The organism is Parabacteroides sp. AF48-14, from assembly GCF_003477465.1.
GTDB classification, from domain to species: domain Bacteria; phylum Bacteroidota; class Bacteroidia; order Bacteroidales; family Tannerellaceae; genus Parabacteroides; species Parabacteroides acidifaciens.
Genome location: NZ_QUDI01000008.1, coordinates 1 through 115343, shown reverse-complemented (window position 1 = coordinate 115343; position 115343 = coordinate 1). Strand labels below are relative to the sequence as shown.

Annotated in this window: 94 protein-coding genes and 13 pseudogenes (1 of these 107 running past the window's edge); 40 read left to right on the top strand and 67 right to left on the bottom strand. The window is 47.8% G+C overall.

What is annotated here, in order from left to right; translation table 11 throughout:
• A protein-coding gene (locus tag DW083_RS05735; RefSeq protein WP_122331725.1) for an efflux RND transporter permease subunit crosses the window boundary here: on the top strand, positions 1-1436 show its end. 1681 nt of this gene lie to the left of the window's left edge; only the last 1436 of its 3117 coding nucleotides appear in the window; its start codon lies off the left edge, out of view; the stop codon is at positions 1434-1436.
• A gap of 77 nt (positions 1437-1513) precedes the next feature.
• Here the strand turns inward: DW083_RS05735 and DW083_RS05730 are convergent, their stop codons facing one another.
• On the bottom strand, positions 1514-2542 hold the full coding sequence (locus DW083_RS05730) for a virulence RhuM family protein (protein ID WP_122331741.1): 1029 nt from the start codon (positions 2540-2542) through the stop codon (positions 1514-1516).
• 267 nt (positions 2543-2809) lie between these two features.
• Here DW083_RS05730 and DW083_RS05725 point away from each other — a divergent pair.
• A pseudogene (locus DW083_RS05725) lies at positions 2810-4275 on the top strand (catalase).
• A gap of 59 nt (positions 4276-4334) precedes the next feature.
• Here DW083_RS05725 and fmt read toward each other — a convergent pair.
• The 4 genes from fmt to DW083_RS05705 are packed head-to-tail and all read right to left on the bottom strand — an operon-like array spanning position 4335 to position 9066.
• Entirely contained in the window at positions 4335-5312 is a 978-nt protein-coding gene (fmt, locus tag DW083_RS05720; RefSeq protein ID WP_122331724.1) for a methionyl-tRNA formyltransferase, read from the bottom strand.
• Between the two features lie 4 nt (positions 5313-5316).
• Positions 5317-7101 carry a chloride channel protein gene (locus DW083_RS05715; RefSeq protein ID WP_115498793.1) on the bottom strand — a complete coding sequence of 595 codons (1785 nt, stop codon included), beginning with the start codon at positions 7099-7101 and terminating at the stop codon, positions 5317-5319.
• Between the two features lies 1 nt (position 7102).
• Positions 7103-8503, bottom strand: coding sequence for a sugar transferase (locus tag DW083_RS05710; RefSeq protein ID WP_122331723.1), 1401 nt, complete (start codon positions 8501-8503; stop codon positions 7103-7105).
• Positions 8504-8505: 2 nt separating this feature from the next.
• Positions 8506-9066 carry an L-threonylcarbamoyladenylate synthase gene (locus DW083_RS05705; RefSeq protein WP_122331722.1) on the bottom strand — a complete coding sequence of 187 codons (561 nt, stop codon included), beginning with the start codon at positions 9064-9066 and terminating at the stop codon, positions 8506-8508.
• 214 nt (positions 9067-9280) lie between these two features.
• On the opposite strand from DW083_RS05705, the gene recJ reads away from it, so the two are divergent.
• From recJ to DW083_RS05690, 3 genes are read left to right on the top strand one after another with little or no spacing between them, the layout of a single operon-like run.
• Positions 9281-11005: a single-stranded-DNA-specific exonuclease RecJ gene (recJ, locus tag DW083_RS05700; protein WP_115498796.1), complete on the top strand. Its 1725-nt coding sequence runs from the start codon at positions 9281-9283 to the stop codon at positions 11003-11005.
• 9 nt (positions 11006-11014) lie between these two features.
• The gene (locus DW083_RS05695; RefSeq protein ID WP_122331721.1) at positions 11015-12679 is read left to right on the top strand and encodes an ATP-dependent DNA helicase RecQ; all 1665 of its coding nucleotides are present in this window, start codon (positions 11015-11017) and stop codon (positions 12677-12679) included.
• 13 nt (positions 12680-12692) lie between these two features.
• Positions 12693-13391, top strand: coding sequence for a precorrin-2 C(20)-methyltransferase (locus DW083_RS05690; protein WP_122331720.1), 699 nt, complete (start codon positions 12693-12695; stop codon positions 13389-13391).
• A 22-nt stretch (positions 13392-13413) separates the two neighbouring features.
• Here the strand turns inward: DW083_RS05690 and DW083_RS05685 are convergent, their stop codons facing one another.
• The gene (locus DW083_RS05685; protein ID WP_115498799.1) at positions 13414-13860 is read right to left on the bottom strand and encodes a hypothetical protein; all 447 of its coding nucleotides are present in this window, start codon (positions 13858-13860) and stop codon (positions 13414-13416) included.
• Between the two features lie 395 nt (positions 13861-14255).
• Here DW083_RS05685 and DW083_RS05680 point away from each other — a divergent pair, with 395 nt between their 5' ends.
• On the top strand, positions 14256-15923 hold the full coding sequence (locus tag DW083_RS05680) for a formate--tetrahydrofolate ligase (protein WP_122331719.1): 1668 nt from the start codon (positions 14256-14258) through the stop codon (positions 15921-15923).
• A gap of 133 nt (positions 15924-16056) precedes the next feature.
• Here DW083_RS05680 and DW083_RS05675 read toward each other — a convergent pair whose 3' ends face one another.
• The 50 genes and pseudogenes from DW083_RS05675 to DW083_RS23325 form a co-directional block, all read right to left on the bottom strand.
• Positions 16057-16863: an alpha/beta hydrolase family protein gene (locus DW083_RS05675; protein WP_122331718.1), complete on the bottom strand. Its 807-nt coding sequence runs from the start codon at positions 16861-16863 to the stop codon at positions 16057-16059.
• 31 nt (positions 16864-16894) lie between these two features.
• Positions 16895-17995 carry a cytochrome-c peroxidase gene (locus tag DW083_RS05670; RefSeq protein WP_122331717.1) on the bottom strand — a complete coding sequence of 367 codons (1101 nt, stop codon included), beginning with the start codon at positions 17993-17995 and terminating at the stop codon, positions 16895-16897.
• Positions 17995-18171, bottom strand: coding sequence for a DUF4250 domain-containing protein (locus DW083_RS05665; RefSeq protein ID WP_115498803.1), 177 nt, complete (start codon positions 18169-18171; stop codon positions 17995-17997). Before DW083_RS05665 ends, DW083_RS05670 begins: the two co-directional genes overlap by 1 nt.
• Positions 18172-18174: 3 nt before the next feature.
• On the bottom strand, positions 18175-19068 hold the full coding sequence (dapA, locus tag DW083_RS05660) for a 4-hydroxy-tetrahydrodipicolinate synthase (protein WP_115498804.1): 894 nt from the start codon (positions 19066-19068) through the stop codon (positions 18175-18177).
• 93 nt (positions 19069-19161) lie between these two features.
• A complete protein-coding gene (locus DW083_RS05655) occupies positions 19162-19683 on the bottom strand; it encodes a hypothetical protein (RefSeq protein ID WP_122331716.1) in 522 nt (173 codons plus the stop codon).
• Positions 19680-21683: an NAD-dependent DNA ligase LigA gene (gene ligA / locus DW083_RS05650; protein ID WP_122331715.1), complete on the bottom strand. Its 2004-nt coding sequence runs from the start codon at positions 21681-21683 to the stop codon at positions 19680-19682. Before ligA ends, DW083_RS05655 begins: the two co-directional genes overlap by 4 nt.
• Before the next feature lie 88 nt (positions 21684-21771).
• Entirely contained in the window at positions 21772-22743 is a 972-nt protein-coding gene (locus tag DW083_RS05645; protein WP_122331740.1) for a PCMD domain-containing protein, read from the bottom strand.
• A 60-nt stretch (positions 22744-22803) separates the two neighbouring features.
• The gene (locus DW083_RS05640; RefSeq protein ID WP_115498808.1) at positions 22804-23904 is read right to left on the bottom strand and encodes a sulfotransferase; all 1101 of its coding nucleotides are present in this window, start codon (positions 23902-23904) and stop codon (positions 22804-22806) included.
• Between the two features lie 3 nt (positions 23905-23907).
• The gene (gene cysN / locus DW083_RS05635) at positions 23908-25371 is read right to left on the bottom strand and encodes a sulfate adenylyltransferase subunit CysN (protein WP_122331714.1); all 1464 of its coding nucleotides are present in this window, start codon (positions 25369-25371) and stop codon (positions 23908-23910) included.
• 1 nt (position 25372) lies between these two features.
• Positions 25373-26284, bottom strand: a complete 912-nt coding sequence (gene cysD, locus DW083_RS05630; protein WP_199659147.1) for a sulfate adenylyltransferase subunit CysD — start codon at positions 26282-26284, stop codon at positions 25373-25375.
• A 27-nt stretch (positions 26285-26311) separates the two neighbouring features.
• Positions 26312-26929 (bottom strand): adenylyl-sulfate kinase, encoded by a 618-nt coding sequence (gene cysC / locus DW083_RS05625; protein WP_115498811.1) that lies wholly within the window; start codon positions 26927-26929, stop codon positions 26312-26314.
• Between the two features lie 10 nt (positions 26930-26939).
• Positions 26940-28493 carry an SLC13 family permease gene (locus DW083_RS05620; RefSeq protein ID WP_122331712.1) on the bottom strand — a complete coding sequence of 518 codons (1554 nt, stop codon included), beginning with the start codon at positions 28491-28493 and terminating at the stop codon, positions 26940-26942.
• A 141-nt stretch (positions 28494-28634) separates the two neighbouring features.
• Positions 28635-29449: pseudogene (gene cysQ, locus DW083_RS05615) on the bottom strand (3'(2'),5'-bisphosphate nucleotidase CysQ).
• A gap of 654 nt (positions 29450-30103) precedes the next feature.
• Positions 30104-30933 (bottom strand): annotated as a pseudogene (locus tag DW083_RS05610) (patatin family protein).
• A gap of 93 nt (positions 30934-31026) precedes the next feature.
• On the bottom strand, positions 31027-32025 hold the full coding sequence (locus DW083_RS05605; RefSeq protein WP_115498815.1) for a 2-hydroxyacid dehydrogenase: 999 nt from the start codon (positions 32023-32025) through the stop codon (positions 31027-31029).
• Between the two features lie 126 nt (positions 32026-32151).
• Positions 32152-32283, bottom strand: a complete 132-nt coding sequence (locus tag DW083_RS23330) for a hypothetical protein (protein WP_255419785.1) — start codon at positions 32281-32283, stop codon at positions 32152-32154.
• Positions 32280-32480, bottom strand: a complete 201-nt coding sequence (locus DW083_RS05600; protein ID WP_122331711.1) for a DUF6722 family protein — start codon at positions 32478-32480, stop codon at positions 32280-32282. The genes DW083_RS23330 and DW083_RS05600 overlap by 4 nt, the downstream gene beginning before the upstream one ends.
• Positions 32481-32555: 75 nt before the next feature.
• Complete coding sequence (locus DW083_RS05595; RefSeq protein WP_122331710.1) at positions 32556-33734, bottom strand: HAMP domain-containing sensor histidine kinase; 1179 nt, start codon at positions 33732-33734, stop codon at positions 32556-32558.
• Entirely contained in the window at positions 33731-34408 is a 678-nt protein-coding gene (locus DW083_RS05590; RefSeq protein ID WP_122331709.1) for a response regulator transcription factor, read from the bottom strand. The genes DW083_RS05595 and DW083_RS05590 overlap by 4 nt, the downstream gene beginning before the upstream one ends.
• A gap of 53 nt (positions 34409-34461) precedes the next feature.
• Positions 34462-37586, bottom strand: a pseudogene (locus DW083_RS05585) (efflux RND transporter permease subunit).
• 24 nt (positions 37587-37610) lie between these two features.
• A complete protein-coding gene (locus tag DW083_RS05580) occupies positions 37611-38699 on the bottom strand; it encodes an efflux RND transporter periplasmic adaptor subunit (protein ID WP_122331708.1) in 1089 nt (362 codons plus the stop codon).
• Between the two features lie 30 nt (positions 38700-38729).
• Complete coding sequence (locus DW083_RS05575; RefSeq protein WP_122331707.1) at positions 38730-39977, bottom strand: TolC family protein; 1248 nt, start codon at positions 39975-39977, stop codon at positions 38730-38732.
• Positions 39978-40075: 98 nt separating this feature from the next.
• Positions 40076-40537 carry a septal ring lytic transglycosylase RlpA family protein gene (locus DW083_RS05570; RefSeq protein ID WP_115498822.1) on the bottom strand — a complete coding sequence of 154 codons (462 nt, stop codon included), beginning with the start codon at positions 40535-40537 and terminating at the stop codon, positions 40076-40078.
• A 47-nt stretch (positions 40538-40584) separates the two neighbouring features.
• Positions 40585-41964: a cytochrome c peroxidase gene (locus DW083_RS05565; protein WP_115498823.1), complete on the bottom strand. Its 1380-nt coding sequence runs from the start codon at positions 41962-41964 to the stop codon at positions 40585-40587.
• A 189-nt stretch (positions 41965-42153) separates the two neighbouring features.
• Entirely contained in the window at positions 42154-43041 is an 888-nt protein-coding gene (locus tag DW083_RS05560) for a hypothetical protein (protein ID WP_115498824.1), read from the bottom strand.
• Positions 43042-43047: 6 nt separating this feature from the next.
• Positions 43048-43920: a 3-hydroxy-5-phosphonooxypentane-2,4-dione thiolase gene (gene lsrF, locus DW083_RS05555; protein WP_115498825.1), complete on the bottom strand. Its 873-nt coding sequence runs from the start codon at positions 43918-43920 to the stop codon at positions 43048-43050.
• A gap of 83 nt (positions 43921-44003) precedes the next feature.
• Positions 44004-44618: a DAK2 domain-containing protein gene (locus DW083_RS05550; RefSeq protein WP_122331706.1), complete on the bottom strand. Its 615-nt coding sequence runs from the start codon at positions 44616-44618 to the stop codon at positions 44004-44006.
• A 7-nt stretch (positions 44619-44625) separates the two neighbouring features.
• Positions 44626-45642 carry a dihydroxyacetone kinase subunit DhaK gene (locus DW083_RS05545; protein WP_115498827.1) on the bottom strand — a complete coding sequence of 339 codons (1017 nt, stop codon included), beginning with the start codon at positions 45640-45642 and terminating at the stop codon, positions 44626-44628.
• 33 nt (positions 45643-45675) lie between these two features.
• The gene (locus DW083_RS05540; RefSeq protein WP_122331705.1) at positions 45676-45990 is read right to left on the bottom strand and encodes a hypothetical protein; all 315 of its coding nucleotides are present in this window, start codon (positions 45988-45990) and stop codon (positions 45676-45678) included.
• A 69-nt stretch (positions 45991-46059) separates the two neighbouring features.
• Positions 46060-48495, bottom strand: a complete 2436-nt coding sequence (gene ccsA / locus DW083_RS05535; RefSeq protein WP_122331704.1) for a cytochrome c biogenesis protein CcsA — start codon at positions 48493-48495, stop codon at positions 46060-46062.
• A gap of 130 nt (positions 48496-48625) precedes the next feature.
• Positions 48626-52620, bottom strand: a pseudogene (locus DW083_RS05530) (SUMF1/EgtB/PvdO family nonheme iron enzyme).
• Positions 52621-52650: 30 nt separating this feature from the next.
• Positions 52651-53412: a hypothetical protein gene (locus DW083_RS05525; RefSeq protein ID WP_115498831.1), complete on the bottom strand. Its 762-nt coding sequence runs from the start codon at positions 53410-53412 to the stop codon at positions 52651-52653.
• Positions 53413-53534: 122 nt separating this feature from the next.
• Positions 53535-54629: an endoribonuclease L-PSP gene (locus tag DW083_RS05520; protein ID WP_122331703.1), complete on the bottom strand. Its 1095-nt coding sequence runs from the start codon at positions 54627-54629 to the stop codon at positions 53535-53537.
• Entirely contained in the window at positions 54626-56401 is a 1776-nt protein-coding gene (locus DW083_RS05515) for a YncE family protein (protein ID WP_122331702.1), read from the bottom strand. The genes DW083_RS05520 and DW083_RS05515 overlap by 4 nt, the downstream gene beginning before the upstream one ends.
• A 17-nt stretch (positions 56402-56418) precedes the next feature.
• Positions 56419-57228 (bottom strand): IclR family transcriptional regulator, encoded by an 810-nt coding sequence (locus tag DW083_RS05510; RefSeq protein ID WP_115498834.1) that lies wholly within the window; start codon positions 57226-57228, stop codon positions 56419-56421.
• 242 nt (positions 57229-57470) lie between these two features.
• A complete protein-coding gene (locus DW083_RS05505) occupies positions 57471-58565 on the bottom strand; it encodes an ABC transporter permease (RefSeq protein ID WP_122331701.1) in 1095 nt (364 codons plus the stop codon).
• A 1-nt stretch (position 58566) separates the two neighbouring features.
• Positions 58567-59655 (bottom strand): ABC transporter permease, encoded by a 1089-nt coding sequence (locus DW083_RS05500; protein ID WP_122331739.1) that lies wholly within the window; start codon positions 59653-59655, stop codon positions 58567-58569.
• A 4-nt stretch (positions 59656-59659) separates the two neighbouring features.
• Positions 59660-60390 (bottom strand): annotated as a pseudogene (locus DW083_RS05495) (ABC transporter ATP-binding protein); the annotation flags it as partial.
• A gap of 260 nt (positions 60391-60650) precedes the next feature.
• Entirely contained in the window at positions 60651-61577 is a 927-nt protein-coding gene (locus DW083_RS05490) for an ABC transporter ATP-binding protein (RefSeq protein ID WP_122331700.1), read from the bottom strand.
• Positions 61578-61603: 26 nt separating this feature from the next.
• On the bottom strand, positions 61604-62494 hold the full coding sequence (locus DW083_RS05485; RefSeq protein ID WP_122331699.1) for an HlyD family secretion protein: 891 nt from the start codon (positions 62492-62494) through the stop codon (positions 61604-61606).
• An 11-nt stretch (positions 62495-62505) separates the two neighbouring features.
• Positions 62506-63756, bottom strand: coding sequence for a TolC family protein (locus tag DW083_RS05480; RefSeq protein ID WP_233551785.1), 1251 nt, complete (start codon positions 63754-63756; stop codon positions 62506-62508).
• Between the two features lie 77 nt (positions 63757-63833).
• Entirely contained in the window at positions 63834-64478 is a 645-nt protein-coding gene (locus tag DW083_RS05475; RefSeq protein WP_122331698.1) for a TetR/AcrR family transcriptional regulator, read from the bottom strand.
• 123 nt (positions 64479-64601) lie between these two features.
• Positions 64602-65603 (bottom strand): glycoside hydrolase family 43 protein, encoded by a 1002-nt coding sequence (locus tag DW083_RS05470; protein ID WP_122331697.1) that lies wholly within the window; start codon positions 65601-65603, stop codon positions 64602-64604.
• Between the two features lie 10 nt (positions 65604-65613).
• Positions 65614-66758 (bottom strand): annotated as a pseudogene (locus DW083_RS05465) (L-serine ammonia-lyase).
• A gap of 95 nt (positions 66759-66853) precedes the next feature.
• The gene (locus DW083_RS05460; RefSeq protein ID WP_122331696.1) at positions 66854-67984 is read right to left on the bottom strand and encodes an acyltransferase family protein; all 1131 of its coding nucleotides are present in this window, start codon (positions 67982-67984) and stop codon (positions 66854-66856) included.
• A 19-nt stretch (positions 67985-68003) separates the two neighbouring features.
• A pseudogene (locus DW083_RS05455) lies at positions 68004-69118 on the bottom strand (acyltransferase family protein).
• An 860-nt stretch (positions 69119-69978) separates the two neighbouring features.
• A complete protein-coding gene (locus DW083_RS05450) occupies positions 69979-71055 on the bottom strand; it encodes a hypothetical protein (protein WP_122331695.1) in 1077 nt (358 codons plus the stop codon).
• 21 nt (positions 71056-71076) lie between these two features.
• On the bottom strand, positions 71077-71454 hold the full coding sequence (locus DW083_RS05445) for a hypothetical protein (RefSeq protein WP_122331694.1): 378 nt from the start codon (positions 71452-71454) through the stop codon (positions 71077-71079).
• Between the two features lie 138 nt (positions 71455-71592).
• Positions 71593-73836 (bottom strand): C10 family peptidase, encoded by a 2244-nt coding sequence (locus DW083_RS05440; RefSeq protein ID WP_122331693.1) that lies wholly within the window; start codon positions 73834-73836, stop codon positions 71593-71595.
• Complete coding sequence (locus DW083_RS23325; RefSeq protein WP_158582091.1) at positions 73760-74611, bottom strand: Spi family protease inhibitor; 852 nt, start codon at positions 74609-74611, stop codon at positions 73760-73762. Before DW083_RS23325 ends, DW083_RS05440 begins: the two co-directional genes overlap by 77 nt.
• Positions 74612-74847: 236 nt before the next feature.
• Between DW083_RS23325 and DW083_RS05430 the strand changes: the two genes are divergently transcribed.
• From DW083_RS05430 to DW083_RS05415, 4 genes are all read left to right on the top strand, one after another.
• Positions 74848-75405, top strand: a complete 558-nt coding sequence (locus DW083_RS05430; RefSeq protein ID WP_115498669.1) for a LemA family protein — start codon at positions 74848-74850, stop codon at positions 75403-75405.
• 2 nt (positions 75406-75407) lie between these two features.
• Positions 75408-76373, top strand: a complete 966-nt coding sequence (locus DW083_RS05425) for a M48 family metallopeptidase (protein ID WP_122331691.1) — start codon at positions 75408-75410, stop codon at positions 76371-76373.
• A gap of 87 nt (positions 76374-76460) precedes the next feature.
• On the top strand, positions 76461-77633 hold the full coding sequence (locus DW083_RS05420; RefSeq protein WP_122331690.1) for a Xaa-Pro peptidase family protein: 1173 nt from the start codon (positions 76461-76463) through the stop codon (positions 77631-77633).
• A gap of 12 nt (positions 77634-77645) precedes the next feature.
• Positions 77646-79340, top strand: a complete 1695-nt coding sequence (locus DW083_RS05415; protein WP_122331689.1) for an alkaline phosphatase — start codon at positions 77646-77648, stop codon at positions 79338-79340.
• Positions 79341-79537: 197 nt separating this feature from the next.
• On the opposite strand, the gene DW083_RS22595 is transcribed toward DW083_RS05415, so the two are convergent.
• Together DW083_RS22595 and DW083_RS05410 are read right to left on the bottom strand one after the other, a co-directional pair.
• Positions 79538-79870 (bottom strand): helix-turn-helix domain-containing protein, encoded by a 333-nt coding sequence (locus DW083_RS22595; protein WP_233551783.1) that lies wholly within the window; start codon positions 79868-79870, stop codon positions 79538-79540.
• A complete protein-coding gene (locus tag DW083_RS05410) occupies positions 79845-80450 on the bottom strand; it encodes a hypothetical protein (protein WP_233551776.1) in 606 nt (201 codons plus the stop codon). The genes DW083_RS22595 and DW083_RS05410 overlap by 26 nt, the downstream gene beginning before the upstream one ends.
• A 213-nt stretch (positions 80451-80663) precedes the next feature.
• Here DW083_RS05410 and DW083_RS05405 point away from each other — a divergent pair, with 213 nt between their 5' ends.
• The 3 genes and pseudogenes from DW083_RS05405 (at position 80664) to DW083_RS05395 (ending at position 86338) form a co-directional block, all read left to right on the top strand.
• Positions 80664-81767: an efflux RND transporter periplasmic adaptor subunit gene (locus DW083_RS05405; protein ID WP_122331688.1), complete on the top strand. Its 1104-nt coding sequence runs from the start codon at positions 80664-80666 to the stop codon at positions 81765-81767.
• Positions 81768-81777: 10 nt separating this feature from the next.
• Positions 81778-84981 carry an efflux RND transporter permease subunit gene (locus DW083_RS05400; RefSeq protein WP_122331687.1) on the top strand — a complete coding sequence of 1068 codons (3204 nt, stop codon included), beginning with the start codon at positions 81778-81780 and terminating at the stop codon, positions 84979-84981.
• Positions 84978-86338: pseudogene (locus tag DW083_RS05395) on the top strand (TolC family protein). The gene DW083_RS05400 and the pseudogene DW083_RS05395 overlap by 4 nt, the downstream one beginning before the upstream one ends.
• Before the next feature lie 329 nt (positions 86339-86667).
• Here DW083_RS05395 and DW083_RS05390 read toward each other — a convergent pair.
• From DW083_RS05390 to DW083_RS05375, 3 genes are all read right to left on the bottom strand, one after another.
• Positions 86668-87336 (bottom strand): DUF6261 family protein, encoded by a 669-nt coding sequence (locus tag DW083_RS05390; RefSeq protein ID WP_147382090.1) that lies wholly within the window; start codon positions 87334-87336, stop codon positions 86668-86670.
• A gap of 811 nt (positions 87337-88147) precedes the next feature.
• Positions 88148-89818 (bottom strand): sodium:alanine symporter family protein, encoded by a 1671-nt coding sequence (locus DW083_RS05380; protein WP_122331684.1) that lies wholly within the window; start codon positions 89816-89818, stop codon positions 88148-88150.
• A gap of 109 nt (positions 89819-89927) precedes the next feature.
• The gene (locus DW083_RS05375; protein WP_122331683.1) at positions 89928-90278 is read right to left on the bottom strand and encodes a hypothetical protein; all 351 of its coding nucleotides are present in this window, start codon (positions 90276-90278) and stop codon (positions 89928-89930) included.
• 150 nt (positions 90279-90428) lie between these two features.
• On the opposite strand from DW083_RS05375, the gene DW083_RS05370 reads away from it, so the two are divergent.
• Together DW083_RS05370 and trxA are read left to right on the top strand one after the other, a co-directional pair.
• Positions 90429-91085, top strand: coding sequence for a superoxide dismutase (locus DW083_RS05370; RefSeq protein WP_115498692.1), 657 nt, complete (start codon positions 90429-90431; stop codon positions 91083-91085).
• A 17-nt stretch (positions 91086-91102) separates the two neighbouring features.
• Positions 91103-91461 (top strand): annotated as a pseudogene (gene trxA, locus DW083_RS05365) (thioredoxin); the annotation flags it as partial.
• A gap of 618 nt (positions 91462-92079) precedes the next feature.
• Here the strand turns inward: trxA and DW083_RS05355 are convergent.
• Positions 92080-92835, bottom strand: a complete 756-nt coding sequence (locus DW083_RS05355; protein ID WP_008627608.1) for a WG repeat-containing protein — start codon at positions 92833-92835, stop codon at positions 92080-92082.
• Positions 92836-92965: 130 nt separating this feature from the next.
• Between DW083_RS05355 and DW083_RS05350 the strand changes: the two genes are divergently transcribed.
• The 8 genes and pseudogenes from DW083_RS05350 to DW083_RS05315 all read left to right on the top strand — a co-directional run bounded on the left by DW083_RS05350 (position 92966) and on the right by DW083_RS05315 (position 99834).
• Positions 92966-93268 (top strand): immunity 17 family protein, encoded by a 303-nt coding sequence (locus tag DW083_RS05350; RefSeq protein ID WP_008627610.1) that lies wholly within the window; start codon positions 92966-92968, stop codon positions 93266-93268.
• Positions 93269-93298: 30 nt separating this feature from the next.
• Positions 93299-93817 carry a hypothetical protein gene (locus tag DW083_RS05345; protein WP_008627612.1) on the top strand — a complete coding sequence of 173 codons (519 nt, stop codon included), beginning with the start codon at positions 93299-93301 and terminating at the stop codon, positions 93815-93817.
• A gap of 223 nt (positions 93818-94040) precedes the next feature.
• Positions 94041-94886, top strand: coding sequence for an AraC family transcriptional regulator (locus tag DW083_RS05340; RefSeq protein ID WP_009040051.1), 846 nt, complete (start codon positions 94041-94043; stop codon positions 94884-94886).
• Positions 94887-95033: 147 nt separating this feature from the next.
• Positions 95034-95870, top strand: coding sequence for an RteC domain-containing protein (locus DW083_RS05335; protein WP_004327325.1), 837 nt, complete (start codon positions 95034-95036; stop codon positions 95868-95870).
• Positions 95871-96108: 238 nt separating this feature from the next.
• Positions 96109-96537, top strand: coding sequence for a helix-turn-helix domain-containing protein (locus tag DW083_RS05330; protein ID WP_032581435.1), 429 nt, complete (start codon positions 96109-96111; stop codon positions 96535-96537).
• Positions 96500-98598: pseudogene (locus tag DW083_RS05325) on the top strand (AAA family ATPase). Before DW083_RS05330 ends, DW083_RS05325 begins: the two are co-directional and overlap by 38 nt.
• Entirely contained in the window at positions 98573-98932 is a 360-nt protein-coding gene (locus tag DW083_RS05320) for a helix-turn-helix domain-containing protein (protein ID WP_004327328.1), read from the top strand. Before DW083_RS05325 ends, DW083_RS05320 begins: the two are co-directional and overlap by 26 nt.
• A 410-nt stretch (positions 98933-99342) precedes the next feature.
• Positions 99343-99834, top strand: a complete 492-nt coding sequence (locus tag DW083_RS05315) for a dihydrofolate reductase family protein (RefSeq protein WP_029427375.1) — start codon at positions 99343-99345, stop codon at positions 99832-99834.
• Positions 99835-100082: 248 nt separating this feature from the next.
• Here DW083_RS05315 and DW083_RS05310 read toward each other — a convergent pair whose 3' ends face one another.
• The 5 genes and pseudogenes from DW083_RS05310 to DW083_RS05290 all read right to left on the bottom strand — a co-directional run bounded on the left by DW083_RS05310 (position 100083) and on the right by DW083_RS05290 (position 105939).
• Complete coding sequence (locus tag DW083_RS05310; RefSeq protein ID WP_004327330.1) at positions 100083-100469, bottom strand: type II toxin-antitoxin system RnlB family antitoxin; 387 nt, start codon at positions 100467-100469, stop codon at positions 100083-100085.
• A gap of 4 nt (positions 100470-100473) precedes the next feature.
• Positions 100474-101523 (bottom strand): type II toxin-antitoxin system RnlA family toxin, encoded by a 1050-nt coding sequence (locus tag DW083_RS05305; RefSeq protein WP_004327332.1) that lies wholly within the window; start codon positions 101521-101523, stop codon positions 100474-100476.
• A 232-nt stretch (positions 101524-101755) separates the two neighbouring features.
• Positions 101756-102231, bottom strand: a pseudogene (locus DW083_RS05300) (DNA-binding protein).
• Positions 102228-104329, bottom strand: a pseudogene (topB, locus tag DW083_RS05295) (DNA topoisomerase III). The pseudogenes DW083_RS05300 and topB overlap by 4 nt, the downstream one beginning before the upstream one ends.
• Positions 104330-104418: 89 nt before the next feature.
• Positions 104419-105939 (bottom strand): DUF4099 domain-containing protein, encoded by a 1521-nt coding sequence (locus DW083_RS05290; protein WP_008627643.1) that lies wholly within the window; start codon positions 105937-105939, stop codon positions 104419-104421.
• A gap of 277 nt (positions 105940-106216) precedes the next feature.
• Between DW083_RS05290 and DW083_RS05285 the strand changes: the two genes are divergently transcribed.
• The 17 genes from DW083_RS05285 to DW083_RS05205 all read left to right on the top strand — a co-directional run bounded on the left by DW083_RS05285 (position 106217) and on the right by DW083_RS05205 (position 115289).
• Positions 106217-107347, top strand: a complete 1131-nt coding sequence (locus tag DW083_RS05285) for a tyrosine-type recombinase/integrase (protein ID WP_172884490.1) — start codon at positions 106217-106219, stop codon at positions 107345-107347.
• A gap of 54 nt (positions 107348-107401) precedes the next feature.
• Positions 107402-107881, top strand: a complete 480-nt coding sequence (locus tag DW083_RS05280; RefSeq protein ID WP_122331681.1) for a hypothetical protein — start codon at positions 107402-107404, stop codon at positions 107879-107881.
• 50 nt (positions 107882-107931) lie between these two features.
• Positions 107932-108408 carry a DUF6678 family protein gene (locus tag DW083_RS05275; RefSeq protein WP_122331680.1) on the top strand — a complete coding sequence of 159 codons (477 nt, stop codon included), beginning with the start codon at positions 107932-107934 and terminating at the stop codon, positions 108406-108408.
• A gap of 79 nt (positions 108409-108487) precedes the next feature.
• On the top strand, positions 108488-109009 hold the full coding sequence (locus DW083_RS05270) for a hypothetical protein (RefSeq protein ID WP_117685424.1): 522 nt from the start codon (positions 108488-108490) through the stop codon (positions 109007-109009).
• An 89-nt stretch (positions 109010-109098) separates the two neighbouring features.
• Complete coding sequence (locus DW083_RS05265) at positions 109099-109392, top strand: hypothetical protein (protein ID WP_008620111.1); 294 nt, start codon at positions 109099-109101, stop codon at positions 109390-109392.
• Between the two features lie 44 nt (positions 109393-109436).
• A complete protein-coding gene (locus tag DW083_RS05260; protein WP_199487941.1) occupies positions 109437-110075 on the top strand; it encodes a pentapeptide repeat-containing protein in 639 nt (212 codons plus the stop codon).
• A 70-nt stretch (positions 110076-110145) separates the two neighbouring features.
• A complete protein-coding gene (locus DW083_RS05255) occupies positions 110146-110547 on the top strand; it encodes a hypothetical protein (protein WP_009126119.1) in 402 nt (133 codons plus the stop codon).
• A 53-nt stretch (positions 110548-110600) separates the two neighbouring features.
• Entirely contained in the window at positions 110601-111215 is a 615-nt protein-coding gene (locus DW083_RS05250) for a hypothetical protein (RefSeq protein WP_118033024.1), read from the top strand.
• An 80-nt stretch (positions 111216-111295) separates the two neighbouring features.
• Complete coding sequence (locus DW083_RS05245; protein WP_029427323.1) at positions 111296-111751, top strand: macro domain-containing protein; 456 nt, start codon at positions 111296-111298, stop codon at positions 111749-111751.
• Positions 111752-111834: 83 nt separating this feature from the next.
• Positions 111835-112347 (top strand): ankyrin repeat domain-containing protein, encoded by a 513-nt coding sequence (locus tag DW083_RS05240; RefSeq protein WP_007558978.1) that lies wholly within the window; start codon positions 111835-111837, stop codon positions 112345-112347.
• A 42-nt stretch (positions 112348-112389) separates the two neighbouring features.
• A complete protein-coding gene (locus DW083_RS05235; RefSeq protein ID WP_118032938.1) occupies positions 112390-112755 on the top strand; it encodes a hypothetical protein in 366 nt (121 codons plus the stop codon).
• 78 nt (positions 112756-112833) lie between these two features.
• Positions 112834-113184: a hypothetical protein gene (locus DW083_RS05230; protein WP_048317449.1), complete on the top strand. Its 351-nt coding sequence runs from the start codon at positions 112834-112836 to the stop codon at positions 113182-113184.
• 39 nt (positions 113185-113223) lie between these two features.
• The gene (locus tag DW083_RS05225) at positions 113224-113748 is read left to right on the top strand and encodes a hypothetical protein (protein WP_118032937.1); all 525 of its coding nucleotides are present in this window, start codon (positions 113224-113226) and stop codon (positions 113746-113748) included.
• 56 nt (positions 113749-113804) lie between these two features.
• A complete protein-coding gene (locus DW083_RS05220; protein ID WP_233527273.1) occupies positions 113805-114092 on the top strand; it encodes a hypothetical protein in 288 nt (95 codons plus the stop codon).
• A gap of 76 nt (positions 114093-114168) precedes the next feature.
• On the top strand, positions 114169-114471 hold the full coding sequence (locus DW083_RS05215; protein ID WP_118032936.1) for a hypothetical protein: 303 nt from the start codon (positions 114169-114171) through the stop codon (positions 114469-114471).
• Between the two features lie 57 nt (positions 114472-114528).
• Positions 114529-114753, top strand: a complete 225-nt coding sequence (locus tag DW083_RS05210; RefSeq protein ID WP_029427360.1) for a hypothetical protein — start codon at positions 114529-114531, stop codon at positions 114751-114753.
• Positions 114754-114836: 83 nt separating this feature from the next.
• Positions 114837-115289, top strand: coding sequence for a hypothetical protein (locus tag DW083_RS05205; protein WP_147382089.1), 453 nt, complete (start codon positions 114837-114839; stop codon positions 115287-115289).
• Positions 115290-115343: the final 54 nt, after the last annotated feature.

Here is a 115343-nt window from a genome sequence, read left to right as displayed (position 1 = left end):
CTGAAGAGGACGACGGCTACTTCCTTGTATCCGCTCAGCTCCCTCCGGCTGCCAGCCTGAACCGTACGGAAGCGGTCGGGAAAAAGATAGACAAAATACTCGACAGCTACCCGGAGGTCAAGACCTATATCGGGGTAAACGGTTTCTCCATCATGGGCGGCGGCGAACTCTCCAATGCCGGTACCTATTTTGTAATCCTGAAGAACTGGGACGAGCGGAAAGGCAAGGCACATACAGCCTCGGCCGTCGTCAACCGCTTCAACCGCGAAGCCTATGGCATCGAGGAAGCCCAGATATTCGCAATGGTTCCCCCTGCTATCCCCGGATTAGGTGCTTCGGGCGGTTTGCAGCTGCAATTGGAAGACCGTAAGAACCTCGGTCCGACAGAGATGCAACGCGCCATCGAAACCCTTCAGCAGACCTACCGCAGCAAGCCGCAGTTGCTCAGCCTCTCGAGCATGTACCAGGCGAACGTCCCCCAATACAAACTGGAGATCGACCGCGACAAAGTGCAGCTGTCAGGACTCCAGCTCAACCAGGTATTCTCCACGCTGAGTTACTACATGGGAGCCGCCTACGTCAACGACTTCGTCGAGTTCGGACGCATCTACCAGGTCAAGATCGAAGCTAACGGAGAGGCACAGAAGGTCATAGACGATGTCATGCACCTGAGCCTCGAGAACAATGCGGGAAAAATGGTTCCCTTCTCTGCTTTCACCGAAGTGAAAGACCAGTTGGGGCTGGACCAGATCAACCTCTATAATATGTATAAGTCCGCCTCCATCACCTGCATCGCCAACCCGGAATACAGCTCCGGTGAAGCGATACAGGCCATGGAAGAGCTGGTACAGGAACAGTTGGGTGATAATTTCGGATACGAATGGACCTCCGTCGCCTACCAGGAGACGAAAGCCGGTTCTACGACAATGCTCGTCTTTGCCATGGCGCTGTTGGTCGCCTTCCTGGTCCTTTCCGCCCAGTATGAAAGCTGGACAAGCCCGATTGCCGCCATTTTAGGATTGCCGATAGCCCTGTTGGGTGCGATCCTGGGCTGTTTCGTCATGGGTGTCCCGGTCAGTATCTATACGCAAATCGGTATCATCCTCCTGATCGCCCTCTCGGCCAAGAACGGCATCCTGATCGTCGAGTTCGCCCGCGACTACCACAAAGCCGGCAATCCGATACGCGAATCGGCCCTCGAAGCCGGGCACGTCCGCTTGCGCCCGATCTTGATGACCTCGTTCGCCTTCGTGCTGGGTGTCATGCCTCTGCTGTTCGCTACGGGAGCCGGGGCGGGAAGCCGCCTGTCATTAGGTGCAGCCGTCGTATTCGGTATGGCGGTCAACACCATTTTTGCAACGATGTTCATCCCGAGCTTCTATGAGCTGATGCAAGATTTCCAGGAAAAGGTGCTGGACAGGTTCAGCCGGAAATAAAAGTGAAATTAACAAAGGTGTCTGACAAGAGTTCGTGCTCTTGTCAGACACCTTTGTTATATTTTCAACAGTTTGACTTATTTTTCTGTATTATCAAAATCAAGTAGATTACCCGTATTATATCTGTCAAAATCAGACTGAAACAATCGGTCTTGAATGATACGATATTTCTCAAATTCACTTTCAGCGAATGCTTTGGCAACTTGTGCGGAGACTGTGCCTATATTGTTAAGTAGGTCATACTCATTAAACTGTAAAAAGGCGTCTAACTTCTTTGCCCAATCTTCCATTGACATAGGGATATGTCGCTCAGCTTGTTCTTCCGCATAATCCAAATACATTGAAACGATTCTGTCCAAACGAAGAAGTTCTCGTTCTGTAAGATAGTTCTTAGCGATAGAAACATCACTTTTGATAATCTTCCCGTTTGGAGCATTCTTCCATGTTGTAAGCCCCATATGCTCTTTATCGCTATCAGCTCTGTTCATTATCAACTCTGCAGCCGTATGACGATGAATTGCAAAATGAAGTTTATTCTGAACGTGTGCAAAGAGATCGAGCGTTGTTTGTGATTTTGCGTCATAATCAAATGCAGTAGCATATATATCAGTTATTTTTTGATAGAATAGACGCTCACTGGCTCGTATTTCTCTAACCTCTTCAAGCAGGCTATTGAAATAGTTCTCGTTGAAGAACGTTCCATTCTTCATTCGCTCCTTGTCTATCACATATCCCCTTATCGCATAGTCCCGGAGGATATTGGTCGCCCAACGTCGAAATGCTGTAGCTCGTTTGCTGTTTATACGATAACCTACGGCAATAATAGCATCAAGGTTATAATGCTTGGTATTATAGTTTTTCCCATCGGAAGCAGTTACCGAGAAAGACTCGGTAACTGAAATTTCATCTAACTCACCTTCTTTAAAAATGTTTTTCAAATGCAGCCCTATATTGTCTGTAGAACAATCAAAGAGTGTGGCCATCAGTTTTTGACTCAACCAAATCGTATCTCCTTGTAACCGCACCTCAATGCCATCTTCTTTCGCTTGATTTGTAAAAATCAAGAACTCAGCCGTACTATTGCGTATTTGAATTTTCCTATTCATTTTATATCCTCTTCCATATTCTACATATTGAATCAAACACAAAAATATTGCTTTTATTCGGTTTATGGGCATTTGCAGCTACCTTTTTGCGTCAATTCCTTTCCCAATATAAAACAAGTCTATCCAGGTATTGAAATTACCTATTTGACAAGTGTTTAATAACATCTTACTTTTACACCACAGTCAAAAACAATATCTGTAGACAGGCAGTTTTATTTTAAAGGATAAAGTGAAGCTGAAAGAATACGGACTAATAAAAAAATCAGTATGAATGACAAGAAACTAACTGCTGCCAACGGGCGTCCCGTGGCAGACAATCAGAACACGCAGACAGTAGGTCCGCGCGGCCAGGTCTTATTGCAAGATCCCTGGCTGATCGAAAAACTCGCACACTTCGACCGGGAAGTAATCCCCGAACGCCGTATGCATGCCAAAGGTTCGGGTGCGTACGGCACTTTTACCGTCACACACGATATCACCCGCTACACGAAAGCCGCCATCTTCAGCGAAGTAGGCAAAAAGACAGACTGCTTTGTCCGCTTCTCGACCGTAGCCGGAGAACGTGGGGCTGCCGACGCCGAGCGTGACATACGCGGCTTCGCCATGAAGTTCTATACGGAAGAGGGCAATTGGGACCTAGTGGGCAACAACACGCCGGTATTCTTCCTGCGCGATCCGTTGAAGTTCCCCGATCTTAACCACGCCATCAAACGTGATCCGAAGACGAACATGCGCAGTGCCAACAACAACTGGGACTTCTGGACACTGCTTCCCGAAGCGTTGCACCAGATTACCATCACCATGAGCCCGCGCGGCATCCCTTATTCCTACCGCCACATGCATGGATTCGGGAGCCATACGTACAGCTTCATCAATGCCGACAACAAACGTATCTGGGTGAAGTTCCACCTAAAAACCATGCAGGGCATCAAGAACCTGACCGACCAGGAAGCGGAGGCGATCATTGCCAAAGACCGCGAGTCTCACCAGCGCGACCTGTTCGAAAGCATCGAGAAAGGTGACTTCCCGAAATGGAAATTCCAAATCCAGCTGATGACGACCGAGCAGGCAGACAACTACCGTATCAACCCCTTCGACCTGACAAAGGTCTGGCCGCACGGAGACTTCCCGCTGCAGGATGTAGGTATCCTCGAGTTGAACCGTAACCCGGAAAACTACTTCGCCGAAGTGGAACAAGCCGCTTTCAACCCGATCAATATTGTCGACGGCATCGGCTTCTCGCCCGACAAGATGCTCCAGGGACGCCTTTTCTCCTACGGTGACGCACAACGTTACCGCTTGGGCGTAAACTCCGAACAGATCCCGGTAAACAAGCCGCGCTGCCCGTTCCACGCCTATCACCGCGACGGAGCCATGCGTGTAGACGGCAACTACGGTGCGACCAAAGGATACGAACCCAACAGCTACGGCGAATGGAAGGACTCTCCCGAGAACAAGGAACCGCCCTACCCCGCCAACGGCGCCATCTACAACTACAACGAACGTGAATACGATGACGACTACTACAGCCAGCCCGGCGACCTGTTCCGCCTGATGCCTGCCGACGAACAACAGCTGTTGTTCGAAAACACGGCCCGCCAGATAGGAGGAGCCGAACTGTTCATCCAACAACGTCACGTCCGTAACTGCTACAAAGCCGACCCCGCCTACGGCAAAGGCGTTGCCGACGCTTAGGGATCAGCTTGGAAGACGCGTTGAAAGAAACCAAATAAGCAGGATATTACTGACTAATAAAAAGGAGCTCCTTTATGAAAGCAGCTCCTTTTTTCTATTAATCGACTTTATATTCCCCGATCTGCTTAAAGCCGTTTAGGAAATCAGCGGCCGGCAAGCGCTTCTTTCCGGCAAGCTGCACGGAGAGCAGACGAAGATAACCGCCTTCTACGGCGATATCTATATGGCTATTTTTTTTATCCGTACAAAGAGTTCCGATGGGCAAGTTATGGTCTGACGGATGCTTCTCCGTCTGGTAGATCTTCAGTACGGTGTGCACACCTTCTGGTGATACAATCTCCGTCCAGGCAGCGGGATAAGGTGACAAGCCACGGATGAAATCGTATATCTTTTTCAGAGGCAGATGCCAATCGATACGACAGGTTTCTTTGAATATCTTCGGGGCGGGACGGAGTTCGGCTGAGTCTTGATAGAACTCTTCCTGGGGTATGGCGTCAGTCTTGCCTTCCAACAGTAGGTCGACAGTCTCCAACACCAGGCCGGCACCCATCGTCATCAGAGAGTCGTGCACAGTGCCGACATCGTCCGTATCGGCTATAGGGAGGTGTTTCTGGCGGATGATCTTGCCGGTGTCGATCTCGTGTGTCAGGAAGAAGGTCGTCACGCCGGTTTCCGTATCTCCGTTGATGACCGCCCAGTTGATCGGGGCTGCTCCCCGGTACTGAGGCAAGAGAGAGGCATGGAGGTTAAACGTCCCCAGACGCGGCATATTCCAGACCACCTCCGGCAGCATACGGAAGGCCACGACAATCTGCAAGTCTGCCTCCAACGCACGGAGTTCGGCGAGGAAAGCTTCGTCTTTGAGCTTTACCGGCTGGAGCACAGGCAGCCCTTTCGAGATAGCATATTGCTTGACGGGGCTTGCCTGCAAGACACTGCCATGACGGCCTACGGGTTTGTCCGGCATCGTGATCACGCCTACTACATTATATCCGCCTTCAACCAAGGCACGCAGGCTCTCCACGGCAAAGTCGGGAGTGCCCATATATACGATTCGCAAATCTTCTTTTTTCATCTTCTTAATCTCCTGAAAAGTTTTCTACCAGCACTTCGCGGTATGAGTTAAATATTTTTGACTTGGACATAAAGCCTATGTATCGTCCTTCCTCGTCCACTACTGGAAGGTTCCAGGCTTTCGTATCGTCAAAGATACGCATAATCTGCTCCATTGGTGTCCCAACCTGTATCTTGGCGGGAGCCGACACCATGAACTTGGAGACATGGAACCGGTTATATAACTCCGGACGGAACATAATATTCCGGATATTGTCCAGCAGGACGAGCCCTAACAGGATTCCCCGCTCGTCAATGACCGGGAAGGTGTTTCGTCCGCTCTTGGCGATCACCTTCACCATATCGCCTAACGACATTTCGGGAGAGACGGTGAGGAAATCGCGTTCGATCACACTGTCTGTATTGAGGAGCGTCAGGACGGCACGGTCCTTATGGTGGGTCAGCAACTCGCCTTTCTGGGCCAGACGCATCGAGTAGATACTGTGGGGCAGGAACATCTTGATCGTGATATAGGAGCTGACCGAGACGATCATCAGCGGGAGGAAAAGCTCGTAGCCACCTGTCAGCTCGGCAATAAGGAAGACACCCGTCAGCGGTGCATGCATGACACCGGACATGATGCCTGCCATCCCCAAAAGGGCGAAATTCTTCTCCGAGAGGTACATCGTAAAGGGGAAAAAATTAGACGCATGGGCAAACACGAAACCGGCAATACAACCCAAATACAAGCTGGGAGCAAAAATACCACCGCATCCGCCTCCGGCGTTCGTCGCACTCGAAGCAAAGACTTTGAAGAGCAGGATCAGCGTCAGGAAGAGTTGCAAGCCCCAGTAAGTATCGTTCAGACCGTAGAACATACTCTTGTCCATGATATGGGAGAACTGGCCGTTGAGCAGGGACGAGATCGTGTCGTAACCTTCACCGTAAAGCGGGGGGAATACAAAAATCAATACGCTCAGCATGATGCCTCCGACAAGAAATTTCTTCCAGTACTTACCGAGTTTCCGGTACATTCCCTCCACCCTGTTCATCACCTTCGTAAAATAGAGGGATACCAGGCCACAGAACACGCCGAGCAGAAGGACGTAGGGTATGCGTTCGATCACAAACACTTCGGTCTGTGAAAAGGGGAACATCGCTTCCGTCCCTGTAAAGATATAGGAGACAGTCGCAGCTGTCACTGAAGTGATAAGCAGAGGCAATACCGACGTCATCGTCAGGTCGAGCAACAGCACTTCCACCACGAAGACCACTCCGGTTATCGGAGCCTTAAAGATACCGGAAATGGCGCCTGCCGCCCCACAGCCGACAAGCAGCATCAACGTCTTTTGCTCCATCCTGAACAGGCGTCCCAGATTGGAACCGATCGCCGCTCCCGTCAGCACGATAGGCGCTTCCGCCCCGACCGATCCACCAAAACCGATGGTGACGGAACTGGCCACAATGGAGGTCCAGGTGTTATGGGGTTTGATACGGCTCTTACGCTGGGAAATGGCATACAGGATTTTCGTCACCCCGTGGCTGATGTCGTCCCGCACGATATACTTGACGAACAAACCGGCAAGCAGGATACCAATCACCGGATAGAGCAGGTAGAGGTAGTTAGCACCGTCCTGGTTAAAGTTTCCGGTCAACATATGTTGGATATGATGAATAATCCATTTCAGGATAATAGCGGCGGCAGCCGTGCAAATCCCGACCAAAAGACTGACGATCAAGATAAAATTTTTCTCTTTTATATGCTTGTCCCGCCATAGCAGGAACCGATAGAATAATCCTTCGTTTACCATCTTAAATACCTTTACCTGTAATTACTGTTTTAACTGTATAGATCAGAATTGTCAGATCCAGTGTCAGTGACATGTTTTCGTAATATAATATATCGTATTCCATACGCTCTATCATTTTATCCACATTCTCGGCATAGCCATACTTCACCATCCCTAACGAGGTAATACCCGGACGGACGTTGTGCAGCAGGTAATAATAGGGAGCCTTCTTCACAATCTCGTCAATAAAATATTTTCGTTCGGGACGGGGCCCGACGAGCGACATATCCCCTTTCAACACATTCCAGAACTGGGGCAGCTCATCCAACCGATACTTCCGCATGATCCGCCCGAACGGCGTAATGCGGCAATCGTCCTCCGAGGCAAGCAACGGTCCGTTTTCCTCTGCATTTACATACATGGTCCGGAACTTATACATCATAAACGGCTCGCCGAGATAGCCGATCCGTTCCTGACGGAAGAAGATGGGACCCGGAGAGTCTTTCTTCACCCGCCAAGCGATATAGGCGAACAACGGGGAAAGGAGTACCAATGCGGCAACAGAACAAACTTTATCCAGAAAAAGCTTAATATTCTGTGCGGCAGGCGAGAAATTGTTATCCGTCACGTCGACCAGGGGAATTCCCCGAATGGTCCGGATCTGGATCTTGGACAACATATTGAAGCGGTCTGCCAACACCTTTATCGGACGTTTATAACGGTAGAGCGAATAAAGGATGCCCAACAGCTCCTTGTTGCTTTTCGACTCGACAGCCAGGACGAACTCGTCGACATTCCCTGTATCCATCAAGGCCGGGATATCCTCCACCGTCCCTAAGACATGGGCACGGTCTGCCTTGGCGGGGATATTCCCGTTCTCCGATACGAAACCGTAAATATTATATCCCAGGCGGTACAGGTCGCGGGCGATACGGACAGCCTTACCTCCGGCGCCGACCACAAGTACGTTCATCGCCCATTTCCGGCTCTTGATCTTACGGACACCGTCCTGCGTGATCAGCAGGCGCGGGATATAGGTCACGATAAACTGTAAGCCGAACAGGCCGAAAAACAGCTTGTAATATATCTTGAACGAATGGGGAATATCGTCGAGCATCAAGGCAAAGAATACGACAAGCGTACCGATCAGCACCGTGATAAACGTCGAAAACAATTCGGTCAGACGGGATTTTCCAAACGGTTTATTATAATACCCGGAGAAATAATAAAGAACCAGCCAGAAAAAAGGGATGATTGCCTGGCCGGTAAGCACACCCGGATATTGCAGATAGTCGAGCAGACTGCTTGCCCCTTCGTCGATGGCAAACACCTCGTAACGAAGGATATTGAACAACAACCATGCAACGGAAGCCGATAGATAATCCGATAATATGTATTTCCCTGCCTGCTTGCTCTTCTTCATTTTTATCTGATTACCTGAATAACGCCACCATCTCCTAATTTAATGATATTGGAAGGTTTTGCCTTACTCATATCATCCTGGCGATACTTCACTATATAATCGACACCGTTCTTAATCACATCCGACACTTCACTGAAATTAGCCGGAGAAGGTTCTCCGCTTACATTTGCAGATGTGGAAACCAACGGCCTCCGGAAACGTTCGCACAGCTTACGTGAGAACTCTTCGTTTGTGATCCGGATTCCGACGCTGCCGTCTTCGCCCAACAGGTTACCGGCAATATTCTTCGCATGCGGATAAATAACCGTCAACGGTTTGTCGGCTACCTCGATCAAGTCCCAGGCTATATCGGGAATTTCCGACACGTACATACTCAGTTTCGCCGTACTGTCAGTCAGGACCAACATAGCCTTATTGTCAATTCTTCTCTTCAGCTCGTACACTCTTTGCACGGCTTTCTCGTTGGTTGCATCACAACCAATCCCCCAAATAGTATCTGTGGGATAGAGTATTATCCCTCCTGCCTGCATGATTTCACAGGCTTTTTGAATATCGTCTGTCATTGTTTTTTAAATAATGTCACAAATGTACAAATCATTCGCGGACTTTATTATAAAAAGTAGAGAAAATGTATTTTAATAAAAATGTATGCGCCTGAACAGAAATATCCATTTATATTGTCTAACTTTACGGATTGAAATATATTGGAGATTTTGTTGCTATCAGCTTCTATATCCAATATATCTGGGACGATAAAAAAGAAAAAAACAATATATAATGATTACAAAATGGAACTTTCAAACCCCAACAGAAGAAGAGTTACATAAAAGAGACAAGCTGGCAACCGAACTGGGCCTCAGTCCGGTCGTATGTCTTTTGCTCGTTCAACGAGGACTGACCACTGTTGAAGAGGTGAAGAAATTCTTTAAACCCAGCTTGAGCGACCTGCACGATCCATTCCTTATGCCGGATATGGAAAAGGCTGTCAAGCGTCTGAACAAGGCTCTGGGCAATAAAGAAAAGATTTTGGTTTACGGTGACTATGATGTAGACGGCACGACCGCTGTTTCTCTGGTCTACAAGTTTTTACGCCCCTATTCGTCATCATTGGATTACTATATCCCGGATCGGTATGACGAAGGGTACGGGATCTCATACAAGGGGATCAATTATGCCAAGGAAAACGGGATTACGCTTATCATCTCGCTTGACTGCGGCATCAAAGCGATTGAGAAGATCGAGTATGCCAAGGAATTGGGTATCGACTTTATTATCTGTGACCACCATATGCCGGACGACACATTGCCGGATGCTGTGGCGGTGTTGGATGCCAAGCGGGTGGATTCGATCTACCCGTATGAACATCTGTCGGGATGCGGAGTCGGTTTCAAGTTCATGCAGGCGTTTGCCAAGAGCAATAACTTCCCGTTTGCCGACCTGGAGAAACTGTTGGAACTGACGGCAGTCAGCATTGCATCGGACATCGTTCCCATCACAGGGGAGAACCGCATACTGGCCTATTACGGTCTAAAGCAACTCAACAGTAACCCGAGCCTCGGACTGAAGGGAATCATCGACATCTGCGGTCTGTCCGGAAAAGAGATCACCATCAGCGACATCGTTTTCAAGATCGGACCACGTATCAATGCCTCCGGACGTATGATGAACGGAAAGGAAGCTGTCGAACTCTTACTGGCGAAAGATGTGGACAGCGCAAGGGAGAAAAGTGAAAGCATCAACCAGTACAACGAAGAACGACGCGAACTGGACAAAAAAATCACGGACGAAGCGAATGCCATCATCGACGAGTTTCAGAACATGGAAGACCGGAAGGCGATCATTGTCTATAACCCAGGCTGGCACAAGGGTGTGATCGGTATCGTTGCATCCCGCCTGACGGAAAAGTATTACCGTCCGGCTGTCGTACTGACCAAATCTTCCGAACTGATCACGGGCTCCGCACGCTCGGTTACAGGATTCGATATCTATAAGGCAATCGAGAACTGCCGTGACTTGTTGGAAAACTTCGGCGGACATACTTATGCAGCCGGGCTCTCCCTTAGAGAAGAGAATCTGGAAGCTTTCACCGAACGGTTCCTCAAGCTGGCTGCCGACGAGATTATCCCCGAACAGATGATACCCCAACTCGACGTCGACGCCGTATTGGACTTGCAGGATATCAATCCCAAATTCATGAGCGAGCTGAAGAAAATGAACCCCTTCGGCCCGGACAACCAGAAGCCGGTGTTCTGTTCTTTCGGCGTAAAGGATTACGGAACCAGCAAGTTGGTGGGTAAAGAGCTGGAGCATATCAAACTGGAATTGATCGACGACAAATCGAATACGCCGATACATGGCATTGCCTTCGGCATGCACCAGCACAATACCCATATCAAAAACATGAAGCCTTTCAATATCTGTTACACCATCGAAGAGAACACCTATAACGGCAACACCTCTCTACAACTTATGGTGAAGGATATCAAGGAGAACGATATGTGAAGGGATGCGGTGGACGTCTACCATAAGATATTAGGGAAGTACTGGGGATACCCTGCTTTCCGTCCTTTGCAGGAAGAAATCATTCATGCTGTCTGCGAAGGAAAAGATACGCTCGGACTGATGCCTACGGGAGGTGGTAAATCCATCACCTTCCAGGTTCCGGCACTGATAATGGAGGGGATATGCATCGTCGTCACCCCATTGATAGCGTTGATGCGCGACCAGGTAGACAATCTACGCCGGGTAGGAATCAACGCTACGGCTGTCTACTCAGGCATGAGCCGACAGGAGATTGCCACAGAACTGGAAAGGTGCATTTCCGGAAACTGCAAATTTCTGTACATCTCGCCCGAACGTCTCGCCATGGAACAATTCCGGGAGAAGCTGCAAGCCATGAACGTCTGCCTGCTGGTTGTAGACGAGAGCCATTGTATCTCGCAATGGGGTTATGATTTCCGTCCCTCCTACCTTCATATTGCCGATGTCCGCAAACAGTTGCCCGGTGTACCGGTATTAGCGCTTACAGCAACGGCTACTCCGGAAGTGGTGGACGACATACAGGAACGGTTGCTTTTCAAAGAGAAAAATGTTTTCAGGAAAAGCTTTGTCCGTCCGAACCTGGCGTATATTGTACGCCGCACGGAAGACAAACCGGGTACACTTGTCTATATACTCAGCAAAGTCCCAGGTACGGCCATCGTCTATGTACGAAACCGGAAGCAGACAAAAGAGGTTGCCATCCTCCTGCAACAAGCCAGCATATCCGCCGACTACTTCCATGCCGGACTGAGCCGAGAAGAGAAGGAGATACGGCAAAACCGCTGGAAGAACAACGAATGCAGGGTAATGGTTGCCACCAATGCTTTCGGCATGGGGATCGATAAACCGGATGTACGTCTGGTCGTACATCTGGATATGCCCGGTTCGTTGGAAGAATACTACCAGGAAGCAGGACGTGCCGGACGTGATAACAAGAAAGCCTATGCCGTAGCCCTCTGTTCTGAGACAGACAGCCTCATACTGAAAAAGCGGATAGAAGATGAATTTCCAGATAAGAAACTCATCAAACAGATATATGAAGCCTTGGACAGCTACAACCTGGCGCATGACTTCTCGTTAGCGGATTTCTGTTCAACCTATCAACTTCCCCCGTTGCAGGTCCATCATGCTCTGAAGCTATTGGAGCTGTCCGGATATATCGAATACATTGAACAGCAGGATGAAGCCTTTAATAAGGTAGCTCCACAAGTCACTCGCACCCATCCAGGGATAAAGGGAAACTCCCTTATCATTCCTCCCTCCGTCTATGAGAAGCGACGTGAAAGAGCTGGGAAACGCATCACCAAAGTCGTAGAGTACCTCGAAACAGAACGCATCTGCCGCAGTCACCTGCTAATCTCTTACTTTGGAGAGAAGGACACGGAAGACTGCGGATGCTGTGATGTCTGCCTCTCCAAGAACAGTTCAGGATTAAGCAACAGGGACTTCAACATGATACGCGACAAGCTCCTGAAACGCTTATCCGGAGAACAGCCGCTCCCGGTCAATGCCATAACGGAATCCCTGCCTTTCCCGGCAGAGAAAAGCATAACCGTCATCCGTTTCCTGGTGGAACACGACAGCCGCTTTCACATGAAAGACGGAGAAATCTGTATGAAACAAAATAATCATTAAACAACAAGAGTATATGCCATATCCCATTTGCTTCGTATCACTCGGTCCGGGAGAGCCGGAACTGATTACCCTGAAAGGTTTGAAAAAGCTCCAACAGGCCGATATCATCTATTGCCCTGCAACCTTAAACAAGAACGGCCAATCCCTCTCACGCGCAGCCAATATCGTAAAGGAACTCAATATTGAAGATTCGACAATCCAGCTATTCACACTCCCGATGAGCAAGGACCGTACCGAGGCCTGGAAAGCCTACGACAGACTATACGAAAAGGCTGTATCCGCCCGGCTGGAAGGGAAAAAGATTGTCATTGTAGCTGAAGGGGATGCAGGCTTCTACTCTTCCATCCAATATATATACGATAAATTCAAGGCTAATGACATCGAGGTGGAGCGTACCGCCGGAATCCCGGCCTTTATCGCAGCCGGAGCCCTTGCCGGCTTGCATATCGTCAAACAAGAAGAACAGATCATCGTCATTCCCGGAATACTGACAGCGGAAGAACTGTCGGAAAAGATCAAAGCCGGCTACGTAATCGTCATTATGAAACTGTCCCAATGCGTGGATGCCGTCCATGAATGCATCTGCAAGCACCCGCAAGCCCGGTTTCACTACTTCGAGAACGTCGGGACGGATAAAGAGTATTATACATCCGATAAAAAAATCATCAGTGAAAAACCGTTTCCTTATTTCTCACTGATGATCATACAGTAGTTTATCATATAAATAGTAGAATCTATTCGGATTCCAAAAGATTGCTCAATTGGATGATGTGATAGCGAAGGGATTGAACGGATTCCCAGTTCTGATGGCCGGACTTGCAGAGTTCACGTGCACTCACCAGCACTCCCGAAATATGGCTGCCGATCTTTTCAATCCTTTTATTCGTGTCACTGTAAAGAGACTCCAAATCTTCCGGAGAATAGATGGAAGCCGATTGGGCCAATGATTCAAGCAACTTCATTTGATAGACACCAGCCTTTGGGATCAAGTCGCGGACTGCATAATGATGGAGATCCTGGATTTCTTTCTGTTTAGTCACATCCCAACCTACATTATTCATACCACCGGAAGGATTCATCTTAGAAAATGCCTGAAAACCAAGACTATCCGCGATAGTCTTTATCCATGAACTTGTTTCCCTTAACGCTACTTCCATCAAACTTAATCTCATTGTTGCCATAATCAAATCTCCTTAAATTACATAAACCGTAGTTTTCTTATTTGTTATACTATTTACTTTTTATCACATTTAATCCTATGTTTCTTTCATTTTATCATCGTGACATTGCAAATGTAATCAAATTATCACATACAACATGAGCCTTTCCAGATTTTATAATTCTTTAAGACAAAAGATAACCAAAAGCCCATATTCTGCCAACTCAAGTTTACAAAATAACAATAAAACAATATATACACATTACATAATGCCAATCTATCCCCACTTTTATTATCAATTATCAAACTGACATCTATTTTACGGAAGACTTGGCTTTCAACAACTATCCTCCCTTTCATTTTGTTATTATATAAAAATATAATTACATTTGTTTCTCACTTAAACTTACATCAAGCATGAAATCGGACATAGAAATTGCAAGAGAGGTTTCCCTACATAAAATAAAGGAAGTCGCAAGCGGGCTGGGTATCCCACGTGAAGAAGTTCAAAATTACGGCAGGTATATAGCCAAAATACCCCTTCACCTGATCGACAATAAGAAAATCAAGGAGCATAACCTGATCCTGGTCACAGCCATCACCCCGACCAAGGCCGGTATCGGTAAGACTACCGTCTCGATCGGTCTGACATTGGGACTGAACAAGATCGGAAAAAAAGCGGTTGTCGCCCTTCGTGAGCCTTCACTGGGGCCGTGCTTCGGTATGAAAGGCGGGGCTGCCGGAGGCGGTTACTCGCAAGTGCTGCCGATGGAAAACATCAACCTCCACTTCACAGGAGACTTTCATGCGGTTACCTCCGCGCACAATATGATCACGGCTTTGCTCGATAACTACATCTACCAGACCCGCAACACCTGCGAGGGCCTGAAAGAGATCAAATGGAAGCGCGTACTGGACGTAAACGACCGCAGCCTGCGCAATATCGTTTCCGGTCTGGGAGGCTCCGCCAACGGCGTCCCGACAGAGACAGGTTTCGACATCACCCCCGCTTCGGAAATCATGGCGATCCTTTGTCTGGCAACGGACATCGAAGACCTGAAACGCCGTGTCGGCAATATCCTGTTGGGATATACATACGACGGAAACCCGTTTACCGTAAACGACCTGGGAGTAGCAGGCGCCATCACTGTTTTACTGAAAGACGCCCTCCTGCCCAACCTGGTGCAGACGACCGAGAATACTGCAGCATTTGTACACGGAGGCCCGTTCGCTAACATTGCACACGGTTGCAACTCGATCCTGGCTACAAAAATGGCACTCACATATGGTGACTATGTCGTGACAGAGGCCGGCTTCGGTGCAGACCTGGGAGCAGAAAAGTTTTTCGATATCAAATGCAGAAAAGCAGGACTGGCCCCGAAACTGACCGTTATCGTCGCAACGGCACAAAGCCTGAAACTGCATGGCGGCGTACCGGAAGACAAGATCAAAGAACCGAACGTCGAAGGACTGAAGAACGGTTTTGAAAACCTGGACAAGCATGTTGAGAACATGAAGCGTTTCGGGCAGGAAGTAATCGTCACCTTCAACAAATATGCATCCGACACAGACGAGGAAATCAATCTGGTGGCCGAACACTGCCGCGAGATAGGCGTAGGCTTCTGCATGAATAACGTATTTGCAGCAGGTGGCGAAGGAGGTGCCGAACTGGCCAGACTGGTTGTCGATACCATTGAGAAGAAACCATCCGCCCCGCTTCAATATATATATGAAGACAATGATCCGGTCCGCACTAAGATCAAAAAGGTATCCGAACATATCTACGGGGCTGCATCCGTCGTTTACACCACATTGGCTGACAAGAAAATCAAACAGATCGAAAGCCTGGGAATCTCGCACTATCCGATTTGTATTGCAAAAACGCAGTATTCATTCTCATCCGATCCGAAAGCCTACGGCGTTGCTAAAAACTTCGAGATGAAAGTACGCGATATCATCATCAACAACGGTGCTGAAATGATCGTCGTGATTATGGGCGAGATCATGCGTATGCCGGGACTTCCCAAAGACCCGCAGGCAAAACGCATCGACATCGTGGACGGTGTGATCGAAGGATTGAGCTGACCAAAAGAAAAGCGTTACATCCTATAAAACCAAACACTTATGTTGCGATTCAAAAACATAAGTGTTTGGTTTCAAAACATAAGTATTTGTCGGTGAAAACATAAGTATTTCGACTTCAAGACATAAGTATTTCTTATTTCCGGTCGAAAAATTTCTTGAAGAACATGATCTGATAATCGATTGAGTTTTTCCAATACTCACCGTTATGGGCACCGGGACGGACCAGGAAATCATGGTCGATCTTATACTTCAGGAGTTTCTTGTGAAAATCATTATTCACTTCAAAGAAGAAATCGCTGTAACCGCAATCAAAGATAATTGCCAATTCGCCATTCTTGATACGGTCAATCTGGTTGATTGCCGTATGGCTGTTCCAGACATCCTGGTTGTCGCTCTCATTCCCCAGCTGCTTGCTCATCTCCCAGTTGTTCGGAAACGGACGGATGTCGACACCTCCACTGGTACTGCCTACAGCCCCGAACACATCTTTATGGCGAAAAGCCAGCCACATGGCTCCATGTCCGCCCATGCTCAAACCGGTGATGGCACGGCCGCTACGGTCCTTGACTGTCTGATATTTGGAATCGATATATTTGACCAGTTCCCCGGAAACGAATGTTTCATAACGATACGAAGGATCTTTCGGGCTATCCCAATACCAACTGTTTTTACCGTCGGGGCAGACAAAGATCAGTCCGTCCTGGTCAGCAATATCTTTCAACTCCGGTTTCATGGAGATCCAAGTCTTCGCATTCCCGCCATATCCGTGCAACAGGTAGACCACAGGCTTAGGCGACCGGCTATTATCCGGAGAGACGACAACTACCTGGACATTCTTTTTCATTACATCGCTGTAAACAGCCAACGTATCGACAACAGCACCTTTTACTGAAAAAACAACCAGTATAAAAACAGCCAGAAAAGAGAATTTAAGTTTCATGGTTTCAATCTATTAAGTTATTTATTAAGTCCTAACGATAGCCATCGGTCAGCGCCTGCATGAAAGCAACGATGGCAGCCTCTTCCTCCGGGCTAAGCCCCAGATTGCCCAATTCCTCCCGGTTAACCGTCGCAGCATATTCGGGCGCCGGATAGTCCTCCACATCACGTACGTTATAAAAATGGACAATCTCTTCGAGCGTCTTAAAATAGCCGTTATGCCCATAAGGAGCGGTTAAAGCGATATTACGCAAAGTGGGTACACGAAACTTGCCAAATTCCGCACTGTCACCGAGAAAAGCGCCCAACCCCAGATCCATCGTATCCCGCCCTACTGTGTTATAAGGAGGCGAAACATGAAAGAACGGGTTGTCCGGATTGGAAGGGATCCCTAAGTTATCATACGTATGGTCGGTAAACAAAACACGTCCGGCACGTTCGTCTTTCTCCAGTACATGGCATTCGGCACACATCCCTTTTTCCTTAAACAAAGCCAAACCTTTCTTCTCCTGTTTGGTAAGTTTGCATTTACCCTCCAGATAGGCATCATATTTCGAAGTGTAGGGATTGACTTCCACCGAACGCTCGTAGGCAGCCAACGCATCCAATATTTTCGAAAAGAGAGAATCATCAGACGCTATCTCGCCATAAAGGCGGACAAAATCAGGATAGTAGGCTGTACGGCGAAACTTCCCGACAACCATCCGGCTGTCCTTGTTACCCATCTCCAACGGATTGATAAAAGGTTGGCCGGCCTGTTCTTCCAAAGAGTTCACACGTCCGTCCCAGAACAAACCGCCGACGTATGTTTCATCCTCGTCATCGTAATGCAAGGCGGGGACATACGCCACATATGAACAGGTCATGGCATTCCGGTTGCTGAACAAACCTTGCACGGCCCCCTCCGAAGTGATCCGCCCATATTTATCGGCAAAGCCTTTGGACGGTTCATGGCAGGTTCCACAAGATTGTCCCGCCGGTTCCGAAAGCGATTCGTCGAAAAAGATTTGTTTTCCCAAGCGTTCTTTTTCACTTAACGCCGTACAAACTCCGGTAGTACACGAAGAAAGCAACACGGCGATCCCAACCGACCATGCAGCCATCGTTTTTCCATATACTACACAACTATTCATTACCAGAACTTATTATTCTCCCGGCTATATTCGAATCCAACGTTTTTCAATTTCTGAACAAGTGTTTCTTTCTTGATATGCATATCGTCGCACAATTCATCAAGAGAAGAATAATCATCACGCAGTTTCATATTGATGACGCTAAACAGCATCATCGGATCTTCCGGCAATGTCATCTTTTAGCACTTTATACTAAGTTGGTTCAATACGTCACGGATCTTTTCAAATGTCGTAATACGGGTCGGAACCAATGGCAAACGCAACTTGTTTTCGATAAAGCCCATTGCATTCAGCATACTCTTCGCCCCTGCCGGATTACCGTCTACAAACAAAAGGTTGAACAACTCCGTAAAACTATGGTGAATCGTACGGGCACTGTTGTAGTCACCTGCCAATGCCAAGCGTACCATACGGCTAAATTCACGCGGGAAAGCATTCCCGATTACAGAGATCACACCGACAGCACCCAATGTGATAAGCGGGAACGTGATACCGTCGTCACCGGAAATCACGCTGAAGTTAGCCGGCTTGTTCTTGATGATATCGTCCATCTGAGTAATATTGCCGGAGGCTTCCTTGACTGCAATCACATTCTTAAATTCACGGGCAATGCGGAGAGTCGTTTCAGCCGTCATGTTCACACCCGTACGTCCGGGGACGTTATACAACACGATCGGCAGCGTAGTCGCTTCGGCAATCGCTTTATAGTGCTGGTAGATTCCTTCCTGGGAGGGTTTATTATAATAAGGTACGACAGACAGGATCGCGTCTATACCGTCGAAATTGTCGTTCTTCAGTTTTTCGACAATCGACCTCGTACAGTTTCCGCCCAATCCCAACACAATGGGGATGCGACCGCTAACCTTCGTTACTACTAAATCAACTATATTCTTCTTTTCTTCTTCTGTAAGTGTAGGGGTTTCCGCAGTGGTACCAAGCACAACCAGATAATCGGTTCCATTCTGCAACTGATAGTCTACAAGCCTTCCTAACGCTTCGTAGTCAACACTTTCATCTTCTTTAAAGGGAGTGATCAACGCCACACCCATTCCTTTTAAGTTTATGTCTGCCATGATTATTAATTGACAATTGATAATTGACAATTGATAATTGAAAGAAAAATAGCAACAATTATCAATCAGCCTTGCAAAAATAAGGAATTTATATCATTTTGAGCGTATCGCCTGCAAATAAAATAATATATGGTCGAACAAATGCTTGATATCTTCACGCTCTGTCAAGGATATAGACAGGTCGTACAAATCGATATCGGCACGCTTCACTCCCACCTTAAACCGGCAAGGATGCTGTAACATAATATATTGCATCGGATAACAATCAGAACGTGTAAGGTCGATCAGAATATCCGCCCTGACCGTCTTCAATTGTTCGACAATGGCATCCGAAGGGGTCTGCCAGGTATCCAGATCCTTCTTGGCATGGACTGCCGTGTATGACGCTTTCATCTCCGGAAGCGTACTGCCGGACACATAGACACAGGCCTCTACCTTTTTACGCATCTTACGCAACTTTTCGAGACAAGGCTCCACAAACTCATGGTCGTCCGCCTGGTACAAGACCAGGACGTGGCCGGCATCTTCCAATGTGCAAAACTCATGTTTGCGGTTTGCAGCTCCGGAAGCTAAAGACTGCACTTTCTTCTTAATAAAATAATTCGTCAGTCTCATTCCGCTATCATGTTTAGAAATTCGTCTTCGTTTATAATCTTCACGCCCAATTTGGCGGCCTTTTCAAGTTTAGCCGGTCCCATATTCTCGCCTGCCAGGATATAATCGGTCTTACCGGATACGGAACCGCTGTTCTTACCGCCATGTTGCTCGATCATCGCCTTGTATTCGTCACGCGAATGCTTCGAGAACGTCCCGCTGATCACGATGACCAACCCTTTCAGCTTCTCGGAACGGTTCGCCAAAACCTCTTCGGCAACGGACATCTGAAGACCATACTCTTTCAAACGGTTCACCAACGCCCGGTTACGTTCGTCGGCAAAATAATCGATTACGCTCTGCGCGATACGATCCCCGATTTCATCCACTGCCGTCAACTCTTCCAAAGAAGCTTGCTCCAGCTGTTCCATCGAATGGAAAGCGGAAACCAAACGTTTTGCAACTGTTTCCCCCACATAGCGAATCCCCAATCCATACAGGACACGTTCGAAAGACACCTGCTTGGACTCTTCAAGGCTGGCGATCAAGTTGCTCGCGCTCTTCTCCGCCCAGCGTTCCAGACGAAGCAAATCGGCTATTTCCAGCGTATAGAGATCAGCTGCGTTCTTAACATAACCGGCCTCGTACAAATCTTCGACTGTTTCCGGCCCCATATTGATATTCATTGCCCTTCGGGTAACGAAATGCTCGATCCTTCCTTTAATCTGGGGAGGGCAACCGGATTCGTTCGGACAATAATGCCCGGCTTCTCCTTCCGGACGTACCAACGGCGTTCCGCATTCAGGGCAGGAACGGATAAAACGCACCTTATCGCCTATCAGTAAAGAACGGGCTTCGACGTCCACCCCTACGATCTTAGGGATAATCTCTCCGCCTTTCTCCACATAGACCATGTCTCCCAAATGCAGGTCGAGGCCTTCGATAATATCCGCATTATGCAAGGATGCACGCTTAACAGTCGTACCTGCCAGCAAAACCGGTTCCAGATTGGCCACCGGGGTGACAGCTCCCGTACGCCCCACCTGGAAAGAGACAGAGTTCAGACGGGTCACGGCACGTTCTGCCTGGAACTTATAGGCAATCGCCCAGCGCGGGCTTTTAGCTGTAAAGCCTAAATTCTTTTGTTGCCGCAGGGAATTTACTTTCAGGACGATCCCGTCGGTTGCCACCGGCAAGTTCTTACGTTCGGTATCCCAATAGGCGATATAATCGTAAATATCCTGCAGGCTGTTACATTTACGGATCACATTCGGTATTTTAAAGCCCCATGAACGGGCAGCCTCCAGATTGTCATAATGCGTCTCAGCCGGTAACTCTTCCCCTAACAGGTAATAAAAATAGGCATCCAGCTTACGTGACGCCACGACAGTAGGATTCTGCTGTTTCAAAGTGCCGGAAGCCGCATTACGGGGATTCGCAAACAGCGGTTCTTCCTGCTCCTCGCGTTCCTTGTTCAAACGATCGAACTCAGCCCAGGGAAGCAAGATCTCCCCGCGTATTTCAAACACCGACGGATATCCGTCTCCCATCAGCTTCAAGGGTATGGAACGGATTGTTTTCACATTCGCCGTTACATCGTCGCCACGGGTACCGTCACCACGGGTTACAGCGCGAAGCAGGCGTCCGTTCTCATAAATCAGCGAGATGGAAGTTCCGTCATATTTCAGTTCGGCAACAATCTCAAAAGGCTCGTTCAGGTCACGGGCTATGCGCTCGTAGAAGTCCTTTACTTCCTCTTCCGAATAAGTGTTGCCCAAAGAAAGCATCGGATATTTATGCACTACCTGTTCAAACTCCTTGGAAAGGTCGCTTCCCACCCGCTGTGTCGGCGAATGGGGATCGGCATATTCGGGATGCGCCTCTTCAAGGGTTTGCAACTCCTTCATCATCTCATCAAACTCGCGGTCTGATATCGTCGGCGCCGAAAGCACATAATAATTATAATTATGCTGCTCCAAAGCCTCACGAAGTGCTTTTATTTTATCTTTTGCTTCCACCATTTTTCAATTGACAATTGATAATTGACAATTGACAATTAAAGACATCGACAAACAAATTGTCAATTGTCCATTGTCAATTATCAATTTATTAATATATAAGTTCTACGTTATCAATCCACATCGTATTACCCGGCGAACCGATATAAGCACCGCCATGGCTGGAAGTAAACTGCAGGATCAGATGAGTCGGCATTTCGTCTTCCTCCGCCCAGCCTATTTCCTGAATCGGGACGCTTTCTCCCCGGCTGTTCAGGGCATACCGTTCTTCCACCTGAATCCGCATATAGGGTTTATATTCCGGATGATGGGATATATCTCCATAAAGAATCGGATAAGTAGCATCGTTCGTCCAGCCGTCTGTGGACTCCGTATAACGCTGCACCATTGTCCCGACACGCTTGGCATATATGTTCCCATCCTTATCTTCCCATCGTTTCTGCAAGAAAAGGATGGCGGCGATCGAATCCTGCCCAGCCACTGTCGACTTACGACTGAAACCGGTACTGCGAATACGGTCCTTTTCCGGAGCTAACTTCACCTTATAGTCAAAACGCAGGGCTTTCGGCTTCTTGCTAAACGCAACTCCGCTGTTCAGCATCGCCTGCGGGTTCTTGGTCCCTTTGATCGGTTCGTGCACTGATCCTAAGAAAAGAGAACCGGCAGCCACGACTTCGATGTCAACCAAACCGAATACTTTTACGCTCTCCATCCGTGTTTCCAGGCGTGCGCACCATCCGTCACCCCGTTCCTCCGGGAAAACGGAAGTATTGGTCTTAACCACGCCCGCTACTTTAGCCATCACGTTGGAGTTTGCCCAAGGAGAACCGCCCCGGTTCTTATACGCCGTATTGCCGACGATCGTATCTGTCGGCCCCAGCTCATAAAGGTGCTTCGTGTTTCCTCCGATAATACCGGATTCATGTATTTCACGAACCACCCACTGGTCCATATCGCCGTAAGTAAACGGGACGACATGCTCTTGGGAATTGACAATTGAAAATTGACAATTGACAATTATCAAGAGCAGAAGAATGCGTTGTATTTTTTTCCTTAACTTCATTTTCATCTTATCTTTTCTTGCGACCCAACGACGGGCCGGCGGCGGCAATATCCGTCTCGTCTATAAAGAATACCCCCATTCCTTGAGAGCCATACCCCAGTTTTCCTCTACAAGCTGTACCGTACGGTCGTCATACTTGTATTGGTTCTTTTTATAGCCTTTCTTCTTACCGAGATATTTCTCGATATCAGCTTTAGACTCTTCAAATCCGGGGAGGTTTAATTTCTTGTAAATATCCTCCGTCATGGCAAAGGCGTCCTGCTCGAAATCCTCGAACTTCACCTCTACCAGGTTTCCTTCAGGTATCAGGTGCTTTTCTTCTTCATATTTATAGAACAAACGGCGATACACTTCGATCAGGTTGCTTTCGATCTGTTCGTTGGAAATATCCTGCAAGCGAAGCGGCTGTATCGTATTAGTGAAGAAGCTGCGTGTACTTTCGAATACGGTGTACGGATTCCGTTTCAGGTAAATAAATTTGGCATTGGGGAACATCTCGACCAATGTCTTTACACGTCCCGTATGAGGTGGGTTCTTGCTCAGGAACTGGGTTCCGTGCGTATTCCAGAGTGAAATCTTGATCAGTTTGAGGAAGGTCTGCTTAAATATTTCACGCTCATGTTCGCTGATATTATTGAACAGCAGGTAGCGATCACAATATTCTAACATGTGTTTCGGGAAAAACCAGAAGTTATAATACGAATAAGGCATCATGTTGGCCAAAGCAAACTCCTCTTCCTGGGGAAGATCCACCTTCAACTCCATATTATCGGTCGGACGCTTATCCGGCATCATGAATGACATATTCTTCTTAAAGAAAGGCTGTCCCCAAAGCATCAGGTTCGGGAATACGGTCTGATACGTCGTGTTATAACCGAAATGCTTATCGCATGAAAAGACATTGTGCATGAATGTCGTCCCGCTACGCCAATGCCCGAGGATAAATACCGGGTCCATTTCCAGCGGCTTGTCGGCAATCTTACGATAGCGTGCATTTTCAAACGGTTGCAACGGACTAAGCAGGCGGCAAACGGATTTAGTCAGAAAATACTTCTTACGAAATCCTTTGTCGATGGTTCTATTGGCTGTCACAGCCTTAAACGTTTTCCAGTCAGCCCCTACCAATGTATTGATCGGTAGCTTGTCAAATTCCAATCCCATAATTTATTTATTTTCTGTTATGTATTTCACAGGAACACCTTGCCGTTCGAGTTCCTGGCAAACAGTACGGATAGCCTCGTAGTGCTCGGCTCCGATACCCAATTCCGGCAGGTTCAGTACGGCCAGTGCATCCTCCGTCACCATATCCCGTGCATCTATGCGGCCGATAATCATACCGACAGCCGATGTGTTGTTCGTGATCGGGTCGATCAGGATGAAGGCACCAGTCTGTTTATTCTTCTGATACGGATCAAAGAACAGTTCTTTACCGGTCGTAAAGACTACACGTCCGATCTCATTCAGTTTCATTGGCAAATTCTCCACTGTCAATTGTCCATTGTCAATAGACAGCTGTTCCATCGTATTGACATTCACTTTATAGCGGATGCTGTCCACACGGGCACGTGTCAGGTTGGTCGTATGTTTGATATAGAACTGTTTGTTGACATCCATCGGTTCCTCGTCCATCCATACCAGCATCGCTTCGAAGTTACGGTCTGCAATCGGCTGATTATCCGGATGAACCAGCATTTCCCCGCGTGATACGTCGATCTCGTCTTCCAGTGTAATCGTTATGCATTGGGGCGGGAAAGCATATTCCAATTCACCGTCATACGTGACGATACTTTTTACTTTGGAAGTCTTACCCGAAGGTAAAGCCATCACCGTATCGCCCTTGCACACGATGCCGCTGGACACTTTTCCGCAGAAACCGCGGAAATCCAGATTCGGACGCAAGACATATTGCACCGGATAGCGGAAGTCTTCGAAGTTACGGTCCTGGTCGATAGGAACCGTCTCCAGAAAGTCGAGCAACGACGGACCTTCATACCAGGGCGTGCGATCGCTCCTGTCCACCACATTATCGCCATCCAGGGCGGAAAGCGGAATATAGGTGATATCCGGGATATTCAGGGAAGAGACAAACTCTTTATAGTCGGAAACGATCTTATCGAAAATCTGTTTGTCGAAATCAACCAGGTCCATCTTGTTCACCGCCAACACCACATGTTTGATGCCTAACAGGGAAACTAAATAGGTATGGCGGCGTGTCTGCGTGATCACTCCCGTACGGGCGTCCACCAGGATAATGGCAAGGTTGGCAGTCGAACCACCGGTAATCATGTTACGGGTATATTGTTCATGTCCCGGGGTGTCGGCAATAATAAACTTACGGTTGTTCGTACTGAAATAGCGGTATGCCACGTCAATGGTGATTCCCTGCTCGCGTTCGGCTTTCAGTCCGTCCAGCAACAGGGCATAATCGATATGATCGCCTGCATTGCCCATACGCTTGCTATCGCGTTCGAGGGCATCCAGCTGGTCTTCGTAAATCTTTTTACTGTCAAACAGCAAACGGCCGATCAGCGTCGATTTCCCATCATCCACCGAGCCGGCAGTCAGAAAGCGGAGTAAGTCTTTCTGTTCATCCTTATCCAAAAACTCCTTTATATTTAATGTTGCCATATTAAAAATATCCTTCACGTTTCTTTTGTTCCATACTTGCATCCTGGTCGAAGTCGATCACACGGGTCGTGCGTTCACTCTTCGTGGTGGTCATCATTTCTTCGACAATCTTTTCGATCGTGTCGGCATTGCTTTCCACAGCACCGGTCAGCGGCCAGCAACCCAATGTACGGAAACGTACCATCCGCATCCTGATCTGATCGCGATATTGTTCCGGCAAGCGGTCGTCGTCTGCCATGATCAGGTTGCCGTCGATCTCTACGCAGGGGCGTTCCTTGGCGAAATACAACGGAACGATCGGTATGTTTTCCAGACGGATATACTGCCAGATGTCCAGTTCCGTCCAGTTCGACAACGGAAACACACGGATACTCTCACCTTTATGCACACGTGCATTATAGATATCCCACAACTCCGGACGCTGGTTCTTCGGGTCCCACTGGTGGAACTTGTCGCGGAACGAATAGATACGTTCTTTCGCACGGCTCTTTTCTTCATCACGACGGGCACCGCCGAAAGCGGCATCAAACTTGTATTTATCAAGAGCATGCAACAAAGCCTGCGTCTTCATCAGGTCCGTATGGACCTTGCTGCCATGCGTGAAAGGCCCTACACCTGCATGGAAGGCCTCCATATTGGATTCGACGATCAGGTTCCATCCGAACTTCTTTGCATAGTCGTCACGGAACTGGATCATCTCCTTGAATTTCCATTTGGAATCGATGTGCATCAATGGGAAAGGAACCTTTCCCGGATAAAAAGCCTTTTCAGCCAGGCGAACCATGACGGAAGAGTCTTTGCCGATAGAATAAAGCATAACAGGATTCTCAAACTCGGCAGCAACCTCCCGGATGATGTGGATGGACTCTGCCTCCAACTCCTGTAAATGGCTTAACTTATAATCTGACATAATTATAGGATTGTTTTGTTTATTTCTTATTTATGATTGTCTTGCGACTGTTACTTTCGGAATGACCAGTTCCATCAGCTTACGGACAGAGTCCTGCAAACTCAATACGGACGTATCTAACGTCAGGTCGGGATGCCCGGGAGCCTCGAACGGCGCGGAAACACCTGTAAAGTCTTTGATCTCACCCCGGCGTGCCTTTGCATACAGGCCTTTGACATCGCGCCGTTCGCATTCTTCGATCGGCGTGCTGATATAAACCTCCAGGAAATTCTCTTTCCCGATGATGGATGCCGCCATTTCCCTTAAATCGTTGTTCGGGCTGATAAAAGCCGCTATGGTTATAATACCCGTATCGATAAAAAGTTTGCTTACTTCGGCTATCCGGCGGATATTCTCCACCCGGTCTTCCGCGGAGAAGCCCAGGTTGTTATTGATTCCGCTACGGATATTATCTCCATCCAGAATGCGGCACAACAGACCGCATTTATGCAACTCACGTTCAAGCGCAATAGCAACCGTACTCTTACCGGAACCGCTCAGCCCGGTAAACCAGACCATCACACTGCGCTGCTTTAACAAGCGCTCCTTATCCTCCCTCGTCATCATCTTATCGAAGATAGGATAGATATTATTTTGTTTTTCTTCCATTTTCAACTGTTTAGAATTTCCAGATCAACGGGATCATGAATACCGAGATCAAAAAAGTGATCAGATTCAACGGCAAGCCGATTTTCACAAAGTCCGTGAACTTGTAACTGCCGATACCTTGTACGATCAGGTTCGTCTGGTAGCCGATCGGCGTACTGAAGCTGGCGGATGCCGCCATACAGATCACGACAAAGAAAGGCGTCGGGTCCACACCCAACTGTGTAGCCACCGACAATGCGATCGGGAAGCTAAGCGCCGCAGCCGCATTATTGGTAATCAACTCCGTAAAAATATTCGTAATGATAAAAAGAATGGCCAGCAAAGCATACGGGCCTATATTGTGAGCCATATCGATAATATGGCGGGCAATCAAAGCGGCAAAGCCTGAATTTTCCATCGCCTTACTGATCGCAAAAGCGCAGGCAATCGTGATCAGGATATCCCAGGAGATATATTTCGTGTACTTCTTCGGAGGAAATATCTTTGTCCAAGCCATGATTATCGTTGTGATACAAACGAAGAAAAACATATCCAGACGGATTTCCGGAAAAGCTTTTCTCACAACAGGCAACTCCCCGACTGTCGCACCGACAATCATAAAGATAAGCAGCCCCAGCGCCAACCAGCGTTTCTTACGGGAAACTGGTTCCGTCCCCTCGCTTCCGTTGGCAAGCAGAAGGAAGACGCTCGATTCGCCCCATGTCGGCACGAACGTTTCATCCGCCCAAAGCACCAGGGTGTCGCCTTCATGCAAGACTACTTTATCCAGATCCCGCGTGAACCGTTGTCCCCCGCTCTTGACCTCTTTTACGATCGCCCCATAGTGGCGGGTAAAGTTAAACTCGCCCAATGTCTTATTGATACCGGGAAAACGCGAACCCAACACAGCCTCCACACGGTGCAGATTGCCGGGGTTTCCCTCCTCCTCCTCTTCCTCGTAAGTGTCCGTCCGTGAATCGGGCAACAGTTTATTGGAGAATATAAACAGATAGATAATACCGGCCAAAGCGATAAAGATGCCGACCTTACCAAGTTCGAACATCGTAAACCCTTCGTAGCCTGCCTCCAGGATCATCCCGTGCACAACCAGGTTGGTCGACGTCCCGATCAGGGTACAAATACCGCCTAAGATCGTCACATAAGAAAGAGGTATCAGGAATTTCGTTGCCGGCAGCTTGACCGACTCCGCCCACCGTTTGATGATCGGAGCAAAGATAACGACAACAGGAGTATTATTCAGAAAAGCGGAGATAAAAGCGATAGGCGGCAACATACGGAACTGCGCCTTGAAAACAGTCGTTTTCCCTTCCGGCAACAGTTTCTTTATAAGCTGTCCCAATGCACCGCTCTGCCGGATACCCTCGCTTACCAGAAAAAGCATCCCTACGGTAATCATTCCTTTATTGCTAAAACCTTCCAGCATTTCCTTCGGCGTCAATATACCGGCACACAGGAACAGCACTACAACCGTGAGTAACACCATCCCGGGTCTCAACTTATCCCAGATCAACGCCACTATCATGCCGACCAAAGCCAGCAATACAAATATTATTTCAAAGTTCATGCCTACCCAATCTGTAAGTATAAGTTTTTAGATAAGGTGCAAATGTAATAAGAATATTAAAGCCAATCTCATTACAATAACCTATTTTTAGGGATTTCTTACTTACAGACCAAAAGTTTCAGCAAACGGAACAAACGTTCGTCAGAGGGGTTTGACTATGAACCAAGGATTGTGAAGGTCTTCCTTATTATACTTTAAAGGTGTCTTTCCGTCTATATGGAAAACCTCACATCCGGCTGCCCGTGCAATTGCATGTCCGGCTGCCGTATCCCACTCCATTGTCGGGGCAAAACGAGGATATACATCGGCCGATCCGTCTGCTACCAAACAGATTTTCAGACTGCTGCCGCTGCTTATCAGCGTAACCGGCTGCCCCTGTTTACGCAGGTTTTCTATAAAAGCGGTCGTATCTTCCGTCTGGTGCGAACGGGAAGCCACGACAACAACTCCCTGATGCCCCATCGACAAAGGCAGACGCACGGCATTCGCCAGCATCTCATCCATTGACGGCTGGTTACTGCTATCCACTCCGGTAAGCTTAAAAGCCCCCTGCGAATCGACGGCAAAATACAATTCCTTCCGTACCGGGACATAGATAACGCCCAACACTGGCACTCCTTCTTTCACGAGCGCGATATTCACTGTAAATTCACCATTCTTCTTGATAAACTCTTTCGTTCCATCCAGCGGGTCCACAATCCAAAGTTCATCCCACGCCGAACGTTCGCAAAAGGAATCTCCTTTCCTTCTTCGCTCAATACGGGAAACGGGGTTACGGACAATGCCATCGATATAATCTTATGTGCTTTCTTGTCCGCCTTTGTCAAGGGGGAGTTATCGGCTTTTCGCTCGATACCGAAATCAGACTCAGGATCGGTATAAATATCCATGATAGCTTTGCCAGCATCGAGGGCGGCACGCACTGCTATATAAAGGTAGTTTGCATAGTTGTTCATCATCACTTGTCTCTTTTTTAGATTGTCAATATACAAATATAAGTATTTTCCTTGAATAACCGGAATTATAAGGACTTCTTTTTACACTTCGGGAAGATTGGCGGACCATAGGTATAGTTTACCGGAGGGGGGCTTATTGTATAAAACGCATTTTTCAGCCTCGGAAGAAGTCCGAGACACAATAAATATCAATCCGATTTTCAGCCGTCAAAAAAGGGCTTTTTCCCCTTTCCCGGGAGTCTATTGCCGGGAAGTCAACCTTTATTTCATTTATCCGGAACTTTATCGCCCTGAAGACGGTCGTCATACCCTATGAAGACGGTCGCCATTCAAATGAAGACGGTCGCGACGGCGATGAAGACGGTCGTCATGGCGACAAGGCCCCGGAATTTCCTTTGAATATTTGGGACACCGCCCATCTTCGTTTTGCTACAGGCGATTCTCCGGGAGTTAAGGTTTATCACATTGGCGGTGTTTCCTCCTTCCGGCAATCAAATTGCACGCTTTCCAGAACGAGCTGCGCACCTCATCTCCTCTGTTGTCAGCCAAACAGATTAAAACCGTGAAAAAAGTCAATCCAAAATCGATCAACTTTTCGGACGAAATAGAAAAACACCCCGGAAAGGGGGTTATTGTCAGTTTTAACATATTTAACTACACGATCGACCGCCCAATCTCATATCCTTCTTCATAAAGGGCGGTCAGCTTCTTCCGGTCGCTGGTCGTGCGTCCCACTTCTATTTTCTTTTCAGGACGGATAACGATTGCGTCTCCTTTGGCTTCCAGCTCGTCGATATAGTCCAGCACTTCGTTATAACGACGGTAGCGCAGTTTCAACTGTTCGCGGATAGCCGGATATTGGCGGTAGATAAATCCCGGCAACCAGAAATCCTTTTCTTTTTTCCGGTAGCCTTTATTGCGTGTCAGGATAATCACATTCTTGCGGAAGCCGTCGTCGATGGCACGCTGGATGGGGATTGCATCGCAAACGCCTCCATCTACCATCGGTACGCCGTCTACATACGCCACCGGACAAAGCACCGGGAGCGTACATGAAGCGCAGCAGATATCGACAAGGCGCTTCGCGTCATGTTTTTCCTCGAAATATTCGGCTTTACCGGTGAGGCAATTGCTGGTGACCATCACGAAACGGTCCGGCGATTTGAAATAAGTATCAAAATCGAGCGGGTAATATTTCTCCGGATAGATATAAAACAGATATTTCATATCGATATATCCCCGCCCACGCAGGAAATGCCGCAGACCTATGTAGTTATACTTTTCCAGCAGGTCGATATTACTGAAACGGGAACGCCCGGCTGCCGGGAAGCATAAGAGATGCCATTGCTTGCACCAGCGGAAACACCTATTGTATAAGGAAACCAAAGGTTATGCTCCATAAAGCAATCCAGCACGCCGACGGTAAAAACGGCACGCATTCCCCCGCCCTCCAGCACCAAACCTGTATGACTGTCTATTTCCATATCTGTTTTATTATAAAATAAAAGCCATTGCCTGGCTCACACCGGACAATGGCCCCAAAAATATAATAAATCAGCGATATAAACATAGTCTTTTTACAGAATAACTTCGTTTACTAACGGACGGTGATGACGGAAATCATCGATGTTTTGAAGGGTAGTTTCTGCTATATTATGCAGCGCTTCCCTTGTAAAAAAAGCCTGGTGCGAAGTTACTATTACATTGTTAAAAGAGAGCAGACGGGCCAGTACATCATCGTCGATAATCTTATCGGACTTGTCTTCATAGAAATACTCACCTTCCTCCTCGTACACATCCAAACCGGCGGCTGCAATCTTCTTTTCCTTCAAGCCTTCGATCAGGTCGTTGGTGTTGATCAGCTGTCCGCGACCGGTGTTGATAATCATCACGCCGTCCTTCATCTTTGAGATGGAGTCTTTGTTGATCATATATTTCGTCTGGTCGGTCAGCGGACAATGCAAAGAGATAATGTCCGACTCACGATACAGCTCGTCCAGCGATACATAAGAGAAGCCTTCTTCTTCGGCAAACTTCAGGTCCGGATAAAGGTCATAAGCCAGAATACGCATGCCGAAGCCTTTCAGCATCCGGATCAGAATTTTGGCTATCTTTCCGGTGCCGATAATACCGATTGTCTTGCCGTGCATATCGAATCCCATCAAGCCGTTCAATGAGAAATTGCCGTCACGCGTACGCCAGTAGGCACGGTGAATCTTACGGTTGAGCGACAACATAAGGGCAAGCGAATATTCAGCTACAGCATAGGGCGAATAGGCCGGAACGCGCACGACCGGCAGTTTGCCTTTAGCTGCTTTCAAATCCACATTATTAAAACCGGCGCAGCGAAGGGCCAGCAGTTTGACGCCGTTGTCCACCATCGCGTCGATCACGGTAGCGTCGGCGGTGTCGTTTACGAAGATGCAGACAGCGTCCACACCTTGTGTCAGTACTACGTTATTCGGGTTCAGATGTCCTTTGTAGTAACGGATGTCGTAATTGTACTTTTCATTAACTTTGTCAAATGAAGCTATATCGTACGGTTTAGCTCCAAAGAATGCAATCTTATATGCCATATTATTTGTTTTTATATCTAACAATCAAAGAAGGCTAATTGTTGCTACAGCCAAACCGTCATAAAAACGAGGTCCGGCTAAGAAGTACTTAACCGGACCCAGTCTATAATTGATAAATAATATTTCTTATTCAGCTTCTTTTGAAGATTGCTCTTTCTTTTCTGCGGCAGCTTTACGCTTATTATCCAAATGAATAAAATAACCGCCAATGATAGCCGTCGAAAACACACACATTCCAATAAATATCATCATATTCATATACTACCTCCTTTCTTTTCTTCATTAAGAATTAAAACGAATCCTAACGCAATTGTAAATATAAAGAAAAAGAAACCCAAACCATATACAACAGCCGGATTAATATTTTCCGATACAATACTACTAAGGATTACTCCTCCGAAAATCAACTTTGAAATGTCTAATACAAAGACTCCAACTCTTTCTTTTATTTCCATAGCTAATACATTTAGTTAAACAATATCGCAAAGATAATCAATCTTTATTACCAAGCAAGCATTACTGCCTGAATCTTACGGAAATTCAATCGCCACCGTTGTCCCCTTGCCGACTTCCGAGAGAATATTCACCTCCGCCCCGTAGGTCCGCAGGATACGCATGGAAAGACTGAGGCCGATGCCGTGTCCGGCAAATTCCCGTGTATTGGAGGCACGGTAGAAAGGTTGGTACACACGGGTGATTTCCTCTTCCGGTATGCCGATGCCCGTATCGGTAATAGTTAAGGTAGCGCCTTTCAAACGCATTTCGACAGGCGCTTCCCCGGAATACTTACAGGCGTTATTCAGGATATTATTGATTGCTATCTTCAGCAGATACGGATTTGCCTGAATGACAAAAGCAAAGTTATCGGTTGTAAAGCGGATCCGATTGCCGACGAACTGCATCAGGAAATCGGCCAACAGGACTGTCTCGCGCTCATTCTTCAGTATTTCCTTATCCCCATGAGAGAGGAAGAGCAGATTTTTCATCAACTGGATAATCCGCTTTGTCTCCGACGCGATACGCCCCAAAGCGGCCTGATATTCGGCAGGCGTACGCTCTTTCAGCAGGCTGATTTCACATTCTCCCTGAATGGCCGTAAGCGGATTGTTCAGCTCATGAGAGGCATTACTGATAAAAGACTTCTCGCTCTGGTAAGCCGCATCTATACGGTCCACCATACGGGTTGCATACAGACGTCCTACAAAATAGACCAAGACTGCACTGACCACCAACATAGCCAGCAGCAGCCACCCGATCCGTTGCTGTATATCACCGCCATACTGGTTACTCGAAATCACCACAACAATAAAATTGCCCTCATTATCGGGATAATAGACTGCCGCCCCTAATTCCTTGTCTTTATGGAACCGGACAACATTGCCTTTATAAAGATCACTTATCTTATCGTCCGTCAGATAACGGGATAAAACAGTTCGTGTTTCGGCAAGACTGTCCGCATTCAGCAATATTTCCGAAGCGACCGGCAACGTCTCCTCATAGTGTTTCTGGATACGGGCATAGTCTTCCTCGTCGACCTCGTCTTTCTCCCAATGTTTCTCGGCAATAGCATATGCCTTTTCGGTCAGATAGGAATAATAAAGACGGCTGATGTAGTTAGTTGCCACAAAATAAAAAACAACTGTCACCATTGCAATAATGCCGATGGTGATAGTCGTATAAAAAAGAGCGATCTTATTTCCTGTTTTCATGCTTCCAACATATAGCCCACTCCCACCACGGTGCGGATCATTTTGTGGTCAAAATCCTTATCGATCTTACTGCGGAGATAGTTGACATAGACGTCCACCACATTCGTATTCGTATCGAAATTCTTATCCCATACGTTCTTCAGGAGCGTCAGGCGACTCTGTGCCATTCCCTGGTTCTGGATCAGATACTCAAGCAAGCGATATTCCTTAACGGTAAGATCGATCACAACCTTGCCGCGCGTAGCCCGGTGGCTGGACGGATCGAGTGTCAGTTCGCCACAGGTTAGAAGCGGAACGGCCGGCTCCGCTCCCGTACGCCGCAGGAGAGCTTTGATGCGCGCCTCCAGTTCCTGGAAACTGAAAGGTTTCACCAGATAATCATCGGCACCGGCATCCAGACCACTGACGATATCTTCCGTCGTTCCCAAAGCGGTCAGCATAATGACCGGCGACTGATAGCCATACGTCTGGCGGTATTGCTTACAGAGTTGCAGACCGTTCATCTTCGGCATGATAATATCGAGGATCAACAATTCGAAATCTTCCTGCTGAACCAACACCCAACCGGCCTGGCCATCATAGGCTACACGAACCTCGTGCCCGAACTCCAGCAACCCCCGTTCGATGAACGAGGCGATGTTTACTTCATCTTCTACTAATAATATCTTTGCCATTGTTTATATCGTGTATCAGACTACAAATATATTAAATTATTCCTGACACCCCGTTACAACCTGCGTTGTAACAATTTCCCTTCCTTATCGTAAAGCATCCGGCGATAGAAAGCCTCCACCATCAACGGAAAGACGAAAAGAGTGAAGAATGTCGCACCGATCAGACCGCCGATAATAACGATTGCCAACGGACGCTGGCTTTCCGAACCGATACCATGACTCAAGGCTGCCGGCATCAAACCTATTGCGGCCATCGACGCAGTCATCAGGACGGAACGCACACGCGAACGGACACTTTGTTTCACCGCCACATCCAACGGGCTACGGGCTTTCAGGTTACTCTTGATATCCGAAATCATAATCACCCCGTTCTGTATACAGATACCGAAAAGGGCGATAAACCCGATACCGGCCGAGATAGAAAAATTAAACCGCGTTATCAACAAAGCGAGGATGCCTCCAACAGCAGCATAGGGCACATTCAGCAAAACCAATCCTGCATCGCGGGCATTTCCGAAGAGAACGAAAAGGATGATAAAGATAATCGCAATACTGACGGGTACGACTTGTGCCAACCGCTTTGTCGCACGCTGCTGGTTCTCAAAATCACCGGTCCATTTCAGGGTATATCCTTCGGGAAGATTCACCTGTTTTTGTACTTTCTGCTGCGCCTCGGCAACAGCCGTTCCCATATCACGTCCGCGGACAGAGAACTTAACGGCACAGAAACGGGCATGATTGTCACGATAGATAATCAGCGGTCCGGTAATCGTCCGGATATCAGCCAGTTCTTTAATCGGAATCATAGCCCCGTCACGCGCCGGAACCAATATCTTCCCGATCTCTTCTTCGCCACGGCGGAACGTGGAGTCGTAACGCACCATGATATTGAACTTCCGCTCATCCTCATAAAGCAATGAAGCACTTTTGCCACCTATCGCCATCTCGATGATCGACTGTACATCCTCTTTAGCAACGCCATAGCGTGCCAGACGGGATTCATTCAGTTCGATCCGGAGTTCCGGCTGCCCGATATTGCGGATGACGCCCAAGTCTTCTATGCCGTCTACGGTCTGTAATACCTTATAGACTTCGACCGCTTTTTTCTCCGATTCATATAAATCTTTACCGAAGACCTTCACCGCAATAGAGCCTTTCACACCGCTGGCAGCCTCTTCCACATTATCACTGATCGGTTGCGAGAAGTTGAAATCCACACCCGGATAAACATCCAGCCTGTCCTGCATTTTATCTATCAGTTCCGCCTTTGTCAACTTGCTTTTCCATTCTTTCTCGGGATAGATGTCCACATGGAACTCGATATTGTAGAAACCCGTCGCATCCGTCCCGTCATTCGGGCGTCCCGTCTGCGAAAGTACTTGCCGGACCTCCGGATAGGAAGCTAACGTACGCCTCATCTGGTTTGCCAGTTTCACAGACTCATCCAACGAGATACTCTGCGGAAGCGTCGCACGGATATAGATAGAACCTTCGTTCAACTGCGGCAAGAATTCCGTCCCCAAAAGTGTGAAACACCACAACCCTACGGCTGCAACTAAAGTCGTAACGGTTATCGTCATCCGTTTATGGGCATGGCAGCGGTCGAACAACCCTGTTGCAGCCCGGTTCACCCAAGCAAGAAACGGGTTATGTTTCTCGCGCACATTCTTTTTCAACAGCATCGACGAAAGAACCGGTACAAGCGTCAATGTAAAGATCAACGCTCCTAACAAGGCAAACCCGAGCGTGTAAGCAAGCGGACTGAACATCTTCCCTTCCACTTTCTGGAAAGAGAAGATCGGAACCAAAGCCGTAATAATAATCAGTTTGGAGAAGAACACGGCTTTCGCCTGGTCTTTCGCCGTATGCCGGATAATACCCATCTTACTCATCACGTTGAAGGCCGGCATCCCGACCTCGCGCGCTTTCTTGTCGAGCGCGACAAACAGCCCCTCCACCATCACGACAGCCCCGTCGATGATGATACCGAAGTCGATCGCCCCCATAGACAGCAGGTTAGCACTCATTCCCATCACCCGAGGCAGATGAAGGCAAAGAGCAGCGCCAACGGTATGATGATGGACACCACTACCGTTGTACGCCAGTCCGCCATAAAAATCAACACAATGAAAGTTACCAGTAAAATACCTTCTATCAAGTTATGCGTAACCGTACGCACAGCGAGATTCACCAAATCCTCCCGGTCGTAGAACGGTACGATCTGCACATCTTCCGGCAACGCATTTTGCTGGATATCGGCAATCTTATCCTTCAGCGCGGCAATCACTTCGCCGGGATTCTCCCCTTTCCGCATCACGATGATTCCTTGCACGACGTCGTCCTCTTCCATCCGGCCTACCTGTCCGAGACGCGGCAGGCATGACTCATGCACATCCGCCAGGTTTTTAACCAAAATAGGCGTTCCGTTGATGTTCTTGACAACGATGTTCTCGATCTCCTTCACATCATTGATCAGACCGATACCACGGACGACATACGCCTGCGAACTGCGTGTAATCACATCACCGCCCACATTGATATTACTCTTGGCAATGGCATCATACAGTTCGAGCGTCGTCACTCCATAGTTAATCAACTGGTTCGGATTCACGCTCACTTCAAACGTCTTGACTTCACCGCCAAAGCTGACGATGTCCGCCACTCCGGGCACCGCACGCAGCTTCCGCTCGATCACCCAGTCCTGGAACGTCTTCAACTCGCGCACCGTCCGTTTGTCACTGCGCAGCGTATAGCGGAAAATCTCCCCTGTCGGTCCGTACAAAGGTTGTACCTCGGGTGTCACGCCTTCCGGCAGGTCGGCATCGTTCAGCAGGTTATAGACTTGTTGGCGGGCATAGAAATCGTCTACATCATCGTCAAACATCACATTGATCACCGACAACCCGAACAAGGTCGTACTCCGGATATCCGTCTTCTTCTGTACCGGATTCATGGCTATCTCGATCGGGATCGTGATAAACTTCTCGATCTCTTCTGCACTTCGTCCCGGCCACTGGGTGATGATGGTCACCTTCGTATTCGTCACATCAGGAAAGGCATCGACGGGCGTATGCAGGAAACTGACAGCTCCGGCAATAATGGCTATCATGGTCAGGAAAAAGATAAAGAACTTGTTCCTGAGGGAAAAGGTGATAATCTTATCTATGAATGTATGCATCTTGTCTTCTCTTCTAAAGGATCATTATTTCAGCGCATTGTAAACTAACAACGCATTCTTGTTCACTACCCGATCGCCCTCTTTCAAACCGGTATTCAGGTAGCAATACTTGTCAGTCTGTTTATAGACATCGACCTCCTGCATGCGGAGGTATCCATCCGCGCCGACACATACGACATACTGTTTGCCCCCTTCAAATATCAGGGCATGGGCCGGAATACGGGGCATAAGTTCCCCTTCCACCCGGCATTGCACATACACATTCGTAAACATTCCCGGTTTAAGCATATAATCCTTATTATTCAATTTGATACGTACTTTCATTGTTTTGCTCTCATCATCCAATATGTTATAAACCTTATCGATCGTCCCGGTGAACTCCTTATCCTTCCCATAAGCAAGTGTCGTAATACGGACATCCGCACCTTCGTTTACCTTCCGGATATCGCCTTCATACACATCAGCCATCACCCAAACGTTGTCAAGACCGGAAACGGTAAATAACTCTTCTCCCTGATCGGAACGGATCAACATATTCTTGCTGATATTCTTTTCCACCACAAAACCGGAAACGGGAGATACAATATTATAAGTCGAGTTCGCATTGATTTGATAGATATCATAAACTTCCCGAAGCCTTTTCACCTCTGCCTTTGCATTAGCTGCCTCCTGTTCGGCTTGCAGAAGATCGCGTTCGGAAGCGGTTCCGCTATCAAGCATATCGCGCGTCGCCTCGAGGTTGCGGTTTGCCAATGCGAGCTGGTGCTCGGCATCTTTCTGTTGCTTTTCGAAATCAGCCACTTCACTGCTTCGGATAACAGCAAGGACATCGCCTTTGCGGATATAATCGCCAATCTCCACGTTTACCTGTGCAATGGTTCCGCCGAAGATGGGATAGACATGGGCAACCTGCCCGGCATCGAAAGTCACACGTCCGTTCAATAGCAGTTCGTTATTTAATGCGGTTTCTCGGACGGTGTCAATAGAGATGACCTGTTGAAGGCTATCCGTCAACATCAGACCGTCAGCCGCTTTTTCCTGTACTGCCACCTGTTTACCACAAGAGGCGAACAAGGGAAGCAAAAGAATTATTAATAAATTATTCTTATTCATATGTTTTTGAGTTTATTTTATTTATCCGTATTAATCTCCTACAACCGTATTCAAGTCTTCCACAGCTTGCAACACATTCTTCTTTATGTTATACAACTGCAGACAGGTTTCCTTATAAGCCTGATAGTAGTCGATAAATTCCAACAGGCTGATATTACGCTTCTGGAAACCCGTATTCACCCCTTCAATGATACGATTGAAATCCCGTTCCAGCTCATAGTCGGACGAACGGTATAACTGTAAAGCCTTTTCCAGTTTGGCATAGCAGGCAAACAGTTCGTTATCCACTTGCCGGCGGACTAACTCCGCCCAGCTATTGTTCTGCAATACCGAGAGGCGCGCCGATTTAATATTCCCCTGATTGCGATTGAAAATCGGGACCGATACGCTTAGCCCGATTGCGAAATAATTATTACAGAAGTTTCCTGCCCTGTCATACGCACCTTTCAGGCTCACTTCCGGGAATGCAAGTGATTTTTGCAGCCGCACGTCCGCTTCCGACGCCCGTATGCCCGCCTCAGCTAACTTCTGGTCCGGACGGATGGAAAGGCGGGCGCTCAACTCGGCAAACGGGAGCTTATCCAGGTCAATACGTTCCAATACCGATTCATCGAAAAGCGGTTCCAGAAGCTCACTGCTTTTCAATCCTAACAGTAGCCGGAGATCGCCTTGCAAAGTGACCAATTCGTTGGAAAGATCATTCCTCTCCTGCTGCAGCGAAAGCAAAAGAGCCTGTACACGAGACTTCTCCAGCAGGGAGACATTCCCCTTTGCACTCTGCTCCTTATAGACATTGAGCAATGTCGACAGATAACCAATCTCACGGTCGTAGACCGATACAGACTTTTGCGTATAATAAAGATCGATAAACTTAGATTTCAGCTCTCCCCGCAGTGTACGGAGAACTTCCTCAAACTGGTAGACAGCCATTTCCTTATTGATCTTTTCCAGACGGACACGCTTGTTACGCTGACCGGCAATGTAGATCAGCTGCTCGATCTCCACAACGGCTTCCCCTTCACGCCCTACGTCAAAATATTTGCCGTTATTACGGTTATAGATATTCTGTTCGAGTGAGATTACGGGGTTATCGAACAGTTTCGCCTGAATGATTTCGGCTTCGGCCATGTCAATGTTGTAGCGCTCGGCTATCAACGAAAGATTACACGTGGTAAAACGCCCGACCGCATCTTCCAAAGACAGTTTAACGGTATTATCCTGCGCCGTAACCGTCCATATACGGAAAAATAATAACACAAATAAAACAGGTTTATACATTTGCTTTTTCTTTTTTGGGCAAATGTACGGACCTGCGATTTTACCAGTCTGTATATCTGATTAGAAAACTCTTAGGTGAGATTAGAAAATCATTAGATTTATTTATTAATCTCCATCCTGTAAGGAGGCTTCGGACGAAGATGATCAACCTTTAAGAAAGGTATTTCAGGATAAAGGAAGTCGAGGAAACTAAGATCGATCTTTCCGGGAACGACTTCGATACGGACACGGGCAAGTCCTTTTTTCTTAAATCCTAACAGTTCGGCGGCACCGTCGGAAACATCGATAATACGTCCTTTGCGGAAGGGACCGCGATCAGTGACACAGACAATCACCCGCTTCATATTGGAAAGGTTCGTGACACGGAGGTAAGTACCGAAAGGATAGGTCCGGTGGGCAGCCACCAGCTCGTCGTTATCATGGATACTCCCATCGGCCGCCTTACGTCCATGAAAACGCTTGTGGTAATAAGAAGCAAGCCCTTCCTCCTGGCCCCACGCTTCACCGACACTCGTGAGAGCGACCAGCAGAAGAATGATATGTACCAGACGGAAGGGCATGCACGTTATTGTTTGTATTACTTAGCAATAACGCAAAAAACCGGATTTTATTGTAACAGCTCGCCGTTATACTCTCCGGTTAGCGTATTCAGGAATGCCACAATACTCTTGGTATCGTCAGAAGAAATATTCTTACCGATCTGGAACTGGTGCATGATGCGGATAGCGTCTTCCACTGTGGCAATCGAACCGTCGTGCATATACGGAGGCGTAAGCATCACGTTACGCAATGTCGGTGTCTTGAAACGGTGGCGATCCTGTTCATTCTTGGTAACGGCATAGCGTCCGTTGTCTCCATCGGTCAGCCCCGTACCGCGATAATCGAAGTAGTTGTCCTTGATACCCATGTATTCAAACGACTGTCCGCCAAGGTTCGCACCGGTATGGCAAGTTGCACATTTGTTTTCCTTGAACAATTCGTAACCGGCAATTTCTTCGGCAGTCAAAGCTGTTTTATCGCCCATCAGATACTTGTCGAAACGGCTCGGAGTGAGCAGTGTCTTTTCAAATTCGGCAATTGCATCGGTTATAGTCGACTGGTTGAAACCTTCCGGATAGACTTCCAGAAAACGTTTGCTCAACTCTTTATCTTCAGCCAGCTTAGCCGAGATATCGTCGAACGAAAGGCTACCCATTTCCACCGGATTCAGAGGAGGACCGGCAGCCTGTTCTTTCAGGTCGGCAGCACGTCCGTCCCAGAACTGGAGGATATTCAGAGCTGAGTTATAGACCGTCGGAGCATTCACGCCACCAAACTGCCCGTCAATACCTTCGGAATATTGTTTACGGTCCACACCTGCGGTAGCCAATCCGTGACAAGTTGCACAGGAAATCGTATTATCACCCGAAAGGCGTGTGTCGTGATAGAGATCGAAGCCCAATGCCACCTTTGCCGGATCGGTCGGAATCGATACAGGCAGTGGCTGTACTGGTTCGTTGGCAAATTCTTCAGCGACAGTCGGTGTCGAGTAATTCTTTTTGCGTACGTCTTTAGCCCATGAGAGCAGTACAGCCTTTTCACTGCTGTCAAGCGTGGTACCCCAATGCATCGGCATATGGGAATACTTGGCGGGAGGCATGGAGCCGGAAAGAGCGGCATCCTCCACCTTTGCCAGGTCGGATTCGGAAACGAGTTTGCCATTGTCGAGCGCATCCAGCATAGCCGTCAGATCCAGATAGCGTGTACCCTCCCGCATATCAGCCTTTACCGTCGGGCCGATCAGGGGAAGTTTGCCATAGAAAGGAAGCGGTGCCGTAGCCGAGTGACATTCCATGCATCCGTTCTCCCGAAGAATGGAAGCAACCTGTTTTGCCTGGTTATCCGCATACTTCTTGTATTCGGAAGAACCACACGAAGGCAATACCAGAGCCAGTGCAAGCAGCCCTACAGGTAATGCCGTCCTCTTACTAAGAATAGTGTTAAGCATAAATATTGGTTTATTTAGATTTGTTAAGTACAAAGGTAACATAGAAAAATCAAGCGCTACGCAGAACAGGGATAAGTTTTATCTATGGGCCGATAAATAAAACCTATATACAACCTTTTGGCTAAAAAAAATACCCTATAACCTGTCTCGCAAAAGGCTATAGGGTAGAAAGATAAAACAGTATCGCGATTATTCGATCGCACTGATTGTAGAAATCATACCGAACTTTTCATTGTCATTCAAGCTCCAAAGTATTTCGCCTTTCTCGTTGATCTCAAATACCTGCGGGCTGTTGGCCTCTACGGCATTCTTGTCGTGGCCCTGCCAGTTGCAGACATACAGACCGCCATCCTTTGCGGGAAGCAGACCGGCAACAAAGAAGAGACGGGCGCCTTTGATATCATTCTCGCCGAAACGACGAGCTACCTGGCCGTTATCGAGATTCACTTCCATCAGGGAATGACCATCGCCACAGGCAACCCAATAGTTACCGTTAGCCAAAGCTAACGTAGTAAAAGGAGTACCTTCAAGCGTTGTAATCTTCACCACTTCACCAGCCGGAGATATCTCGCGAACCTGTGAAGTAGCGAAGAGAGGCATCAGGTAGTTACCACGTTCGTTCTTGTTTAGCTGACGGAACTGGGCGTGCGGATGTTCGATACCTGTTTCGTACTCGGTACGCGACAGGATATCACCTTTCGGGCTTACTTCCATGATTACAGCCGGATGGCCTACCCAACCTAACAAATAGTTGCCGTCGGACAATACGCGGGCAGTCTGCATCTCGCAAGTATCCGGAGCTGCAATATTCCAGATTTCCTGGTGATTGCGGTCGATTAGCTTCGCTCCTCTGGCATAAGCAAAGAGGATGTTACCATCCGGAGTGGCAACAGCGGAATTACATTCCCATCCTTTTTCAAGAGGATGCTCCCATTCCACCTGCTTGGTGTTCTTATCGATGATCACGATCTTGTTCCAGCCGGAGCCGCCTAACAGTAATTTCTCTGTTTTCTTCTCGCAGGAAGTGGCAGTCACCAGCAACAATGCAGAACAGAGATATGTAAATAATCTACGCATGGCTTATTATTTTGACAAATCCTTGAACATTTCAAAGCCTTGTTCCGGCGTCAGACCTTCGTGTACAACTGCATGTACAGCCTGGATCATGGCAGCAGGGCTTTCGCTCTGGAAGACATTACGTCCCATATCGACACCAGCAGCACCATCGTTAACGGCGTTATAGCAGAGTTCGAGCGCTTCTTTCTCAGGGAGTTTCTTACCGCCGGCAATCACTACGGGAACCGGACAGGAAGCAGCAACCTTTTCAAAACCGTCGCAATAGTAAGTCTTCACGATAGAAGCTCCGTTTTCAGCACATACGCGGGAAGCCAGTGCGAAATAACGGGAGTCGCGTGCCATTTGTTTGCCGACAGCCGTAACGCCCATCACAGGAATACCGTAGCGGTTACCCATGTCCACGGCTTCAACCAGATTGGCAGCCGTTATCGCTTCCTGGTCGCCGTCACCGGCAGAGAACATGACTGCCAATGCGGATGCATTGCAGCGGATTGCATCTTCGATGTCGATCAGAACGTTACGGTTCAGTTCCGTAAGAATTGTCGAGCCGGCATCCGAGCGCAAGCAGACAGGTTTATTGATATTAGCAGGGATCGAAGTTTGCAGGATACCGCGTGTACACATGATACAATCGGCATACTGTACGAGAGGAACGATGTTCAGGTCGATACGTTCCAAACCGGAAGTCGGTCCCATAATAAATCCATGGTCGAATGCCAACATAACGGCACGACCTGTTTTCGGGTTGAAGATACGGGAAAGACGGTCTTTCATCCCCCAGGGTAAGTTAGACGCACCTTTTACATGAAAATTATCAAATTGAGAAGTCTGTCCGAAACCATAGTTGTTTGCTTCTCTGAAACCATCCATATCTGGCATAGTGTTATTCCTTTCTTTATTTGTTATACAGTTAATTAAATCAGACGAAGGGCGGTTCACGAACCGTCCCTACGAGGAGTGTGTTATAATGCCTGGGCGAATGAAGCAAACATACAGCTCCAGGAAGTAGCGCCACTGTCGGCATAACCGATGGAACGCTCACCGTAGTTACGGGCACGACCGAAGTTAGCTTTCATATCGACAGTCGAAGCAGCACCGGCAAGAGCGGCTTTTGCACCGGCTTCCAGTATTTCTTTGATGTCGTCGGAAGAGCATGCCTGAATAGCATCCACAGCAGGGATCAGTGCGTCCATCATGGTCTTGTCGCCTTTCTGGGCTTTTGTCTGTTTCTGCACGTTGGCAAGGCCGCCGGCAAACATCGCTTTCACTCCGGCTGCATCCAGCTCCGTTCCAGCAGCATGGTCACTCATACCTAAGAAAAAGGCACCCAGCAGGGTGCTGGTAGAACCGCTCACCTGCAGCATGACATCGAAACCCATATCGTTCAGCATGGATTTAAACTCTGTTCCTTTCTGAGCCGTAGCAACGATGGCGGACATAGCCGTTACAATCGCCTGTCCGTGGTCGCCATCACCGATAACGGCGTCCAGTTTAGAGAATTCGTCTTCGCGTTCTTTGATGTTCTTCAAGGCGGTGTCCAGCATCGCCTTGAAGTTCTCGATAGTCAATTGTTTCATATCTCGTTTATTTACCGATTGTTGTCCAGTAAGGTGCATCAGCACGTTTATTCTTCAGATAGTCGATATGGTCTTCGTCAAGGATAGCCATGATCATCTGGAAACCGGCCTGTTCCTGTACGGTCAGGATTTCCTGGATGCGGCTCACGACAACCTGCAAACCACGGGCTTCCAATTCCTTGTAGGCTTTACGGAAGATAATGTTCAGTTCCATGTGTGTAGTAGCTCCTACACCGTTGATGATAAGCATCATCTTATCGCCGGCCTTCGGCTGAAGCTGCTGGCAGAGCAGGTCCACCATTTCAGCAGCCGTATCGTCAGCTGATACCAACGGCTTCTGTCCGCCGCCGCCTTCACCATGCTGCCCCATACCGATCTCCATGATACCGGCAGGCAGGTCAGTGATCGTACCACCATTCTGCGGATGTGTACAAGAGCGCATAGCGACAGCCAGAGTTGCTACATTTTTATTATAACGTTCTGCTATTTCAGCCAGCTCATCCAGTGATTTGCCTTCTTCGGCGGCAGCACCCAGTATCTTGTACAATGGCACACATCCGGCCAGACCGCGGCGGTCGTCTATGTTAGCACCGATACCGGCACTGATATCATCATGAGTCAGCACTTGCTTCACCTTGATGCCTACACGTTCTGCCAACTGGCAAGCCATGTTTGCACTCATCACGTCACCCGAATGGTTTAGGACAACTAACAGGATGCCGGCTTCGCGCTTCATCAGTTGCAAAGCCTGGAAAAGACGTTGTGCACCGGGAGCAGCAAACACATCTCCGACTACGGAGCAGTCCAGCATACCTTCGCCAACGAATCCGCTCAATGCAGGTTCATGGCCGGAACCGCCCAAGGTAACGATAGCGACCTTGTCTTCGCTCTTCGGATTCGCGCGTACTACGATGTTTTCACCTCCCAATTTAACCTGGTCGGGATATGCCAATACATAACCTTCCAACAATTCGGGTGTTATCTGTTCAGGATCATTTATGAATTTTGTCTTAATGTCTGACATGGTATTTTCCTCCTATTTAAGTTATTTATATTATTATTTAATCTCCATGATTTCAATGGCAATGCCTTCTTCTTCGATGAAAGCGATCGTAAGATGTTCGTCACACACAGCCGGACCAAAAATAACCTTTTTACCTTTCAGCTCTTCTTCCAAGGAAGGAACGGTGTAAGCGATATGTCCCTGTTTCTGCACCAGCTCGGGCAGACAGCTTCCTGCTTCAAATTTCAGGAACTCAATACGGTTCGGGCTCTTGCTGTAATCCGTCAACCATACACTCAGGCCTTCATTATACATAGCCCCTTCTACTTTTTCTGTCGTTACGATACCGACGTGATTAAATGTTCTCATGACTAATTAATTTTAAGTGTTCGTAATATTATTCGTTGTTAATTCTATCTACTTCAAAGCATAAAAACTTTATACTCCCCTCTTCCATCCTCTATGTGACAGGAAAGCCAGAACGACGACGACTCCCAATGCCATATATAGATAGGCGAATATTCCATTCACATTATCATTCTGCCCGTATGAATGCATCCCGCTCAGGAAATAATTGACACCGAAGAAAGTCATCAGTACAGAGGCAAACGCAACGACGGACGTTAAGTTGAACAACCAGGGGTTATTCCAACGTTTTACCAAGTGAAGATGGGCAACCACGGCATAAACAACCATCGTAATCAGCGCCCAAGTCTCCTTCGGATCCCATCCCCAGTAACGGCCCCATGATTCGTTAGCCCAGACAGCTCCGAGGAACGTCCCGACGGTCATCAGGGCAAGTCCTACCCAAAGCGCCATTTCGTTCACGATACTCAGCTCCATGATACGTACCTTCAACATTTCCGCATTCTTCTTTCCCATAATGGACATCATCACCATATTGGTCAACCCAATCAGACAACTGATACCGAAGAAACCGTAGGCAGCCACGATAACCGCAACATGGAACATCAGCCAGGGAGATTTCAGAACAGGTACAAGCGGATTGATCTCCGGATCCATCCAGTTCAGGCTGGACACAAAAAGAATGATACCACCGAACAGGGTAGCCAACGCAAAGGTGATCGTACTGCGGCGTACGAACAACAGACCGGCCAGGACAGTCGCCCATCCGACATAGACCATCGTCTCGTATGAATTGCTCCAGGGAGCATAGCCTCCGATATACCAACGCATACCCATACCAAACATATGGTAATGGAATACAACCAACACACCGATACCCAGTAGCCAGGCAGTCATCTTCATCCAGCGGCTCTGACGGAACAGCATACCAAAAGAGAGGACCAGCAACAGCCCGCCCAGGATCAGATAGCCGATCTTGCAATAGCGGAAGACATCCATCTTGTTGTATTTCAACTCTGCCTCCATCCGTTTGGGACTGATATCGAGTGTTTTGTTCTTTGCCTGCTGATACGTGCCGATCATCCCTACCACTTCGTCGGCTTTTGCCCAGTCGCCGCTCTTTAACGCCTCCTGCACTTCGCCTAAATACCATTCGAGGATGCGGGATACAAACATGGAGTCCTTACCGGCAAAAACCGAAAGGTCATCCCCCGGCGCATACCATTTATGATTCGGATCGTTCTCCTTCGGGAAGAGGTTCAACATCTGGTGGTTCATCAACTGATGGACGATGTTCATCTGTTCGTCCAGTTTCATCAAATCCTTATCGAAACGGGTACGCTGGGCAGGCATTTTATTATAAGCCTCTTCCAGCTTATCCTGTAACTTATAATTACCGTTACTGTCGAAAACCTGGATATAAGCACATTCGCCGTCCGTCAGATCATAGTAGTTTGCTAATTCGGGGTTAGACAAAGCGATAAAAGGAACCCGCATCCACATATCCGGCATAGCCAGAAGGCTCAACAGGAACTGGTCGGAATTCAGTTTGCCGATCTTATCCGATTTATGGAGTTTACGAAGCACTTCGGAAGAGAACGTATTGACCGGCATCATACGCCCGTTAGCCGACTGGATCGGCAGCGCGCCGAACAGCTCGGCATGGGCAGGGCTCACCTGGTATTTCTGTACGGCATCCAGCATGGGAGAAGCATCACCTTTTGCTTCCGCCTGCATGGAGAAAGCCAGTAAGGCAAGCAACACAACCGCTACATCCATCGCCCGGCGCAGTTCTTTCAACCGGCGGCTCTGACGCATAAAACGGGAATCTTTACCGACCAGGCTGAGAATCAAACCAACCAGCAATATCAAGTAACCGGTATAAGTTATATTCCGTCCGGCCACATCACGGTTGACGGAAAGGATGGTTCCGTGTTCGTCCTGGTCATAGGAAGCCTGGAAGAAGCGGTAACCTTTTACATCCAAAATATTATTCATATAAATCCGTTCTTCACGATCCTGTCCGTCCACATGGACAATTACTTCGCTCTCGTACGACGAAGGACTGGCGGAACCGGGATAACGGGTTAAGGTGAATTTCTTCAGTTCAACGGAAAAAGGCAGGGTATGATAGGTTGTGTTATCGGAAGTACGGACAGCAATCCGGTTGCTTGTCTCTCCTTCACGCAAATGCAGGATGCCTTCCTCACCGAAAAGGAAAGAGGTGAGAGCTCCTAATAGGATGATGATAAAAGCAAAATGAGTCAGTATCAGTCCCCATTTGCCACGTTTCAGGTATTGGTGTTTGACGACTGCCGCCAGGAAATTGACAACTAAAAGGAATTGAAGAAGGAAAAATAGAGGGGAATAATAAACCATTGCTTTGGCTGCAGCTGTACCGTGATACTTTTCAATGAAAGTGGCAACAGCCAGACCAAAGGCATAAATCAGTAACAGGACAATCGTCGTTACAAAAGAGGAGAAAAATCTTTCGAGACTTGTTTTCATTTACATTATAATTAGAGTTCACAGATGCGGCAAATGTACGCAGATTAATCGTGCAATGAAATAATCCGTGGCAATCCGCCACATCTGTGTGCTCTATTAGTTGATAGATGTCATTTATACATCTTAATTATCAATCTTCAATGATCATACGGAAGCCGACATTAAACACACGCTGATACGGGTAATAAGCCTTACGGGTATAAGCTGCGGCATATTTCGGACGGTCGATATAGGAACGCCGCGTGCCACCTTGTATTCGGATGTCTCTTTCGTCTTTTCATTATACGGATACGATACATAATCCGAACGGGTCCATTCGGCTACGTTTCCATGCATACTGTACAGACCGAACGGGTTGGCTTCGTATGCCTTACCGCCTACCTGGACAAGATTACCGTCGTCTACACTTTCTTCTTTCGGGAGGAAGGTGTAGTATTTGTACCACGGATTGGTCTTTGACATCGGCTGCGGGTCAATGCCGGAAACGGCAAGCAACAGCGTTGTCTTGTCGGCCAGGTTGTCTTTCTTGCCGAAGTCGGTGTGCATATCGCCATACCAGAAGTCCTGGTCGCTACCGGCGCGGCAAGCCCACTCCCACTGCGCTTCTGTCGGAAGCGTAATGTTGAGACCGGTCTTTTCGCTCAGTTTCTTGCAATACTCCATGGCATCGTTGTAGCTGACACGGATAACAGGCTGTTCCGGTTTGTTGGCAGGATAACCCTGGTTCACATGGTCCTTCCACTGCTGGTCTACGAAACGGCTGTCGTGATCCGGGAAGACTACGTTGAACTGTTCGTTGGTTGTTTCCAATTCCGCCATCCAGAAACCTTTATCTATCTTCACCTTAGCTGTCGGATAAGTATCCGGTTCACCACGATAGCTACCCATTACAAATTCACCGGCAGGAACACGTACGAAGTTAATCTTAACACCCGGAGCGATTTCCACCGTTTTACGGGTTTCTGTTTCCTTCGCCAGCATTTCCTTGATACGGTCTGCACCGAAAGGCCAGCCTTTCACCTTCACCTGCTTTTCCTTGACAGGAGCAGCTTTTTCCGGCATTTCCGGAGTGATCGGGCCTTGCTTCTTCAGATAGTCGGCATAGTCGGCGATCTCTTTCTTCCAGTCCACACCGGCACCATTTGCATACTTGTCGGTCAAATCCTTACGGCGTTTGATCTGGTCGAATCCCTTGTAAGGAAGCATATCCAGGACGTTTGCATTGAAATAACCCTTGTCCGGAGCATTATAGTCAATCCAGTTATAAAGTGTCTTCCATTCCTTATCCGTCAGTTTCACGTTGTGATGACCTTTCTTCAACAGGCGGACCAGTTCACTGGTGTTCGGATGATATTCGTACGGCTGCAAGACAACCATATCACCTTCACCACCTTGGCGGTGCACATAAGGATGCAGGTTCAGATAAGACGTACCGTAACCCAACTCGTCTTTCACGCCGCCACGCAGATCGAATGCTTTGCCATTGCCATTGTGACAAGCGATACATGCACGGTCAAGGATCGGCTGAACTTCCAGGTCGAACGTAAAGGAACGCGTACCGCCTTCCGGCAAAGTCAATGCCGACGGAGCCTTCTGCGATGCGATCACACGCTTCGGAATAGGAATCTGATTCTGGTCTTCGTGGCAACCGATACAGGAAACCACTTCACCCGGCTGGCCTGTCACCCAGCTACGCATCCACTGGATAGCAACGCCATCCTTATCCAACGGCTGGATAGAAATAGGAGTATTGGCCGGAGCTTTGAAGATCACGGAACCGTCTTCTTCGACAGGAACCGTACCTAACATACGCTTAATATCCCAACCGGACTGAATACCATGCCAGTTATGATCGGAGCGAGTTTTCACATACGCATATTCGTAAGCATGCAGACGGAGAGATTTAACCGTACCGCGAGGAATGCCTCTCAAGCCTTCGCCTTCGTAGATATCCTGGATAAAGAAGGTTGCTTCCTTTTCATTCAGCTTCACACGGTCAGGAATAGACGGAGGAGTCTTGGTGTTGCGCACCAGGATCGGGCTGATATATCCTTCACCTTCGGCCTGCATCAAGCAAGTCACGTTGTCGTAAACGTCCACCAGATAAAGTCCCCACAGTGCATGCGGGTCCAACTTGGCTGCAACTAAGAAATATTTGTCGTTCAGCGGAGTCGGTTTGATGAACTGCGGCCATACGCCATTAACCAGCTGGTCTTTGATTTCTTCTTTGACCGGACGGTTACGGTGAGGAATTTCCTGTACCATACCGAGTGTGCTCTTACGCCCTTTTGTCGGATCGAAGATAATCATACGGCCTGAACGGGCTACACCGTGGTGGCCGGAGATGATGCCGACAAAGGCAGAACCATGACCGGGCAAAGGCTGCACGTCGAACGTACTGTTCGGGAACATCGCGCCGCTACCATAGAGAGCCTTGTTCTCCGTTCCGTCCGGGTTCATGTGCATGACGATACGGGAATAATAGTGAGTCAGATCGGTATATTCCCAACGGGTGTACATCACACGTCCGTTATTCATGATAACCGGATTCCAGTTGGCATCCTGGTCGAACGTCAGACGGCGCATGCTCTTATCCTTCGGATTATACAGCACCATATTACCTACTGCATCAGAACCGTTCACACAAGGAACACCTTGGTAACCAATATTGGAGATAGCAATCACACGGCCGTCGGGCAGGTAAGTTCCATCATAGAACTCCAAGTCCGGTTCGTCGTTTTCCACCAACGGCTTGAAGCCGGTTCCATCTAACTTCACTTCGTAGATGTTCCAACGCTTGTCGTCCTGTGTCTGTGTGAACATCACACGGTCACCGTCCCAGTGCAACTTCAGGTCAGCAATGGAAGAACCGTTCGTCGGCTTGTAAACCTGACGCATCTGTACGTCGCCACGCAGATTGGAGAGTTCGACAATTTCAGCATCGAAGCCTTCACGACCGGCCGATTCCTGGTTACTCCAGTTGTTAGCCTGCGTTCCTAATGAAGGAGTCATGATCTGATGCGCCTTGGCCCCTACTTTAAAGCGGGCGGCCACAATCTTATCGGCATCCAGCAACGGGTTGGCCAGCAAGATGGCACGTTTGCATTCCAATGCTTTTTTGGCATCGGCTATCACCTGCGCGTCATCGTTGTAAATACCTTTGAAGCCTTTCTTTTCGAGCTGTATCAATTCGTTCAGCATCGGTTCGTATTTGGCAGCGTCATAACCCTTTTGCTTTTTCATATCAGCAAAGGCCAGCTTGACAGCTTCCACATTCAACCATTCCAGGTCGTTCTGCAAGTTATAGACTTCCTGTACTTTTTCGACCAATGCAAGATACTGGTGTATCTGTGTATAGAGATCTTTCTCACCGGCAATCTGCTTCGCTACATTGGTGAAATAAGCACCGTCTTTCAACCGGGCGATTGCATTCTCCGCAGCCTGTTTCTCGACAGAAGCATCCGGAGTAATCAGCCAGGTATCCAAGCCGTCCAATACAGCGCCTAACATACCGATTTCCTTCGGATATTTGGCATTCAACTCTTCTGCCACGAAAGCCGGAACAGTGTTCAACGCCTGGAAAAAGACGCTTCCGCCGCTCGATGTATCATCGATACCGACTTCAGCTTCAAAACGGACATATTCACCATTGATCGGATAGACCAATGTGCCGTTTGCATGACAGAAGACACCGTGTTTGTATTCTTTTCCGGCAATGAAAATCTCATGATCGTAAGCATTTGTGTTCATCTTAGGCGCCGCCCAACCGGCAACACCATATTCATAAGGAACCTCGTCCAACCATACGGCTGTACCATCGGCTTTTATCAGACGGGCGTTTGCCCATACAGCCTGGTCGTAATCCGTACCGTCGGGACCTCCGGCAGTCACAAGCACCAGCTTATCCAGTCCTTTCAAGTCTACCACGAAAGGTTCGGCTTTCGCCTTATGTTTCATCCAGGTAGAGATGATCGGCATTCCGGATTTCTTCAGCTTTGCCTGCAATTCCGTCTTAGCTTTGACTGAAGCATCAATCCACGTTTCCGCCTTCTTCTGCTTGGGTCCTGCGGATACCAGGGCAGAAGAGGACAGAAAGAGTGATACTAATAAATAGTATTTGTTCATGTAATAAATTATAAGGTGGTATTACTTATATTATAACGAAGCTTTCGGATGAGTGAAGCGCAAGCCGTCGTTATCGTGATAGCATGCCCATTCATCAACAATAGCACCTTCAGGACCAGCCATCATAAAGTGGAATGTTTCCAGTTTTTTCAGGCGAAGAACATCACCGACATTCTGAACCACGAAGTTCTTGCTCTTGATAGCGCCGTGAGTGGCAGGAATAGCCGGAGCGTTAGGCGTTTCGTCTCCTATTTCAGAGAAGTTATACACCCATCCTTTTTCTACCATCCAAGACTCGTGTTTAGCCGGGAATTTAGTTTTCACATGAGCGTGCTCGGGGATCATCTGTCCCGGAAGCAGATAGATTGCATGAGCAAAGTAACCATAGTCTGCGTCGTTCACCCAGAAGATACCGCCCATACCTACGTTTTCAAAATCACCCAGACCGAAATCTGTTACCCACATGTCTTTAGCCATCAACTCGGTGTAAGGAACACCGTAGAAAGCAAACATGTCTTTCATTGCCTCTGTGGCAACATCCTGTTGGAACTTGCCGTCTTTGTAAAAGTCGGCGTTTGTGTACTTCTTTGAATACTTCATTTCTTTCTTATTTTTACAGTTAGCATTGTTTCCACATTCATTCTCACAATCACTTCCGCACTGTTCGGTGCATTGCCCTTTACCCGCTGCTGCGCAACAAGTAGCTTCGCCAGTAGATGTTTTGCCGGTACATGCTGCCATAGAAAGCAAGAGTGCTCCCATAGCCGTTAATTTCATCAGATTCTTTTTCATTTCTTTCTTTTGTTTATTTAGTTAGTAATATTCGTTCTTTCCTCCTTAGGTAACTTTAGTTTCATGCCGACGAAACTTTAGTTTCATGCCGACGAAACTTTAGTTTCATGCCTATGAAACTCCTATTCGATGGCGATCCCTTCTATCTCGATCAGTAACTCATCCCGGCAAACATCCGCCCACATATAGGAAATCGGTATATCCAACCGATAGCCTTCCAACAATTCGCGTGCTTCTTCGTAGAAAGATTTTTCTTTCAGGTAGACGCGCAACATCTTCAACTTAGCATTTCCGATCAACTGATCGATATTCTCCATTGTGATATGGAGCTGTCGTCCGAGGCCCACTCCCACCAAGCTTTCTTCTCCCCGGATAGCAGCCGTACCGGAAATATATACGATCCGCCTGCCATCGAAGGTCATACTTTTAGCGCGTTCAAACTTCGGAGTCGCCTTCTTCTGCTGGGCAGCTTCCAGGACCTGGTCCGAATAAGCGTGTGCAGCGACCTGCAACTTATTGTCGATCGGCGTGGCATAACATTCGGGACGGGCAAAAACAGCCGCATCCAGATCTACCAGGATTCCGCCCAGGTTTGCGCCGATACCGGTTGCAGCCGGATAGCCATTATTCCAGTCTGTCTTCCCGTAAAAATCGGCACGGGCGTTATTAAACATCTGGTAATGTTGGTCCGGACCGTCGAAACGCGTGATCTGCTCGATGTAGTTCCATTGGCGGATGATGCTGTTTATCGGGAAACCTTCCCGGCGCATCACTTCGCCTATCATATGAAATACTTCCGTCGACTGCTGCTGGATACCGAAATTGATCACATCCCCGTGGAAACCTCCGGCAAAGAGGAAACGTCCGTCCGCATTCTCCAATACGACATACGGGAAACCGCCGTAATGACGGAATGTGACATGATCGCCTTCGCCGGTCTTGTAGCTGTGAACTTCCAGAATCAATCCGGCATTCAGAGGCGGCTGGGAGACATAGCTCAGCACCGGCTCGTGGTTGCCGTAGTACTTGCGGATCTTCTCACGCAGAATGATACGGCGAGAGACATATTGCTCGTTGTCGGACGGCATGCCAAAGAAGGCCAAGCGGAGAATCTGTTCGTCCTGCGGCAGTTGCGCCAGCAAGGCGTCGACCATTTCACTGAAGGCAGCGACCCCGGTTGTATAAATATTATAATGTATTTTATCGCAGTAGTTCATAAAGAGTTTACGTATTCGGTTAGTGCTTCGATGTCTTTCTCTGATACTTTCTTCTCGATGCCGTGTTTATAGACGCTGAACACCTCTTTCATCGTGGCAGCCCGTCCGTTAAACAGATAAGGAGCCGTGCGCCATACCTCACGCAAAGTCGGGGTGTCCCATCCTTTCTCGAACTCTATGTCTTCACCGATACGGTGCATTTTCATGTCTGTGTAGTAAACGCCGCTGTGGCATTCTCCGCATTTCAGCTTCTCGAAGACCTTCTGGCCTTCTTTTGCCAGTTCGGACAGTTCGCCGTTGACCAGATAAGGGCTGGCGACGGGACGAAGCGCTTTCAGGTAAGCATCCACACAAAGGGCGTCTTCTTCGGTAATATCGAAGAACTGGATAAAGTTATATCCTGCACGGACAGCCACTTCCGCCGATGCGCGGATTCCTGAAATCATATTGGGAGGCGTCACATGGCTAAAAAGCAGGCTCTTGCAGTTCTTGGAGTTGCCGACACCGTCGTTCATCAAGTCCCAGTTCATGCCGTCCGTGCGGGCATCGCCCGGATGACAGCCGTTGCAACTTTGCCAGTTCTGGAAGCAGTGAGAGGCATCGTTGAAATAGCGTTCCCCTTTGTTTTCATCGCTTTCTTCGCGGCCAGGATTCAGCTCGGTCGCCTTTACCTCGTTGGTCTGGATATCCATGATGTTCAATACGTCGGCAAAATAGGTCGGGATGATCAGTTTGTCGCCGACTAAAAGCATATTGCGGGGACCGTTTCCTTGCAACTGAATACGTTCGCGCAAGCCATAGAGGAATGTCAGGTCATAATCCAGCACCGCCTTGTTCGGATAGTTCAGGAACTTGTCGAGCATGGCTTTATGGTCGATCACGCTGACTTCATGTGTACCGGAATGTGAGATAAAGACTGATTCGTCATTACAGGCGATGCTCCAAATACCGGCTGCGCCTCGTTCCGGTTCGTCAACCACAACGGCACCTAAGAACTCCTGCTTGTCCACGTCGATCACGCTGAAAGCGCTGGTGTTCATCCAACCCTGTTGCAACTGTGAAGTCGGAACCGTGAAGCGTCCCAGGTTGTGCGAGACATAAATATATTTGCCGTCGGGAGTGATGCAAATGCCCCGAAGTGCGTTACTGCCGTTGGCCAGCTGAATATCTTTCACCTTTGTGAAGCCATCCATCTCGATAACCGAGACGCAGGCGGCCACGTAATCGAGGTCAGCCCGCTGGGCCGGCAGGAAGTTAGTGACAAACATATATTTGCCATCCTTGCTGAACACGGCCGATTTCGGTTCGCGTAGCACTTTCACGGTGCGTACCACCTTGCGCGACGCCGGGTCGATCTCGGATACCGTATTCTGGAACTGGTTACATACATATATATGTTTCCTGTCCGGACCGAACATCGGATGGCAAGCTCCCGAACCGGTCGGAATGGAAGCCTCTATCCTGCCCGACTCCAACAACAGCACCTGCAAATGGCCTGTCGTTCCGAAAGTAGTCACATACGCTTTATCTCCATCCATCAGGATGCCGGTAGGCGCTTCATCCATCGGGAAAGAGCGCAGTAATGCCGTACCGTCAGGCGAAAAGACATCCACTCGCTTTACTCCTTTATCTGTCATCAACAACTCACCTTTCCCGTTCACGGCAATGTCCGTCGGAAAGAACGGTGGATTGCCTGCTGAAGCAATGGAGATGCAACAGCAGGCAAAACAAGCCACCAGTGAGTTTTTTAGCATGTATTTTCGTGTGTTCATGGTAAGATTATTATGTATTATATTTTTCTTGCTTTACTATATCCTAATTCAAGAGAGATAGCCTGCGCCACATTCTTTATGCAGTCTACGGATGTCCGTACCACCTCTTTCGACAAGCGGTCCTTCGGGCCTGAAATCCAGATGGCCCCGCAAGGATAACCCGTGAAATTAAAGATAGGAGCACCGATGCAAATCACACCGTTCAGTTCTTCCTCGTTGTCCATGGCATAGCCCAATTTCCGGACTTTCTCCAATTCCTCTAAATAAGCATCACGTGTAGTAATCGTCCGGGCGTTGTAGCGTGTAAATTCCATGTATGACAAATAACGGTCCCGGACAGTATTCGGCAAATAAGCCATTATAGCTTTTCCCGGAGCCGAACAATGCAAGTCGAAAGATTTTCCCGGAGACAGGATGAAGCGGAACGTATGATGTCCCTGCGCCTGCTCGATGAAAATGCCTTTCTTATCCCCTAACACGCCGAAGCATGCTGTCTCTTTCACCTGGTCGCGCAAATCACGCAGACGCGGTAAAACAGTTTCCAGCAGATTGTGTTCGTTTAGCGATCTGAATCCCAAAGTTAGTAATTTGCGGGACAACTTGTATCGTTTTGTATCCTCATTATATATCAAATAATCCAAGCGTACAAGCGTATTCAGAATACGATAAGCCGTAGTCTGGGAAATGTCGAGATCAGACTTGATTTCCTGAAGCGTGCCGCCTTGCGTGTGAAGCGACAGATACTCCAGTACGGCAATCCCTTTTTCGAGATTGGGCACCTTGTAGTTCTCTTCCGGTTTTTCCATATTTGGAATACTGCTTTTCATATTTGAAATATTGTTTCAGATTTGAATCAAATATAAAAGAGTGCGGAGAAATGAAGGCAGGATGTATGCAAAAATTAGTTAAGTATGTCGTAAAGCACATTATTCAATGAGATTGTGTTAAAACATCCCTGTCCCCGCGCTTGACGCGGGGCCGCAAAAGAACAGGCTTTATCGATCAGTTGTTTATACTGCCGGCTCTAATGCGATCCCGCGTCAAGCGCGGGAACGAGGAGCTTTTGACGTCAACTGTTTTTCCGGTAACTCAAGACAGCCAGGACATTAAAGAACAAGGCAAATAAACATATAATGATAAAGTGTCCCGACATATCGGCAAGACCGCTTCCTTTCAGATAAACCATCCGCATCACTTCCACTAAATAGCGGATCGGATTGAAACGCGTCAACACCTGCGCCCATTCGGGCATGCTGCTGATCGGCGTAAACAGACCACTCAGCAGGACAAAGATGATAAAGAAGAAGAAAACCGTAAACATCGCCTGCTGCTGGGTGGAAGAGATGGACGAGATAGCCAGCCCGAATCCGGTGAAGGCCATCAGATAGACCGCCGCAAACAGATAAACAATCCCGAGATTACCGACCGGAACCAGCCCATAGACCAGCCAGGCAACAAGCGCCCCGATCGTAAGCAGAAACAACCCGATCACCCAAAACGGTATCAGTTTGGACAGCAGGAACAAGGCCTTCGGAACAGGCGTCACATTGATCTGCTCGATCGTCCCCTTCTCCTTCTCGCTCACGATATTCAGGGCGGAAAGGAAACCGCCGATGATCGTCAGCAAGAATGCCATGATCCCCGGGACCATATAAATCTTATAATTCAGATGCGGATTAAACAGGTTTGTCACACGGATGCCTCCCATCTGCCCGGCGGCGGGAGAAAGGCCTTTCTCCTGATTGAAGTCCATCAAGATGGACGAGAGGTATGAGCTGCCCATTCCCCCTTTCGTCCCGTTCACGGCATTGGCGGCAATCAGCACCTCCGCTCCCCCTTCGCGCCCTAAGCGTTCCTCGAAGCGGGAAGGGATTTCCAGAATGATATCCGCCTTGTTGCTCTCGATGGAGGTGAGCGCTTCGTCATACTTTGCCGAGACGTCGACCAGGTTGAAGTAACCGGAAGAGAGCACCTTCTCCCTTAATTGTTGGGACAGGACGGAATGGTCGTTATCCACGATGCTCAGGTTGATATTGCGCATCTCGAAATTTGCGGCAAAAGGAAGGATCACCAGTTGCAGGATGGGCAACAGGAAAATGATACGGGGCAGGAAACTATCCCGCTTGATCTGCTTAAATTCCTTTTCCAATAGATACTTCAACATATTACAATCGTATTTTAAAACGTTTCACACTCAATGCTACCAGGAACACCGCCATACCGGCCAGGATACTGATCTCAGGCAGGATCGCCCTCGCGCCCAATCCTTTTATCATGATATCTTTTACTGCGGAAATATACCACCGGGCCGGAACGATATTGGAAAGCACTTGCAGGATCTTCGGCATATTCTCGATCGGGAACATCATCCCGCTGAGCAGCATCACCGGAAGCATCAATACAACGGCACTGACCAGCATCGCCGCCTGCTGCGTATCGGCCACCGTCGAAATCAGCAACCCTAAGCAGAGCGACACTAACGCATAGAGGATAGACACCGACACTAACAGCGTCAGGCTGCCGGCAATCGGCACACCTAACAGGAAGTAGGACAGCGACAGGATCGTCGCAATATTGACCAGGCTCAGCAACAGATACGGCGTCGCCTTTGCCAGGATGATATAGACCGGCTTCATGGGCGACACCAGCAGGACTTCCATCGTCCCGATCTCTTTCTCCTTCACAATCCCGACGGAGGTCATCATGGCGCAGATCAGGATCAGGATCAATCCCATCACACCGGGCACAAAGTTATAGGCGCCTTTCATCAAAGGATTGTAGAGCAACGAGACGACTGGCGTAATCGCGTTGCTAATTGACAATTGAGAATTGACAATTGTCAATTGCTGAAGGATTGCGGTTGCATAGGCGGCAAGCTGCGTTGCTTCGTTCGGGTCGGTGGCGTCGGCCAGGAGCTGGACGGAGGCGTCGGGCGAGGAGGCGTATTGGGCGGGGAAGATGATGAGCAGCCGCACTTTGCCCTGCCGGAAAAGCGCCTGCCCTTCCGCCTGGCTTTCGACCATCGTGTAGAGTTCGAAGTACTCGCTGGCGGAGAGATGATCGATCATTTTCTGTGTCACTTCGTCCCGGCTCTGGTCCAGGATGGCGATCGGGGCACGCTTAATCTCGGTCGTGATCGCATATCCGAAGAGGATGATCAGGATGATCGGCATTACTAACAGGATCATCATCGTCCGCTTATCCCGGAAGATATGATAGAATTCTTTTCTGATGAAAGAGATAAATTGCTTCATACGTTTACTCTCCTCTTTTTGCATTTCGAGCCAGGGCCCGGAAGACATCGTTCATATTATCGGCCTTGAAAGTTTTCTTCAGTGCGGCGGGGCTGTCGAGGCTTCGATCTTGCCGTCAACCATGATGGAGACACGGTTGCAGTATTCCGCCTCATCCATATAGTGAGTGGTGACAAAAACGGTGATGCCTCGTTGTGCCGCCTGGTAGATCAGCTCCCAGAACTGGCGGCGGGTGACGGGATCCACACCTCCGGTCGGCTCGTCCAGAAAGACGATGCGGGGCTCGTGGATGACGGCGACCGAGAAGGACAGCTTCTGTTTCCAACCGAGCGGCAGGGCGTCGACCAGCGTGTTGCGTTCGTGCTCCAGGTCGAGCACCCGGAGCAGTTCGTCGGTCTTCTCCTTCAACCGCTTTTCGGGCAGGCCGTAGATGCCTCCGTAGAGGCGGATATTCTCCCAGACTTTCAGGTCGCCGTAGAGGGAGAACTTCTGGCTCATGTAGCCGATATGCCGCTTGATCAGTTCCGTCTCCTTATAAATATCGAAACCGGCGACTTTCCCGCTGCCCGACGTGGGCGTCGAAAGGCCGCAGAGCATACGCATGGCGGTCGTCTTCCCCGCTCCGTTCGCCCCGAGGAAACCGAAGATTTCCCCCTCGCCTACCGAGAAACTGATATGATCGACGGCGGTAAAGGTGCCGAAACGCTTCGTTAGTTGTTCTGTTTCTATTACATTCATGATAATAATTACAAATTTTGAATTTGACCGTCCCAAACCGGGACGAGCATTTTTAATCTTCAAAACGACCGTCCCAAGCTGGGACAGGCACTTTCATCCTTCGGAACGACCGTCCCAAACTGGGACGGGCACTTTCAACCCTCGGAACGGTCGGCCCAAGTTGGGACGGGCACTTTCATCCTTCGGAACGGTCGTCCCAAGCTGGGACGATCACTTTCTACCTTCAGAACGGTCGGCGCGGCTTGCGCCGGCCACTTTCAACCATCCAACGCCATGAAACAGTCCTCGATACCGGGTTTTATCGGCTCGATCCGGATATCCGTATGCCCTTTTGCCTCTAAAAAGCGATGCAACTCCCGGATAAAGGCCGCCTCTCCCGCTCTCGCCACCACCTCTTTACCGACGGCGAAATGCTGGGCATCACCGAAGGAGAAACAGGAATCCGCATCCGGATAGCTCCGCAGGTCGAGCAGCAAAGGATACATCGAAGCAGAATGGACGGCAAACAGCCGCTTGTCGAACGTCGCACGGATACCGTCCGGCGTATCGACCGACAGGCAACGTCCGCTGCGCATCAGGGCGATGCGGTCGCAACGCGAAGCCTCGTCCATATAGGGCGTCGAGACCATAATCGTGATCCCCTGACGGCGAAGGCGGTCCAGCATATCCCAAAACTCCACGCGGGAAACCGGGTCGACACCCGTCGTCGGCTCGTCCAGGAAAAGGACATCGGGACGATGGATCAGCGCGCAGCTCAGGGCCAGCTTCTGCTTCATGCCGCCGGAGAGTTTTCCGGCCCGCCGCTTCTTGAAAGGCTCGATCTGGACGTAGATATCGCGTATCAGATCGTAATTTTCCTTGATCGTCGTATTGAATACGGTTGCAAAGAAATCGAGGTTTTCCTCCACCGTCAAGTCCTGATAGAGAGAGAAACGCCCCGGCATATAACCGACCCGCCAGCGGATTTCCTTATAATCGCGCACGACATCCAGCCCGCAAACCGAAGCCGTCCCACTATCGGCCAGCAGCAGCGTGGTCAGAATCCGGAAAAGCGTCGTCTTGCCTGCCCCGTCGGGACCGATCAGCCCGAACAGCTCCCCTTCCCCGATGTGCAACGAGATATCCTGCAACGCCTGCACCTCGCCATAAGCCTTATTGACCCGCTCAATCACAACCTCCCTCATCGCTCGCATTTTTTAATTTTTAATTCTTAATTAAACCTCGCTTCCCCATACTGCCCAATCTTCAGATAGCCGTCGTTCTTGACCGCGATCTTGATGGCATAAACCAGGTTAGCCCGCTCGTCTTTGGTCTGGATTCCTTTCGGGGTAAATTCGGATTTTTCGGATATCCAGGTGATGGTCCCCGGATATTCGCGCTGCTCCTCTTCACCGAAATCGGCAAAGACACGGACAGCCTGCCCTAACTTCAACTGCGTGAGCTGATCGGCGGTCGGATAGGCACGCAGGTAAAGGATATCGGTGTCGGCCATCTTATAGAGAGGCTTGCCGGCGGCGGTGACTTCGCCCGGTTCGGCGTATTTCACCAGCACAGTACCGGATTGCGGGCTGACGATACGGCTTTTCTGCAACTGGTCGTCGAGTTGCATGATCTGATAAACGATACTTTCGGCTTCAGCATCGGCTCCGCCTGTTGTCTTGTTCAAGGTGGAGTATTGAGCATCGAGTTGTTTCTGCAAGACTTTGATGTTGTTGACGATGTCGTCCACCTGCTTCTGGTTGCCGGCTTTTGCCTTCACTAAGTTTTCCATACGCTGCTGCTCGCTGCGGGCAACGGCGATCTGCTGCTCGAGGGAGGCGATCTGTTTGCGGATATCCGGCTTGCGGATGTCGACGCTGCGGAGGCCCGCTTCGAGTTGCTTCTTCCGGAGATAGAGTTGCGTACTGTCGACATAGCCTAAGACGGCGCCGGCTTCCAGGCGGTCGCCCTCCTGCAGGTTCAGTTCCATGATCTTCCCGTTGGCTTCCGAAGAGACAATCACTTCGGTCGATTCGAATGCTCCGGTAGCATCGAAGGTGTTGCCGTTACCGCCACAGGCGGAAAGACAACCCAAAACAATAGATAAAATAACGTATTTCATATTGATTTATATTATTCATTCGTCGTGTACATATAATTATAGATAGCCTGCAACTGCTGGACGCGATGTGCGGCGGCGGCTTGGCGGGCGAGGTCTTCAGAGTTGATCTCGCGGATCAGGTCGGTGACGGAGATCACGCCGTTTGCCAGTTTGACTTCGGCAGCCTTTTTGATACTGGTGCGGAGGCGGATGATTTCGTCGTCGGCTTTCATCAGGTCGGTCATTTTCCGGATCTCGCTATTCTGCTGCGTCAGCTGGAGGCGGGTGTTAAAGAGGAATGTCTCCCGTTGCACTTCGACCGCCTGCCGGCTGGTTTCTATTTTCCGGCGGTCGTTCTTCAGTGTGTACAGCTTTCCCATATTCCAGCTCAGACGGACACCGGCCACATAAAACGCACTGAAGCCATCTTCCAGCATATTCAAACCGGGACGTCCGTAACCGCCTTGCACGAAAGCGCCGATACGCGGCATCAGGCCGGCAGTCAGCTGCTTGTTCTGCAATTCGAGGAAGTTGCTCCTCGCATCCAGCGCCTGCAATTCGGGACGGTTGATGACGGGAGACAGCGCCGTACTACCCGGCAACGAAGGTTCCTCCAACACCATTTCCTTCCCTTCCGGCCGGCCGATCAGCGCAGTTAGCATACTTCCGTAAGCCGAACGTGCCGCCTTCAATTCGATCTCTTTCTGACGGGCATTCAGCAGTTCCACCTCCATACTCTCGCGGTCGGACAGGTTGGCAACGCCGTTGTCCATCATGGCGGAGATGCGGTCGATATTGATCTGCAACTCTTTTTGGAGCAGACCGTTCTGGCGGATCAGTTCATCTTGCAGGAGGCAGCCGAAATAAAGCTGGTTAACCCGGTCGTTCAGGGTGTAGAGATCGCTCTTCAACTGTTCGCGGTCGGCAACGGCCTGCGCCTCCGTCAGCTTACGGGTGGAACGGATTGCACCGCCATCCCAGATCGTCTGGTTCACTTCGGCAAGAACCTGGTATTGGTCTTTGCTCATCGTCGGGATCTCGAAGCCGGGGATCAAGGCCGACAGTTTATCGGCATCGAACGGCAGTTTCGTCACATCGCTTTGATACGAGGCTTTCGCATTGACCGAGAGTTGCGGCAGCCAGCCTTTTGCGGCGTTGGACAGGTTGTATTGCTCTGTCTGCTCGATCAGTTTATACTGCCGGATCTGCGGATAATTCGCATGTGCCCATTCATAGCACTGACTCAGCGTAACCGTTTCCTGCGCCTTTGCCTCCCCGGGCATAAACGGCAGGCAAAGAAGCAGCAAAGCCGCCTGTTTCCAGTTATTCGGAATGATTCGTTTCATATTCATCTCTCCTTTCATTCGTTAGTTGTCCGGGGCTGGTCCGGGGTGAACAACCGGATCATCGCATCCACAATAAACGCTTTCCGTTCCCGCAGGAAGGCCTCAAACTTCCGGGGATCACCGTTCATAAAAACATCTGTCAACGGATTCCGTATCAATATCGGAAATATGATCAGACTCAACAGTGTTGAAGCCGTATAGATAAGCGGCACCTTTTTCAGCAGCCCTCTTTCCATCTCGTCCGTCATCTGTTCCTGCAACTGCAACAGCGGCTTGACACGTTCCGGATCTTTCATAATTGTCCGGTACAAATGCTCCGGATCGCGGTTGAACTCACTCACCACGAAGATCGGGAATAACGGGTTGGCCTGAATCATCGCCATATACTGATCGATGATCTTCGGCATCTTTTCCAAACAGGAAGTCGGTTCGTCCATGATCTTTTCGATATTCGGCAGCAAGGCATTCATCAACTGCCCGAAGATAGCATCGAAAAGCATTTCCTTCGTCCGGAAGTAATAGTGCAGAGCCGTACGGCTGATTCCGACTTCAAGGGCTACATCCCCCATTTTGGTCGCTTCATACCCTTTTCTTACAAACACCTGTTTAGCCACATCTATGATCCGGCTTTCCATGTCCTGAAGTTCTTCTGTATTCATCACTATAATGTTATTAAATATTTTGTCTACCATGTCTGACACATGTGTCAAAAGTAGCACAAAAAAACAGGAGCGCAATAGCTACGCCCCTGTTTTTAATATCTTTTAGAGATTATCGAATGTTTACTTCTTTATTGTACGGGCAGGAACTCCCTCAAAAGTCATTTTAACAGGATTTATGAATCCGTTCTCATCAAACGTCATCCGATCGATACAGGTTACACGGTGGTCACGAGCCGTATCGTTAAGCGGACGGCGGTGATAAACGATGTAATAGTCTTCCGAACCCGGCACATGCATAACGGAATGGTGTCCCGCACTGGTCGCAACCTCCGGATCTTGCTGGAGAATCTTGGCTATGCGTTTGAACGGGCCAAAAGGAGAATCGGCAATCGCATAGGCTACAGAATAGTCAGGTCCGCCCCAACCGCCTTCGCTCCACATGAAATAATATTTGCCGTTCTTTTTGAACATAAACGGACCTTCGACATAGTTTTCAGGCGTCACTTCCCTGTAAATAGTTCCGTCTTCAAACGGCACGAGTCCGGTAAAGTCGTCATTCAGCCGGACAATGTTACAATGTCCCCAACCGCCGTAATACATATAGTAGCTGCCATCGTCATCGTGGAAAACGAACTGGTCGATCGGCTGTGCCCCGTTCACAATCTCATTGATAAGCGGCTTACCCAGCAAATCCTTGTACGGCCCGTCCGGACGGTCGCTAACGGCAACCCCGATTCCGCCGATTTCGCCTTCATGCACATCGTTAGCGCCGAAGAAGAAATAATATTTGCCATCCTTACGGATAATGGACGGAGCCCACATCGCCTTCTTCGCCCACTTCACGGCAGACGAATCGAGCACGGAAGAATGTTTCGTCCAGTTCACCAGGTCTTTGGAAGAAAAACAGTCAAAAAAAGTTTGATTCTCATACACATCGCTCCAGGTCGGGAATATCCAATAGGTATCGTCGTAAATGATTCCTTCGGGATCGGCATACCAACCTTCAAACACCGGATTACCACTGGTCAACACATCATCTGCGACAGCCTGCTTTTGCTTCGGCTGTCCGCAAGCCACTAAAGCGGCTGTACATAAAAACACAAACAAACTATTTTTCTTCATATCTCATATATTAATGTTCCATATTCTTAGCCAGACCACCCTCGGATGTCTCCTTATAAAGGCTCGGCAGGTCATTGCCGGTCTGGCGCATCACCTCTACTACCTGGTCGAAACTTACCCGGTGCTTGCCATCGGAGAAGTTTGAGAAAGTATTGGCATCCAACGCACGGGCAGCCGCAAAGGCATTCCGTTCAATACAGGGAATCTGTACCAGACCGCAAACCGGGTCACAGGTCAGCCCCAAGTGGTGTTCCAGTCCCATCTCGGCAGCATACTCGATCTGCGCGGGTGTCCCTCCGAACAACTGGCTGGCAGCGGCTGCCGCCATTGCGCAGGCAACTCCCACTTCTCCCTGGCATCCCACTTCAGCACCGGAAACAGATGCATTCGTACGGACGACGTTTCCAAACAATCCGGCCGTCGCCAACGCACGCAAGATACGGGAATCGCGAAAATCACGTGACTCCTTCAAGTGGAACAAGACAGCCGGCATGACTCCGCATGAACCACAAGTCGCGCCGTCACAATCTGTCCCCCGCAAGCATTCTCTTCGGAAACAGCCAGGGCATAAGCATAAACCATTCCCCGGCTTTTGATACTGCTGCCATAGCCTTTGGCACGAATCATATAGTCGGATGCTTTACGGCGGATTCCCAAGCCACCGGGCAAGATACCCTCGGCTTCAAGCCCGTTATGGACAGCCTGTTGCATCACTTCCCACACTTCAGCCAGATAATCCCAGATCTCCGGCCCTTCACACTCTTCGACATATTCCCAATAAGAATGACCTGTCTTTTCGCACCAAGCTTGTATATCCCGGATCGTATGCATTTCGTAAACCTGTCCTTGCGTCAGCTCGTTATAGGTTTCGTTTGCCAGCGTTCCGCCTCCGATACTGTATATAGTCCAGCTATCCAGTTCTTCGTCCTTTTCATTGAATGATTCGAACAGTATGCCGTTCGGATGAAAAGGCAGGAAGACCTTCGGTTCCCAGGTTATATTTGTCTTAGCCACCGGAGTCAGCACCTCGAGGATTGCAGCATCTGTCATATGCCCTTTGCCTGTAGCCGCCAAGCTGCCATAGAGCGTGACGTTAAACCGTACTGCACCGCGATTGCGTTCCAGAAACATCCGGGCCGCACGCATCGGTCCCATCGTATGGCTACTGGACGGTCCATGACCGATCCGGTATATTTGCTTAATAGATCCATCTGTTTTTTGTTTACTTTTTAGATATTCACATTTACCATTTATACTTTTAAAAATATATTGCGCTTATAAAGCAGCCACAAAATTACATAAATAATCAATGCATTCGACGCCGCAATCAAAGGTGAATAATAATTCCCGATATATTGTTCCAACCCATGAAAGAGAGATGTACCTATACACCTGAAACTAATCACATTGGCCAGCATATAGGCCACTATCGAATTCATTCCGTACACCTTCAGCCAGGTAATATTCTTCCTGTGCCCCTTATAATCGATCCAGTAATAGAACAACCCCATCAACAAGAAACAATAACCGCTACTAACCAACACCATCGAACTTGTCCAGATTTTCTTGATAACCGGCAACTGCAATCCCCACAACCAGCCCAGTACGACCATCACCGCACCGATGCCCAACAGCCACTGCCATTTGCGTTTCTGCTCCATCCCGCTCTTCAGGATATGTCCGGCAAAAAGACCGGTCAACACCGTCACGCCAAAATTCAGGCTGCTCAATATCCAGGTGTACCGGTAATATTCGGCAAACACGACCTTACCGTTCTCGACTACGGCTCCATCACGGAACCGTCCTAAAACCGTACGGTCTATCCATTCCGCCAGGTTTCCGTCCGGCGTATAATTGCCGCCACCGTAACCATCGACCGAAATGAACTGCATCGCTCCCCAATAAACCAGCAACAAGGCAACAGCCGTTCCGATCTGCACAGACAGACGCACGTGCAGGAACAGCATCGCCGCAATCAGATAGCCCATCGCAATCGCCTGCAACGTGTTCGAATAAAGATAAATGCGACCCGGATCAAGCCCTAACAGATTTCCCTGGCACATCATACCAAAAATCCAAAGCAGGACCACACGCTTGATGATACGCCGGTAAACCGCCCATTTGTCCGGCATCGCCTTATAACGGGACAGGGCAAACGGCATCGACACACCCGCCATAAACATGAAGAGCGGCATCACCAAATCCCACGAAGAGAACCCTTCCCACTTCACATGCGAGAATCCCCACAAAAAGTCATTATACCACGATGCATCGATCGCACGTCCCAACGGATGCAAAATTCCTTCCAGCGCCACCAGGCAGAACAAGTCGAAGCCACGCAACACATCGAGCGACTCCAGGCGATTAGTAACAGGTTTCATAAGAATTACGAGTTATGAATTACACTTTTAAGAATATCCGTTGACGATAGAGAAAATACAGGAATCCCCAACAAACAGCTATATAGCGATCGAGACAACCAATGGTTGGGCTGCTTCGGGCATTAGCCTTGCGATCCCGCCAAACAAAGCTTCAGAAGTAAAGGAGAAATTCACAAACTCCTGCGCCAGATAAATCGTAATCGAGTTCGTCCCGATCACCGTAAAGAAGAGTGTCCATTTACGGAAATTCAGTACATCGACAATATAGAAAAACAACGAAAACATCCAGACCGAATAAGCTCCGACCACGCAAACAAAAGAACTTGTCCACAGATTCTTATTGATCGGGAAGAAAAGTCCCCACAGCAAACCGGCCGCTAACAGCACAGCACCGGCAACGACCAGTCCGCCAACTTTCTTCTTATCCGTCAGGCCTTCCCGTTGCAACTTGATAAATTCGCCCGTAAACATCCCCAACAAAGCCGTAGCGATAGCAGGAACAGTCGAAAGGATTCCCTCCGGATCATGCACCGTCAGATGCAGGCGTCCGGGTAACAGCATGCGGTCCACATAGCCAACCAGCGAACCTTCCATCGTAAACACGCCTGCCCCATTTCCATCCGGTGCGGGAACAAAGGCGAGCAGCAACCAATATCCGACCAGGATAGCCGCTGTAATCCAGACACGCGTAATCGTCCGGGTATTGACAAATATCAACGCTCCGAACATCCACGCCAAACCGATACGTCCAAGAACGCTGGCATAGCGCTGGTGCTCGAAATCAAAATTCAGCAATCCGTTATAGATAAAGCCGAACAGGACCAGTGTCAGTCCCCGGCGAACGATCTTCTTATAGATATCGGCATCCGTCTTCCCCTGTTCCCGCTGTTTCTCCAACGAAAACGGGAACGAAATACCGGCAATAAACAAAAACAGCGGAAATATCGTGTCATGGTGCGTCAGCCCGTCCCACTTCACATGGTGCATCTGGTCGGCAATCGCCTGAAAAAAAGGATTCGGAAACAACGTTGCCAACGCAACAAAAAGGGAAGCCCCTCCCATAATAAAGAACATGTCAAACCCTCTCAGGGCATCCAGCGACAGCAACCGCCGGGATTGTTTTTGTTTTTCCATATATACTATTTGTCTTTTGAGTTGACCTTATCGATTGAAGATACAAATATAGCTTTTTTCCCGTATAAGCAAGATATATAAGAAGCAGATATCGATCGAACACCAGCTCTGGCTCACCCGATAATCATTGGGGACAACCACAAGGATGAGGCAAATTATACAATAACCCTCTTTTTTGGCGTTTTTCTATTTCGTCCGAAATCTTGATCCATTTTGGATTGACTCTTTTCACAGTTTTAATCTTCTTTACTGACAACAGATGGAGTGAGGTGCGCAGGTTGTCTGAAAAAGCGTACAATTTGATTACCGAAAACAGAAAATATCGGCAAAGTGATAAACCTTAACTCCCGGAGAATCGAATATTTGAAAATAAAACGGACGGCGTTCCAAATATCCCAAGGAAATTTAGGGGCTTTTTTGCCCTTTAGACGGTCTTCTTTCCAATTACGACCGTCCTAATCGCCATTGCGACCGTCCTAATCTTCGCGAGGTGCCGAGTGCACTACACATTAGCACGGTCATGATGGCAAAGAGGACGGTCGTAATAGCTGAAAACACTCAAAAAAGGAGAAAAAGTCCCTTTTTGAGGTCAAAAAAGCGGATTAACATTTGTTTTATTTCGGATGTCTTTCGAACCGGAAAAATACGTTTTTTACAATAAGCCCCCTCTGCCGCAGGCTCTCTTTTGCCAAATAATGAATTTATTTATCCCCAATGATTATCGGTGAACCCCAGCTCTTCCTTGATGCCGAATTGAGAAAAGACTACTGTGAAAAGAAGAGGCTATCTCATCTTTTTATTTTGAGACAGCCTCTTCAAAAAATCTATTTCAAATAATAATATAATAATGATGAAGTCTATTATTCATACTGCGATTTTGTAATCGAACATCCACGAGCCTCCCATTTTGTTCTGATCTGTCTCATTTTAGATTGAATGCTTGCATAATCAGCCGTATAATTATCATACTTCTCCGGATATGTACGCATTTTTATGAGCTGTGTCTCATAATTAGAATAGGTATTACTGTCGATGCTCCATGACGAACCGCAATTTGACGCTTTTTTATTACCTTGCTTAGAACCGCTTTTGTTATTACCGGAAGAGCCGCTATTATCACTTGCCGCTAAACCGGATGAATTACCATCACTCTGCCGTATAGTACGTGCACTATTTACCGCCCCGGCAGTAGCCGTAGCGGCCGCCGCAAAATTATCCATGATAAATCCAAATGATTGTTTATTAGCTAAACTTCTGGAGTGCTCCACATCCCTATAGTTAGCTGAAGAACTGATCACATCGTAACTGTCATCCTTAAAATTAAGAGTTTCCCATTCACCGTCATACATAAGGTAAAGGCCAACTCCCTGTTTCAGACCATTCCGAAAATTACCAAACCACAAGTCTCCGTCATTGAACACTATAACGCCAAAACCATTGAAGTTTCCATCATTCACTTCGCCCAGAAACATATTGCCATCGCTATTTTCAAACAGAGAGAAATAACGCAGCGGGCTATCATCGGTAGAACCATATGCGTTTATAGGACGATCTTCTTTGAACTTCCCGGAATAGAGAACATCACCGTTTTTGGCATAACAAACGCCTGAACCTGTTTTTTCCCCATCCTGCCAGTTCCCGACATAGACAGCACAGTTATCGCAATTGGACACAGAATTGCCTTCGGGAACCAATAACATTCCATATCCTGTCATTTCGCCTTTTGAAAAATCACCGATATACAAAGCACCGTCTTTCATCTTCAAAAGTCCCATTCCAGTACGCTTTTTCTTTATGATCTGCCCTTTATAAAGCTCTTTTCGCCCCTTGTCACTGACTACTTCTAATGATTTGCTAAAAATATCTTCTATTATATTTTGGGATAGTGATGATTGAGCCAAACAAGCGACAAAGAAAACAAATAAAATGATTCTCATATTTTCTATTATTAAAAAACTTTACTGTTGGGCATACTCAGGCAACAAGAGACACTTCTTATTATTCAATAATTTATTGGCCTCTTTTTCGCTAAGTTCCTTAAATGTATAATCATTAAAACCTTTAGACTTTATTTGAATATAATGTACGGAACCTTCCGACAAATTCAATTGAATCTCATCCGCGTAATTGTAGACTGCCCCTGTAGCCTGGTTAGTACGGGAGAATTCAAAAGAAAAAATAACCTTGCCCTCCGAATTCAGAACGCACTTCTTTTTACAAGGGGAAAAACGGGCTGCCAGATCTTTCCCTTTAGGCGTTCCTTTCATTTCAAAGGCTTCCTGGCTGTTAATCTTAACAGGAATCGGAACCCATGCTTCTACTGCAAAAACATACACAATACTTTTTGCCGAAACCATAGAGAAAGAAAGACAACTAAGGATCAAGCAAATAAAAAACATTTTCTTTGAGAACATGATGATATCCCTAATACGTGTCGGGCGCAACCTTTATTTGTTATACGATTTATAAATTAATTACAAGACGACCTTAAACACACGTTCATCTATGCGAATGACATATTGTCCTTGTGAGAGATTCACTTCCATATCTCCGGCTGTAAGAGGAAGTAATTTCGCAAACCGACCGTCAAAAGAATAAATATATGCTGTGGAGGGACGAGCGACATGAATATACAATACGCCATCTTTCCCATATACGGTTGTCTTATCTTCGGTTATTTTAGCATTATCGGTTTCTATATCCGAATCCGAAACTCTTATTAATGAGACCAACCAATTGCTGATTCCATCGACGTTATTGATCACGCTCATACGATAAAGACCAGATTCCGTAACAGTCACTTCTTCACTGATCAATGAAGAACGGAGACCGCTTCGATATGTATTCTTCTGAATCGGAGACCACCAGTTTTCATTTTCACCTGCTTTCTCCCATTCCACAATCACTTCACCGCCTTCACCTGGTAATGCTTGACCTTCAAGGAGAACGGCATTTCCTTTTTTCGTTGCCTTCAACGGATAAACCTCCAATGCTGCTTTTCCTTCCACCTTTGTTATAAATCCGGTTATATCGATTAATGTACCGTTATTTACAAATGAGGTGTACGAAGTTAACCCATCACCATAATTATTTAATAGTTGTAAATCACCATTGTTCGTAATTGTTCCTAAAGAATTCTCATTATATAAAACGATCCGGACATCTGTTCCTTTCGTAATATTCATTTGTTGGGTTTCCACTCCCTTGAATGCCGGAGCAATCACTTTCGTCGGAGAATCGATATTAATGGTTTCGACCTTCACTCCGGTCAAGGTCTTGCTACTGCTAATTGTGAGGGTTTGATCGTCTGGAACATCAGGGACATCCGGCTTATCAGGTTCTCCCGTCGATCCGGACAGTTTGAACAAAACAGTATATGTCTGATTTACTTCTCCGCTAACAGATGTAACTTCAACTGTTCCGACTGCCATATCATCCATCCAGACAGGATTTGTTATTTTAACAGCCGCTCCACTTTGGCTCGCCTCTGCATCAAGTGTTATCAGTGGTTTATCTGTTATTTCAGAAGGGAGCAGCACTGTATAAGACTTCCATTCACTATTTAAACTTATAGATCTGGAACTACCATTTAATACATAACCAAGAGAAGTTAGCGAAACATCTCCCTTCCACCAAATATCTTCCCCAGTGCTAATACCTTCTGCTGCAATATATAAATGGCCGTAAATACGTGAGATATAAAGCTCTCCAGTCTGTTCATTATAGGTGGCATAACTGGTTTGTGGCCAAGTCGAATTAATAATTATAGTTCCATAAGCAACCTGGAGGCTAATATCGTTTGCTTTAGGCAAAGTAAATCCAGGTTTGGCTATTAATTTGACTGTCACATCTTTGTTGTATTCTAACTTCTCAGGGCATTCCAGCGTCAAACCATTCCCCCTACAGTCTAATTCTGAATCATAATAAACCGTTTGATCGGATGCTGGCCCTTTGATATTGCATCTGTCAGCAATATCGGAAGAGGCGCCTCTTATCACGGTCCAATGCTCTTTATCCGTCGAATAGGCAACCATGACATTTTCATTCTCTTCCATTTTCACAATAAAGCTGGCACGAAATTTGTTTGAATATGTAACATCTAACGAACATTCGCTAATTTGTTTAATATCTTTCTTGATATTACCTTGTGCATCAGTTATTGCATAGCCGATATAGCCTTTGAATGGGACATTTCCCTTATTTTCAATACCGAAGATAACAATATCTTCCCATGTTCCGTCCAGCCTGTTCAGTTCAAATCCATCGCCTTGTGCAGATTCATATACTTGCAATAAGAACTGATTCTCCGATTCCTGATTCGGCATAATATTTATAACCATATCATGAGCGCGATTATAACCTCCCCAGACTGTATTATTCTTAGGATCGAGTACAGATAAAACATAAAAACCATTGTGTAAACCATCCCATCCCCAATTAAAGTGGTAACGGCCATAATTATCATATCCGTCGCAAATAAACGAATGTGCTATCCCATGAAAAGGATCTTGCCGGGTTTCTGTTTCAGCTCCATACAAGACCGGCCGACCATTATCCAATTCCTTATGAATCATTTGCTCCCATTCATCCCAAGAATACTCCAGATCGACAGAGTGTTGATATAAATGTTTCATCTGTTTGCTATATCCGAAAACATCTTGCAAAGCAGTCACGACATCGTCGACATAAGCGCTGCTCTCTGTTTGAAGATAATTCATTTTTATATTTGCTCCGCATTGCCACAATAATTCTGCAACTGCATTTTTTTTGTCCTTCCGTAGCAGAGTTTAAACTACTTGGCATACTATTCCAGTCATATTTTCCATAGGAAACAGAAATGTCTTTATAGGAAGAGACTGCATTAACGGTATTTGCTTGTTCCGGATAACCATGATATTTCATCAGAATAGCCATTGCTGTAGCACAACAACCGGCAGGAGCTTTTTGCCCTCCGATTGTCGGACACATCCGGTTATACGGATCATCCTGTCCCCACGTAGCAGTCTCAAGCAAAAGATTTTTCCCTGAAATAGCCTTTTGGTTGGAATTGGGATTCGTAAGATATCGTTGCCATTCGGCTTGAATCTTTTCCGAAGCTTTCATTCCGTTTTGTGTGGCGAAGTTTATCTCTTCTTGATAACCCTGCAGCCAAACCTTCAAGTTTTCCGGCATGGAAATTACATCAAAAGATCCTTTTTCCGAATAACCTAATACAGGAAACACACAATCATCACCGGCTACAATTACGAAACCATTTCCTGCTTTCACATTAAATACGTAAAAATCTATAGGCTGCTCCGATGCACGTAAACTTGTTTCCACATCAGAATAAGCCTTATAAACTAAAGTCAGATCAGAAGAACTGCGAAGACCGCTTCCTGACTGTAACAATACACTCTCTGCAACCGTGTATGCCTTTTCAATATTTATCCGTTCAGCCCCAAGTGAAAAGGGGAGCAGAAACAAAAGGGAAAAGAATAATAGCTTTTTCATATACATAACCTAATTATAAGTTTATTATTTGCACAAATAAAGCTATTTTATATTTCAAAAAGGCACGTGGTTAAAACTCACTGCCATCAAGCGGTAGAATAATCATACATCCGGTTATTTTTAAGGGTTATCCGGTTGTTTTTATATGCCTAAGATATTATCCGCATAGTCGTTCATTGAAACATATATAAAATAATTTCGTATGTTTGCACCCATAACATAAACAATAAAGACTTATGACAGCAATCATTCTAATAGCGGTTATCGTGATCTTAGGAATCTGGATCGCTTCTTTGTATAACTCGTTGGTGAAACTCCGGAACAATCGTGAAAATGCATTTGCCGATATCGACGTGCAGCTTAAACAGCGCCATGACTTGGTCCCTCAATTGGTCGAGACGGTCAAAGGTTATGCCGCACATGAGAAAGAGACTCTCGAACGCGTGATCAATGCCCGTAACGGAGCAATCGGTGCCAAGACGATCGATGACAAGATCGTGGCTGAAAATGCACTGTCTTCCGCACTTGCCGGATTGAAGATCACGCTCGAAGCCTATCCGGACCTGAAGGCAAACCAGAACTTCCTTCAGTTGCAGGAAGAAATCTCCGATCTGGAAAACAAACTGGCAGCCGTACGCCGCTATTTCAATTCGGCTACGAAAGAACTGAATAACGCAGTCGAGACATTCCCGTCGAACCTGATCGCCGGTATGTTCGGTTTCAAGAAAGAAATCATGTTCGACTTGGGCGAACAACGCGCAACACTCGAAGAAGCACCTAAAATCAAATTCTAAGAATGCAATACGTAGGTATACAAACCCAGCAGAGCAGGAACAACTTACGTTCCCTGCTCCTGCTTTGTCTTTTCCCGGTATTAGTATGCGTGTTGACGCTGATGTTCTGCTACTTGTTTGTTATGGTATCCGAAGCAAGCAACCAGCCGGACGTTACACTTACACAATTAGCGATGAGCGTATTCGTACAGATCGCCCCTTATGTCTTGGGCGGCGTACTGATTTGGTTCATCATCGCCTATTTTGCCAATACCAGCATTATCAATTCGGCAACCGGCTCGCAACCGCTGTCGCGAAAAGAGAACAAACGGGTGTATAACCTCGTCGAAAACCTTTGCATGAGCCAGGGGATGAAGATGCCCCAGATCAATATCATCAATGACGACTCCCTCAACGCTTTTGCCAGCGGGATTAATGAACGCACCTACACGATCAGCCTCTCACAAGGGATTATCGAGAAACTCGACGATCCCGAGCTGGAAGCCGTCATAGCCCACGAACTGTCGCATATCCGCAACCACGACGTGCGCCTGCTTATCATCTCCATCGTCTTTGTCGGCATCTTCGCCATGTTAGCGCAAGTAGCCATGCGTTCCGCCTATTATTCTTCGATGAGTAGGAAAAGGGATGATAAAAACGGAGCGGCACTCCTCATGATCCTGATTCTTATTGTTGCCGCCGTCGGTTACTTCTTTTCTATGCTGATGCGCTTCGCCATCTCCCGTAAACGGGAATACTTAGCCGATGCGGGCTCAGCCGAGATGACTAAAAACCCGCTTGCCCTGGCCAGTGCACTCCGCAAAATATCGGCCGACCCGGACATCGAAGCAGTCCACCGCGAAGATGTCGCACAACTTTTCATCCAGCATCCGGGCAAGCAAGCCAAAAGCGCACTAAGCGGACTGAGCGGTCTTTTTGCCACCCATCCACCGATCGAAAAGCGGATACAAGTGCTCGAACAATTCTAAATTTAACGGAGATTTAACCCGAAGAATCATTCCAATCCCGGCATTAATTTAATATCTTTGGTGCCGGATAAAAATTAAGTGTTGGAAATGATACAAAAAGAATTGATTGGCGATTTCAAACTGAAATGGGATCGCATACAGCAGGCAATGCAAAAGATGAACGCTGACGGATGCCTGCTCACCGTAGATGTAAACCTGTATTATACAACCGGACGTATCTATAGCGGATACTTCTACCTCCCGGCAGAAGGCGCTCCCTGGTTCTTCGTGAAACGTCCGAACGGTCTGACCGGCGACCAGGTGGAATATATCCGCAAGCCGGAACAAATGGCCGAACTGTTTGCCGCTCACGGACTGAAGATGCCGGAAAAGCTCCTGCTCGAAGCAGACGAGCTGACCTACAACGACTATATGCGCCTGCAAGCGATCTTTAACCCGAAAGAGACGGCCAACGCCACTGCACTGATGCGCAACCTGCGACAGATAAAGACACCGCACGAGATCGAAATGTTCCGCATCTCAGCCGAACGTCACGCCAAGACATACGCCGAAATCCCCGAATGTTTCCGACCGGGAATGACAGACCTCGAGTTCCAGTACGAGATAGAAAGACGGATGCGCAAGAACGGCTCCATCGGAATATTCCGCGCCTTCGGTGCCAATATGGACATCTTTATGGGAAGCATTCTGGCGGGAGACAATGCCGAAAGCCCCTCTCCTTTCGACTTCGCCTTAGGTGGCGGCGGAATGGATGCGTCCTGCCCGTTAGGTGCAAACGGAACGGTTCTGAAAGACGGGACAGCCATTATGGTAGATATGGCAGGAAACTATACAGCTTACATGACGGATATGACACGCGTCTTCTCCGTCGGCCGCCTGACCGACCAGGCTTACCGGGCACACCAGACAGCCTTGCTCATCCAGAGCGAGATCGAAAACATCGCCCGTCCGGGAACGCCTTGTGCCGAACTCTATAATATCGCCGCCAAGATCACTGAAAACGAAGGTCTCGGCGCCTATTTCATGGGAACCCTGCAGCAGGCGAAGTTCGTAGGCCACGGCATCGGAATCCAGATAAACGAACTTCCGGTCCTGACGCCCCGTTCGAAAGAACTGCTCGAGCCGAACATGGTATTCGCGCTCGAACCGAAATACGTGATACCGGGCGTCGGTGCGGTCGGCATCGAGAACAGCTTCCTGGTTACGGAAACCGGACTGGAAAAGATTACGCAGTTTAAAGAGGATATCATACAACTATAAAATCACAAGAACATGAAAAGAACAATTACACTTTTCCTGCTGCTGGCCGTCATCTTCATGCCGGCAAAGGCCCAGGATGTAGAAAACGTCAAACCGGTGAAGAATGTCATTCTGCTGATACCGGACGGAACATCGTTGGCAACAGTCTCGATGGCACGCTGGCTGCAATGGTACAACAACCCCGATCAGCCGAAACTGAACATCGACCCGTATCTGTGCGGAACGGTCCGCACGCATTCTTCCAATGCTCCGATCGGTGACTCCGCTCCTACGACGTCCTGCTACATGACCGGACAGCCGAGCCGCACAGGTTACGTCTCCACCTATCCGGAAAACGACGGAGACAACGACATCTACCCGACCGATCCGGCACGCGCTTTCCAGCCGCTGACAACCGTCCTCGAAGCAGCCAAGATGCTCCAGGGCAAATCGACCGGTCTGGTTTTCACCTGCGAATTTCCGCATGCAACGCCGGCCGACTGTTCCGCCCACAGCTACAATCGCGGCAAGTATGAATGGATCGCTCCGCAGATGGCTCACAACGACCTCAACGTCGTAATCGGCGGCGGTGTTTCCCTGCTCCCCGAAGAAAGCGAAGCCTACCTGAAAGGAAACGGCTATGGCGTCTTCAAAAACGACATCAACGGCATGCGCAGTTACAAAGGCAATAATATGTGGGCTTTATTCGGCGACAAAGAAATGGCCTACGACATCGACCGTAATCCGGCCGAACAGCCTTCTCTCGAAGAGATGACACGCAAAGCGATTGAAAAGCTGTCCCAGAACCCGAACGGCTTCTTCCTGATGGTAGAAGGCAGCAAAGTTGACTGGGCTGCACACGCCAACGATCCGGTCGGTATGGCAACCGATTTCTTAGCTTACGACCGCGCTTGCGGTGCCGCTTTGGAATTTGCCCGCCAGAATGGTGAAACAGCCGTTATCATGGTTCCCGACCATGGCAACAGCGGCATCAGCATCGGCCGTCGCGACTGTACAGGCTACGACAAACTGTCCAAAGACCAGTTGTTCCACCAGTTCTCTCTCTATAAGCTGACAGCCGAAGGATTTGCCAAAAAAGTAAACAGCCTGCCAAATTCCGAAGTACAGAATATCTTCCGCGAATATGCCGGTTTTGAACTGACACCCGAAGAGCTGGATGCCTTGAACCACTGCAAAGACTACAAGAATAGCCCGATCCCGGCAAGCGAACGTTCGACAGACGGTAAAGGTTCGCTTTACAGCGGTTCCCTGACCTCCTTCATGTCCAAACTGCTCACTTCCAAAACATGCTTCGGGTTTACGACTGGCGGCCATACCGGAGAAGATGTGTTCCTGGCCGCTTATCATCCGGATCGCGAAAGCCTGCCGGTCGGTATGCACACCAACATCGAGTTGAATCACTATCTCTGCGCCTTGTTCGGCATGACACACGGCACATTAGAAGATTTGACCGCCCAAAACTTCGTTCCCCACACAGAGGTCTTCAAAGATTTCAAATGCGAAATTATCCCGGCAAAAGATGAAAAAGGCTCTCCTTCGCTGGTGGTAAAGAACAAAAAGAAGCAAGTCAATATTACCCCGTTCAGCAACATCGTGACACTCGGCAAGAAAGGCCAGGAAGAAGTTCGCCTGAACTCGGTAGTCGTATATGTTGACAAAAACAATACATTCTACCTGCCGGCTAAACTGGTCGAATATCTCCAATAAACATAGAGCCAAACAAAAAAAGGGGATGTGTCAAAAGTAAGTTCTAACGCTTTAGCGTGTCATTGCGGGCTTGACCCGCAACCTCATACTAAACTGATTTACAAGATTAGGATGAGATGGCGGGTCAAGCCCGCCAGGACACAGACGCTATAAATAGGACTTTTGACACATCCCTTTTTTGTTTAGTCCAATATTGTTCAATTTTCCTCCGAATTCCTATAGTTCGACGGAGACATGCCCAAATGAGCTTTCACATATTTTCCTAAGAAAGATATATTGGAAAAATTAAACTCTTCCGCTATCTCCTTGATTGACTTCTCCGAATGCTTCAGCTGGTATTTTATAAGCTCTATGGTATGTTCGTTTATCAAATCCAGCGGTCCCCTTCCGCATACTTGTTTAATCACTTTGGATAGATACTTAGGCGTATAGAAAAGTTCATTCGCATAATACTGTACGGAACGGTGAGATCCGTTGTCCATTGACAATTTCTCCATAAACCTCTTAAAGATATAATCCGCCTGCTTCATCCCGTCCTTCATTTTTTTTCGCTTCTGCCGGATGATCGACATTCATTTTCAGATCGGCTATCATCTCACAAAAAAGGGCGGAAAACAGATATTGCATGATCTCCTTTCCATAATACAATTGAGGCTCTTGATTGATCTTCTCTATGATTAAATCCGTATATAATTTGAAAATCAAATTATCGCTTTCTTCCACATATTTAACCGGATTATTATATACATATGAAATAGTATTCCATGTTTCTTTATCCATCTTTACCGTCCTTTGAAGAAAGCGGGTCGAGAATCCCATAATGCTTATTTTATGTTTGGGACTGATCAATGCATGACTTAAAACAGCAGTAGGTAAACAAATCATCATATGATTGGCTTCAAGCAAATAAGTCTTGGTATTCATTTCCAACTGCACACATCCTTCAATGCAAAATATGACAAGGAAGCAATTCAGTCTCACCGTATCATTACTGTTAGGAAGATTTTCCAAACTATTTATAACAACGAAGTCATCATCCACATAATCAATTATATGACTATTGGCCTTAAAATCTTCGATACCGATTGTCGTAACTGTCCCTTTTTTCATACTCATATTATTTATGACGACAAAGATGTGAAATATGATCATAAGGAAAGTGTTTTATTTCCCGCCATTTATGTTCTATTTTACTCCTAAAATAAGAAATAGTACTACATCAAACTATAATTAGCGAAAATAGAACATCTTTGGCGAAAAATAAATAATAGTCACTGTTCTACTTTCACCTACCTTCGCCCCCATCATTTAAATAGTAAAGAAATGGCAAAAGTAAGTGAGAAATGGATTCAACTGATAGGGATTATCAGTTGTGTATTATGGTTTACATCCTGCAAGCAAACACCGGATGTACAGATGAACCCTAATTATGCAATCATGAAAGTAACTCCTACCGATAAGGAACTTTCGACTGCTTATTCGGCGACAATTCGCGGACGTCAGGACATCGACATTTATCCGCAAGTATCCGGAATGATCGAAAAGCTCTGCGTATCGGAAGGACAAAAGGTCCGACGCGGACAAGTGCTGTTCATCATTGACCAGGTTCCTTATAAAGCGGCATTAAAGACAGCCATCGCAAATGTGGAAGCCGCAAAAGCAGGATTGGCTACAGCCGAACTGACCTATAATAGTGCGAAAGAATTGTACGCTCAAAAAGTCGTTTCAGAATTTAATCTGAAGACAAGCCAGAACACCTATCTGACAGCTAAAGCACAGTTATCACAAGCCGAAGCGCAAGAGATCAACGCCCGCAACAACTTGTCATACACGGAAGTCAAGAGCCCGAGTGACGGAGTTATCGGCATGCTGCCCTATCGTGTAGGCGCATTGGTCGGCCCTTCCATCCCCCAGCCGTTGACGACGGTTTCCGATAACTCGGAAATGTATGTCTACTTTTCGATGACGGAAAACCAGTTGTTGAGCATGACGCGGCAATACGGGACAATGGACGAAGCATTAGCAAATATGCCGGAAGTGGAACTCCAACTTAACGACAAATCCATCTATGATATAAAAGGAAAAATCGAATCGATCAGCGGAGTCATCGACCGGCAGACAGGTACAGTCGGAGTACGCGCCGTGTTTCCCAATGAATCGCGTTTGCTTCATAGCGGAGCGTCAGGCAATGTGATTATCCCGAACACCTATAAGAACAGCCTTGTCATCCCGCAAGGGGCAACCGTGCGGCTGCAAGATCAGACAATAGTCTACAAGGTAGTGGATGGCAAAGCCGTTTCCACATTAATAACGATTGCCGAAGTAAATAACGGACGCGAATACATTGTGCTTGACGGATTGAAAGCAGGTGATGAGATCGTATCAGAAGGCGCCGGTTTGCTGCGTGAAGGAACACAAGTTAAATAAATGATCGAATATGAAAGGTAATATATTTATAAAGCGGCCGGTAATGGCTATATCCATCTCCGTGCTGATTTTGATTATCGGATTGATTTCGCTCTTTACCTTGCCGGTGGAGCAATATCCCGATATCGCACCTCCTACGGTATATGTAACCGCCAATTATACGGGTGCTGATGCCGAAGCTGTGATGAACAGCGTCATCATGCCGTTGGAAGAAAGTATCAACGGTGTGGAGAACATGATGTACATTACTTCCACGGCAAGTAATGCCGGATCAGCTGTTATCCAGGTCTACTTCAAACAGGGGACAGATCCGGACATGGCAGCAGTCAACGTGCAGAACCGTGTCTCGAAGGCCCAAGGCCTGTTGCCAGCCGAAGTAACAAGAATCGGTGTGGCTACACAGAAACGCCAGACCAGCTTCTTGCAGATCAATACATTGGTTTGCAACGACGGGCGGTATGACGAGACATTCCTTGCCAACTACCTCGACATCAACGTCATCCCGGAGATCAAACGTATCGAAGGCGTAGGCGATGTGCTGGAGTTAGGTAATACCTACAGTATGCGTATCTGGCTGAAACCGGAACTAATGGCGCAATACGGCCTTATCCCCTCGGACGTAACAGCCGTCTTGGGCGAACAAAACATCGAAGCGCCTACCGGTTCGTTGGGCGAGAACTCGAAAAACGTCTTCCAGTTCACCATGAAATATCGCGGAAGATTGAAAAGCGTGGATGAATTTAAGAACACAGTCATCCGTTCTCACGCCGACGGTTCCGTCCTGCGTCTGCAAGATATAGCCGATGTGGAATTAGGCGCCCTCTCCTATGCTTTTCACGGAGAGATGGACAGCAAACCGGCCGTAACGTTCATCGCCTTCCAGGTGGCAGGTGCCAATGCGACCACCGTCAACGAAAAGATAACGAACCTGCTGGATGAAATGTCCAAGAAGTTGCCGCAGGGAACCGAATTTGTCACCCTGATGAGCTCGAACGACTTCCTGTTCGCATCCATCCACAATGTGGTCGAAACGTTGTTTATCGCCATCATCCTGGTTATCCTCGTCGTGTACTTCTTCCTGCAGGACTTCAAGAGTACATTGATCCCATCCATATCCATCATCGTCTCGCTGATCGGAACCTTTGCCTGCCTGATGGCTGCCGGCTTCAGTATCAATATCCTGACGATGTTCGCCCTTGTGTTGGCGATCGGTACGGTGGTGGATGACGCCATCGTCGTGGTGGAAGCCGTGCAGGCGAAATTCGATGCCGGCTATAAATCACCTTATCAGGCTACGAAAGACGCCATGAGCGATGTAACGATGGCGGTTATCTCCTGTACCTGCGTGTTCATGGCCGTATTCGTGCCCGTTACCTTTATGGGCGGTACTTCCGGTATCTTCTATACGCAGTTCGGTGTCACGATGGCTACGGCAGTAGGGTTATCCTGTATCTGTGCCTTGACACTCTGTCCGGCCTTATGCGCCCTGTTGATGAAACCTTCCGACGGGACAAAGAGCGAGAAAAGCCTGAACGGACGGGTACGTGCCGCCTACAACGCTTCGTTCAATGCCATGTTGGGCAAATATAAGAAAGGCGTGCTCTTCTTCATCCACCACCGTTGGATGGTATGGACGGCATTGGTTGCTACCATCGTCTTGCTCGCCTACTTTATGAACACGACCAAGACGGGACTTGTGCCCCAGGAAGACCAGGGCGTTATGATGATTAACGTCAGTGTTTCACCCGGTAGCACATTGGAGGAAACAACGAAGGTGATGAATAAGGTCGAAGACATCATCAAACAGACAGACGAAGTGGAACACTACGCCAAGATCACCGGATACGGACTGATCGCCGGACAAGGTACTTCCTACGGTACGATCATCATCCGTCTGAAGAACTGGGACGACCGGAAAGGCAGCGAACACACCGCCAACGCCGTGATGTCACGCCTCAACGCACAGTTCCACGGAATTAAGGAAGCCCAAATCTTCTGTTTCCAGCCAGGTATGATTCCGGGCTATGGTATGGGTAACTCCATCGAGTTGAACCTTCAGGACAAGACCGGCGGCGATATGGCTGTCTTCTACGAAAACACCATGAAGTTCCTCGGCGCCCTCAACCAGCGTCCGGAAGTGGCAATGGCCTACACCTCCTATGCCATGAACTTCCCGCAGGTTTCAGTCGATGTGGATGCAGCCAAATGTAAACGTGCAGGCATCTCGCCGGCAACCGTGCTCGATGCATTGGGAAGCTATTGCGGTGGCGCCTATATCTCCAACTATAACCAATTCGGTAAAGTCTACCGTGTGATGATGCAAGCTTCGCCCGAATACCGCCTGGATGAACATTCGCTGAATAATATGTTCGTCAGAAACGGAGCGGAAATGGCGCCGATCAGCCAATTCGTCACCCTGAAGAAAGTGCAGGGAGCGGAAGTTGCCAACCGTTTCAACCTCTATAGCAGTATCACAGCCAATGTAAACCCGGCTGACGGATACTCTTCCGGTGAAGTGCAGAACGCAATCGAAGAAGTCGCCGCACAAGTCCTTCCAACCGGATACGGTTACGAATATGGCGGCATGGCACGTGAAGAAGCCGGTAACAGCGGATTGAAGACACTCTTCATCTACGCTGTCTGTATCGTGCTTATCTTCCTGATCCTGGCCTGCTTGTATGAAAGCTTCCTCGTGCCGTTCGCCGTCATCTTTTCGGTGCCGTTCGGACTGATGGGCAGCTTCTTGTTCGCCAAGATATTCGGATTGGAAAACAACATCTATCTGCAAACAGGTGTGATCATGTTGATCGGCCTTCTGGCAAAGACAGCAATCCTGATTACCGAGTTCGCCATCGAGCGCCGCCGCAAAGGAATGGGCATCGTCGAATCGGCCTACTCTGCCGCACAGGCCCGTTTCCGTCCGATCCTGATGACCGTGCTCACGATGATCTTCGGTATGCTTCCGTTGATGTTCTCCACGGGTGCAGGTGCCAATGGTAACAGTTCCCTTGGAACAGGTGTCGTCGGCGGTATGGCAATCGGAACATTAGCCCTGCTGTTCGTCGTGCCGGTATTCTATATCATCTTCGAATACTTGCAGGAGAAAATACGCAAGCCGATGGCAGAAGAAGCCGATATGCAAGTAGCGTTGGAAAAAGAAAAGAGCCAGAGTGAACGCAGCGAGTTTAATAAAGATAATAATAGTGAAGTATGAAAAAAATAATCCTGTTAACAACCGCAACTGCTTTATTGAGCAGTTGCGGCATATACAATAAATATCAACCGGCAACCACCACTCCGGACAATCTCTACGGAGAAGAAGTGATGGCAAACGACACAGTTAACTTCGGTAATATGGATTGGCGGGAACTCTTTACGGACCCGCTGTTACAAACCCTCATCGAACAAGGGTTGCAAAACAACACCGATCTGCAATCGGCCCAATTGCGCATGGAAGAAGCAGATGCCGCCTTGATGTCGGCCAAGCTCGCCTTCCTTCCGTCATTCGCCTTATCCCCGCAGGAGCAGTAAGCAGTTTTGACGGTCATAAGGCAACGCAAACCTATTCATTGCCGATTACCGCCAGTTGGGAATTGGATATTTTCGGCCGTCTGCGCAATGCCAAACAGCAGGCTAAAGCCCTCTACGCCCAGAGCAAGGACTATCAGCAGGCCGTACGGACACAGTTGATCTCCGGAATAGCCAATACCTATTATACATTGCTGATGTTAGACGAACAACTCGCCATCGCCGAGCAAACGGCAGAAGCCTGGAAAGAGACTGTTGCCTCGACCCGTGCACTAATGAACGCAGGCATGGCAAACGAAGCCGCTACCTCGCAGATGGAGGCCGCCTACTATAATGTCCAGACATCTGTCCTTGATCTGAAGGAACAAATTAACAAGGTGGAAAACGGACTCGCTTTGCTGCTTGCCGAGACGCCCCGCGCCTATGAGCGCAGCAGCCTGGAAGGACAGCAATTTCCCGACGACTTAGCTGTCGGTATCCCTATACAGATGCTTTCAAACCGTCCGGATGTCCGTGCCGCCGAACGTTCGTTGGAACAGGCCTTCTACGGGACTAACCAAGCCCGCTCTGCTTTCTATCCGTCTATCGTGTTGAGCGGAAGTGCAGGTTGGACAAACTCCGCAGGAAACATGATTGTCAATCCGGGTAAATTCTTGGCTTCGGCTATCGGCTCACTTACACAGCCGTTGTTCAACAAAGGACAAATCATGGCACAATACCGTATCGCGAAAGCCCAGCAGGAAGAAATCAGCTTAGCTTTCCAGCAGACACTTTTGAATGCGGGAAGTGAAGTAAACGATGCTTTAGTCGCCTATCAGACAAGCAAGGAGAAAACGCTTTTGTTCGATAAGCAGATTCTTTCCCTGCAAAAGGCATTGACAAGCACCTCTCTGTTGATGGAGCACGGCACGACCACTTATTTGGAAGTTCTGACTGCCCGCCAATCTTTATTAAGCGCACAGCTGTCACAAACAGCAAATCGTTTTGCAGAGATACAAAGTGTAATCAATCTTTATAAGGCATTGGGAGGAGGCAGGGAATAAACCTGCCCCTTTCCATATTTCTACTTTGAGCCATTGGGAGGATGTGTCGAAAGTAAGTTCTAACGCTTTAGTATATCATTGTGGATGTATTAAAAGTAAGTTTTAACGTTATAGCGTGTCATTGGGAATGTGTTAAAAGTAAGTTTTAATGTTATAGCGTGTCATTGCGGGCTTGACCCGCAATCTTATACTAAACTGATTTGTAATAATTAGTATGAGATGGCGGGTCAAGCCCGCCAGGACACAGATGCTATAAATAAGACTTTTGATACATCCCCCAGGACACAGATGCTATAAATAGGACTTTTGATACATCCTCCTTCTATTAATCAGAGTATCCCCGGACGTTCATACGGAAGTCCCGTTTTCGGATCATGTTTGCTCATATCGCCGCCTGCCGTCTTACCGCCCTTGCCTTTGCCGTAGCGATTACTGAAGGTAACGCGGAATTTATCGATTTCCTCATTCCACCATGAAAATAAGATAATAAAATCTGAATCGCCATTTGCCTCAGCCAACGAATTTAGACGAAAAACAAGATTATCATATGCAACGATTAAATTCTTACGTGAGACGGAAGTCCGGAGCGGCATGTTTCGTTTACCTGATTCTACAGACCGGTTAGACGAACATTGGGCACATTCATTATTTGCTGTTTGTAATTTTGTAAATAAAGCATCTAATTTTAATTGTTCGACATAGGTTTTAAATTCATCCGAACGGGAAGCCTCGATCAGGTTATAGTAATATCCGGTCTGGTCGTCAAATGAATGATTATATATACCTTTATATCTATCAACCATCGGCATCAGGAAAACAGCTGCCTTTTTATTCTCCCCGTCCGGTTCGGCATTGTATCCCCGGATTAGTGAGAAAATACTGGATCGAATTTGGTTACGTACCTTGTTTGTACTTTTCATAGTGTCAGTCCACGAACTTTTTAAGATTTTCATACTTGAAGCATCAAGGTCAGCTATAGCTTCCTTAAATTTATCCAATTGTGGTTGAAATTTCGTCATATCTGCATTTGCAGTTAAGATTTGATTATAAACAGCCTGACAAAAAGATAGAAGTTCATTAATTTTGAGTTTTTAAGCCTCCTGAAAATAACAAAATAGACAATAACCCCCTGTTTCGGCTATTTTTCTATTTCATCCGAAATCTTGATCGGTTTTGGATTGACTCTTTTCACAATTTTAGCCCATTCGGATGACAACAGAGAAAATGAGGTGCCGAGCCCATATCGAAAAGCATACAATTTGATTGTTGAAAACCGGAAACAACAACAAAGTGATAAACCTTAACTCCCGGAGAATCGAATATTTGCGGACGAAGGCGGACGGCGTCTCAAATATCCCAAGGAAATTTTGGAGGCTTGTTGCGATGAGGTGCGCAGAAAATTGCCTTGAAGTAACGCTTCATCGCTCTGAAGGTTGACTTCGTGCTATATGAAGTCCGACTTCAGAGCAACAATGTTCCGGGTCAGAGCGATAAAGTCCCTCTTCATGCGATAAGATGCCGGAACATAGGAAAAAGCCCCTTTTTGACAGCTGAAAAGTGGGTTGACGTTTATTTTATTCGGGGTGTCTTTTGAGACTAAAAAACACGTTTTATACAATAAGCCCTCTGCGTAGGCTCTCTTTTGCCGTTTCGTTTCAACGAACGGTTTTGACACATCCCCCAAAAGAGAGCCTGCGGCAGGGGGGGTTATTGTAATATTCATCAGATTTGCAGGAGGTTCAAAACTTCTTATCATTGGCATATTGGCACATTCCTCATTGGTTCACTTTTTCTTACTACTGAAAACATCTACAATTTTCCCCGGACCCTCTTCCAATACGAATCGACAGAACTTTTCACCTCCTTATGCAGGATCAGGATACCGATCAGATTAGGCAGTGTCATCAGGGCAACCGTCACACCTGAAAAGGCCCAGACGATAGTCGTATCAGTGAAGGAGGCTAAGAAAAAGCCGGCTACATAGATAATATGATAGGCACGGACATATTTACTTCCCCACAAATACGTGACAGCCCGGTCACCATAATAAGACCAGGCGACAGCCGTTGTAAAAGCGAACAATAACAGGGAGAAAGGAATGATATATTGTCCCCAGTCACCAAAAAAACCTTTCTTAAAGGCTTCTGTAGAAAGAGGAGCCGAATGAAGCAGGGATTTTCCGGTCAGGTACACCTGCTTATCTTTCAGTACGGGTAACACCACATTTCCGTTCTGCACGGCTAAACTCCCCGTATAGGGTTCTTTGCCAGACTTCACCCGCACATCCTCGGCAAAAGAGCGGGCATGGAGAATCGTGATTCCGGTTGTCAGAATCTTACCGTCTTCCACTTGCAACGTACCGGTGAAAAGCGGCAACGGTTGTTTGCCGAGGATATGTCCGGAGACAAGCGCTTTCTGCTCCGGTATCTTTTCCTGATAAGTCCCGGACAGGACAACAGTATCCGCCTGCTGGAATTGGTTATCATATTTCTCCATCCAGGCCCCCGACGAAATCAGGACTAATCCGGTTATCAAACAAATAACAATCGTATCGATAAACGGCTCCAGTAAGGCAACCATTCCTTCCGACACAGGTTCTTCGGCTTTGGCGGCTGCATGGGCGATAGGCGCCGACCCCTGCCCCGCCTCGTTGGAGAACAATCCCCGGTTTACTCCCCGGTTAAAAGCCCAGACGACCGTAGCACCCAAAAAGCCTCCGGAGGCGGCTGTCCCGCTGAATATATTACCGAACACAGCGCCAAAAGCAGGCAAAATATTATCATAATTATAAGCCAACACACTGACTGCTCCCATTATATACAGAACCGACATAAAAGGAATCAGCCTTTCCGAAACCAGCGCAATACGCTTGATCCCTCCGATCACGATCAATGCCAGCAAAACAGCAAGAATAGCGCCCGTAATATAATGCCGGATTCCAAAAGAGGAAAACATCGCGTTGGAAATACTGTTTATCTGGGGCAGGCATCCTGTTCCGAACGAAGAGAAAATCGTAGCCACGGCAAACAAGGCTGCCAGCCAGGGCATATGCAGGCGATGCTTCATATAATACATCGGTCCTCCCGAAATCGTCCCGTCTTCCGTTTGCTCCCTGTATTTATGGGAAAGCGTCACTTCCACCATCTTTGTCGTCATACCTAAAAAAGCCGTCATCAGCATCCAGAACAAAGCCGAAGGGCCTCCCAGATGGATCGCCAGGGCGACACCTGCAATATTACCGGTCCCTACCGTACCGGACAAAGCGGTCGACAAGGCCTGGAAATGCGATGTATCGCCTATATCGTGCTTGTTGTCGTATTTCCCGCTGACAACCTTTAGGGCATGCCGGAAAAAACGGACCTGCGGGAATCTCAGATAAACCGTAAAAAACAGACCGGTTCCCAACAAAAGGAAAACAAACCATTGCGAACCGCCAAAGTGGGAATCGATAAGGGAAAGTATATTATTCAGTTCTTGCATAACAAATTTGATTAGATCGTATTAGTGTCTGCAAGATACGGATTAATACGCAAAAAGCAACTTTCTGTTAATAAAAAGTTGCTTTTGGTGACAAAACAAATAATCTACTTTATACCTGCGACACCTTTTGGATGATGCCGATAAACTCGTCGTTCGTCATTTGGATATCCGGTTCTTTGTAGTTCACATAGTCTTCAAAGTAATCGCTGGCAATATCCGCCACAATCTCCGAACCTTCCAGCCCGAAAGAATCCACCAGTTTCTCCACCTTACTGCGAATCCGGCGGATCACCTGCAGGCGGTCTTCATAACGGTCCGGCTTCTCCTGATCCGTCACATGCTCATTGCGCGCTATCAGATAAACCGCCGTATAAAACTTATCCACATCCCCGAATACAGGCGCGAACAACACTTTCTTTTCTTCCGGCAATGCAGCCAGTGTTTCCTGAATTTTTGTCATGATCGTACTTATTCTAATTTGTTAGCGAAGATAGCACATTCCGGTCATAGAAAACCTCTATCACACGATAAATAATATGCATTTCATTCCATGAACAAATATCAGACAGGGAATGTTAGAATAGTAGAAACAACATAAAACAAATAGAACATGCTAACATTCTGTCTCAGCTTATTATTGTTGACAACAAATAATAGCAATAGTCTAATAACAAATAAAAAAGATAAAGTTATGAAATTTGAATTAATTCAGTTACCCTATGCAGCCGACGCGCTGGAACCGGTTATAAGTAAAGAAACCATCGAGTTTCATCATGGCAAGCATTTACAGGCTTATGTAAATAATCTGAACAACCTGATCGAAGGAACCAAGTTCGAGAATGAAACTTTGGAACAGATCGTGGCAGAATCCGACGGCGCCATCTTTAACAATGCCGGACAGACACTCAATCACAATCTCTATTTCACCCAGTTCTCTCCCTATGGCGGAGGCAGACCGACAGGCGCACTCGCAAAAGCGATCGACGAGACATGGGGTTCATTTGAGAATTTCCAGAAAGAATTCGTCGCTGCCGGAACAGGCTTGTTCGGCTCCGGATGGGTGTGGCTGGCAAAAGATAAAGACGGAAAACTGTCCATTACCAAAGAAGCGAACGGCAGCAATCCGGTTGCCCACGGCCTGAAGCCGATTTTAGGATTCGATGTCTGGGAACATGCTTACTATCTGGATTACCGGAACCGCCGTCCCGACCATTTGAACGCATTGTGGAAAATCATCGATTGGGACGCCGTTGCCAAAAGATATTGAAAGGAGAACAGAAAATGAAAGTAACAGAATTGACAAAAGCGGATTTCCTGAAGAAAGTAGCTAACTACGAAGCCAGCCCGGACAAATGGGTGTACGAGGGAGACAAACCCTGTATCGTGGACTTCTATGCCACCTGGTGCGGCCCCTGTAAGATGGTTGCCCCAATCCTGGAAGAGTTAGCGGACGAATATGCCGGAAAAATCGATTTCTACAAAGTCGATACGGAAAAAGAGGAAGAGCTCGCCGCTTCTTTTGGTATCCGGAGCATTCCTTCCCTCTTTTTTGCCCGATGGGCGAAACGCCGCAGATGGCAAAAGGCGCAATGGGAAAAGCTGATTTCAAAAGAGCTATAGATGAGCTACTTTTGAAGAAATAAAGGACAATATCCTACTCTGAATAAATGATACTCTCCGAGGCCTGTTCAAGGATTCGGAGAGTTTTTTTCCAAAAAACAATCGTTTTTTTGTAATCGGTTGGTAGATAAGACTTAAAGAGTAGAAAGTTCGGTAGCCGGTAGCGATTTGGTAGCTGTGCGGGTTTCGCTGCATTGCTTCGCTCTGCTCTTGGAACTGATGCAAATATACTAATTTTGACCGAAAAAGGGAAATGTTTCGGGGATTTTTTATTTTTCGGGATTACCGGATTACAGGAAAAGCATAAAATCAGGAGGCGGTGCAAAAAACGAGGTTGCACCCGTGGTTTTACCAGAAGTGTAAAGTATTGATTTTCAGTGTGTATTTCTGTGGTGCAAGGTGCAGCTATATTTATATATATAGCTGCACCTTGCACCAGCCACACAGGGCTGTTTTGCGGCTTGCACCGATATTCTTTTAAGTTTCTGTAAATGAGTTGGTTTTGAGTTTTGGTGTTTGTTTCGGGGGAAAGGTGGGATGAACGGGATGTTCCGATAGGGCTTGGCGGCTTCGTGTTTGCCCTGCAAGGGCTTGGCAGGTGGGGTGGCTGGAATGTCGGGCTTAGGGCAGTCTTGGGGCTTTTATTCAATCCTTTGCCCTTTGCGGTCGATGTAATACCAATCATCGCTTTCCCAATAGTGGTATTCCCCATCCGAACCGGGAGCTTCTTCCAGTTCTCCCGTGTCGGTTACTTTCGCCTTCCCGTTCTCGAAAGGAAAGCCAAAAGCGAAGCGTGGTTCTACGAGGGTATTGCCATGCTCGTCCGCATATCCGATACGCCCTTTTTCATCGACGATGCGGTAAACGCCTTCCTGCACGGGGTCGTTGCCGTTGTCATACCGGTACGGGACATAGAGGCTTGCGGGATGGCTGTTGCCGGAGGATATGGCCGTGCAGCGGTCATGATAAAGGGTGAACAGCCGTATTTCAAGCAGGATGGCAAGGACTGCAAGCACCGTGCAGACAAGGAAACGGAGGCGATAGCGTTGCCGTACCGATACATGGAACGCCCCGTAATAGTCGTGCATCATGCGGTAACGCTCCTCGGTATAGATGCGCATATTCCTCCAGAGCAATACGGGGAACGGCAGTATCAGCGGGAAAAGCGTAAGGCGGTCGTCTGTTTCGTAAAGGAAGCGGACAGCCGGAGTGCCCAAGAACTGTAAAGCGATGGCGACAGGAAACAGGAGGCAGGCGAACTGGACCACACTGATGACCGCAAAACTACGATCCGGGAAGCCGTGCCGACAACTGCGCCACGTCCAATAAAAGAGGTGGTCGAAGAATCCGGGGAGCTTCGGCCGACTGGTTCTTTTATGTGGGGAGGCTTTCTTCATACGTTGCGGCTATATAGGTGCAAATAAAACGTATTTCTTCCAAACGGAAAAGATTTTTGCGGTGAAACTTTTTGAGTGATTGGACTTTTCACTATTTTTGCTTTGATGTATAACGGTTCGTCCGTAAGGTATGAATTTGGCTTTTTCTGTTATTGCTATGGAATGGTTCGATAAGATAAGCGAGTTTATGGAGGGTCTGCCGGAGTGGTTGCAGGCGCATCCGAGGTACGGCTACCTGATCGTGGCGGGAATCCTGCTGCTGTGGCTTGTGGGGATTGTCTGCGGATGGCGGTGGACGTACTCCCGTCCGGGAAGTTGGGAAGGGAATTTCTGGCTGGGTACGCTGGGTGAAAGGAGTTACCGTTTCTGGCTGGGGCTGATCGTTGCCGCCGCAACGGGATGCGCCCTGTTGCTGTTCTTCGTAACGGGATAAGCAAGCGGAAAACAAGGAAAGGAGGAAGCTATGTTCAAGGAACCGGCATACTGGATGTATTACTTCTGGAGCAAGAACAAACGTGCAAGGAAAGACAAGGCGGTTATCTCCAATGCCACGTGGACGATGGCAATCCTGTGGCTTCTTAACCTGATGGCTCTCCATCTTTTGTTCGAGGCATGGGGATGGGATATGCTGACGGGCTGGTTCTCTTCCCTGACGGACAAGGTGGAATGGAGCAGGTTCAACCCGGTTGCCTATCTGTTCGCCGCAGCGACGCTCGCTCCTTTTATCTGGATTGCCAGAAAGCTGTATTACCGTCCTGCGAAGCTGAAAGCGATGCAGGCGAAGTACGAGACAGTGGGCGAATACCGGAAATTGCTCGGTCAATGCCTGTTCTGGCTGTATGTTATCGGCAGTTTTGCATCGTTCTTCATTATAGCCGAACAAAAGAACCATTCCAAGGAGCAACCACTGATCGAAAGGTTGCAGGAGATACGGGACGGCAAATATCCCGTTGAAAAGACGCACTCACCAACCGGCGAATGACTTTCTTCCGGCTCCCCCTGCTTACTGTCATGCCGTTCTGCGGGTGGAACCGGTACAGCCTTTCTGTTTTTTCACGACTGAATATCCGAACCTATGGAGCAAAATCCGAATCTGTAATTCAAGGAAATATCGTGACCGATACGGGGTGTCGGCAGGACATCTATTGCAAACAATTTGTAATTTCGTGTAAGATTTGTATTATTTAATATCGTGTTGAAACAAAATGAAACAGAATCTTACACTAATTCTAATGAATGAAGCCGTCCGGGAGGGATGGCGGGAATGGATGGAAAAGGTACGCAGGGTATTGCCGCAAACGGATGCGGAGCGTCCGGTGACATGGATTGCGGCGGAACGGCTCGCACGGGAGAACGGACGGATGGTGCGGCTGGTGGAGCTGCTGCGGGAACACTGCCCCGTACTTTCGTGCCGGGTAAAGGAGGAAGCCGGGCTGCTGATACTGGTCGCCTATCACCGCCACGGAAGCTCGTCAGACTTCCTGCTGGAAACGGCGGAGGCGTATTTCCGGGAGAAGGACTGCAGAGGATTCCTGTTCCTCTGCCGGATGCAGGCAAGCATCAACGCCTACGACGAATACCCGCACCTGAACGTGCTCTGCAACCGTCTGGCGGGACTGCTGTTCCGCTTCCGCCGTGAACGGGCGTCCGAGTACCGCAAGGGCATACCGCCGATGTTCGGCAAGGCGGACTTGCAGGAGGTGGAAAAGTACCTGCCGCACCTGCGGGGCTGCTCGTTCCGGGAAGAAATCGCACTGGCTCTGCCCAAGGTGAAGAACGTGGAGGAACTGGCACGGGAATGCGCCATGTCGGTCAATACGCTGGGACGGCGTTTCAAGGAGGAGCTGAACACCACTCCGCACCGCTGGCTGACGGAACAGCGGAAAGCGCACGTAACCTCCCTGCTGGCGGACACGGACATGCCCCTTCAAGAGATTGCCGACGTGTGCGGCTTCGCCACTCCGAGCTACCTGTGGGACTTCTGCAAGAAGCACCTGAAGGCTACTCCTGCCGAAATCCGTGAAATCGCCCGGTGCGCCCGTACAGTTTAGCCTCCCTTTTCCAGCCCTGCCGTGAAAAACCGACCGTCCGGGGCCGATTGGCGGACAATCCGAATCCGGCGGTGAGGATTCAGAACGTCCGTTTCCCTGCCGTCCGCTAACTTTGCGCCCTTATAAACAACATGAAACAAGATTTATATGGAAGAATATTTTAACGGGCTGCTGAAGGAGGTGGATCAGCGCATGGCGACCACAGCCCCCGGCATGGACGGCAAGGAGGTGATAGGCGTCTGCCGTGAGATGGTCTCGTACCTGAAAGGCAAGAACCGGGAACTGAAGGAGTACGCCCTCGCCCATCCGTTCGCCGGGGACGCGAAGGAGATCCTCTACTTCAAGTATTACAAACCCGCCCTGACGGGCAGGCTGCTGTACTATTACCGGGTGTACCAGATAGAGAGCGGCTGCCCCGCCTGCCTGCGTGTCGCCGAACCGTACTACCGCAAGGCGATGGAGCGTGCCGAGCGGATGATGGAACGCTACCTGCCCTTTTACCAGTATTATCACAGCGGGGCGACGTACCGGGACAGCTACTATTTCCTGCGGGCGAAGGGCGAGCTAAGCCCCGAGAGCGGCAGCTTCGTGCTGGACGAGGAGGCGGAGTTCTCCACGGGCTACGACATACTGGCGGCACGGCTGATCTCGGTGGAGATGCTGCTGGTACACTTGAGCCGCCGGATGGAGCGTGCGGCGCAGGGGACGGAGACGGAAGCCGTGCCGGAGAAGGAACACCGCTGGACGAACACGAAGGTTGCCGCCATACTGCTCGTCTATGGCATACACGTGACGGGAAGCGTGGACGAGGGCAACGCCGAGATCGGCGAGCTGGCTGCGCTGTTCGAGAAGCATTTCCACGTGGATCTGGGCAACGTGTACCACGCTTTCGGCAGGCTGCGGGGGCAACAGAACCCGACGGCGTTCTTGGACGAGATGAAGGAGAGGCTGCTGAAAAAGATGCGGGACATGGATAGCCGGTAGCAAGTTGGCAACGGGGCGGCAGAGACGGCAGGACACGGGAAGGGAGCGTCCGAAGGGCTGGAAAGAGCCTTCCGGACGCTCTTTTTTACCCCGTCTCGGTCCTTTTTACCGCCCGGAACGGCGGCAAGGGCGAAAATGCGCCCCGAAAAAAAATCTTTGCCAAGGTGCCGGTATAGTGGCAGGAAAAACCGGCGAATCGGGCGACATTTGCGGCAGAAACCTAAAAATGAGTACGACAATGGAAATAATGACCATCGAGAGCAACGCCTACCGCCTGCTCGTGGAGAAGATCGAGAAGATAACCGCCTACGTGGAGGAATCCCGGAACCGGGAGGAAACGGAGCGCAAACGGAAAGAGGAAGCGGAAAGCCCTGTGACCAAGGGACGGAAAGCCGACCCGAAGTGGATGACGCACAAGGAGGTGTGCGAGGCGCTGGACATCAGCCACCGCACCCTGCAACGCTACCGCCAGAAGAACATCGTCCCCTATTCGATGATCGGGCGGCAGATACGCTATCCCCGGCAGGCTGTCGAGAGCCTGCGTGAGCGGTGGATGGTGGAGACGCCCGCCGCCAAGATCGACCGGATGATAGCGGAACATCCCCTGCATAACCGAAAAAACGGAAGCTATGGTAAGAAAGGAAGAAGTGCTGGCAAGAACCAGTAACGGGCTGGACGTGTTCCGCCACTACCTGCCCGTGAAGTGGCGGGTGGGCAGGAACTTCCTGAACCCGCTGTACGCCGACAGCAAGGCTTCGTGCAACGTGTATTACGACCGCCGGAGCGGTACGTACCGGATGAAGGACTTCGGCAACGGGGACTATTCGGGAGACTGCTTCTTCCTCGTGGCGAAGCTGAAAGGGCTGGACTGCCGGAACGCCGCCGACTTCGTGGAGGTGCTGCACACCATCGACCGGGAGCTGTGCCTCGGACTGGACGGGGACAGCCCGACCGACGGGACGGTGGGAACCGGGGGCTGTCGGAGATTGCGGCTCGTGCCGGGCGCAAGGGGCGGCGGTGCCGGGGAAGCCGGAACGGACACGGAAGAGGCGGCTGTGTCCGCCGACCGTCCCGAACCGAAGCCCTACCGGGCGGCGGAGAAGCCCTTCACCGAGGGGGAGCTTGTCTACTGGGGCGCATCGGGCATCACCGTGGAGGTGCTGCGCCGCTACGGGACGGTATCGCTCGCCGAGTACCGGGGCGAGACGAGGGAGGGCAAGGCGTTCGGCTTCAGTTCCACCCCGGCGGAACCGATGTTCGGGTACAGGGGGAAATGGGGCGTGAAGGTCTATCGCCCGATGTCGGAGGTGCGCTTCGTCTATGGCGGGCACACGGGCGACAACTACTGCTTCGGGCTGGAGCAACTGCCCTCGAAGGGCGACCTGCTCTTCCTCACGGGCGGCGAGAAGGACGTGCTGACGCTGGCGGCGCACGGCTTCCACGCCATCTGCTTCAACTCGGAGACCTCGGTCATCCCGGCGAAGACCGTGCGCAAGCTGGTCTATCGCTTCAAGCACATCGTGCTGCTGTACGACACGGACAAGACGGGGCTGGAATGCTCGGAGAAGCACCGTGCGCAACTGGCGGAGTACGGGGTGAAACGGCTGGTGCTGCCATTGTCGGGGACGAAGGCGGAGAAGGACGTGACGGACTACTTCAAAGCCGGGCACACGAGGGAGGAGCTGATGGGGCTGTTCCTGAAACTGCTCGACACGCTGTACGGGGACACGCTGGCGATGCTGAAATCGTGCGAGATCGACTATGACCACCCGCCCGAACAGGCGGTCGCCATCGTTACCGCCGGGGACGTGCCGTTAGGCTCGGAAGAGAACATCCTCTGCATCACGGGCGGTGAAGGGACGGGCAAGAGCAACTACACCGCCGCACTGGTCGCCGGGGCGATCATGGAACGGGAGACGGACGCCGATCTCTTGGGGGTGCGGGTGGAACCGAACCGCAAGGGGCGTGCGGTGCTGCTCTACGACACGGAACAGAGCGAGCAACAGCTCCACAAGAACACGGGGCGGCTGCTGCGCCGTGCCGGGCGTGAGCGGATGCCGGAGTATCTGCACGTGTACTGCCTGACGGGGATGTCGAGAAGCGAGCGGTTGACCGCCATCGTGCAGAGCATGGACCGGTACCACTACCTGTACGGGGGCATCCATCTGGTCGTCATCGACGGGGTGGCGGACCTGATCCGCTGCGCCAACGACGAGGCGGAGAGCGTGGCGCTGATTGACGAGATCTACCGGCTGGCGGGAATCTACCGCACGTGTATCGCCGCCGTGGTGCATTTCGTGCCGAACGGACTGAAGCTGCGGGGACACCTCGGCAGCGAGCTGCAACGCAAGTCCGCCGCCATCCTCTCCATCGAGAAGGACGAGAACCCGGAGGTGTCGGTGGTGAAGGCGTTGAAGGTCAGGGACGGCAGCCCGCTGGACATTCCGCTGATGCAGTTCAGATGGGACAAGCAAGCCGGGATGCCCGTCTATGTGGCGAGAAGCCGAGGGCGGAGAAAGAGAAGCGCAAGGAGAAGGAGCTGGCGGAGATGGCACGGGAGGCGTTCGCCCGGCAGGAGAAGTACGGCTACATCGAACTGTGCGAGCTGATACAGGAGATGCTGGAAGTGAAGGAACGGACGGCGAAAGGCTACATCCGCTATATGCGGGAAAAGGAAATCATCGAAAAGGAGGGCGACTGCTATGTACACGGACAGGGAAGAGTTTGAGGGCTGGATGGAGCGCATCATGGAACGCTTCGACCGGACGGAGAAATTGCTGGAAAGGGTGCTGAAGAAGAACAACACGCTCGACGGCGAGGAGGTGCTGGACAACCAAGACCTGTGCCTGCTGCTGAAGGTGGGCATCCGCACGCTGCAACGCTACCGTGCCATCGGGGTGTTGCCGTACTTCACCATCAGCGGCAAGGTGTTCTACCGCACGAAGGACGTGCACGAGTTCATCCGCACCCGTTTCGCCGACGTGGAGGAACGGGCTGCGAAACGCAAGGAGAAGGAAGCCCGGAAAGAGGAAAGGCGCAGGAAAAGGGGGTTGTTCCCGTGAGAATGACATTTTTCTGACGGTGCTTTTGGTGGATGAAGCCCTGCCGGATCGTGAGATTAGGCGGGGCTATTGTTTTGTTATTCGGGAAGTTTCATTATCTTTGTTCGCACGAAGACAGAAGGCGGTGCTCTCGGGCACGGTCGCTGTCGTGACATAGAAGATTCATGCCCGGCTTGGAAGCAGGCGGGGATTGATATACATATTGTACGTTCGCTGAACGTCTTGAAGTAAAAAACTGGTAATTTTTGATAAGCAAGACGAATGGCGCAATGTTCATGCTGTATGCTTATACGGCGTGGGCTTGCCTATTCTGCTTATCGGGTAATACCAGTACCTTTACTTCGGAATAGCGTGAGTTCACGCTGTTCTTTTGGGTGCGAGGCGGACATAATCCTTAAAAACACATTGATATGAAACAGATTACCTTGCACGTGTACCAATCCATTGACGGTTGTCCGGTCAGATCGGACAAGTATTTCGATGCGGCGGTGGACGCCTCCGGCTGCGTGCTGATCGACGAGGAAACCTACCTGCGCATTTACCTGAACCATCTGGGCTGGCCGCTCACGGCAAAAGAGACTTTGGTCGTGACGGACGGCTGTATTGACCTGACGGAGAAGGAACGGGTGCGGTTTGTTACAGGGGATGCGGCAGCGGAACTGCGGAGAATAAAAGCGGACGGCGAAGGGACGGTAACGGCTTACGGAGCGGAAACCGGGGCTTTGCTCTTGGATAACGGGCTGGCGGACGAAATCGTGGTGATAACCGTGCCGGTGCTGGTCGGTGGCGGCGAGAAGGCACTGGAGTGCGGGCTGAACGACGGCAGGACGTGGATCGTGCGGTCGAGCAAGGTATTGGAGGACGGGAAAATCCGGACGGTGTACGGAAGGGTATGCCCATGAAATGCAAAAAGCCACTGAAAAGTGGCTTGGGTCATTCAGGAAAGGATGACGGGTTATAAAAAAACGACCCGCCGATTTGAGCATTATCAAGAGGCTTGGCAGGTTCTACTGATGCAAAGATAACGGAAATAGTTGGAATGACAAAGATATGTTGAATTTAGGTCTTGCTGATGCCTAAATTTGAAGTATAAACAAAAGGTGCATCATTGATGCACCTTTTGTTCTAATATATTAATTCCTTTATAATGTTAAAGTACATTTGTCGGAAGAATATTAGTTCTGTCTAATTTCTTTCTAAAGAATGTTTTTTGAATAGACGATAATACGCTATGTTCAATCACATCCTTATGCAAAGTAAAGAATTTATCAGAAGCACTAATACACTCTTGTGTAGCTTTACATTTTCTCAAAGAATTATTCAATAGACTAACTCCCATGAGCTTAGTTTTGAAAAATCTATTTTTTAATCCGTTACGGTATAGAAAATCAAAATAAACTTCAGCATCGGCAACATTATATTTTGCCAATTCTGATTGGAGAGCAGTCCAATAGTAATCCGTCATTTCCAATGACAGAACTACTACTAAAAAACTTCGTTCTCCTAAAGAGATTATTTGATAATCTTTTGTCTTCATTTCTTTACCAATTAGTACATAAGTCATTTATAATAACAAGTCCATCCTTTATTATGTTCACCGCTTCATCATAATATAAGGTTCTGCTTGTTTCTAAGTTCCTGCGATCAATATGGAAAGTTGTATGCCGATTCTTGTTATAAAAGTCATACGCCTTTTCCAATGCTCTTTTTAACGAGGGATTACCATTGTAAGTTCCCACATTCTCCAAAAAATGGTAGTTTCCATCTTTACCTCTCTCAAAATATGTACCATAATCTTTAAAATCCGGTGCGTCTTCCAAGAGTCTTTTGCTAATCAAGCCATCCAAAGCCTTCATTATACCGAATGTATAACACCCGTAATCATCAACCACAACACCGGAGTTAGCAAGAGCAATAGATGTTTTCAGAAAATCTTCAAGAATACTTCCTTCAATGTTTTCAGTTTTCGTGAAATGCTTATTCAAATCTTTTTCTATCACACATCCTACTAAAGGTTGAATAGCCAAGAAGTCTTCCATTACTTCGGTTGGAACAGAAGATATTGTCTCCATTATTTCTGTAATAAGCTCAATATAAAAAGCTGTTACAGCTCCCTGTAAAAATAAAGTCCCATTATTATAAAAAATAATAGATACCTTGGCATCATATTTCCCCTTTAAATGATATTGGTTCCTGATAGCAGGATTGTTATCTGTATTGACCGTAGTTATTTCGATTTCATCACTTTCCGATAATACATCTATAAAAGCATCAAAATCTTCTTCACTTATTCCTTTTGCCGTAAAGCTTTTCTTATCAGGGCAAGGAATTGAAGTATTTTGAAGGATAACGTTCCAACATTCTTCACATATTCCTTTTAAATGTGCTTTTCCTTGCGTACTATAAGAAACTTGCCCGCCATTAATAAAACAGTTTAAGATACCAGTTTCCTTATTATGAGTTATTGCTATTTTTTTTAATTTACCTTCTTGGCAATCTGTTATTTTGATTGAATATGAAGGTTTTGTCGCTATAAAATCAATAGCAACCTGATCTATGTTTTCAACAGATAATGAGTGCTTTTTAGCCATTGTCGTCCTATTTTCGGGTACAAAAATACAATATTTTTCGAATATATGTCCACAAATTCAAGCATTTAACCCTTTTTGAGTTGTAAAAAGGCTGTTTAAAGGGAAATGGAACGCTTCATATTATGAACAGAATAGGTTCGAAATCCTTTCGAGTATTTGCCAGTCGGTTATGGGAAAGACAAATCCGCCTTCTTATATAATCGGCTGGCAAAGATAGTGAATATTGCCGGGATTACGGGTACAAGACCTTGAAATCCCGTGGCTGCCGCCGTCTGTCAAGCCGTCCTGCCGGAGCCGCCGGAGGGTCTCGGCTGCCGATCCGCTGCCGAAGTTGCGGACACAGTACAGGCGGGAGAAGCGGAAGCGGCGGAGGTGGACGAGCAGGTGCTCCACGGTGAAGACGCCCAGCTCCCGGCACGCCCGGACGATGCGCTGCGACAAGCCGAAGGTGTCGAGCGGGGTATCGAGCAGGCGGCGGAGCCTGCCCGGTCTGCCGGGCTTGCCCCGCTGTTGCGCCACGTCCTCGTAGATGGTGGCGACCCGGTTGCGGCTGAACAGAGCGGCAAGGGATGCGCCGTCGATCATCAGGATGCCGTCGAAACGGGCGTAGGCGATGTGGTTGCCGTTCATCCAGAGGGTGATGCGCAGCTCGTCCGTGCCGCAGAGCCGGGCGGCTTCCGCCACGGTGATCCAACCGATGCCGTTCATCGCCTGCGCTCCTTTCCTTTGGGCTTGTCCGTGCGGGGCGGGAACCCGTACACGATGCGGAAGTCCTTGTCGAAGGTGAGGTACGCATCGAAGGGCTTGCCGTCCCTGCTCCTGAAGCCTTTGATAAGGGATGTTTTGCCTTTGGTTACAAGGTCGGCAATCTGGCTGTCGGTGAGCTGCTTCTCCCCTTTGTTGCGGAAGACGGTCAGGGGGCAATCGACGTTGCTGCACTTGGCGACCTCGGGTAAAGGAGGATGCGACCGGAACGGCACTTGGGACACGGGATATGTCCGCCGTCCGCCACCGATACCTGCACTTGCAGGAGTTCTTCGGTAATCTGGGCGGCATAGACCTCGATGCCCTTGCGGAAGGTGTCGGGATTCATCTCCCCGCTCTCGATCTTGGCGAGGGCGGTCTCCCACTGCCCGGTCATCTCGACATCGGCGATGCGCTTGTCCTTCACTATCTGATACACGGCAAGCCCCTTGTCGGTCGGCACGAGGCTCTTCTTCTCCCGGCGCACGTAGTCACGGGCAAAGAGGGTCTCGATGATGGAGGCACGGGTGGCGGGCGTGCCGATACCGTTCCCTTTCAGGCTGTCCCGCAGCTCGTCGTCCCGCAACTCCCTGCCGCAATGCTCCATCGCCGAAAGCAGGCTGCTCTCGGTGTGCAGGGGACGGGGCTTGGTCTGTTTCTCCACGCACTCCGCCGATTGCAGGGGGAAAGCCTCGCCGGGCTGCAAGGGCGGCAAAGCGGCTGTTCCCTCGTCGTCCTCGTCCCGCTCGTTCCGTACGGCACGCCATCCGGCGGACCTGACGACCGTCCCCTTGGCGGTGAACACGCTGTTCCCCGCCGTGAAAGAGACGGTGGTAACGTCCTTGAGGCAACGGGCGGAGAAGGCTTCGAGCAGGCGGGCGGCTACCATGTCGTACACCGTGCGCTCGTCGGCGGACAGCTCGCCGGGCAGACACTCGGTGATGATGAGCGCATGGTGGTCGGTAACTTTCCCCGCATCCACGCTGCGGCGGTTGAGCGAAGCCCCTTTCAGGGCGGCGGCATGGGTGGAGAAAGCCGGGTACCGCTCCAGCAGGGCGATGCGGTCGGGTATCTCGTCGAACACATCCTCCGAGAGGTAGCGGGAGCCGGTACGGGGGTAGCTCAACACCTTCTTCTCGTAAAGCGACTGGGCGACGGAGAGGGTCTTGTCCGCCGAGAAGCCGTACCTGCCGTTCGCCTCTTTCTGCAAGGCGGTCAGGTCGTAGAGCAAGGGAGGCTCTTGGCTCACCTCCCTGCGCTGCACGTCGGCAACCTGCACCGTCCCCGTTGCGGTTACAGCGGCGAGGGCGGCGTTTGCCACCGGAAGGGTTTCGTAACGCAATTCAGAGATGGCGGCGAAGGGCGTGCCGTCCTTTTCCGCCGTGATCTTCAGCCGGAAATAGGTCTGCGGGGTGAAATCCCTGTTCTCCAGATAACGGGAGCAGATCATCATCAAGGTGGGCGTCTGCACCCGTCCGAGGGAGTAGATGCCCTGCCCGGCGGCGATGGAAAGCGCTTGAGTCGCATTCAATCCAATCTCCCAGTCGGCGATGGCACGGGCTTCGGCGGCACGGTAGAGGTTGTCGTAGTCGCTGCCGGGCTTGAGGTTATCCAGCCCCTCCCGGATGGCACGGTCGGTCAGCGAGGAGATCCAGAGGCGCAGGCAGGGTTTGCGGCAGCCAAGGTAATTGTAGATGTACCGATGAATGGCTTCGCCTTCACGCCCGGCGTCGGTCGCCACGACGATACGGTCGGAACGGTCGAAAACCTCCTTGATGACCTTCAACTGTTTGAGCACGCCGGGGTCGGGCTTGTACTCCTTGCCCTCCCGTATCTGGCGGGGAATGTACTTGAACTCCTGCGGCAGAATGGGCAGGTTCTCACGCCGGAAGCCCGTGTAGCCGTATGCTTCGGGCATGGCGAGCTGGACGAGATGGCCGAACGCCCAGGTAACGAGGTAGCCGTTACCTGAGAGGTAGCCATCGTGCCGCTCCCGGACATTCAACACGTTTGCTATATCCTTCGCTACGGAAGGCTTTTCAGCGATGACTGCTGTAATCATATTTCTTTAATTTTTAACGGTTTGACAAAAGTTATCCCGTCGCTCGGACGGGATAACCGGGTAATTCATTTACAGAATGGCGGGGGAAATCATCGGCGGACACCCCGGCTGCGCTTGGGCTTGTCGGGCTGTTCCTGCTTCTGTGCCTGTTTCCGGTCCTCTTTCTGCTCCTGCCTGCGCTCCTGCTGCTGTTTCTGCTCCCCGGTGGGTCGCTGCTGTGCGGATTGCAGGGCTTCTTTCAGGTTGCGGGTCGCCTCGACGGTCTTGCCCTCGGAATTGACCGCCACCTGCACCTCGTTCTCCACGGCGGGCTTGACACGCCCCTCTTCGAGCGCCGCCTTGTAGTCCTTGGGGAACATGAAGGCGGGCTTCTCGCCGGGCTTCCATGTGATGTAGCCTTGGTAGGCTTTTCCTTTCTTGTCCACCAAGCCGGAGACCTTGACCGTTCCCCCGGCTTCGAGTTCGAGGCGGGACTTCTCGGTAAGCTCCTGCTTGCGGAAGGTCTTCGGCACCTCCTGATTGGCGGTCTGTTTCAGGTTCGCCTTGTACGCATCCATCGCCAGCCTGCCCCGGTCGCCGAAGAGAAATTCGAGCTGCATCTTGGCTGCGCTGAACTGCACGGGTGCCGGGTAGAGCTTGGGCTGCTCCCCCTCCTTGGCTCTGGAAAGGAACTGGCAGACCACCGCCTCGCCCTGTTTGAGCCGGGCTATCTCGTCCGGGGTGAAGGTATGCCCGTTCTTCTCCGCCGGGATATTGACCTTGGAGAGCGGGAAGGCGACCAGCTCGTTGGTCTTGAGGTTGCGGCTGACAAGGGCTTCGACCTGCTCGCCCGCCCGGTTGGTGACAGTCGCCGGATGCCCCATGTTGCCCGTCTGCCGGAGCACCTGCTTGTCGGAGTCGGTGATGTCGTAGCCGAAGAACTGCTTCTGCATCTTCTCCGGGTCGAGGATGCCGTGGCTGCACACGGTCAGCCTGCCGTCCGTGCCGGGCTTGAGCGAGAGCTGGCTGTCGTTGCTGTGCGAGATGCCGTCGAAGTGGAAATGCACCCGGACGGTCTTGTCGGTCTGGAAGCCCCGGAGCATCTGGTCGAGCATCCCGTTGCCCTCGATCTGCTCCCGCTGCACGCCGAGGGCGGCGAGGCTGTTCCAGTCGATGTCCTCCGGGCGGTACTTGTACTGCGGGTTCTGTTCGGTCTGCCCGGCGGACTGCTGCGGCGCACCCTCCGGCTGTTGCTGCTGCCCGGCTTGGGTCTGCTGCTGCGCCTGCACGGGCGGCTGCACCTCGTACTGCGCAACGAGCGGCTCGCCCGTCTTGACGGACTGGCTCTCCCGTTGCCGGAAATCGGCGGCTACCCGCTGCACCTCCTCTTCCGGCACACGGAAGAAGTGGAAGCGGGTCGGGTCTTTCAACTGGTTCCAGAGGTTGGAAAAGAAATTCGAAAACATATCGCCGTGGCGATCCACCCGCAGGAGGTCGTTGTTGTCCTCCAGCGGGTTCTTGGTCTGTAACTCGCCGTCCTTTACTCCGCTGACGGCTTGGAGCGTGCCTTTCTCGTCCATGACGAGCAGGATGTCCATCAACTGCTGGCTGCTGTCCGGTCGTTCGTCCATAATCTAATGTTTTTAAATGGTGAATACTATTGGTTCTCAAGTGAAACCGGGCGTAAATATAGAGGGAGAAACACGGGGAACGTGCAAGTCCGGGGCGGGCTGTCCGCACTTGTCGTCCGGTTCGCAGGTTTGTCGCAGCCCTTTCCTGTGAAAAATACAAAAAAATCATGCCCCACACGCATTTTTCTCCTCCGGAAAACGGCGATAATTCGTTGTTTTCTCTATATTTGTAAAATATGGGTAATGAGGGACACGGTCTGTCATTGCCACCCATGCGATGCGTATGAAAGTTTATCAGAGCAAACCGAGAATAACGCTTTCACCTGCCATCCGTGACGGGCAGAAATACGTGGAAGTGGAGTTCGACGAGGACGATGCCATCCGGCTGTCGCTGTCGAAAGAGAAGGGCGTGCGGTTCGAGGGGGACAGAGCCTACCTGCCGGAAGAAGGCTTCGACCTGTCCGGCTTTTTCGACCGCCATGTGGAAACGGCGTATATCAATTACTCCGCCCTGAAAAACACCTTGCCCAAGAAGAGCGGGAAAACCAGCCCCGCCATCCCGCCCGGCTATGCCGAGACGCTGCGGCAACTGCGGTACAGCGAGCATACCGTCCGTGCGTACACTGTCTATTTCAGGGAGTTCCAGCAATACTTTGCGGGAAGAAACCTTCGCTACATCCGACCGGAAGAAATCAACGCCTACATCGTACACCTGATTGACACACGGAGGATCTCGTCGTGCCAACAGAACTTGCGCATCAACTCGATCAAGTTTTATTTCGAGAAGGTGCTGGGACAGGAACGGAAATGTTACGAGGTAAAGCGAGCCAAACGGGAACGGACGCTGCCCGACGTGCTGAGCAAGGAGGAGATAAAATCCATCCTTGACGCAACCGGTCCGGACATCCGGCTGTTCTGCATGTTCTCGTTGCTCTACTCCGCCGGGTTGAGAATCAGCGAGCTGCTGGACTTGAAGCCCCACGACATCAACGTGAGCCGTTCGCTGATACGGGTACGGCAGGGCAAAGGGAGGAAAGACCGCTACACGCTGCTGTCGAAGCCCCTTGTCAGGAAGCTGACCGAGTACGCCAAGCTGTACAAGCCGCAGGAATGGCTGTTCGAGCGGTACAAGGGCGAGCCGTTCACGGAGAGCATCGTGTCGAAGAAGCTGAAAGAGGCGGCGAAGGAAGCCGGAATCACCAAGCGGGTGTACCCCCACCTGTTGCGACACTCGTTCGCCACGCATCTGATCGAGCAAGGCACGGACTTGAAAATCGTAAAAGAGCTGTTGGGGCACAACCAACTGAAAACGACGGAAATGTACGTGCATATAGCCGACACTTTCAAGAGCAGCATCCGCACTCCATTGGATGATATTCTTGAAGGTGATAATGAGATAGTTAAATAAGAAAATAACAGCGAAAACCGCTGATAATTACATGTTATCGACCTAAAAAGCAAAATGATTATTAAAATAAAGGACATAAATAATAATATAACTTTTGAGTTATTGATTGAATCTAATATTTTAATCAATGACTTGCATAAGTGTATAAGAAAAGTCCATAATCAATATTTAGGCAATAATGGTATTGATGTCATTAGAATAAATGGTTCACTACATATCTTGTTATACTTCGTATCACTTGATAAATATGTAGAAATGAATTATGGGAATAAGCCATTGAATTTTATTATTGATGAATACAATCATAATCAGTGGCGAAAAGAAACGTTTAATTTTCTTTCTTTTGAACATTTCAATTCAACTGAAGATTATGCAAAGGAACTCTATACCGGTTATGATTGCAGTTTTGTTGAAATGGGTAAAGATGGATGGTATGAAATATATGAATTATGCAATGTACCTAACGAAAAAGCAAGAGAATGGAAAATTGAATATTTAGAAAAGAAGGTCAATAACAAACAGCAAACCGACTGAATAAGTGGAACGCTGCCGAACATTATCGGTAATTCAAAATAAACAAATGTATGGAGATATATGATATAAATACAATTTACAATCAATATAAAGGATTTGTCGATTCTAACTACTCAAAGCAGAAAGATGAAGTAGAACTGATAGTTAGACGAAAGCGGCTATCTTCTGTAATGAATGATACGAAATGGCTAAAACTACAAACCGCAATTTTATCCACAGCAGAATTTGAACCTGCATACAGTGTTCAATTATTGACCGATGAGATTGAGCATTCTCCTGTATTTGGGAAAGTACCGACTTATTTAGGGGATTGGGAACTTATATATGAAAATTGGGAATACGCTCCGCCACCATTCTTTAATATAGAATGGATGGCTATTCAACCTTTGTTTGAAATTTACAAAGGAAGATTAGTAAATCCCGAAATCATAGATAAATCAGACATATTGCTGGACATTCTTCATCAGTATCATATACCGTTTGAGAAAGAAGACGAACATACATTTGTTATTTATGGATATAAATAAAATGAATAAACCGATAACAAACGGATAAATCACCCTAACGGTCGATTATCCACCAAACATTAGCATCAAATAAAAAAGAATGAAAACAATAAAAGAATTGCTTGATGAAGTCATTGATTTAGAAGGTAAGGTTCAAATAAGCCAAGCTATCGACTTTCATAAGGGAGTGCCTACCCTTGAAAAAGGAGTTTATAGAAATGTCTCTCCTATGTTGAAAATCAGGTATGGGGCATTTGGTAAATGGATTAATGCGACACATGGAGATTGGCTTGATACAAAAGAAATGGAAAGTCTATGGAATGAAGATGAAAAGGATGAACGGTTGATAGGAATTGTTCGCGACATAAAAGCTTCAAAGGATTATTGGGAAGACCATGCTACTGGACTATTTGCGCCAAACAGAATTTCCATTTTTGCAGCAAGCGATAATGGCTATGAAATGATTTGCCTAATATGGTTTGACGGTACAGAAGAACCGGAATTATGGGTATATGATTGCAACGGTGAAAGTCGATATAAAGATTTAGCTGCTTATTTGCAAGCATATATTGATGATGATGTATCAGCTTCTGAAGTAAAGTGGAAATTAGCTGATATGTGATTCTTTTATTAGAAGTGATGCTAACATACACCTTAATCGCCCAAAATGGCGATTAGCTGCCGAACATTACCAATAATATAAAATTAAAAATGAGAAATAAATTAATTGATGAATTGGAGAAAATGATAGAATTACTACATCAAACAGGTTGGCATAAACAAGCGGTTTGGTATGAGAATAAGTTGAAACTAATAAAAGAAGGCGAAGAAGATTGCGAATCATTTTATCAAAATCTCCATGAAATTGATGCCTCACTTTCAGGCATTGGTTCGTTCTCTGATCTACCAATGAAACAAAAATTTGTCTCACTACAATGGAATTTGTCAGAAAGGATTCATCAATTAATTTTAGAAAACATTGGTAACAATCACCTAAACTGCTAAACGCAGTTAGCTGCATCCCATTATCGTCAAGTAAATAGAAGGAAATGAATAAGATTAAAGAAAAATGGTCTGATCCAATATTTCTGGAGCAAATTAGCCCTGTTTTAGAGCAATTTACCCAAAGCAACATCGAAATGTCAAACTTAGATCTATCGGGTATAGAACTTAGTTGCAAATCATCAGTTATTCAGTTGCGTAAAGCATACTTGAAACAATCAAAATTTGAAACAATCAACATGTCTTATTCATTTCTTTCTTGTTCTGTTGTTGAAAGTTCTTTGTACAATGTTGATTTTTTCAGAACGAAATTTGACGGTTGTTTAATGGATAAATCAATTTTCAAAGAATGTAATTTTCGAAAATCTAAGTTGGTAATTAATGCTAATGATGCCATTTTTGAGAATTGTTGCTTTATTGATGCTAAATTTGGTATTACAACATATGGATATGAATATGGTGGCAGGCGGACAAAATTTTATAATTGTGATTTCACCGGTGCTGAATTTAAAAATGTAGAGTTTAGAGCCTCAAAATTCTATAATTGCAATTTTACAAGAACAAGATTTATCAGTTGTGATTTGCGAGGAATTAAATTTGAAGGAAATAAACCTAAAATAGAGCAGTATGAGAAAATGAAAATTCCGGAAATGATTCCTGAATATAATATTTCAAGCCGACGATAACAAGCGGCTCAACCTCCCCTGAAAAGGTCGGTTAGCCACCAAACATTATCAACAATTAAACAGAAACGCAATGACAAAAGAAGAAGCATATATTTTATTAAGTTTTCATTCTTGTAGAAACAATGATATAGAAAATGAGAAATGGGAAAATGGCTTTCTTGGCTTACTTCGTCCATTTCGAGGAAAACTATATGAGTGTAATTTTATGGAGATAATGGAATGTCTTAAAGTTCTTGCGGATGATTTTATGAAGCCGACAATCAATCAAACCCTAATAAGTGATGTGTATAGCATTATACATTTAGGCAGGAGATGGATTGTCGGGGCTAATTTTGTCTCACAAGAACAGCAAAAGCAAATTATTGAATGGATTGATATAATACAAGATTGTTTCTACTACCTGTTAGAAGGAGATGTTGATACTGCGTTTCTTGAATATGAAGAATATAAAATTGATAACAAGGAAAGCTAACTCCTAAACGGCGTTCCTTTCCAACCCATTAGCAACCTAAATAACAAAAATATATGATGAACGAAAGGTTAAAAGCTGAATTTGAAGCATATAAAAACGACTTTGAACTTATAAGGCAACAAATTGAAAAAGAGGTCGTAAGAAATGAATATTATAAAAGTGAGTTTTATGAACTTACCCCATTCTCTTATCAGCGTAATGGTTTCAAACAAGGGAAGCCTGTAAAACGTCATGATACAATAAAAAGTAGCAAAAATCTTTGTATATATGGATTTAATGATCAAGCAAAAATAATTGAAGTAAAGGCTGGTTGTTCGATTGAAAATCAATTCTATCACACCTTCCTATTTTATACTGACAATCTTGTGAAAAGTATTCTCTATGATAATGGCAAACATCTGATGAATGTATGTCATTACTTTTTCAAGGATGGAAAGCTGAATCGGTTGCTACTTTGTGGTAATTATGGTAGCCGTGAAGAGAGTTACATCTATGATGGAAATGTCTTGACACATATTGAAATCAAACAGTATAATGAAGAGGGGGAAAACGCTGGAGGCTTGGTTCACATATTCCAATATCAGGACGATGGGGCTTTAGACTCCATCACCAAATCATTTCCAAATGGATATTCTGAAATAATCTATAAAACAAAAAGAGGTTGCTAACAAACAGATGAAACATTTAAGGTGGTTTATCTGCCGGACATTATCTGCCAGAATAAAATAACAATAAAAAAGAAAAAACAATGATTAGGTATATTGAGAAAGGCGACATATTCCGCATTGAGGGTGTAAGTAGTTATGCGCACGGATGTAATTGCGCCGGTGCAATGGGTAAAGGCATTGCCGTGCAGTTCAAAGACAAATATCCAGATATGTATCTTGAATATAAGCTATTGTGTAAAGAAAACAAGTTTTGCCCCGGAGATGTATTTGATTATGATTATGGCAACGGGCATATATATAATCTTGGCACTCAAGCAACGTGGCGAACACGAGCTAAAATAGAGTATATCGAAAAGGCACTGATACAGATGCTTGAGTTAGCCAGTGGTGATAATGTAACGGCAATAGCCTTACCTGCAATCGGTGCTGGATTAGGAGGATTAAAATGGGATGATGTAAAAGCTGTTTTGAACAAAGTTTCAAACGATTATCCTAACGTTGATTTGTATGTAGTTGAAACTTATCAAAGTGAATAGTGGCAGATAACAAGCGGATCAATCTCCCCAGAAAGGTCGATTATCCGCCGGACATTATCGTTGTTTACATTAGAATCAAAGAAATGAGAACAATAGAAGATATGAAACTTGAATTATTGAGTGATGACTCAAACAGGTTTATACAAGCTCTAATAGATTATGACATAAATAGTAAAGATAAATATGGGAGTAATCTACTTCATTACTATATAATGAATTACAAGAGTATCGTACATCCCGCAGGTGTAATTATACCCGAATTTGTAAAAAAAGGGTTGGATATAAATGAAAAAAGGAAAGACGGACGCACTGCATTATATCTTTCTGTTCAATATCAGTTGAAAGGTATTTTTGAATTACTCCTGAATCATAATGCAGATATAGATATGCAAAATGCAAATGGTAATACTCCTTTATGGGAAGCTGTTATGCAATACAAGGGAGATGGCTTTTTTATCGAACACCTTTTGAAAAATGGAGCTAATCCCGATATAGAGAACAACAATGGAGTATCTCCTAAATCATTGGCAAGAACTATCGCAAATTATGATGTAAGAAGATTCTTTAACAATGATAACAAACAGCAAACCGACTGAACAAGCGGCACGCTGCCGGACATTATCATCAAAAGATAAATAATGAAAGATATGAATAACATACCGGGTTATGAAAAGATGTATGGTATTGAATTTCTATATATTCAAGGTGAGCCATCCTCAAATTTCAAAAAAGTAACTTCAAATTTCGACAAAGTAACAAGATTTGTTCAGCCTTCATTACCTAAAGGTGGAGGAGTTTCAGAAGAAGGTTGTTGTATTACAACACCTGATGGCAATAAGTTTTATGCAGTAGAATACCACTCTGATATATTAGGTTGGAGAAAACAAATAACGCAAGGAGCAAGTATGTTGAATTTATTGACGGGAAAAATCAACAATGACAATATTGAATTGTCTAATGGACGAAGTTACACTTTATCGGACTGTATAGTTGAATTTTATTAAATTGATGATAACAAACAGATAAAACATTTAAGGCTGTTTATCTGCCAACCCATTACCAACTAAAGAAAATTAATAAATATGGTCAAGTACAAACTAACAGTAGATGAACCGTGGGGTTTCAATCATAATGGTAGTAATATTCTTCATGGTATAGTAATAAAGCAACTTTCTCCTACATTTCTTCTTTTCAAATCTGATAGTTTTTTAGATTTTAATGGACAAAAAAGTTGTATTCTAATTTTGAAACCCAGATATGAAAAAGAATATTTTGATTTAGAAACGAATGTTGATGTTATTGTCGGTGGTGCTTTGTGTTTAGAAAATAAATACGAAGAAAAAAATGAAGAATATTTAATATCACATAGCCAATATATGCTTATTGGGAGAATTGAAAAAATAAATGTTGGTAACAATCAACTTAACAGCTAAATGCAGTTAGCTGAAATACATTACTAACTTGCAAAAAATATGGTAAATCGAATAGAAATTGAAAGACTACTTCAAAGTAAAGAATTGAAAGAACTATGGCAAACAATTCAACAAGAGTTGCCACAACTTTATTTCTGTAAAGAAAATGACTCTTGGGAGGAAGCACGAATTGATAACCTTGAAGATTACATCTCCGAATGTAATACTTTGCTCTGTAAGTGTAACTTTCAAGAATTATCAATAAAAGATTTATATACTTATCTTTTATCGGATAGTTTTAGGGCTTTTTGCAAATACGTGCTTTTAGAGTGGGAAAACGAAGAAATTGTTATAGATGAGTCGGAGCGAGATTATATATTAAATGAACTTGAAATCTCGGAAGACGAATATAAGCAGCGTTGTAAAACGCATGATTATCTTGATGTTGCAAATTGTTTAATAGATTATTATTTACTGAATAAGCATCCGGATATTTTACTTGAATATTATAAAATGCAAGGATATAAAGAATCGGAACAGATGTTCAAAGATAAAATAAATCTCTATTCGATGTGTAAACGTTAGTAACAAACAGCAAACCGACTGAATAAGCGGAACGCTGCCAAACATTATCGTTTAATATGGTAAGTAGAAAAGAAACAGTAAAAAGTTGTTGTGTGAATATACTTGATGATGTAAAAAGAATATTAGCGCAACCTTTTGAATGTAGGAAGACTTCTCTTCCTGATGGTGCATTACATAATGTACAAAAAGAATTGGAAAATATGATTAATGCGATTGATAAAGATATTTACTCGTTTACACCAAGTTATGGCAAATATCTAATAGATTGTTGGCTTGGAGATGAATTAGTAGATAAACTTCTTGATGTTTCTTTTCAATATGAAAAACTAATTAAGTTGAAATAAACGATAACATACGGATTAATCTTCCAAAGGTCGATTATCCAACAAACATTACTGACTGAAGAAATAAAAAGGAAATATGGAAAAAGAATTAAGAAAAATCCTTTTAGAAATAATAGAGTTATTAGAATTTGTGGGTGAAACTGGTTGGATAATCACTCTCAAAAGATTGTATGCAGCCAATGTTTCTTCCCCAAAGGATTGGCTAAGAGAAATTAAAGGTCTATTTGGTGGAATGGGATCATTTACAGATTTGGTTTTAATGAGAAATGGTATCATTTGCATTGATGAAAACAATAGATTAGACCAGCTACGTGATAGATTATACAATAGAATGGTACAATTTTTTGTTGAACTTAATAATTCAGAGAAAAGTCAGTAACATACGGATAAATCGACCTTTTCAAGGTCGATTATCCGCCAGACATTACCTATAAGAATGAATACGAAAGAACTTATTAGAAAATTGGAGCAAATGACAGAGCTATCGGAAAGTAGGAATGAGTTTTATAAGAAACTAATACATTCCTTCCAGAATGATGCTGATCCACAAATCTATGATAAGATATATTCTAATCTTTGCGGATTATTAGCGCATGGAGATTTGAATAATAAAGAATATGACTTACTGAAAGAAGTTTTATATGAATTAGAAAGGATATAAGAATTAAAAGAATGTATCAGTAACACGCACCTCAATTGCCCATAAAGGTCGATTAGCTGCCAGACATTAGTTTGATTTTTAATATGAAAGCAGAAGAATTACGAATAGCAATAAGAAATGTATTAGAACAAGGGTTTATTTCAACTTTATCTAAATATGGATACAGCTGGAACAAATCTAAGATGTGTTTTCATCGTAAAGTAGGAGATTTCAAGCAAACGATTCTTATCAATTCCTCTGTTAATCCTCAATTCACTAATGGCATAGGCTATATAAGTATTCATTTATTCTATAATTCGCCAAAAATTGAAAAGATGGCTTCTGTTCTGATAGATGCCAAAACAGATTTTGAGAAAGTTGGAATTGTTCTTAATATTAATTCAGGTTTTATTTCTGGAAAAAGGGCTGTATCGTTTGACTTGTTATCATTAGATGAACTTCTAAATGTATTTAATCTTGATAATATGCCATTCAAGGAAATATTAAGTTTCCTTAATGAAAGAACAACAATCCAGAATATACTTATGGATTTTTGAAAGAACAACAATCCAGAATATACTTATGGATTTTTGAGAATAATAAAAGACTAT

What these genes read in the sequence shown, in the direction of transcription:
- DW083_RS05730 (WP_122331741.1), bottom strand. Translation starts at nt 2,542, where the DNA reads ATGAATAGGAAAATTCAAATACGCAATAGTACGGCTGAGTTCTTGATT.
- fmt (WP_122331724.1), bottom strand. Translation starts at nt 5,312, where the DNA reads ATGAAAAAAGAAGATTTGCGAATCGTATATATGGGCACTCCCGACTTT.
- DW083_RS05715 (WP_115498793.1), bottom strand. Translation starts at nt 7,101, where the DNA reads ATGGTAAACGAAGGATTATTCTATCGGTTCCTGCTATGGCGGGACAAG.
- DW083_RS05710 (WP_122331723.1), bottom strand. Translation starts at nt 8,503, where the DNA reads ATGAAGAAGAGCAAGCAGGCAGGGAAATACATATTATCGGATTATCTA.
- DW083_RS05705 (WP_122331722.1), bottom strand. Translation starts at nt 9,066, where the DNA reads ATGACAGACGATATTCAAAAAGCCTGTGAAATCATGCAGGCAGGAGGG.
- recJ (WP_115498796.1), top strand. Translation starts at nt 9,281, where the DNA reads ATGATTACAAAATGGAACTTTCAAACCCCAACAGAAGAAGAGTTACAT.
- DW083_RS05690 (WP_122331720.1), top strand. Translation starts at nt 12,693, where the DNA reads ATGCCATATCCCATTTGCTTCGTATCACTCGGTCCGGGAGAGCCGGAA.
- DW083_RS05685 (WP_115498799.1), bottom strand. Translation starts at nt 13,860, where the DNA reads ATGGCAACAATGAGATTAAGTTTGATGGAAGTAGCGTTAAGGGAAACA.
- DW083_RS05680 (WP_122331719.1), top strand. Translation starts at nt 14,256, where the DNA reads ATGAAATCGGACATAGAAATTGCAAGAGAGGTTTCCCTACATAAAATA.
- DW083_RS05675 (WP_122331718.1), bottom strand. Translation starts at nt 16,863, where the DNA reads ATGAAACTTAAATTCTCTTTTCTGGCTGTTTTTATACTGGTTGTTTTT.
- DW083_RS05670 (WP_122331717.1), bottom strand. Translation starts at nt 17,995, where the DNA reads ATGAATAGTTGTGTAGTATATGGAAAAACGATGGCTGCATGGTCGGTT.
- DW083_RS05665 (WP_115498803.1), bottom strand. Translation starts at nt 18,171, where the DNA reads ATGACATTGCCGGAAGATCCGATGATGCTGTTTAGCGTCATCAATATG.
- dapA (WP_115498804.1), bottom strand. Translation starts at nt 19,068, where the DNA reads ATGGCAGACATAAACTTAAAAGGAATGGGTGTGGCGTTGATCACTCCC.
- DW083_RS05655 (WP_122331716.1), bottom strand. Translation starts at nt 19,683, where the DNA reads ATGAGACTGACGAATTATTTTATTAAGAAGAAAGTGCAGTCTTTAGCT.
- ligA (WP_122331715.1), bottom strand. Translation starts at nt 21,683, where the DNA reads ATGGTGGAAGCAAAAGATAAAATAAAAGCACTTCGTGAGGCTTTGGAG.
- DW083_RS05645 (WP_122331740.1), bottom strand. Translation starts at nt 22,743, where the DNA reads ATGAAGTTAAGGAAAAAAATACAACGCATTCTTCTGCTCTTGATAATT.
- DW083_RS05640 (WP_115498808.1), bottom strand. Translation starts at nt 23,904, where the DNA reads ATGGGATTGGAATTTGACAAGCTACCGATCAATACATTGGTAGGGGCT.
- cysN (WP_122331714.1), bottom strand. Translation starts at nt 25,371, where the DNA reads ATGGCAACATTAAATATAAAGGAGTTTTTGGATAAGGATGAACAGAAA.
- cysC (WP_115498811.1), bottom strand. Translation starts at nt 26,929, where the DNA reads ATGGAAGAAAAACAAAATAATATCTATCCTATCTTCGATAAGATGATG.
- DW083_RS05620 (WP_122331712.1), bottom strand. Translation starts at nt 28,493, where the DNA reads ATGAACTTTGAAATAATATTTGTATTGCTGGCTTTGGTCGGCATGATA.
- DW083_RS05605 (WP_115498815.1), bottom strand. Translation starts at nt 32,025, where the DNA reads ATGGCATATAAGATTGCATTCTTTGGAGCTAAACCGTACGATATAGCT.
- DW083_RS23330 (WP_255419785.1), bottom strand. Translation starts at nt 32,283, where the DNA reads ATGAATATGATGATATTTATTGGAATGTGTGTGTTTTCGACGGCTATC.
- DW083_RS05600 (WP_122331711.1), bottom strand. Translation starts at nt 32,480, where the DNA reads ATGGAAATAAAAGAAAGAGTTGGAGTCTTTGTATTAGACATTTCAAAG.
- DW083_RS05595 (WP_122331710.1), bottom strand. Translation starts at nt 33,734, where the DNA reads ATGAAAACAGGAAATAAGATCGCTCTTTTTTATACGACTATCACCATC.
- DW083_RS05590 (WP_122331709.1), bottom strand. Translation starts at nt 34,408, where the DNA reads ATGGCAAAGATATTATTAGTAGAAGATGAAGTAAACATCGCCTCGTTC.
- DW083_RS05580 (WP_122331708.1), bottom strand. Translation starts at nt 38,699, where the DNA reads ATGAATAAGAATAATTTATTAATAATTCTTTTGCTTCCCTTGTTCGCC.
- DW083_RS05575 (WP_122331707.1), bottom strand. Translation starts at nt 39,977, where the DNA reads ATGTATAAACCTGTTTTATTTGTGTTATTATTTTTCCGTATATGGACG.
- DW083_RS05570 (WP_115498822.1), bottom strand. Translation starts at nt 40,537, where the DNA reads ATGCCCTTCCGTCTGGTACATATCATTCTTCTGCTGGTCGCTCTCACG.
- DW083_RS05565 (WP_115498823.1), bottom strand. Translation starts at nt 41,964, where the DNA reads ATGCTTAACACTATTCTTAGTAAGAGGACGGCATTACCTGTAGGGCTG.
- DW083_RS05560 (WP_115498824.1), bottom strand. Translation starts at nt 43,041, where the DNA reads ATGCGTAGATTATTTACATATCTCTGTTCTGCATTGTTGCTGGTGACT.
- lsrF (WP_115498825.1), bottom strand. Translation starts at nt 43,920, where the DNA reads ATGCCAGATATGGATGGTTTCAGAGAAGCAAACAACTATGGTTTCGGA.
- DW083_RS05550 (WP_122331706.1), bottom strand. Translation starts at nt 44,618, where the DNA reads ATGAAACAATTGACTATCGAGAACTTCAAGGCGATGCTGGACACCGCC.
- DW083_RS05545 (WP_115498827.1), bottom strand. Translation starts at nt 45,642, where the DNA reads ATGTCAGACATTAAGACAAAATTCATAAATGATCCTGAACAGATAACA.
- DW083_RS05540 (WP_122331705.1), bottom strand. Translation starts at nt 45,990, where the DNA reads ATGAGAACATTTAATCACGTCGGTATCGTAACGACAGAAAAAGTAGAA.
- ccsA (WP_122331704.1), bottom strand. Translation starts at nt 48,495, where the DNA reads ATGAAAACAAGTCTCGAAAGATTTTTCTCCTCTTTTGTAACGACGATT.
- DW083_RS05525 (WP_115498831.1), bottom strand. Translation starts at nt 53,412, where the DNA reads ATGAAAAAGAATCTGATGAAATTAACGGCTATGGGAGCACTCTTGCTT.
- DW083_RS05520 (WP_122331703.1), bottom strand. Translation starts at nt 54,629, where the DNA reads ATGAACTACTGCGATAAAATACATTATAATATTTATACAACCGGGGTC.
- DW083_RS05515 (WP_122331702.1), bottom strand. Translation starts at nt 56,401, where the DNA reads ATGAACACACGAAAATACATGCTAAAAAACTCACTGGTGGCTTGTTTT.
- DW083_RS05510 (WP_115498834.1), bottom strand. Translation starts at nt 57,228, where the DNA reads ATGAAAAGCAGTATTCCAAATATGGAAAAACCGGAAGAGAACTACAAG.
- DW083_RS05505 (WP_122331701.1), bottom strand. Translation starts at nt 58,565, where the DNA reads ATGTTGAAGTATCTATTGGAAAAGGAATTTAAGCAGATCAAGCGGGAT.
- DW083_RS05500 (WP_122331739.1), bottom strand. Translation starts at nt 59,655, where the DNA reads ATGAAGCAATTTATCTCTTTCATCAGAAAAGAATTCTATCATATCTTC.
- DW083_RS05490 (WP_122331700.1), bottom strand. Translation starts at nt 61,577, where the DNA reads ATGAGGGAGGTTGTGATTGAGCGGGTCAATAAGGCTTATGGCGAGGTG.
- DW083_RS05485 (WP_122331699.1), bottom strand. Translation starts at nt 62,494, where the DNA reads ATGAAATACGTTATTTTATCTATTGTTTTGGGTTGTCTTTCCGCCTGT.
- DW083_RS05480 (WP_233551785.1), bottom strand. Translation starts at nt 63,756, where the DNA reads ATGCCCGGGGAGGCAAAGGCGCAGGAAACGGTTACGCTGAGTCAGTGC.
- DW083_RS05475 (WP_122331698.1), bottom strand. Translation starts at nt 64,478, where the DNA reads ATGAATACAGAAGAACTTCAGGACATGGAAAGCCGGATCATAGATGTG.
- DW083_RS05470 (WP_122331697.1), bottom strand. Translation starts at nt 65,603, where the DNA reads ATGAAGAAAAATAGTTTGTTTGTGTTTTTATGTACAGCCGCTTTAGTG.
- DW083_RS05460 (WP_122331696.1), bottom strand. Translation starts at nt 67,984, where the DNA reads ATGAAACCTGTTACTAATCGCCTGGAGTCGCTCGATGTGTTGCGTGGC.
- DW083_RS05450 (WP_122331695.1), bottom strand. Translation starts at nt 71,055, where the DNA reads ATGAGAATCATTTTATTTGTTTTCTTTGTCGCTTGTTTGGCTCAATCA.
- DW083_RS05440 (WP_122331693.1), bottom strand. Translation starts at nt 73,836, where the DNA reads ATGAATTATCTTCAAACAGAGAGCAGCGCTTATGTCGACGATGTCGTG.
- DW083_RS23325 (WP_158582091.1), bottom strand. Translation starts at nt 74,611, where the DNA reads ATGAAAAAGCTATTATTCTTTTCCCTTTTGTTTCTGCTCCCCTTTTCA.
- DW083_RS05430 (WP_115498669.1), top strand. Translation starts at nt 74,848, where the DNA reads ATGACAGCAATCATTCTAATAGCGGTTATCGTGATCTTAGGAATCTGG.
- DW083_RS05425 (WP_122331691.1), top strand. Translation starts at nt 75,408, where the DNA reads ATGCAATACGTAGGTATACAAACCCAGCAGAGCAGGAACAACTTACGT.
- DW083_RS05420 (WP_122331690.1), top strand. Translation starts at nt 76,461, where the DNA reads ATGATACAAAAAGAATTGATTGGCGATTTCAAACTGAAATGGGATCGC.
- DW083_RS05415 (WP_122331689.1), top strand. Translation starts at nt 77,646, where the DNA reads ATGAAAAGAACAATTACACTTTTCCTGCTGCTGGCCGTCATCTTCATG.
- DW083_RS22595 (WP_233551783.1), bottom strand. Translation starts at nt 79,870, where the DNA reads ATGAAGCAGGCGGATTATATCTTTAAGAGGTTTATGGAGAAATTGTCA.
- DW083_RS05410 (WP_233551776.1), bottom strand. Translation starts at nt 80,450, where the DNA reads ATGAAAAAAGGGACAGTTACGACAATCGGTATCGAAGATTTTAAGGCC.
- DW083_RS05405 (WP_122331688.1), top strand. Translation starts at nt 80,664, where the DNA reads ATGGCAAAAGTAAGTGAGAAATGGATTCAACTGATAGGGATTATCAGT.
- DW083_RS05400 (WP_122331687.1), top strand. Translation starts at nt 81,778, where the DNA reads ATGAAAGGTAATATATTTATAAAGCGGCCGGTAATGGCTATATCCATC.
- DW083_RS05380 (WP_122331684.1), bottom strand. Translation starts at nt 89,818, where the DNA reads ATGCAAGAACTGAATAATATACTTTCCCTTATCGATTCCCACTTTGGC.
- DW083_RS05375 (WP_122331683.1), bottom strand. Translation starts at nt 90,278, where the DNA reads ATGACAAAAATTCAGGAAACACTGGCTGCATTGCCGGAAGAAAAGAAA.
- DW083_RS05370 (WP_115498692.1), top strand. Translation starts at nt 90,429, where the DNA reads ATGCTAACATTCTGTCTCAGCTTATTATTGTTGACAACAAATAATAGC.
- DW083_RS05355 (WP_008627608.1), bottom strand. Translation starts at nt 92,835, where the DNA reads ATGAAGAAAGCCTCCCCACATAAAAGAACCAGTCGGCCGAAGCTCCCC.
- DW083_RS05350 (WP_008627610.1), top strand. Translation starts at nt 92,966, where the DNA reads ATGAATTTGGCTTTTTCTGTTATTGCTATGGAATGGTTCGATAAGATA.
- DW083_RS05345 (WP_008627612.1), top strand. Translation starts at nt 93,299, where the DNA reads ATGTTCAAGGAACCGGCATACTGGATGTATTACTTCTGGAGCAAGAAC.
- DW083_RS05340 (WP_009040051.1), top strand. Translation starts at nt 94,041, where the DNA reads ATGAAACAGAATCTTACACTAATTCTAATGAATGAAGCCGTCCGGGAG.
- DW083_RS05335 (WP_004327325.1), top strand. Translation starts at nt 95,034, where the DNA reads ATGGAAGAATATTTTAACGGGCTGCTGAAGGAGGTGGATCAGCGCATG.
- DW083_RS05330 (WP_032581435.1), top strand. Translation starts at nt 96,109, where the DNA reads ATGGAAATAATGACCATCGAGAGCAACGCCTACCGCCTGCTCGTGGAG.
- DW083_RS05320 (WP_004327328.1), top strand. Translation starts at nt 98,573, where the DNA reads ATGTACACGGACAGGGAAGAGTTTGAGGGCTGGATGGAGCGCATCATG.
- DW083_RS05315 (WP_029427375.1), top strand. Translation starts at nt 99,343, where the DNA reads ATGAAACAGATTACCTTGCACGTGTACCAATCCATTGACGGTTGTCCG.
- DW083_RS05310 (WP_004327330.1), bottom strand. Translation starts at nt 100,469, where the DNA reads ATGAAGACAAAAGATTATCAAATAATCTCTTTAGGAGAACGAAGTTTT.
- DW083_RS05305 (WP_004327332.1), bottom strand. Translation starts at nt 101,523, where the DNA reads ATGGCTAAAAAGCACTCATTATCTGTTGAAAACATAGATCAGGTTGCT.
- DW083_RS05290 (WP_008627643.1), bottom strand. Translation starts at nt 105,939, where the DNA reads ATGGACGAACGACCGGACAGCAGCCAGCAGTTGATGGACATCCTGCTC.
- DW083_RS05285 (WP_172884490.1), top strand. Translation starts at nt 106,217, where the DNA reads ATGCGTATGAAAGTTTATCAGAGCAAACCGAGAATAACGCTTTCACCT.
- DW083_RS05280 (WP_122331681.1), top strand. Translation starts at nt 107,402, where the DNA reads ATGATTATTAAAATAAAGGACATAAATAATAATATAACTTTTGAGTTA.
- DW083_RS05275 (WP_122331680.1), top strand. Translation starts at nt 107,932, where the DNA reads ATGGAGATATATGATATAAATACAATTTACAATCAATATAAAGGATTT.
- DW083_RS05270 (WP_117685424.1), top strand. Translation starts at nt 108,488, where the DNA reads ATGAAAACAATAAAAGAATTGCTTGATGAAGTCATTGATTTAGAAGGT.
- DW083_RS05265 (WP_008620111.1), top strand. Translation starts at nt 109,099, where the DNA reads ATGAGAAATAAATTAATTGATGAATTGGAGAAAATGATAGAATTACTA.
- DW083_RS05260 (WP_199487941.1), top strand. Translation starts at nt 109,437, where the DNA reads ATGAATAAGATTAAAGAAAAATGGTCTGATCCAATATTTCTGGAGCAA.
- DW083_RS05255 (WP_009126119.1), top strand. Translation starts at nt 110,146, where the DNA reads ATGACAAAAGAAGAAGCATATATTTTATTAAGTTTTCATTCTTGTAGA.
- DW083_RS05250 (WP_118033024.1), top strand. Translation starts at nt 110,601, where the DNA reads ATGATGAACGAAAGGTTAAAAGCTGAATTTGAAGCATATAAAAACGAC.
- DW083_RS05245 (WP_029427323.1), top strand. Translation starts at nt 111,296, where the DNA reads ATGATTAGGTATATTGAGAAAGGCGACATATTCCGCATTGAGGGTGTA.
- DW083_RS05240 (WP_007558978.1), top strand. Translation starts at nt 111,835, where the DNA reads ATGAGAACAATAGAAGATATGAAACTTGAATTATTGAGTGATGACTCA.
- DW083_RS05235 (WP_118032938.1), top strand. Translation starts at nt 112,390, where the DNA reads ATGAAAGATATGAATAACATACCGGGTTATGAAAAGATGTATGGTATT.
- DW083_RS05230 (WP_048317449.1), top strand. Translation starts at nt 112,834, where the DNA reads ATGGTCAAGTACAAACTAACAGTAGATGAACCGTGGGGTTTCAATCAT.
- DW083_RS05225 (WP_118032937.1), top strand. Translation starts at nt 113,224, where the DNA reads ATGGTAAATCGAATAGAAATTGAAAGACTACTTCAAAGTAAAGAATTG.
- DW083_RS05220 (WP_233527273.1), top strand. Translation starts at nt 113,805, where the DNA reads ATGGTAAGTAGAAAAGAAACAGTAAAAAGTTGTTGTGTGAATATACTT.
- DW083_RS05215 (WP_118032936.1), top strand. Translation starts at nt 114,169, where the DNA reads ATGGAAAAAGAATTAAGAAAAATCCTTTTAGAAATAATAGAGTTATTA.
- DW083_RS05210 (WP_029427360.1), top strand. Translation starts at nt 114,529, where the DNA reads ATGAATACGAAAGAACTTATTAGAAAATTGGAGCAAATGACAGAGCTA.
- DW083_RS05205 (WP_147382089.1), top strand. Translation starts at nt 114,837, where the DNA reads ATGAAAGCAGAAGAATTACGAATAGCAATAAGAAATGTATTAGAACAA.